Source organism: Enterobacter sp. Sphag1F, assembly GCF_014193275.1.
GTDB lineage: Bacteria > Pseudomonadota > Gammaproteobacteria > Enterobacterales > Enterobacteriaceae > Pantoea > Pantoea symbiotica.
The window spans coordinates 459,049-574,391 of the sequence record NZ_JACHZD010000004.1 but is presented as its reverse complement, the minus strand read 5'-3'; the positions used below and the strand labels follow the sequence as shown (position 1 = coordinate 574,391).

Annotated in this window: 90 protein-coding genes and 3 tRNA genes (2 of these 93 only partly in view); 21 read left to right on the top strand and 72 right to left on the bottom strand. The window is 55.9% G+C overall.

What is annotated here, in order from left to right; all coding sequences use genetic code 11:
• The 5 genes from alaS to tam form a co-directional block, all read right to left on the bottom strand.
• Positions 1-1,576: the 5' portion of an alanine--tRNA ligase gene (gene alaS / locus FHW71_RS16035; RefSeq protein ID WP_179452278.1), read on the bottom strand. Its footprint begins 1,052 nt before the window's first position; the window shows 1,576 of its 2,628 coding nt (coding positions 1-1,576); its start codon is at positions 1,574-1,576; its stop codon lies beyond the left edge, outside the window.
• A 135-nt stretch (positions 1,577-1,711) separates the two neighbouring features.
• Complete coding sequence (locus tag FHW71_RS16030; RefSeq protein ID WP_286176264.1) at positions 1,712-2,167, bottom strand: regulatory protein RecX; 456 nt, start codon at positions 2,165-2,167, stop codon at positions 1,712-1,714.
• Between the two features lie 175 nt (positions 2,168-2,342).
• Complete coding sequence (gene recA / locus FHW71_RS16025; protein ID WP_008104515.1) at positions 2,343-3,413, bottom strand: recombinase RecA; 1,071 nt, start codon at positions 3,411-3,413, stop codon at positions 2,343-2,345.
• 92 nt (positions 3,414-3,505) lie between these two features.
• Positions 3,506-4,000 (bottom strand): nicotinamide-nucleotide amidase, encoded by a 495-nt coding sequence (pncC, locus tag FHW71_RS16020; protein WP_179452276.1) that lies wholly within the window; start codon positions 3,998-4,000, stop codon positions 3,506-3,508.
• A gap of 102 nt (positions 4,001-4,102) precedes the next feature.
• On the bottom strand, positions 4,103-4,879 hold the full coding sequence (tam, locus tag FHW71_RS16015) for a trans-aconitate 2-methyltransferase (RefSeq protein WP_179452275.1): 777 nt from the start codon (positions 4,877-4,879) through the stop codon (positions 4,103-4,105).
• A gap of 166 nt (positions 4,880-5,045) precedes the next feature.
• On the opposite strand from tam, the gene FHW71_RS16010 reads away from it, so the two are divergent.
• Positions 5,046-5,933, top strand: coding sequence for a dihydrodipicolinate synthase family protein (locus FHW71_RS16010; RefSeq protein WP_179452274.1), 888 nt, complete (start codon positions 5,046-5,048; stop codon positions 5,931-5,933).
• A gap of 32 nt (positions 5,934-5,965) precedes the next feature.
• Here the strand turns inward: FHW71_RS16010 and FHW71_RS16005 are convergent, their stop codons facing one another.
• Positions 5,966-6,301, bottom strand: coding sequence for a zinc ribbon domain-containing protein YjdM (locus FHW71_RS16005; RefSeq protein WP_061719946.1), 336 nt, complete (start codon positions 6,299-6,301; stop codon positions 5,966-5,968).
• 85 nt (positions 6,302-6,386) lie between these two features.
• A complete protein-coding gene (gene mltB / locus FHW71_RS16000) occupies positions 6,387-7,469 on the bottom strand; it encodes a lytic murein transglycosylase B (RefSeq protein WP_061719945.1) in 1,083 nt (360 codons plus the stop codon).
• 366 nt (positions 7,470-7,835) lie between these two features.
• On the opposite strand from mltB, the gene mutS reads away from it, so the two are divergent.
• The gene (mutS, locus tag FHW71_RS15995; RefSeq protein WP_179452273.1) at positions 7,836-10,379 is read left to right on the top strand and encodes a DNA mismatch repair protein MutS; all 2,544 of its coding nucleotides are present in this window, start codon (positions 7,836-7,838) and stop codon (positions 10,377-10,379) included.
• 107 nt (positions 10,380-10,486) lie between these two features.
• Here the strand turns inward: mutS and FHW71_RS15990 are convergent, their stop codons facing one another.
• The 15 genes from FHW71_RS15990 to cysG form a co-directional block, all read right to left on the bottom strand.
• On the bottom strand, positions 10,487-11,233 hold the full coding sequence (locus FHW71_RS15990; protein ID WP_179452272.1) for a GolD/DthD family dehydrogenase: 747 nt from the start codon (positions 11,231-11,233) through the stop codon (positions 10,487-10,489).
• Between the two features lie 26 nt (positions 11,234-11,259).
• A complete protein-coding gene (locus FHW71_RS15985) occupies positions 11,260-12,567 on the bottom strand; it encodes an MFS transporter (protein ID WP_179452271.1) in 1,308 nt (435 codons plus the stop codon).
• A gap of 374 nt (positions 12,568-12,941) precedes the next feature.
• Positions 12,942-13,940: an RNA polymerase sigma factor RpoS gene (rpoS, locus tag FHW71_RS15980; protein WP_007893257.1), complete on the bottom strand. Its 999-nt coding sequence runs from the start codon at positions 13,938-13,940 to the stop codon at positions 12,942-12,944.
• 48 nt (positions 13,941-13,988) lie between these two features.
• On the bottom strand, positions 13,989-15,104 hold the full coding sequence (gene nlpD, locus FHW71_RS15975) for a murein hydrolase activator NlpD (RefSeq protein ID WP_154181818.1): 1,116 nt from the start codon (positions 15,102-15,104) through the stop codon (positions 13,989-13,991).
• A gap of 172 nt (positions 15,105-15,276) precedes the next feature.
• A complete protein-coding gene (locus FHW71_RS15970) occupies positions 15,277-15,903 on the bottom strand; it encodes a protein-L-isoaspartate(D-aspartate) O-methyltransferase (RefSeq protein ID WP_008104533.1) in 627 nt (208 codons plus the stop codon).
• Positions 15,897-16,658 (bottom strand): 5'/3'-nucleotidase SurE, encoded by a 762-nt coding sequence (surE, locus tag FHW71_RS15965; protein WP_179452270.1) that lies wholly within the window; start codon positions 16,656-16,658, stop codon positions 15,897-15,899. The genes FHW71_RS15970 and surE overlap by 7 nt, the downstream gene beginning before the upstream one ends.
• On the bottom strand, positions 16,639-17,682 hold the full coding sequence (gene truD, locus FHW71_RS15960; RefSeq protein WP_179452269.1) for a tRNA pseudouridine(13) synthase TruD: 1,044 nt from the start codon (positions 17,680-17,682) through the stop codon (positions 16,639-16,641). The genes surE and truD overlap by 20 nt, the downstream gene beginning before the upstream one ends.
• Positions 17,679-18,161 carry a 2-C-methyl-D-erythritol 2,4-cyclodiphosphate synthase gene (gene ispF / locus FHW71_RS15955; RefSeq protein ID WP_061719965.1) on the bottom strand — a complete coding sequence of 161 codons (483 nt, stop codon included), beginning with the start codon at positions 18,159-18,161 and terminating at the stop codon, positions 17,679-17,681. The genes truD and ispF overlap by 4 nt, the downstream gene beginning before the upstream one ends.
• A complete protein-coding gene (gene ispD / locus FHW71_RS15950; RefSeq protein WP_061719932.1) occupies positions 18,161-18,877 on the bottom strand; it encodes a 2-C-methyl-D-erythritol 4-phosphate cytidylyltransferase in 717 nt (238 codons plus the stop codon). Before ispD ends, ispF begins: the two co-directional genes overlap by 1 nt.
• A 3-nt stretch (positions 18,878-18,880) precedes the next feature.
• Positions 18,881-19,198, bottom strand: a complete 318-nt coding sequence (gene ftsB, locus FHW71_RS15945) for a cell division protein FtsB (protein ID WP_007893240.1) — start codon at positions 19,196-19,198, stop codon at positions 18,881-18,883.
• 171 nt (positions 19,199-19,369) lie between these two features.
• Positions 19,370-19,690 (bottom strand): DUF3561 family protein, encoded by a 321-nt coding sequence (locus FHW71_RS15940; protein WP_008104547.1) that lies wholly within the window; start codon positions 19,688-19,690, stop codon positions 19,370-19,372.
• 55 nt (positions 19,691-19,745) lie between these two features.
• Positions 19,746-20,351 carry an adenylyl-sulfate kinase gene (gene cysC / locus FHW71_RS15935; RefSeq protein ID WP_061719931.1) on the bottom strand — a complete coding sequence of 202 codons (606 nt, stop codon included), beginning with the start codon at positions 20,349-20,351 and terminating at the stop codon, positions 19,746-19,748.
• Positions 20,351-21,778: a sulfate adenylyltransferase subunit CysN gene (cysN, locus tag FHW71_RS15930; protein ID WP_179452268.1), complete on the bottom strand. Its 1,428-nt coding sequence runs from the start codon at positions 21,776-21,778 to the stop codon at positions 20,351-20,353. Before cysN ends, cysC begins: the two co-directional genes overlap by 1 nt.
• A gap of 10 nt (positions 21,779-21,788) precedes the next feature.
• Complete coding sequence (gene cysD, locus FHW71_RS15925) at positions 21,789-22,697, bottom strand: sulfate adenylyltransferase subunit CysD (RefSeq protein ID WP_007893231.1); 909 nt, start codon at positions 22,695-22,697, stop codon at positions 21,789-21,791.
• A 9-nt stretch (positions 22,698-22,706) separates the two neighbouring features.
• Complete coding sequence (cysG, locus tag FHW71_RS15920) at positions 22,707-24,122, bottom strand: siroheme synthase CysG (RefSeq protein ID WP_179452267.1); 1,416 nt, start codon at positions 24,120-24,122, stop codon at positions 22,707-22,709.
• 248 nt (positions 24,123-24,370) lie between these two features.
• Between cysG and FHW71_RS15915 the strand changes: the two genes are divergently transcribed.
• Together FHW71_RS15915 and FHW71_RS15910 are read left to right on the top strand one after the other, a co-directional pair.
• Positions 24,371-25,396 (top strand): aminopeptidase, encoded by a 1,026-nt coding sequence (locus FHW71_RS15915; RefSeq protein WP_179452266.1) that lies wholly within the window; start codon positions 24,371-24,373, stop codon positions 25,394-25,396.
• A gap of 9 nt (positions 25,397-25,405) precedes the next feature.
• Complete coding sequence (locus FHW71_RS15910) at positions 25,406-25,690, top strand: YciI family protein (RefSeq protein WP_008104557.1); 285 nt, start codon at positions 25,406-25,408, stop codon at positions 25,688-25,690.
• Between the two features lie 65 nt (positions 25,691-25,755).
• On the opposite strand, the gene FHW71_RS15905 is transcribed toward FHW71_RS15910, so the two are convergent.
• The 3 genes from FHW71_RS15905 to cysJ are packed head-to-tail and all read right to left on the bottom strand — an operon-like array spanning position 25,756 to position 30,013.
• Entirely contained in the window at positions 25,756-26,490 is a 735-nt protein-coding gene (locus FHW71_RS15905) for a phosphoadenylyl-sulfate reductase (RefSeq protein ID WP_061719927.1), read from the bottom strand.
• Positions 26,487-28,211: an assimilatory sulfite reductase (NADPH) hemoprotein subunit gene (cysI, locus tag FHW71_RS15900; protein WP_179452265.1), complete on the bottom strand. Its 1,725-nt coding sequence runs from the start codon at positions 28,209-28,211 to the stop codon at positions 26,487-26,489. Before cysI ends, FHW71_RS15905 begins: the two co-directional genes overlap by 4 nt.
• Positions 28,211-30,013: an NADPH-dependent assimilatory sulfite reductase flavoprotein subunit gene (gene cysJ / locus FHW71_RS15895; RefSeq protein WP_179452264.1), complete on the bottom strand. Its 1,803-nt coding sequence runs from the start codon at positions 30,011-30,013 to the stop codon at positions 28,211-28,213. Before cysJ ends, cysI begins: the two co-directional genes overlap by 1 nt.
• Positions 30,014-30,306: 293 nt before the next feature.
• On the opposite strand from cysJ, the gene queD reads away from it, so the two are divergent.
• Together queD and FHW71_RS15885 are read left to right on the top strand one after the other, a co-directional pair.
• Positions 30,307-30,669 (top strand): 6-carboxytetrahydropterin synthase QueD, encoded by a 363-nt coding sequence (queD, locus tag FHW71_RS15890; RefSeq protein ID WP_155726973.1) that lies wholly within the window; start codon positions 30,307-30,309, stop codon positions 30,667-30,669.
• A 129-nt stretch (positions 30,670-30,798) separates the two neighbouring features.
• Entirely contained in the window at positions 30,799-31,398 is a 600-nt protein-coding gene (locus tag FHW71_RS15885) for an inorganic diphosphatase (protein ID WP_008104567.1), read from the top strand.
• A gap of 65 nt (positions 31,399-31,463) precedes the next feature.
• On the opposite strand, the gene queE is transcribed toward FHW71_RS15885, so the two are convergent.
• From queE to rlmD, 6 genes are all read right to left on the bottom strand, one after another.
• Positions 31,464-32,135: a 7-carboxy-7-deazaguanine synthase QueE gene (queE, locus tag FHW71_RS15880; RefSeq protein WP_061719923.1), complete on the bottom strand. Its 672-nt coding sequence runs from the start codon at positions 32,133-32,135 to the stop codon at positions 31,464-31,466.
• Positions 32,136-32,284: 149 nt separating this feature from the next.
• Positions 32,285-33,583: a phosphopyruvate hydratase gene (eno, locus tag FHW71_RS15875; protein ID WP_179452263.1), complete on the bottom strand. Its 1,299-nt coding sequence runs from the start codon at positions 33,581-33,583 to the stop codon at positions 32,285-32,287.
• Positions 33,584-33,658: 75 nt separating this feature from the next.
• The gene (gene pyrG / locus FHW71_RS15870; protein WP_007891723.1) at positions 33,659-35,296 is read right to left on the bottom strand and encodes a glutamine hydrolyzing CTP synthase; all 1,638 of its coding nucleotides are present in this window, start codon (positions 35,294-35,296) and stop codon (positions 33,659-33,661) included.
• Between the two features lie 241 nt (positions 35,297-35,537).
• Positions 35,538-36,329, bottom strand: coding sequence for a nucleoside triphosphate pyrophosphohydrolase (gene mazG / locus FHW71_RS15865; protein ID WP_179452262.1), 792 nt, complete (start codon positions 36,327-36,329; stop codon positions 35,538-35,540).
• 111 nt (positions 36,330-36,440) lie between these two features.
• Entirely contained in the window at positions 36,441-38,672 is a 2,232-nt protein-coding gene (gene relA, locus FHW71_RS15860; protein ID WP_008104575.1) for a GTP diphosphokinase, read from the bottom strand.
• A 32-nt stretch (positions 38,673-38,704) separates the two neighbouring features.
• Entirely contained in the window at positions 38,705-40,021 is a 1,317-nt protein-coding gene (gene rlmD, locus FHW71_RS15855; protein ID WP_179452261.1) for a 23S rRNA (uracil(1939)-C(5))-methyltransferase RlmD, read from the bottom strand.
• Positions 40,022-40,110: 89 nt separating this feature from the next.
• On the opposite strand from rlmD, the gene barA reads away from it, so the two are divergent.
• Complete coding sequence (gene barA / locus FHW71_RS15850; RefSeq protein WP_179452260.1) at positions 40,111-42,846, top strand: two-component sensor histidine kinase BarA; 2,736 nt, start codon at positions 40,111-40,113, stop codon at positions 42,844-42,846.
• A gap of 88 nt (positions 42,847-42,934) precedes the next feature.
• Here the strand turns inward: barA and FHW71_RS15845 are convergent, their stop codons facing one another.
• The 6 genes from FHW71_RS15845 to FHW71_RS15820 all read right to left on the bottom strand — a co-directional run bounded on the left by FHW71_RS15845 (position 42,935) and on the right by FHW71_RS15820 (position 49,927).
• On the bottom strand, positions 42,935-44,074 hold the full coding sequence (locus tag FHW71_RS15845; RefSeq protein ID WP_179452259.1) for a glycerate kinase: 1,140 nt from the start codon (positions 44,072-44,074) through the stop codon (positions 42,935-42,937).
• A gap of 84 nt (positions 44,075-44,158) precedes the next feature.
• Entirely contained in the window at positions 44,159-45,043 is an 885-nt protein-coding gene (garR, locus tag FHW71_RS15840; RefSeq protein ID WP_179452258.1) for a 2-hydroxy-3-oxopropionate reductase, read from the bottom strand.
• 19 nt (positions 45,044-45,062) lie between these two features.
• The gene (gene garL, locus FHW71_RS15835) at positions 45,063-45,830 is read right to left on the bottom strand and encodes a 2-dehydro-3-deoxyglucarate aldolase (protein WP_061719917.1); all 768 of its coding nucleotides are present in this window, start codon (positions 45,828-45,830) and stop codon (positions 45,063-45,065) included.
• Positions 45,831-45,882: 52 nt separating this feature from the next.
• Positions 45,883-47,214 carry a glucarate dehydratase gene (gene gudD, locus FHW71_RS15830; RefSeq protein WP_008101394.1) on the bottom strand — a complete coding sequence of 444 codons (1,332 nt, stop codon included), beginning with the start codon at positions 47,212-47,214 and terminating at the stop codon, positions 45,883-45,885.
• Positions 47,215-47,230: 16 nt separating this feature from the next.
• Positions 47,231-48,571, bottom strand: a complete 1,341-nt coding sequence (locus FHW71_RS15825) for an enolase C-terminal domain-like protein (RefSeq protein WP_179452257.1) — start codon at positions 48,569-48,571, stop codon at positions 47,231-47,233.
• Between the two features lie 9 nt (positions 48,572-48,580).
• Positions 48,581-49,927 (bottom strand): MFS transporter, encoded by a 1,347-nt coding sequence (locus FHW71_RS15820; protein WP_179452256.1) that lies wholly within the window; start codon positions 49,925-49,927, stop codon positions 48,581-48,583.
• A 509-nt stretch (positions 49,928-50,436) separates the two neighbouring features.
• Between FHW71_RS15820 and garD the strand changes: the two genes are divergently transcribed.
• Entirely contained in the window at positions 50,437-51,996 is a 1,560-nt protein-coding gene (gene garD / locus FHW71_RS15815) for a galactarate dehydratase (RefSeq protein ID WP_179452255.1), read from the top strand.
• A gap of 70 nt (positions 51,997-52,066) precedes the next feature.
• On the opposite strand, the gene FHW71_RS15810 is transcribed toward garD, so the two are convergent.
• From FHW71_RS15810 to syd, 4 genes are all read right to left on the bottom strand, one after another.
• Complete coding sequence (locus FHW71_RS15810) at positions 52,067-52,513, bottom strand: flavodoxin (RefSeq protein WP_008101384.1); 447 nt, start codon at positions 52,511-52,513, stop codon at positions 52,067-52,069.
• 12 nt (positions 52,514-52,525) lie between these two features.
• A complete protein-coding gene (gene truC / locus FHW71_RS15805) occupies positions 52,526-53,305 on the bottom strand; it encodes a tRNA pseudouridine(65) synthase TruC (protein ID WP_154155416.1) in 780 nt (259 codons plus the stop codon).
• Positions 53,305-53,631 (bottom strand): YqcC family protein, encoded by a 327-nt coding sequence (locus tag FHW71_RS15800; RefSeq protein ID WP_179452254.1) that lies wholly within the window; start codon positions 53,629-53,631, stop codon positions 53,305-53,307. Before FHW71_RS15800 ends, truC begins: the two co-directional genes overlap by 1 nt.
• Before the next feature lie 590 nt (positions 53,632-54,221).
• Entirely contained in the window at positions 54,222-54,770 is a 549-nt protein-coding gene (syd, locus tag FHW71_RS15795; protein ID WP_179452253.1) for a SecY-interacting protein, read from the bottom strand.
• A gap of 62 nt (positions 54,771-54,832) precedes the next feature.
• On the opposite strand from syd, the gene queF reads away from it, so the two are divergent.
• The 3 genes from queF to xni all read left to right on the top strand — a co-directional run bounded on the left by queF (position 54,833) and on the right by xni (position 58,022).
• A complete protein-coding gene (gene queF / locus FHW71_RS15790; RefSeq protein WP_061719910.1) occupies positions 54,833-55,678 on the top strand; it encodes an NADPH-dependent 7-cyano-7-deazaguanine reductase QueF in 846 nt (281 codons plus the stop codon).
• A gap of 182 nt (positions 55,679-55,860) precedes the next feature.
• Entirely contained in the window at positions 55,861-57,225 is a 1,365-nt protein-coding gene (gene ppnN / locus FHW71_RS15785; RefSeq protein ID WP_154192345.1) for a nucleotide 5'-monophosphate nucleosidase PpnN, read from the top strand.
• 38 nt (positions 57,226-57,263) lie between these two features.
• A complete protein-coding gene (xni, locus tag FHW71_RS15780; protein ID WP_179452252.1) occupies positions 57,264-58,022 on the top strand; it encodes a flap endonuclease Xni in 759 nt (252 codons plus the stop codon).
• A gap of 346 nt (positions 58,023-58,368) precedes the next feature.
• Here the strand turns inward: xni and rlmM are convergent, their stop codons facing one another.
• The 4 genes from rlmM to FHW71_RS15760 form a co-directional block, all read right to left on the bottom strand.
• The gene (rlmM, locus tag FHW71_RS15775; RefSeq protein ID WP_061719908.1) at positions 58,369-59,469 is read right to left on the bottom strand and encodes a 23S rRNA (cytidine(2498)-2'-O)-methyltransferase RlmM; all 1,101 of its coding nucleotides are present in this window, start codon (positions 59,467-59,469) and stop codon (positions 58,369-58,371) included.
• Complete coding sequence (locus FHW71_RS15770; RefSeq protein ID WP_008109570.1) at positions 59,462-59,857, bottom strand: DUF423 domain-containing protein; 396 nt, start codon at positions 59,855-59,857, stop codon at positions 59,462-59,464. The genes rlmM and FHW71_RS15770 overlap by 8 nt, the downstream gene beginning before the upstream one ends.
• Before the next feature lie 49 nt (positions 59,858-59,906).
• Positions 59,907-60,824, bottom strand: a complete 918-nt coding sequence (locus tag FHW71_RS15765; RefSeq protein ID WP_008109573.1) for a transcriptional regulator GcvA — start codon at positions 60,822-60,824, stop codon at positions 59,907-59,909.
• A gap of 333 nt (positions 60,825-61,157) precedes the next feature.
• Positions 61,158-61,382 (bottom strand): YgdI/YgdR family lipoprotein, encoded by a 225-nt coding sequence (locus FHW71_RS15760; protein WP_008109575.1) that lies wholly within the window; start codon positions 61,380-61,382, stop codon positions 61,158-61,160.
• 206 nt (positions 61,383-61,588) lie between these two features.
• Here FHW71_RS15760 and csdA point away from each other — a divergent pair, with 206 nt between their 5' ends.
• Both csdA and csdE read left to right on the top strand, forming a co-directional pair.
• The gene (csdA, locus tag FHW71_RS15755) at positions 61,589-62,794 is read left to right on the top strand and encodes a cysteine desulfurase CsdA (RefSeq protein WP_179452251.1); all 1,206 of its coding nucleotides are present in this window, start codon (positions 61,589-61,591) and stop codon (positions 62,792-62,794) included.
• A gap of 4 nt (positions 62,795-62,798) precedes the next feature.
• Positions 62,799-63,254 carry a cysteine desulfurase sulfur acceptor subunit CsdE gene (gene csdE / locus FHW71_RS15750; protein ID WP_061719906.1) on the top strand — a complete coding sequence of 152 codons (456 nt, stop codon included), beginning with the start codon at positions 62,799-62,801 and terminating at the stop codon, positions 63,252-63,254.
• Here the strand turns inward: csdE and tcdA are convergent.
• Both tcdA and mltA read right to left on the bottom strand, forming a co-directional pair.
• The gene (gene tcdA, locus FHW71_RS15745) at positions 63,242-64,048 is read right to left on the bottom strand and encodes a tRNA cyclic N6-threonylcarbamoyladenosine(37) synthase TcdA (RefSeq protein ID WP_061719905.1); all 807 of its coding nucleotides are present in this window, start codon (positions 64,046-64,048) and stop codon (positions 63,242-63,244) included. The two genes, csdE and tcdA, sit on opposite strands and share 13 nt — an antisense overlap.
• A gap of 28 nt (positions 64,049-64,076) precedes the next feature.
• Positions 64,077-65,225, bottom strand: a complete 1,149-nt coding sequence (gene mltA, locus FHW71_RS15740) for a murein transglycosylase A (RefSeq protein WP_008109581.1) — start codon at positions 65,223-65,225, stop codon at positions 64,077-64,079.
• A 204-nt stretch (positions 65,226-65,429) separates the two neighbouring features.
• Here mltA and FHW71_RS15735 point away from each other — a divergent pair.
• The 4 genes from FHW71_RS15735 (at position 65,430) to FHW71_RS15720 (ending at position 67,604) form a co-directional block, all read left to right on the top strand.
• A tRNA-Met gene (locus FHW71_RS15735) sits at positions 65,430-65,506 on the top strand.
• A 52-nt stretch (positions 65,507-65,558) separates the two neighbouring features.
• A tRNA-Met gene (locus FHW71_RS15730) sits at positions 65,559-65,635 on the top strand.
• A 51-nt stretch (positions 65,636-65,686) separates the two neighbouring features.
• Positions 65,687-65,763 (top strand) — tRNA-Met (locus tag FHW71_RS15725).
• A 275-nt stretch (positions 65,764-66,038) separates the two neighbouring features.
• Positions 66,039-67,604 carry an Ig-like domain-containing protein gene (locus FHW71_RS15720; RefSeq protein ID WP_179452250.1) on the top strand — a complete coding sequence of 522 codons (1,566 nt, stop codon included), beginning with the start codon at positions 66,039-66,041 and terminating at the stop codon, positions 67,602-67,604.
• Between the two features lie 51 nt (positions 67,605-67,655).
• On the opposite strand, the gene amiC is transcribed toward FHW71_RS15720, so the two are convergent.
• Entirely contained in the window at positions 67,656-68,891 is a 1,236-nt protein-coding gene (gene amiC / locus FHW71_RS15715) for an N-acetylmuramoyl-L-alanine amidase AmiC (RefSeq protein ID WP_179452249.1), read from the bottom strand.
• 233 nt (positions 68,892-69,124) lie between these two features.
• Here amiC and argA point away from each other — a divergent pair, with 233 nt between their 5' ends.
• Entirely contained in the window at positions 69,125-70,453 is a 1,329-nt protein-coding gene (gene argA, locus FHW71_RS15710; RefSeq protein WP_007891884.1) for an amino-acid N-acetyltransferase, read from the top strand.
• A gap of 100 nt (positions 70,454-70,553) precedes the next feature.
• On the opposite strand, the gene recD is transcribed toward argA, so the two are convergent.
• From recD to rppH, 12 genes are all read right to left on the bottom strand, one after another.
• Positions 70,554-72,392: an exodeoxyribonuclease V subunit alpha gene (recD, locus tag FHW71_RS15705; RefSeq protein ID WP_179452248.1), complete on the bottom strand. Its 1,839-nt coding sequence runs from the start codon at positions 72,390-72,392 to the stop codon at positions 70,554-70,556.
• Complete coding sequence (gene recB, locus FHW71_RS15700; protein ID WP_179452247.1) at positions 72,389-75,928, bottom strand: exodeoxyribonuclease V subunit beta; 3,540 nt, start codon at positions 75,926-75,928, stop codon at positions 72,389-72,391. The genes recD and recB overlap by 4 nt, the downstream gene beginning before the upstream one ends.
• Positions 75,925-78,822: a pitrilysin gene (ptrA, locus tag FHW71_RS15695; RefSeq protein WP_179452246.1), complete on the bottom strand. Its 2,898-nt coding sequence runs from the start codon at positions 78,820-78,822 to the stop codon at positions 75,925-75,927. The genes recB and ptrA overlap by 4 nt, the downstream gene beginning before the upstream one ends.
• A 107-nt stretch (positions 78,823-78,929) precedes the next feature.
• Entirely contained in the window at positions 78,930-82,310 is a 3,381-nt protein-coding gene (recC, locus tag FHW71_RS15690) for an exodeoxyribonuclease V subunit gamma (protein ID WP_179452245.1), read from the bottom strand.
• Positions 82,311-82,379: 69 nt separating this feature from the next.
• Positions 82,380-82,640 (bottom strand): prepilin-type N-terminal cleavage/methylation domain-containing protein, encoded by a 261-nt coding sequence (locus tag FHW71_RS15685; protein WP_353620992.1) that lies wholly within the window; start codon positions 82,638-82,640, stop codon positions 82,380-82,382.
• 13 nt (positions 82,641-82,653) lie between these two features.
• On the bottom strand, positions 82,654-83,076 hold the full coding sequence (locus tag FHW71_RS15680; RefSeq protein WP_179452243.1) for a DUF2509 family protein: 423 nt from the start codon (positions 83,074-83,076) through the stop codon (positions 82,654-82,656).
• Entirely contained in the window at positions 83,073-83,612 is a 540-nt protein-coding gene (locus FHW71_RS15675; RefSeq protein ID WP_179452242.1) for a prepilin peptidase-dependent protein, read from the bottom strand. The genes FHW71_RS15680 and FHW71_RS15675 overlap by 4 nt, the downstream gene beginning before the upstream one ends.
• Complete coding sequence (locus tag FHW71_RS15670; RefSeq protein ID WP_179452241.1) at positions 83,603-84,073, bottom strand: prepilin-type N-terminal cleavage/methylation domain-containing protein; 471 nt, start codon at positions 84,071-84,073, stop codon at positions 83,603-83,605. The genes FHW71_RS15675 and FHW71_RS15670 overlap by 10 nt, the downstream gene beginning before the upstream one ends.
• Positions 84,074-84,286: 213 nt before the next feature.
• Complete coding sequence (gene thyA, locus FHW71_RS15665) at positions 84,287-85,081, bottom strand: thymidylate synthase (protein ID WP_179452240.1); 795 nt, start codon at positions 85,079-85,081, stop codon at positions 84,287-84,289.
• A complete protein-coding gene (lgt, locus tag FHW71_RS15660; RefSeq protein ID WP_008109262.1) occupies positions 85,078-85,959 on the bottom strand; it encodes a prolipoprotein diacylglyceryl transferase in 882 nt (293 codons plus the stop codon). Before lgt ends, thyA begins: the two co-directional genes overlap by 4 nt.
• Before the next feature lie 113 nt (positions 85,960-86,072).
• Entirely contained in the window at positions 86,073-88,319 is a 2,247-nt protein-coding gene (gene ptsP, locus FHW71_RS15655; RefSeq protein WP_008109260.1) for a phosphoenolpyruvate--protein phosphotransferase, read from the bottom strand.
• A 12-nt stretch (positions 88,320-88,331) separates the two neighbouring features.
• Positions 88,332-88,859, bottom strand: a complete 528-nt coding sequence (gene rppH, locus FHW71_RS15650; RefSeq protein WP_007890933.1) for an RNA pyrophosphohydrolase — start codon at positions 88,857-88,859, stop codon at positions 88,332-88,334.
• 682 nt (positions 88,860-89,541) lie between these two features.
• Between rppH and mutH the strand changes: the two genes are divergently transcribed.
• From mutH to FHW71_RS15635, 3 genes are all read left to right on the top strand, one after another.
• Positions 89,542-90,228, top strand: coding sequence for a DNA mismatch repair endonuclease MutH (gene mutH, locus FHW71_RS15645; RefSeq protein WP_061719894.1), 687 nt, complete (start codon positions 89,542-89,544; stop codon positions 90,226-90,228).
• 104 nt (positions 90,229-90,332) lie between these two features.
• Positions 90,333-90,551: a YgdI/YgdR family lipoprotein gene (locus FHW71_RS15640; protein ID WP_007890930.1), complete on the top strand. Its 219-nt coding sequence runs from the start codon at positions 90,333-90,335 to the stop codon at positions 90,549-90,551.
• A gap of 144 nt (positions 90,552-90,695) precedes the next feature.
• Positions 90,696-91,736 carry an NADP(H)-dependent aldo-keto reductase gene (locus FHW71_RS15635; protein ID WP_179452239.1) on the top strand — a complete coding sequence of 347 codons (1,041 nt, stop codon included), beginning with the start codon at positions 90,696-90,698 and terminating at the stop codon, positions 91,734-91,736.
• A gap of 119 nt (positions 91,737-91,855) precedes the next feature.
• Here the strand turns inward: FHW71_RS15635 and lplT are convergent, their stop codons facing one another.
• From lplT to FHW71_RS15575, 12 genes are all read right to left on the bottom strand, one after another.
• Positions 91,856-93,046, bottom strand: a complete 1,191-nt coding sequence (gene lplT, locus FHW71_RS15630; protein ID WP_008109254.1) for a lysophospholipid transporter LplT — start codon at positions 93,044-93,046, stop codon at positions 91,856-91,858.
• Positions 93,043-95,193 (bottom strand): bifunctional acyl-ACP--phospholipid O-acyltransferase/long-chain-fatty-acid--ACP ligase, encoded by a 2,151-nt coding sequence (gene aas / locus FHW71_RS15625; protein WP_179452238.1) that lies wholly within the window; start codon positions 95,191-95,193, stop codon positions 93,043-93,045. Before aas ends, lplT begins: the two co-directional genes overlap by 4 nt.
• A 476-nt stretch (positions 95,194-95,669) precedes the next feature.
• Positions 95,670-97,073: an efflux transporter outer membrane subunit gene (locus FHW71_RS15620; RefSeq protein WP_179452237.1), complete on the bottom strand. Its 1,404-nt coding sequence runs from the start codon at positions 97,071-97,073 to the stop codon at positions 95,670-95,672.
• On the bottom strand, positions 97,074-100,178 hold the full coding sequence (locus tag FHW71_RS15615) for an efflux RND transporter permease subunit (protein WP_179452236.1): 3,105 nt from the start codon (positions 100,176-100,178) through the stop codon (positions 97,074-97,076).
• Positions 100,175-103,324, bottom strand: coding sequence for an MdtB/MuxB family multidrug efflux RND transporter permease subunit (locus FHW71_RS15610; RefSeq protein ID WP_179452235.1), 3,150 nt, complete (start codon positions 103,322-103,324; stop codon positions 100,175-100,177). Before FHW71_RS15610 ends, FHW71_RS15615 begins: the two co-directional genes overlap by 4 nt.
• Entirely contained in the window at positions 103,321-104,565 is a 1,245-nt protein-coding gene (locus tag FHW71_RS15605; protein WP_179452234.1) for an MdtA/MuxA family multidrug efflux RND transporter periplasmic adaptor subunit, read from the bottom strand. The genes FHW71_RS15610 and FHW71_RS15605 overlap by 4 nt, the downstream gene beginning before the upstream one ends.
• Before the next feature lie 142 nt (positions 104,566-104,707).
• Entirely contained in the window at positions 104,708-106,108 is a 1,401-nt protein-coding gene (locus FHW71_RS15600; RefSeq protein WP_179452293.1) for an efflux transporter outer membrane subunit, read from the bottom strand.
• A 92-nt stretch (positions 106,109-106,200) separates the two neighbouring features.
• Positions 106,201-109,332, bottom strand: coding sequence for an efflux RND transporter permease subunit (locus FHW71_RS15595; protein WP_179452233.1), 3,132 nt, complete (start codon positions 109,330-109,332; stop codon positions 106,201-106,203).
• 9 nt (positions 109,333-109,341) lie between these two features.
• Entirely contained in the window at positions 109,342-110,478 is a 1,137-nt protein-coding gene (locus FHW71_RS15590) for an efflux RND transporter periplasmic adaptor subunit (protein WP_179452232.1), read from the bottom strand.
• Positions 110,479-110,768: 290 nt separating this feature from the next.
• Positions 110,769-110,957 (bottom strand): hypothetical protein, encoded by a 189-nt coding sequence (locus FHW71_RS15585; protein ID WP_008109078.1) that lies wholly within the window; start codon positions 110,955-110,957, stop codon positions 110,769-110,771.
• Between the two features lie 404 nt (positions 110,958-111,361).
• Positions 111,362-113,092 carry a penicillin-binding transpeptidase domain-containing protein gene (locus tag FHW71_RS15580; protein WP_061719881.1) on the bottom strand — a complete coding sequence of 577 codons (1,731 nt, stop codon included), beginning with the start codon at positions 113,090-113,092 and terminating at the stop codon, positions 111,362-111,364.
• Positions 113,093-113,361: 269 nt separating this feature from the next.
• On the bottom strand, positions 113,362-115,343 hold the 3' portion of the coding sequence (locus FHW71_RS15575) for a molybdopterin-dependent oxidoreductase (protein ID WP_179452231.1). Its footprint extends 280 nt past the window's final position; 1,982 of the gene's 2,262 nt are visible here — the last part of the coding sequence; the start codon falls outside the window, past its right edge; the stop codon is at positions 113,362-113,364.

Here is a 115,343-nt window from a genome sequence, read left to right as displayed (position 1 = left end):
TCTGAGTGTCCTGAACGCTAAATTCAGCATTCTGCCCAGCCAGCACGCCGGTATCGCCAACCTGTCCACCTGACTCACCGTAGAACGGCGTTTCATCAAGCACGACCACCGCGTCCTGACCTGCGCTGATCTGATCAACTTGCTGACCCTCGACGAACAGTGCTTCGACTGTCGCGTTCAGTTCCAGATGGTCATAGCCTTTGAAGTCGGTTGCGGCATCAATGCGAATGACATTGTTATAGTCGGCACCAAAACCACTGGCTTCACGCGCACGTTGACGCTGCTGCTCCATCGCGGCTTCAAAACCGGCTTCATCAATCTTCAGATTGCGCTCACGGCATACATCAGCAGTCAAATCCGCAGGGAAACCAAAGGTATCGTACAGACGGAACACCGTTTCGCCATCAAGGGTATCGCCCTGCAGTTTTGCCAGCTCTTCATCCAGCAGCGCAAGCCCACGCTCCAGCGTTTTAGCAAACTGCTCTTCTTCGTTCTTCAGCGCGTTTTCAACATGCTTCTGCTGACGCTTCAGATCTTCACCTGCGGCACCCATCACCTCGATCAGTGGCGCAACCAGCTTGTAGAAGAATGCCTCTTTCGCGCCCAGCATATTGCCGTGACGCACCGCGCGACGAATGATGCGACGCAACACATAGCCGCGGTTTTCGTTCGATGGAATTACGCCATCGGCGATCAGGAAGGCACAAGAGCGAATATGGTCGGCGATAACGCGCAGCGACTTGTTATCCAGATCGGTTGCGCCAGTTACCTGTGCAACAGACTTGATCAATTTGGCAAACAGATCGATTTCATAGTTGGAGTTAACGTGCTGCAGCACGGCAGCAATACGCTCCAGACCCATGCCGGTATCCACTGACGGTTTCGGCAGCGGCTCCATGGTGCCGTCGGCCTGACGGTTGAACTGCATGAAGACGATGTTCCAGATCTCGATGTAACGATCGCCATCTTCTTCCGGGCTGCCCGGCGGGCCACCCCAGATATGATCGCCGTGATCGAAGAAAATTTCGGTGCATGGACCGCAAGGACCGGTGTCGCCCATCTGCCAGAAGTTATCTGAAGCATAAGCGCTGCCTTTGTTGTCACCGATACGGATAATGCGCTCGCGCGGCACACCAATATCGTTAGCCCAGATTTCGAAGGCTTCATCGTCTGTTTCATAGACGGTCACCCACAGGCGCTCTTTAGGCAGCTTAAACCACTGCTCACCCGTCAGCAGTTCCCATGCATAAGCGATCGCTTCTTTCTTGAAGTAATCACCAAAGCTGAAGTTGCCCAACATTTCAAAGAAGGTGTGGTGACGTGCCGTGTAGCCCACGTTTTCGAGGTCGTTATGCTTGCCGCCGGCACGCACACAACGCTGAGACGTCGTTGCGCGCGCATAGTCGCGCTTATCCTGACCGAGGAAAACGTCTTTAAACTGGACCATCCCAGCATTGGTAAACAGCAAAGTCGGGTCGTTGTTCGGTACGAGGGAGCTGCTGGCTACAACCTGATGTCCCTTGCTATGAAAAAAGTCGAGAAACGCTTGACGGATCTCAGCAGTGCTCTTGCTCATAAAATTCCTGGAATCACGCTAACGAACGTTCCCTTTCGCTGGCAAACCCTATCCATCCGGCCTGCCGCTGACTGAGGAACAAAAAGTGGGAATAAGATAAATTTTCTTCAGTGGGAAGTAAAATCACATCGCCTTTCAGTCGTCACTATTTCTGAAAACAGTCTGAATATCTTCCATCATAAAGCCTTTCGACATTAAAAAACGCTGAACCTTGCTTTTCTCGGCCCAGGTTTGCGGCAAGGGTTCGCCAAATTTGCGTTTGGCAAGGTCGGCTGCGCATTGGCTCCAGTCCACTTCGGTATCGAACAGCGCCTGATTGATCTCATCGCGGCCAATGCCTTTTTGCTGCAACTCCATACGCACGCGCTGCGGACCATATCCCTTACGCGCACGGCTTTGAATAAAGCGTTCGGTAAAGCGCTCATCGTTGAGCCAACCGCTCTCCTGACACCAGTCGAGCACTTTTTCCAGTAACTCATCGGGAATCGGCGTGTTTTCCTGCTGCTGCAGGTAGGCCGCGCGTTGGGAAGAGAGCTGCAACTTACGCTTCAGCTCTTCGCGACTGTGATCGCGCTGCGAGAGGATACGCATAGCACGGTCCAGCAAACGGGAATATGTTGGCACAGGTGCCGCAGATGGTGACGATGACATAGGATCAACCTTGTTCTAACAGTCGTGCAGGGACGCAGGGTAAAGCAAGAAGGCAGAGAGGAAAAGCGCTGGCGGGGAAAAGCAAAACGGGAGCATCTCTGCTCCCGTTAATATTTTAGAAATCTTCGTTGGTTTCGCTGGCTTCTTCGCGATCATCAGCGGAGATTTTCGCTGTATCAGCAGCGGCGACTTCACCACTTAACAGCAAGTCACGCAGCTTCTTGTCGATCTCATTCGCAATCGCCGGGTTCTCTTTAAGGAAGTTGGTGGAGTTAGCTTTACCCTGACCAATCTTCTCACCATTGTAGCTGTACCACGCACCGGCTTTCTCAACCAGCTTATGCTTCACACCAAGATCCACCAGCTCGCCAAAGGTGTTGATACCTTCGCCGTACATGATTTGGAATTCAGCCTGCTTAAACGGTGCCGCAATTTTGTTCTTCACGACTTTCACGCGGGTTTCGCTACCGACCACTTCGTCGCCCTCTTTAATCGCACCGATACGGCGGATATCCAGACGAACAGAAGCGTAGAATTTCAGCGCGTTACCGCCGGTTGTGGTTTCCGGGTTACCGAACATAACACCAATCTTCATACGAATCTGGTTGATGAAGATCAGCAGCGTGTTGGACTGCTTCAGGTTACCAGCCAGCTTACGCATTGCCTGGCTCATCATACGAGCGGCCAGACCCATGTGTGAATCGCCGATCTCGCCTTCGATTTCCGCTTTCGGCGTCAGCGCCGCCACGGAGTCGACGATAATGACGTCAACCGCGCCTGAACGCGCCAGCGCATCACAAATTTCCAGTGCTTGCTCACCGGTATCCGGCTGTGAACACAGCAGGTTATCGATATCAACGCCCAGTTTTTTTGCGTATACCGGATCCAGTGCGTGCTCGGCATCGATAAAGGCACAGGTTTTACCTTTACGCTGTGCAGAAGCAATAACCTGCAGCGTCAGCGTGGTTTTACCCGAAGACTCCGGTCCGTAAATCTCAACGATACGTCCCATCGGCAAGCCACCCGCGCCCAGCGCGATATCCAGTGACAGTGAGCCGGTAGAGATGGTTTCGACATCCATTGAGCGGTCTTCACCCAAGCGCATGATGGAGCCTTTACCAAATTGCTTCTCAATCTGGCCCAGTGCGGCAGCTAAAGCCTTCTGTTTGTTCTCGTCGATCGCCATTTCCACTCCTAATCATGCTGGGTGAGTCGACATCAAGTATGTCGCTCGTTCTGTTGCCGCTAATTATACTGTATGGTCATACAGTATCAAGTTTAATTTATCAGAAATTCATTAAGCAGCGTTTGCAGCGCCCAGGCCACTGATTGACGACGCACCGCATCACGGTCGCCAGCAAAGATCTGGCGCTGCGCTAATACGCGCCCCTCTGGTCCCGCAATCGCAAACCACAAGGTGCCCACCGGTTTATCGGGCGTACCACCCTCCGGACCGGCAATACCGCTTACCGCGATGGCGTATTCCGCCGCCGCTGCTTTTGCCGCACCGGTCGCCATCTCACGCACCGTCTGTTCACTTACGGCGCCATGCTGCTGCAGTGTTGTGTCCTGTACGCCCACCATCTGCTGCTTAGCTTCATTGCTGTAAGTGACGAAACCGCGCTCAAACCAGGCGGAGCTGCCGCTGATATCGGTAAAGACTTTCGCAATCCAGCCACCGGTGCAGGATTCCGCTGCGGTCACCGTTGCCTGACGTTTCTTCAGCTGCTCGCCAATACGGCGACTTAGCTGCTGTAACTGTTCATCGTTCATCGCCTTCTCCCGTTGTGGCGCTTCACGTTAGCAGTAAATGGTGCGCTGAAAAGCCCTTTTCAACCTTCAGCCATCATTTCTGCGTACTGGCTTCCAGATACCTCAGCCTGTTTTCACTGCAACCATAAACAGGCGCGGGAAGGCTAACAAAACCTGGCCGTTACTGCGTGCGGGGTAAGCCGGAATAAGTGCCTGGTGATAATCATGGAGAAATGCGGCCTGCTGGGTTTCATCAAGCCCCGCAAGGAAAGGACGCAGCCCGGTGGCACGCAACCAGGTAATGATGCCCTGCGCATCTGCCATCGGGTGATAATAAGTGGTGCGCCAGATATCAACCTTGCAACCCGCATCGGTCAACAAGTCGTAATAATGATCGGTAGTCAGCAGACGTTTGCGATCCGCCGCCTGAGGTGAAATCAACGCCTGCCACTTTTCATTCGCCGCCACTTCACGCATCAAGCGGTGCGACGGTTCTTCAAGGTTATCGGGCATCTGAATCGCTAACGCGCCACCGATGGCCAATTGATCAACCAGATGCGGCAGCAATGTGTGATGCTCGGTCAACCACTGCAGCGAGGCATTGGCATAGATAACCTGCTGCGGCTGTTCGGCCTGCCAGCGACGAATATCAGCCTGCTGAAAATGGCAGGTGGGCAGACGTTCGCGCGCCTGCTCTAACATTGCGGCAGAGCTATCAATTCCGGTTATCTGCGCCTTCGGCCAGGCTTGCGCCAGTAGCTCGGTACTGTTGCCGGGTCCGCAACCAAGATCAGTGGCAAAGCGCACATCATCGAGCGGAATGCGCTCCAATAGCTCACGCGCCGGACGGGTTCGCTCTGATTCGAATTGGCGATACAGCTGTGGATTCCAGTCTTGCATGGCAATGCTCCTGTCTTGGCTGAGGGGCTAAACACTACCTGCTTTTCTCGCCTTAATAGAAAGAGAAAAGTGCGATATCTCACCTTTTTATCCTCGCTAACTGGTTAGCCTGTGTAGATAGCATTAAGTTAAAACGATGTTTCATTTTCTTAATACGGAGCTTGTTATGTCTGCACAACCCGCATTGCCCGGCGTATGGTGTCCGTCAGTAACGCCCTTCGACAGCAACAATAATCTGGATATTGATGCGCTTAGCCGCCATTTTTCGCGCCTGAATCAATCAGGCATTGATACCTTGCTGTTGATGGGCAGCATTGGCGAGTTTGCCTCGCTCTCGCAGCAGGAGCGCCTGTTACTGATCCGCGAGGCGCGCCAACTCTCACCACTAAGCATGGTGGCAAACGTCTCCAGCACCTGTATTGCGGATATGCTGCAGCTGGCGGATGCGGCCTGGCAGAACGGATTTGATGCTGTGATGGTGCTGCCTCCCTACTATTACGGGCAGACACATAAACAGCTGCTGAGCTATTTCAAAGCGCTTGATACACAGTTGGGCGGCAAATGGTTTGCCTATAATTTCCCCGCGCGTACCGGCTGCGATTTAACGCCTGCACTGGTCGCAGAACTGGCGGCAGAGTTACCCAACTTTGTTGGCATCAAAGACACCATGGATTGTTTGTCGCACAACCGCGCGATGATTGAAGAAACCAAGAAAGTGCGCAGCGATTTCACCGTGCTTTCCGGTTATGACGAATATCTGCTGCCCAATCTGCTGGCTGGCGGTTCCGGTGTGATTTCCGGCTTAAACAATATTGTGCCGGAGCTGTTTGCCCGAGCGATGCAGGCCTGGCGGGCGGGCGATTTAGCGCAGCTCAGTGAGATTCAGCAACGCATTGGTAAGTTGATGGCGATTTACACCATTGGTGATGATTTTGTTACCACCATAAAAACGGCCGTTGCACGCCAATTTGATTCAATGCGCAGCTACTCGCGCAATTATGGTGGCGAGCTAACAGCGGAACAGTGCGAAGAAGTGGATCGTTTGCTGAGTTGAAACAAGCAGGACGGCGCCGAGCCGTCCTGTGATTAGTTCTTTTTGACGAACTCAGATTTGAGTTTCATCTGACCAAAGCCATCAATCTTGCAATCAATGTTGTGATCGCCTTCGACCAGGCGAATGCTTTTGACTTTGGTACCAATTTTCAGCGTGGAAGAGCTGCCTTTAACCTTGAGATCTTTAACGACAGTTACGCTGTCGCCATCCGCTAGCAGGTTGCCGTTGGCATCGCGCACCACCAAGCCGTCAACTGCATCATCGGCGCTTGCCGTCCAGATGTGGCCGCAAGATGGGCAATTCAGGTTCTCGCCATCTTGCCAGGTGTAATCGGCCTGGCATACAGGACAGGCAGGTAAGGTACTCATAAGCGCTCCTCAGAAGTCGGATGCGGTGAAGATGGCACCGCAAAAGGGGCGCCATCTTATACCCTCACAATTTATATGGACAGCATTAAAACATGCTGCCCTGACGTGCTTTAGCCACGGCTTCACCCAACTGCCACACCGCCATTGCATAGTGGGTGCTGTGGTTGTAGCGCGTAATGGCGTAGAAGTTGGGCAGGCCGTACCAATATTGATAACTGGTGCCGAGATCCAAACGCAGCAAGCTTACCTGAGAGTTACCATCCAGCGATCCCTGTGGCGTTAAACCACTCGCGGCTAAGGTGCTTACCGGGTACTTGGTTTTAAAGCCATTCTCCAACGCTGGAGCCTGACCGCTGGCTGGCACTGCAACGTTTTCGCCCGCACGCCAGCCGTGTTCTTTAAAGTAGTTGGCTACGCTGCCAATCGCATCAACCGGATCCCAAAGGTTGATATGACCATCGCCATTAAAATCGACCGCATATTGCTTATATGAGGATGGCATGAACTGTCCATAACCCATCGCACCGGCAAAGGAGCCGCGCAGATCCAGCGGATCGTCTTGCTCTGTACGCGCCATCAGCAGGAAGGTCTCCAGCTCACCGCTGAAGTAAGCTGCGCGACGCGGATAGCTAAATGACAAGGTTGCCAGCGCATCCAGCAAGCGCGTTTTGCCCATTACCCTGCCCCAGCGCGTTTCAACGCCAATAATGCCAACAATGATTTCCGGCGGCACACCGTAAACCTGCTGCGCACGCTGCAGCGCATCCTGATACTGATTCCAGAATGCCACGCCATTCTGCACGTTATCCGGCGTAATGAACTTATTGCGATAGCGAATCCATGCACCGTTCGGTCCGGTTGGCGGCGTATAGCTCGGCGCTTGCTGGTCCATCAGGCGCAGTACGTAATCCAGACGCTTCGCCTGGCCAATCACCGCGTGCAACTGTTCACGGTTAAAACCGTGTTTTGCCACCATTTGATCAATGAACTGTTCAGCGGCAGGGTTACCCGCAAAATCGCCAAACATCGGTTGAACCGCGTGTGAAGGTTCCAGCAAAAAACCGCCTTTAGGTGCAGGCACAACGGCGGGCTGCTGGTGGGATGCAGGCTTACTGCTGCAGGCAGCAAGCAGAGTAATAAGCGGAAGAAGAGCAACCTTAAAACGCATTGGATATCCATAAGCCAGGTGAAACCGGAAGCACTCATGGTAATCGTTCATCGGGGTGACATACAGAGCAATATCTTAAAATTTAACCGTTTCTCGCCAGTTTCAGCCGGTTACAACGTGAATTTGCGAAACGGCTCCACACTTTACCTTTTTCATTAAATTTTGCTTTTTACCGTTTGCAGCAATTTGTTATGGTCGGCAGCCATAAAGCCCTGCTGGCGGATGAAGGTCCGGTGGCAAAAATGGTAATATCCCGCTTTCGTTATCCGTCCACACGATAACGACACTTCCGGGCTGCATTGACCCAGCCTCAGGTAATTAAAAGAATGAACGTTGAGTGAGAATGAGATGAAAGGAGCAGAGCAAATGGACTTTAATGGCCATACGCCGATGATGCAGCAATACCTGCGCCTGAAGGCCGATCATCCTGACATCCTGCTGTTTTACCGCATGGGCGACTTCTACGAGCTGTTTTACGATGACGCGAAACGCGCTTCACAGCTATTAGAGATCTCCCTGACCAAACGCGGCGCTTCTGCCGGTGAACCGATCCCTATGGCGGGCGTGCCTTACCATGCGGTTGAAGGCTATCTGGCGAAACTGGTCCAGCTCGGCGAATCGGTGGCGATCTGTGAACAGATTGGCGATCCGGCCTTGAGCAAAGGCCCGGTTGAGCGAAAAGTGGTGCGTATCGTTACACCCGGCACCATCAGCGATGAAGCCCTGCTGCAAGAGCGCCAGGATAACTTGCTCGCCGCTATCTTCCAGAGCCAACGTGGTTTTGGATATGCAACGCTGGACATCAGTTCTGGCCGCTTCCGCCTGAGTGAACCCGGCGATCTGGAGACGATGGCAGCAGAACTGCAGCGCACCAACCCGGCTGAACTGCTCTATCCTGAAGATTTCCAGGCAATGACGTTGATCGATCAACGCCGTGGCCTGCGTCGCCGTCCGCTATGGGAATATGAAATCGATACGGCGCGCCAGCAGCTGAACCTGCAATTTGGCACCCGCGACTTAAATGGTTTTGGTGTTGAGCAGGCGCATCTGGCACTGCGTGCAGCGGGATGCGTGCTGCAATATGTCAAAGATACACAGCGCACTTCGCTACCGCATATTCGCTCACTGAGCATGGAGCGCCAGCAGGATAGCGTGATCATGGATGCTGCTACGCGCCGCAACCTGGAAATTACGCAGAATCTGGCTGGCGGCATTGAAAACACGCTGGCGGCGATACTGGATAAAACCGTTACGCCTATGGGCAGCCGTATGCTGAAACGCTGGCTGCATATGCCGCTGCGTGATGTTACGACCATCGCGCGTCGTCAGGAGTCTATTGCCGAACTGCAATCGCTCAGTCAGGAGCTGCAGCCGGTACTGCGTCAGGTGGGCGATCTTGAGCGTATTCTGGCGCGACTGGCACTGCGCACCGCGCGCCCACGCGATTTGGCACGTATGCGCCATGCCTTCCAGCAGTTGCCAGAGTTGAACCAGCAGTTGGAAGGCGTTGAAGCTACCCAATTAATCAATCTGCGATCGCAAATGGGCGAATTCAACGAGCTACGAGAGTTGCTGGAACACGCAATTATTGAATCGCCGCCGGTGCTGGTACGTGACGGTGGTGTGATCGCTCCGGGATACAACGCTGAACTCGACGAATGGCGTGCGCTGGCTGATGGCGCCACCGATTATCTTGATCGTCTGGAAATCCGTGAACGCGAGAAACTCGGGCTGGATACGCTGAAGGTCGGCTTTAACGCGATTCATGGCTACTACATTCAGGTTAGTCGTGGTCAAAGTCATCTGGTGCCGATTCACTATGTTCGTCGCCAGACGCTAAAGAATGCTGAACGCTATATCATTCCTGAACTGAAAGAGTATGAAGACAAGGTTCTGACGTCGAAAGGCAAAGCGCTAGCGCTGGAGAAAGGTCTTTACGATGAGCTGTTTGACCGCCTGCTACCGCATCTTGAAGCCCTGCAAATCAGTGCGGCAGCACTCTCTGAACTGGACGTGTTAGCGAACCTGGCCGAACGCGCCTGGACGCTGAACTATTGCCGTCCTGTGCTGCAAGAAAAAGCGGGCATCCGTATTACTGCGGGCCGCCATCCGGTGGTCGAACAGGTATTGAAAGAGCCGTTTATCGCTAACCCGCTTTCACTTTCACCGCAGCGGCGCATGCTGATTATCACTGGCCCCAATATGGGCGGTAAAAGTACGTATATGCGTCAGACAGCGTTGATTGCACTGATGGCGTGGATTGGCAGCTATGTACCAGCGGAAGAGACCGTCATTGGCCCAATTGATCGCATCTTCACGCGCGTCGGTGCCGCTGATGATCTGGCTTCCGGACGCTCAACCTTTATGGTGGAGATGACGGAAACCGCCAACATCCTGCATAACGCCACCGAAAACAGTCTGGTACTGATGGATGAAATCGGGCGCGGCACCTCAACTTATGATGGTTTGTCGCTGGCATGGGCCTGCGCTGAAAGTCTGGCGAATCGCATTAAAGCCATGACGCTGTTCGCCACCCACTATTTCGAGCTGACCACGCTGCCGGAAAAAATGGAAGGTGTAGTAAATGTGCATCTGGATGCGGTCGAACACGGCGACACCATCGCCTTTATGCACAGCGTGCAGGATGGCGCTGCGAGCAAGAGCTATGGTCTCGCGGTGGCGGCACTGGCGGGCGTGCCGAAGGACGTGATTAAGCGCGCACGTAATAAACTGAAGGAACTTGAAGCGTTATCTGGCAGCTCTGCCGCATCCACGGTGGAAGGTTCGCAAATGCAGTTGCTGGTGGCAGAAAGCTCACCGGCGGTTGATGCTCTCGAGGCTCTGGACCCAGATAGCTTAACGCCCAAACAAGCGCTGGAATGGATCTATCGCTTGAAAACGCTGGTGTAATCAATCGCCCGCCCAGACTTCAAATTCTGGGCGGGCGATTTTTCTGTATTACAATTCCCTGGTGTTGAGCAATATCAGCAGGCTCATCACTATCAAATTGCTCAGCTTTAAATCACGCTATATCCCCCATCAATCACTAAATTCTCGCCATTAACCATAGCCGTTTCATTGCTGCTGAGATACAGCACCGTGCTAGCAACTTCGTCTGGCGTGGCAAAACGTCGCGAAGGGATTTTCGATTTCATCTGCTCGGCTCGCTCCCCATGCCAGTAACGCTTACCTAATTTCGTCTCAACTACCGTAGGTGAAATGGCATTGGCGGTAATGCCAAACGGCCCCAATTCTGCTGCCAACACGCGCGTAAAAGAAACCATGCCTGATTTGCTGGTGCAGTATGCCGCATGCTCATTGAGCGCAATGACGCTGGCCTGTGAGGCGATATTAATCAAACGGCCAAAACCTTGTTCCTTCATATAGCGGGCACAATGCTGAGCAAGGAAGAATGGTGCGGTCATGTTAATCAACATCGTGGTATTCCAACTGGCGAGTTGCACTTCGCCGACGGCTTCCAGCACGCCAATACCGGCGTTATTGACCAGAATATCGATACGGCCAAAATCCTGATGGATTTGCTCTACCAGCTCGCCAAGCGCCTCGACATTAGCCAGATCGAAAACGTAATCTCGCGCAGGATTGTCCATCTTGTTGGCAACCGATTTGACCTCTTCTGCGCGATCAACCATCGCGACTTGCGCGCCCGCAGCACTTAAACAGCGAGCAATAGCGTAGCCAATTCCCGATGCGGCGCCGGTGACAATGGCGACTTTATTTTGCAGTGAAAATAGTGTTGTCATGTTGCTATCCTTTTCATTGAGGGTATTTATTCTGATTCGGTAGCGGTTATCTTTAATGCCGCGTTACGCTCTATCTTTGGTTGGGGATTGCGAATAAAGAATGTCATCACGCCGCCGGCAAAATAGAGCAAAGAGAAAGTGATAATCACGTGCTTTATTTCAAATGACAGACCGAACATCAGTGCGGCAACCGCCGGGCCAATAAGATTTCCGAAACCACCTCCCAGATTTTGTACCGAGACAGCCGCGCCTTTATGTTGCGGCGCCAGCATCGGGAATATCGCTCCCATTGGCACAAAGGATGTGAGTGTTAAAGCTAATAACAGCGCGCAGACGATGGCCAACGCCAGATTGCCAGGGAAAAGCGAGGGTAAATAATAGAAAGCGGCAGTGGTAATCGTGCATCCGAAGAAGCCAAACCAGCGCATTTGAAAAATCCAGCCAATGCGATCGCCAATAATGCCCCAAAGTACATTGGTTATCGGTTGCACGAGGAAAAACACGCCCCAGATAGTCGCCCACTCTTTAGTAGAAAAACCTAACTCACGAGTAAAATATATCGGCATAAAAACCGGCAAGCCAAATAATGCCACATTACATAAGATGCGCGTTATCAGTGCAAAGAACATACTGCGATCTTCAAAGATCAAGGTTATTCCACGCGATATTTCACGTAATTTTTCTTTTCGACTGACGCCTTCACTATTTAGATTCTCTTCACTCTGATTTTTAACCGAGAGGAATATAATCACGCCGCCCACCGCAGCAAACAACAGTGATAGCCAAAGCGTATTAATGAAGCCAATCTCCGGAACCAGAAGGCCGGAAAGGAAGGAAGCCGTGATGCCATAACCAATGGTAAACATCGACCATATCCAGCCGGTAGCAGAGGCAAGTCGATGCTCAGGCGTGCGCTGCACCACTAATACGTAGAAGCCATAAAAGAACAGCGGATAAGCGAAGCCACGCAGCGTATAACTGACCAGCATCCAGATAAAGTTATTTTCACTCACGCCAAAGTAAACAAATACGGCATGTAGCACCATCCACCAAATAGCGCCGGTGAGCATAATTTTCTTAGGACCATAAATTTCACTGACCGCACCAGAAAGCCAACTTGAGACCGCAGCAGTTAATGCATAAACGGTGAAAACTAATGAGACTTGTTTTTCTCCATAGCCGAGATCGTAGAGATATCGTGAAAGATGAGCCAGTTCAATGCCATCGCCGGTCATGAAGATGGCCATCGCGATATATCCCCATAGCAGAGATATTGGCATACCGAACACAACTTTGGAGTATGGTGAATTTGTACTACTGCTTTGCACACTCATTGTTCTTCTCACTCCCTTTTAATTATTCATTACCTGAATATCCTGGTGATACAGCGAGCAAGAAAATGGCATAGCATCGAGCTAAAAACTTTTATGGGAGTGACACAGATAAAGGAATAATGGCAATATTGCAAAGAAAGTCGTGCGTAGCATTACAATTTATTAAATGTGAGCAAGATAAAAAGCGCATTTATTAGATGTTTAATTAACATCTACTGCGTTTAGTTTACGTTTACCTTTATATTACGTAGGAAAGGGATTACGTGATGGCGTTAAAATTTTTCATAATGAGATAACAGAATCAGTGTCTTTATTTTATCCAATAAAAAAGCGGTGGTTTTCACCACCGCTTCTTGTGTTACCCACGTATTCTGTTATTCGCGAAACAGTGCTTCGATGTTCAAACCTTGCGTCTGCAGAATCTCACGCAGACGACGCAGTCCTTCCACCTGGATCTGACGTACGCGTTCACGGGTTAACCCGATTTCACGACCTACATCTTCCAGCGTTGCCGCTTCATAGCCTAACAGGCCGAAACGACGTGCCAGCACTTCACGCTGCTTGGCATTCAACTCAAACAACCACTTAACGATGCTCTGTTTCATATCATCGTCTTGCGTGGTGTCTTCCGGACCGTTGTCTTTCTCATCGGCCAGGATATCCAGCAGCGCTTTTTCGGAATCGCCACCCAAAGGTGTGTCGACCGAGGTAATGCGCTCATTGAGACGCAGCATACGGCTCACGTCATCAACAGGCTTGTCTAGCTGCTCGGCAATCTCTTCGGCACTTGGCTCATGATCTAGCTTGTGCGAAAGTTCACGCGCGGTACGCAGGTAAACATTCAACTCTTTAACGATGTGGATGGGCAGACGGATGGTACGGGTTTGATTCATGATCGCCCGTTCAATTGTCTGACGAATCCACCACGTGGCGTAAGTTGAGAAACGGAACCCACGTTCTGGGTCAAACTTCTCTACGGCGCGAATCAAGCCGAGATTACCCTCTTCAATCAGATCCAGCAGCGCCAGACCACGATTGCTGTAACGACGGGCAATCTTTACTACCAAGCGTAAGTTACTTTCAATCATGCGGCGACGAGAAGGAATGTCACCCCGCAGTGCACGGCGCGCAAAGAAGACTTCTTCTTCTGCCGTCAGCAGCGGTGAATAACCAATCTCGCCGAGGTAAAGCTGCGTCGCATCCAAAACGCGTTGCGTCGCACCCTGTGACAACAGCTCTTCTTCCGCTACGTCGTTGTTATCACCAGGTTCGTTCTCAACGAGAGCCTTCTCATCAAAAACCTCAGCTCCGTTGTTTTCCTCGAATTCCGCATCTTCATGTAAATCGTTAACTTTCAGCGTATTCTGGTTCATTAGCGGCTCCTACCCGTGATCCAAGGGCAGAACCAAGGTTCTGCCGGATTATCGCTGCGGTAAATAACGCAACGGGTTTACGGATTTCCCCTTGTAACGAATTTCAAAGTGCAATCGTACTGAACTGGTACCGGTGCTACCCATGGTAGCGATTTTTTGCCCCGCCTTAACTTCCTGTTGTTCCCGGACCAGCATAGAGTCGTTGTGGGCGTAGGCGCTCAGGTAGTCATCATTGTGTTTGATGATGATTAAATTACCGTACCCACGGAGCGCGTTGCCTGCGTACACCACTCTTCCCGAAGCTGTGGCGACAACAGGTTGTCCACGCGAACCGGCGATATCGATCCCTTTGTTTCCGCCTTCCGCAGCGGAGAAGTTATCGATGATCTTCCCATCAGTCGGCCAACGCCAGCTTCCCACTGGAGTTGTGCTGTTAGTCGTGCTGCTGACTGTAGGTGGTGCGACAACCGGAGCTGTGGTCGTTGCCACATTATTTGCTCCTTTCGACGGCAGCAATTTGCTACCCGACGAATTACCCGAATCATCAGAATACGTAATAACAGGTTGCTGTGCAACAGGGGTGGATTTAATTTGCGTCTGGCTCGGGGTAACTGGCACGCCGCCCTGAGTTGCATCAGCTACGGTGATAGCGTTTCCACCGGTGATGGTTTGGCCGTTGCCGTTACCCACCTGCAGCGTTTGCCCGGCATTCAAGCCATACGGGGCTGCGATGTTGTTGCGCTGTGCCAAATCGCGGAAATCGTTGCCGGTAATCCAGGCAATATAGAACAAGGTATCGCCACGTTTGACGGTATAGGTTTCGCCGCCGTAGCTACCTTTAGGAATATTCCCATAATTGCGATTGTACACAATGCGACCATTTTCTGTGGCCACATTATTATTGTCACTTACCATTCCACCCGTTGGTTGCGCCGATGGTGTGCCGCCGCTTAACATTCCGCCATGCGGCATCGCTGGCACAGTGCTGTTTTGCGAAGAGATCATGCCGCCACTTGGGGCTGAAGCCATACCGCTATCACCGCTGTTACCACCAATCTGGCTAATAGGTGCCTGTGTATTATCGCCAGAACTACAGCCCGCCAGCCAAAAACCTACCAAAGAAAGTGCCGCCAAACGGCGTAATTGAAATGCTGTGCTTCCCATGCTCACTGATCCCCCGTGATGGCAACCCTGAATATAAATGTGTAACGGCGTTAACCGCATTATCCACTGCGCGTAACGTTAAAAACGGTTTTTAGCATTGATAAACAAGGATAGTAACAATATCAACTGTGCCGTGCCATGTAACAGTTGTGAAGAATTGCGTAAGGGTGGCCTAGGCCAGATCGCCCTGAACCAACGGCACAAAGCGCACGGGCTCGATGATTTCTTCAATCAACTCATCGCCCTGACGACGCAAACGCTTCAACACCTGCTGATCCTCGCCAACCGGCAGCACCATTTTGCCGCCGTCACCTAATTGCGCTATCAGCAAAGTCGGAATTTCAGGTGGTGCGGCGGTCACGATAATGGCATCAAACGGGCCACGCGTCGCCCAGCCCTGCCAGCCATCGCCATGTCGGGTGGAAATATTGTGCAGATCGAGTTGCTTGAGGCGGCGCTTCGCCTGCCACTGCAAGCCTTTGATGCGTTCAACGGAATAAACATGATTAACCAGATGCGCCAGAATAGCGGTCTGATAGCCAGAACCGGTGCCGATTTCCAGCACGCGCGATTCCGGCGTCAGCTCTAACAAGGCGGTCATGCGCGCCACCATGTAAGGCTGAGAGATGGTCTGGCCGTTGCCAATTGGCAGCGCGACGTTTTCCCAGGCTTTATGTTCAAACGCCTCATCGATAAAACGCTCGCGCGGCACATCAGCAATGGCTTTCAGCAGGTGTTCATCATGAATGCCCTGCGCGCGCAGTTGCTCTAAAAGCGTTTCGATGCGGCGATTCACCATGCGAGTTTTACCTCTGCCTGGATCAGCCAGTCACTTAATACGCCTTGAGCTGCATGCGCGGTCAAATCCACATGCAGCGCGGTCAGCGAAACATAGCCCGCATCCACCGCAGCGAAATCGGTATCCGGACCAGCATCCAGTTTTTGCCCCGGCGGGCCAATCCAGTAAAGCGGTTGGCCGCGTGGATCTTCGGTGCAGATAACCTGATCGGCGGGATGACGACTGCCGCAGCGGGTAACGCGGAAACCTTTGATCTCCGATAACGGCAAATCCGGCACGTTGATATTGAGAATGCGGCCAGTACGCAGCGGAGCCCGCGATAGCGCGCGTAACAGCGTACAGGTGATGGATGCGGCGGTGTCGTAATGCTGATGTCCGTTGAGCGAAACGGCAAGCGCAGGCAAGCCCAGATGGCGCCCTTCCATCGCCGCAGCGACGGTACCGGAGTAAATCACATCGTCGCCAAGATTTGGACCGGCATTGATGCCGGACACAACGATGTCGGGACGCGGCTGCATCAGCTTGTTAACGCCGAGGAACACGCAGTCAGTCGGCGTGCCCATCTGCACCGCAATATCACCGTTTTCGTGCGTAAAAGTACGCAGCGGCGTTTCCAGCGTTAACGAATTTGATGCGCCGCTACGATTGCGATCGGGCGCGACAACCTGCACCTCGGCAAACTCACGTAAAGCACACGCCAGCGTCTGAATACCCGGCGCATGAATTCCATCATCGTTACTCAGCAATATCCGCATCGTTACCTTCTTGTTGGAGAAGCTCACGCACCACGCTGGTGGCAAAACTGCCGGCGGGCAGCCAGAACTGCATCTCCAGCGTCACATCATCCCACCATTCCCAGCGCAGATCCTTTGGCACCACCAGCATCGCCCGGCGCGCGGCATCAACGCGCTCGCGCTCCAGCAGTGTAATCAATTCTTCCGCGCCTGCCAGACTTTGCTGCTCAAAAAGCAGCGCATCGCCCTGTGGACCGGGATCACCACGACCGGGCAGCGGCGCCGTGATGCGCAGCTGGTGATTATCCACGCGATGCTGTACATCAGGCAACTCTTCAACTTGCGCCACAAACCAGCTGCCACGGCCAGCAAGCTGCACCGCATCGCCCACCTGCACCTTGTCGAGCGCGCCGTCACGCTGCAAACGTGCGCTGGTCACCTGATTAAACAGGTGACTGCGAGTGGCTGACAGCAACAGACCTTTCATGTTGCGATCGCGCGGGCGGAATGTTTCCTTCGCCCACTGTTTCGCCTGCGTCAGGTTATTGCCGCCGCGCCCAAAGCGCTGCTCACCGAAGTAGTTCGGCACGCCGCGCTGCTGAATCTGCTGCAAACGCGTTTCAACTTCGCTACGGTCAGAAATTTGCCGCACGATTAAGCGGAACGCATTGCCCGCCAGCGCGCCGGTACGCAGTTTACGCTTGTGGCGAATTACCTGCAGGATCTCAACGCCTTCCAGCTGGAATCCCGCCAGATTCGGCATGCCATTGCCGGGCACGCGGAAACACAGCGTTTGCTCGGTGACCGCATGACGATCTTTCATGCCGGCATAGCTGAGATCGCGCACCGGCACGCCGAGAAACTTGGCGATGGCTTCGGCGACAAAGCGCGTATTGCAGCCAATTTTACGGATGCGCACCAACAGCTGCTCGCCTTCGCCATCATAGGGATAGCCGAGGTCTTCAATCACCACAAAATCTTCGGGATTGGCTTTGATAACGCCGGTGGCTGCGGGCACGCCGTGCAGGTAATGCAGCTCACTCATGCCTGATCGGCCTTTATCAGCAACGCGACCGCTTCACAGGCAATGCCTTCGCCACGGCCGGTAAAGCCGAGCTTTTCGGTGGTGGTGGCTTTGACGTTAACGTCGTCCATATGGCATCCGAGATCTTCGGCGATATTGACGCGCATCTGCGGCACATGCGGCAACATTTTCGGTGCCTGCGCAATGATGGTCACATCGACGTTACCGATGCGATAGCCTTTCAGCTGAATACGACGCCAGGCTTCACGCAGCAAACCGCGGCTGTCAGCGCCTTTAAACGCCGGATCGGTATCCGGGAATAACTTGCCGATATCGCCCATCGCTACCGCGCCGAGTAAGGCATCGGTCAACGCATGCAGCGCCACATCGCCATCAGAATGGGCAATAAAACCGTGTTCGAAGGGAATACGCACCCCGCCAATCACTAACGGACCTTCGCCGCCAAAAGCGTGAACGTCAAAACCGTGACCGATACGCATCATGCGCTCTCCTGTAACTGAATCTGGGTAAGATAGAAGGCCGCCAGCGCCAGATCTTCTGGCCGCGTCACCTTAATATTGTCGCTACGTCCGCTCACTAACGCCGGATGATAACCGCAATACTCCAGCGCCGACGCTTCATCGGTAATGGTAGCGCCTTCATGGAGTGCGCGCGTCAGGCAAGCAGTGAGCAGTTGATGCGGGAAAAATTGCGGCGTTAACGCGTGCCATAAATCCTCGCGTTCAACGGTGTGGGCAATGGCGGTTTTGCCGGGTTCGGCGCGCTTCATGGTGTCGCGCACCGGCGCGGCCAGAATCCCGCCAACCTTGCTGTATTCGCGTACCGCTAACAGGCGCGCTAAATCGTCCGGATGGAGGCAAGGACGCGCGGCGTCATGCACCAGCACCCATTCGCTGTGTTGAATAGCATTTAAGCCTGCCAGCACCGATTCGGCGCGCGTGTCGCCACCGGTCACTCTGAGAATGCGGGAATCCTGCGCCAGCGGCAGTGAGTCGAACCAGCCATCGTCATTGCTGACCGGCACAATCACCTGTTTTACCGCAGGATGTGCCAGCAGACGTGCGACGCTGTGTTCAAGAAGGGTGAATTGACCAATGGTCAGATACTGTTTTGGGCAGGCAGCCTGCATACGGCTGCCCACACCTGCGGCGGGCACCACGGCAATCACATCCGCAAGGATCGGGCGCTTGTTCATGGCTTATCGTTGTTGATTTTGCGCAGCTTGTTGCGCGTTACGTTTGTTCTGGTCTGGCACCAGACGATAGAAAGTCTCACCGGGCTTAATCATGCCCAGTTCATTACGTGCGCGTTCTTCGATCGCTTCAGAGCCGCCATTGAGATCGTCAATTTCGGCGAATAGCTGATCGTTACGCGCTTTAAGCTTGGCGTTATTCGCCTGTTGTGACGCGACGTCTTCGTTGACGCGCGTATAGTCATGAATACCGTTCTTACCCAGCCACAGGGAATATTGAAGCCATCCCAGCAGCACGAGTAGCAGTAACGTCAGTTTTCCCATCCCCGCCCCCTGAAAAACGGCCCAATCATCCCATAACTTGACGCTGGACTCCACAGCGGCGGCGAAAATGCCGCGCACGGGCGTTTAGCCGGACAAATAATGCCAGAGTAGAAGGCGAGACGGCAGGTAAAGTTTTGTAACCTGCCGATGCGTTTGCACATCAGCTGGGCGTTACCAACCAGAGAGAAATGAGAACAGCAGCCAGAACAGGCATATCACCACCATCGCCGTGGCGATACCGCTCCAGAATAAGTGAGTGCGGATCATCAGGCTGAGCACGATGCCAATCAGCACCGAAACCGGCAGCAGCGCGAGGAAGAATGGCCAGGTGTAGAGGAAGAAGAACAGCGTGTTGGAGCCGTAGAGCATGAACGGAATCGCCAGCGCGCACCAGTACGAGAGAAAGCCAAACACGCCGCCCGGCAGTGACGAGCGAGGCTCATCCGGGGTGCGTTCATCTTTGCGGGCTAGCATGGGCGTTACGTTCTGCATAGAGGTCCTGTTGACGCTAAGCGCGGCAAACCCAGAGGGATTTGCCGCTGTCGGTTCAGGATCTGATGATATCGCGGTGACGCAGCAGGTCTAACAATTGGCCGGCGAGTTTTGTAACCAATTGTTCGCCATCAAGGTGGATTTCCGGGGCGTCTGGCGCCTCGTAAACGCTATCGATGCCGGTGAAATTTCGCAGCTCACCGGCACGGGCTTTTTTGTATAAACCTTTAGGATCGCGCGCTTCGCACACCACCAACGGCGTATCGACAAACACTTCGATAAACTGCCCTTCCGCGAGCAGATCGCGCACCATGTTACGTTCCGCGCGATGCGGCGAGATAAAGGCGGTCAACACTACTAAACCGGCATCGACCATCAGTTTCGCCACTTCGCCGACGCGGCGAATGTTCTCTTTACGATCGTCATCGCTGAAGCCGAGGTCACGGCACAGGCCGTGACGCACGTTGTCGCCATCCAGCAGATAGGTATTCACCCCCGCCCGATGCAGCGCCTGCTCCAGCGCGCCAGCAACGGTAGATTTCCCCGAGCCGGAAAGCCCGGTGAACCACAGCACCACGCCTTGATGGCCGTGCTGCTGTTCGCGCTCCTCGCGCGTTACCGGATGATCGTGCCACACCACGTTTTCATCGTGCTGCGCCATTACTTGCCACCCAGCAGATCGCGCGCGTTCCAGTGTGGGAAGTGACGACGCACCAGCGCGTTCAGCTCCAGCTCGAAATCACTGAACTGACCCGCTTGTGCACGCACATCGGTTAGCGGCTGATTGATCATGCCCGCGCCAACCGTCACGTTGCTCAGGCGATCGATAAAGATCATGCCGCCGGTCACCGGATTCTGGCGATAAGCGTCCAGCACCATCGGTTCGTCAAAGGTCAGTTCCACCAGGCCAATGCCGTTAAGCGGCAGGCTATCCACCGTGCGCTTCTCCAGCGAGTTGATCTCCACCTGATGGATCACTTTCTCTACGCGCGCGCGGGTTTTCTTACCGGCGATCTTCACTTCGTAACTTTGGCCCGGCTGCAGCGGCTGTTCCGCCATCCACACCACGTCAACGTTGGCGGATTGCACCGCCTGCAGTTCAGCTTCCGCATCCACCAGCAGATCGCCACGGCTGATGTCGATCTCATCTTTCAGCACCAGCGTAATCGCTTCACCGGCGCCCGCTTCAGGCAGGTCGCCATCGAAGGTGACGATACGCGTGATGGTAGATTCAACACCAGAAGGCAGCACTTTCACGCGCTGGCCGACTTTCACCACGCCCGAAGCCAGCGTACCGGCATAACCACGGAAATCGAGGTTAGGACGGTTGACATACTGCACCGGGAAACGCATCGGCTGATGATCCACCACGCGATTCAGTTCAACGGTTTCTAATACGTCGAGCAGCGTTGGGCCGCTGTACCACGGCATGGTGACGCTTGGCGTTGCCACGTTATCGCCTTCCAGCGCCGACATCGGCACAAAGCGAATATCGAGGTCTTCCGGCAGTTGCGCGGCGAAATCGAGGTAATCCTGTTTGATCTGCTCGAAGGTCTCTTGCTTGTACTCCACCAGATCCATCTTATTGATGGCGACCACCAGATGCTTGATGCCCAGCAGCGTGGAGATAAAGCTGTGACGACGCGTCTGATCCAGCACGCCTTTACGCGCATCGATCAGCAGGATCGCCAAATCGCAGGTCGATGCGCCGGTCGCCATGTTGCGGGTGTACTGCTCGTGTCCCGGCGTGTCGGCAATAATGAATTTGCGCTTCTCTGTCGAGAAATAGCGATACGCCACATCGATAGTAATGCCCTGCTCACGCTCTGCCTGCAAGCCATCAACCAGTAACGCCAGATCCAGCTTCTCGCCCTGGGTGCCGTGACGTTTGCTGTCGTTGTGCAGCGAGGAGAGCTGATCTTCATAAATTTGACGCGTGTCGTGCAGCAAGCGACCAATCAAGGTACTTTTGCCGTCGTCGACGCTACCGCAGGTCAGGAAACGCAGCAGGCTTTTATGTTGTTGCGCGGTCAGCCAGGCTTCTACGCCGCCCTGATCGGCAATCTGTTGTGCAATAACGGTATTCATCTGCGTCTCCTTAGAAATAACCCTGACGTTTCTTCATTTCCATCGAACCAGCCTGGTCGCGGTCAATTACGCGGCCCTGGCGTTCACTGGTGGTGGAGACCAGCATCTCTTCAATAATTTCTGGCAGCGTCTGCGCTTCTGATTCCACCGCGCCGGTCAGCGGCCAGCAGCCGAGGGTACGGAAACGCACCATGCGCTGTTTGATCACTTCGCCTGGCTGCAGATCGATACGGTCGTCATCGATCATCATCAGCATGCCATCACGCTCCAGCACCGGACGCGGCGCCGCGAGATACAGCGGCACGATCTCGATATTCTCGAGGAAGATGTACTGCCAGATATCCAGCTCGGTCCAGTTAGAGAGCGGGAACACGCGGATGCTTTCGCCTTTGTTAATCTGGCCGTTGTAGTTGTGCCACAGCTCAGGACGCTGATTCTTCGGGTCCCAGCGGTGGAAGCGATCGCGGAAGGAGTAGATACGCTCTTTCGCACGTGACTTCTCTTCATCACGACGCGCGCCGCCAAATGCCGCATCAAAGCCGTATTTGTTCAGCGCCTGCTTCAGGCCTTCGGTTTTCATGATGTCGGTGTGTTTGGCGCTGCCGTGGACAAACGGGTTGATGCCCATCGCCACGCCTTCCGGGTTGCGATGCACCAGCAGCTCCGCGCCCATCGCTTTCACGGTGCGATCGCGGAACTCGTACATTTCACGGAATTTCCAGCCGGTATCAACATGCAGCAGCGGAAACGGCAGCGTGCCCGGATAGAAGGCTTTGCGCGCCAGATGCAGCATTACCGAGGAGTCTTTACCGATGGAGTACATCATCACCGGATTGCTGAACTCGGCCGCCACCTCGCGGATGATATGGATACTCTCTGCCTCCAGCTGGCGCAGATGAGTAAGTCGATTTTGGTCCATAATTTTTCCTCAAGCCAAATTGACAACGGCGGACTCGCGAGCCCCCTGCTGTGCCGAATGTTGGAACCAGGCCAATTGCCCGTGCAAATTTACGACTTCGCCAATCACTAACAGTGCTGGCGTGGGCGCGGCGGCTGCCAGCGCTTCCAGTTGATCTAAGGTTCCGGTCAGCACCTGCTGATCCTGACGCGTGCCGCGCCCAATCACCGCCACCGGTGTGGAGGCCGCGCGGCCATGTTCGATAAGCCCGGCAGCGATTTCCGCCGCTTTCACCGTGCCCATATAAATCGCTAAGGTTTGACGTGCGCGCGCCAGCGACGGCCAATCAATGCCGTCGCCATCAGCGCGGCAGTGACCGGTAATAAACAGCACGCTCTGCGCGTGGTCGCGATGGGTCAGCGGGATACCGGCATAAGCGGTTGCGCCTGCCGCCGCGGTAATGCCCGGCACCACCTGGAACGGAATGCCCGCCGCCTGCGCCGCCTGCAGCTCTTCGCCACCGCGGCCAAAGATAAACGGATCGCCGCCTTTGAGACGCACCACGCGTTTGCCCTGTTTAGCCAGCGTCACCAGCATCTGATTGGTCTCTTCCTGCGGCACCGAATGCGCACCGGCGCGTTTACCGACGCAGATGCGGTCGGCATCGCGGCGAACTAATTCGAGGACTTCGTCGCTGACCAGATGGTCATACAACACCACATCGGCCAGCTGCATCACCTGCAAGCCACGCAGCGTCAGCAAACCGCTGTCGCCCGGACCGGCGCCCACCAGCGTGATTTCACCCTGATTGTCGCTATCGTTTTCCAGCTCGTGATCCAGCGTGCGCCGCGCTTCATTGACGTTGCCCGCCGCCATTTGGCTGGCGAACAGACCATTAAAGGCGCGCTCCCAGAAACGACGGCGTTCAGACATGCGGTGATAGCGCTGCTTGACCTTTTCGCGCCACTGCCCAGCCACTTCCGCCATCTGTCCGAGATTGGCCGGCAGCAAGGCTTCAATTTTTTCACGCAGCAAGCGCGCTAACACCGGCGCGGTGCCGCTGGAAGAGATCGCCACCACCAGCGGTGAACGGTCAACAATCGACGGGAAGATAAAGCTGCATTTCGGCTGATCGTCCACCACGTTCACCAGCTTGTGGCGCGCGTTGGCGGCATCGAACACCTGCGCGTTGAGCGCGTTGTCATCGGTAGCGGCAATCACAAGGAACACGCCATCCAGCTGCGCCGGATCGAAGCTGTGGGCGATCCATTCAATCGCCTCAATTTCCAGCAGCGCCTGCAGCTCATGGCCGAGTTCGCGCGCGGCGACCAGCACGCGCGCACCGGCACGCCGCAGCAGTTCTATTTTGCGCGCAGCGATTTCGCCACCGCCGACAACCAGCACCGGACGGCTTTTGAGATCGGCAAAGAGAGGCAGATAATCCACGTTAACCTTGCTAGTTTTACAATAAGTTAACGCGACTATACGTCCCGCCCTTCGGACAGATGAAATTACGAATTGGAATGAGTAGTTACCGAATGGAATAACGACCCAGGATTGCTGATAACATTTTGTGCTTAACAAATGATATTGCTGGTGTTTCGGAGCAAATCAAATTGTGCAAGCGTCATCACAGTTTCATACTATCTCGGAATTTTTTTAGCATCACTGGATGTCAGAAAAGGACTATCACTATGTTTGCCACTTTCCGCCGCTGCGTGCTGGCAGCACTGCTTGCGGGCGGTTTGCCTTTCTTAGCTCAGGCTGCGAGCACTTCCACCGCGCCGGGGCATTTTGCCGAACAGCAATTACGCCATATCGCCACCTATTTTCCCGGCCGCATGAGCGGCAGTCCAGCCGAGCTGCTGACTGCCGATTATCTGCAGCAGCAGTTCAGCCAGTTGGGATATCAGAGTAATACCCGCCAGTTCAAAACCAGCTATAACTGGCTGGAGAAAAAGGGCGAGAGCCGCCCGCACAAAGTCACGGCCACCTCGGTGATTGCCGCGCGTGCCGGTGAAGTGCCGCAGGAGATCCTGATCGTTACGCATCTGGATACCTGGACGCCGCTCAGCCGCCATGAAGCGGATAACAATCTCGGCGGCCTGCGCTTGCAAGGCGTGGATGACAATGCCTCCGGGCTGGGCGTGATGCTGGAGCTGGCGCAGGCACTGAGTAAGACGCCGCTGCATTACGGCGTTCGCTTTGTGGCGCTGAGCGCTGGTGAAGCGGGCCTGCATGGCATGGATGATTATCTGGCGCGCATGAGCGTGCAAGAGAAGAAGAACACGCTGCTGGTGATCGATCTGAATAGCCTGATCGTCGGCGATCATCTCTACTTTAATAGCGGCATCAATACGCCATCGGCGGTACGCAAGCAGACCAGCGCGCGCGCCGTGCAGCTGGCGCACCGTTACGGCATCTCCGCCGCCAGCCACGCGATGACCGCACGCGATTATCCAGGCGTCAATCCGTTCGATAAAGCCGGCATGCCATTGCTGGATGTCACCGCCGCCAACTGGGCGCTGGGCAATAAAGATGGGCAGCAACAGCGTGCGCGATCCAGCCATTTCCCGACAGGCAATGTGCGCCATCAAACCGAGCGCGATAACCTCAACTATCTCGATCACTGGCTGCCAGGCCGCATCACGCAACGCACGCGTGATAGCGTGAAGATTCTGCTGCCGCTGCTAACCGAGCTCGCTAATCCGACAACCTGAGGATTCACTATGTACGTGGTATATCTGAACTATTTTCGTCCGGTAGAAGAAGTGGAAGCGTTACTCGACCCACATGTTGCGTGGCTTAATCGCTATTTTGACAGCGGCGTATTTATTGCGGCGGGACGTAAAGATCCGCGCACCGGCGGCGTGCTGCTGGTGAAGGATATTGATCGTGCGCGGCTGGATACCATTCTGGCGGAAGATCCGTTTGTGGCAGTGGCACATTATGAAGTGACGAAAGTGAATGTGACGCGTGCGGCGGAAGAGTTTGCAGTGTTGAAAGGGATTTGATTAAAAAGGAGCGCATGAATGCGCTCCCTACGTTGTAGGGTCGGCATTTATGCCGACCTGGTCAATCACCCCTCATGCAACCCGCATTCGCGCTTCAGGCCGAAGAAGCGCGTCTCTTCTTCTGCCATGCCCGGCTCCCACTTTTTAGTGGTATGCGTATCGCCCACTGACAGATAACCTTCATCCCACAGCGGATGGTATTTCAATCCGTGTTTGGTCAGATATTGATGCACCTGACGGTTATCCCAATCAATGATCGGCAGAATCTTGAACACGCCGCGCTGCACCGCCAGCACCGGCAAGCTGGCGCGACTGCCAGATTGATCGCGGCGCAGGCCAGCAAACCAGGTTTGCGCGCCCAGCGTTTCAAGCGCACGGTTCATCGGTTCCACTTTGTTGATCTGGTTGTACTGCTCAATCCCTTCGACGCCCTGCTCCCACAGTTTGCCGTAACGTGCTTCCTGCCATGCCGCTGAGGTATCAGCACGGAAAATCTGCAGGTTGAGATTGAGCTTGTCGGTCAGCTCATCAATGAAGCGATAGGTTTCCGGAAACAGATAACCGGTATCGGTCAGGATCACCGGAATGTCCGGCTTCTGCTGCGTCACCATATGCAGCAAAACCGCCGCCTGAATACCAAAGCTGGATGACAGCACAAATGCGCCTGGCAGATTTTCCAGCGCCCAGCTGACGCGCTCTTCCGCCGTGCGTTTCTCCAGCTGCACGTTGCTTTCAGCCAGCGCCATAATGCGGTCAACTTTTGATGAACCATTCAGTGCTGCGAGATCGAGTACCGTCATACTGCCTCCGAGTCCCAGAAATCACGGGCGGGATCAACCACGGCTTTAATGATGCCGGTGCGAATCACGAAGTCGCCAAAGCCTTCATCAGCCTGACGCTCGGTTGCCCAGCGCGCCACTAGCTCATCAATGCTGGCAAGGATTTCGCCTTCGTTGATGTTCTCGCGGTACATGCGTGGGATGCGCGTACCTTCGCGGTTGCCGCCAATGTGTAAGTTGTAACGGCCCGGCGCTTTGCCCACCAGACCCAACTCAGCCAGCAAAGCACGGCCACAACCATTTGGGCAACCGGTAACGCGTAACACTATGTGCTCTTCGCCGACGCCGTGCTTGTGCATAATCTCTTCCACTTTGGTGACGAACGACGGCAGGAAGCGCTCGGCTTCGGCCATCGCCAGCGGACAAGTCGGGAACGCCACACATGCCATGGAGTTTTCACGCTGCGGCGTGACCGCTTCCATCAAACCGTGTTCACGGGCGATGGCTTCGATCTGCGCTTTTTGCTTCTCCGGCACGCCAGCCACAATCAGGTTCTGGTTGGCGGTTAGGCGGAAATCACCCTGATGAATTTTGGCAATTTCGGCAATGCCGCGTTTCAGCGGACGGCCAGGATAATCCAGCAGACGGCCGTTCTCGATGAACAGCGTCAGGTGCCATTTCTTATCGATGCCTTTCACCCAGCCAATACGGTCGCCGCGCGAAGTGAACGCATACGGACGAATCGGTTCGAATGTCAGACCGGCGCGCTTTTCCACTTCCGCTTTGAAGGTCTCAACGCCGACGCGTTCCAGCGTGTACTTGGTCTTGGCATTTTTACGATCGGTACGGTTACCCCAATCGCGCTGCGTAGTGACGACAGCAGCCGCCACGTCGAGGATCTTCTCAACCGGCAGGAAGCCGAACTCGCTCGCGGTGCGCGCGTAGGTCGCTTTGTTACCGTGATCAATCGACAAACCACCGCCAACCAGCAGGTTAAAGCCAATCAGCTTGCCCTTCTCGGCGATGGCGATGAAGTTCAGGTCATTGGCGTGCAGATCGACATCGTTATGCGGCGGCACCACAACCGTGGTTTTGAATTTACGCGGCAGATAGGTTTCGCCAAGAATCGGCTCTTTATCTGTGGTCGCGACCTTCTCTTTGTCCCACCAGATTTCAGCGTAAGCGCGGGTTTGCGGCAGCAGATGCTCTGACAGCTTTTTCGCCCATTCGTACGCTTCCTGATGCAGCTCTGATTCCACCGGATTCGAGGTGCACAGCACGTTACGGTTAACGTCGTTGGCGGTCGCCAGCGCATCCAGCCCGACTTCGTGCAGCATCTGGTGCGTCGGCTTCACGTTCTTCTTCAGAATGCCGTGAAACTGGAAAGTCTGACGGTTAGTCAAACGGATGCTGCCGTAAATGGTTTTATCGGTGGCGAATTTATCAATCGCCAGCCACTGCGTTGGCGTGATGATGCCGCCCGGCAGACGGCAGCGCAGCATCATGGCGTGACGCGGTTCGAGTTTCTGCGCTGCGCGCTCGGCACGAATGTCGCGGTCATCCTGCTGGTACATACCGTGGAAACGGATCAGCAGGAAGTTGTCGCCGGTGAAGCCGCCGGTCAGACCATCGTCGAGATCATCGAGGATGGTGCCGCGCAGGTAGTTGCTCTGTTTTTTCAGACGCTCAGCGTCGACCAGCTTGCCTTCAACGACCAGCGGTCCAGGATGTTTTTCGCTCATTAGTAAACGTCTCGCTGATAACGGCGCTCAATGCGCAGCTCACTTAAAAATTCGTCAGCCGTTTCACGATCCATGCCGCCGTGTTCGACCACCACATCCAGTAATGCCTGCTCAACGTCTTTCGCCATACGATTGGCGTCGCCGCAGACGTAAAGGTGCGCGCCTTCCTGTAACCAGCTCCACACCTCCGCACCTTTGGCGCGGATTTTATCTTGTACGTAAACTTTCTCGGCCTGATCGCGTGACCATGCCAGATCGATATTGGTCAGCAGGCCATCTTTGACGTACTTCTGCCACTCCACCTGATAAAGGAAATCATCGGTGAAGTGCGGGTTGCCGAAGAACAGCCAGTTTTTACCGCCTGCGCCATCGTTGTCACGCTGCTGCATAAAGGAACGGAACGGCGCGATGCCGGTGCCCGGACCAATCATGATCACTGGCGTTTCCGGATTAGCCGGTAAGCGGAAGTTATCGTTGTGCTCAATGAAGACGCGAATTTCGCCATCCTCTTCGATACGATCCGCTAACCAGGTTGAGGCGCCGCCGCCGCGCTGGCGACCGTCAATTTCAAAGCGCACCGCACCCACGGTGATGTGCACTTCGGTTTCGTTCTCCGCCTGCGAAGAGGCAATTGAATACAGGCGCGGCGTCAGCGGACGCAGCAGGCCAGTTAATTGTTCGGCATTCAGTTCTGTTGGTGCCTGACGCACCATATCGACAATCGGGAAGCTCTGCGCATAGCTCTGCAGCTTCGGCTTGTCACCGGCCAGCGCCAGCAACGCGTCATTGCGGGACAGCGCCGCATACTGCTCAACGATTTGTGGCGTGTTGACCGTCAGCTCGAAATGCGTTTTCAGCGCTTCAGCCAGCGGCAGAGTTTTGCCCTGCACCTCTACCGGCTCGTCACCTTTAAGCCACACCAGCTGCAGCAATTCCTGCACCAGTTCGTCATCGTTTTCAAACCACACGCCCAGCGCATCGCCCGGCTGGTAGCGCAGGCCAGAATCGCCAAGGTCGATCTCAATGTGACGTACATCTTTATCCGAATCGCGTCCGGTGATCTTCTGGTTAGCCGCAAAGCTGGCCACCAGCGGCTCTTCTTTGGTGTACGGACTGCTGTCGACCAGATTGACGCTGCCCGCCGCCGTGATGGCGGCCTGTGCTGGCGATTCGCTCGGCACTCGCGCTTTCAGAATTTCAGTGATCTGCTGACGCCAGGCGTTCGCCTGCTCTTTGTATTCAACATCAGCATCCACACGATCCAGCAGACGTTCTGCACCCAGCTCAGCCAGACGCTCATCAAAGTCTTTACCGGCTTTGCTGAAAAACTCATAAGAGGTATCGCCAAGGCCAAACACCGCAAACGCGGTGCCCTCAAACTTCGGCGCTTTCTTCGACAACAGGAACTTGTGCAGCGCCACGGCTTCTTCCGGTGGCTCGCCCTCGCCTTGCGTGGAGGTCACTACCACCAGCAGCTTTTCCTGACCGATCTGCTTGAATTTGTAATCGCCGGCGTTAACCAGATTGACGCTCAGCTTGGCGGCCAGCAGGTCATCACGCAGCTGCTCAGCCAGGCGACGCGCGTTACCGGTCTGCGAGGCGGAGATCAGCGTGATGGTCGGGGTTTCTGCCTGAACCGGCGCTGGCGCGGCAACCGCACCCGGCGTCTGATTGACCATGCCCCAGAAATAGCCGGAGAGCCAGGCCATCTGAGTGGTGTTGAAATCCGTGGTCGCCGCCTGTAAGCGCGCGAGTTGCTCCGGTGATAACGGAAGCAGTGAACCTGGTGCCTGAGTCGTCATTGCGTTAAAAATTCCAGTGTCAGAAGTCCGGATCAATATGTTGCGAAAGAATGCGTAGGTTACCGGGCTGTATATTAACGATTAAATACGCCTTCGACATATTAAATAACCAAAATGACTAAATGGTTTTTCGGGTAAAGTTAACCAGCAAAAGTGGTAAATGAAGGCGATATGATTCAATGAGTTAATTAGACGTTTGGCGTTGAGAAGGCGTAAAATGCCCTTTTCGTTGCCAGCGGGTGCGAAAAATCTGCAATTCAGGTAGACTTCAGCGGTTTTTAAGTCTGAGAGCCATTATGTCTACCACGTTATTTAAAGAGTTCCAGTTCGAATCTGCCCACCGCTTACCTCACGTGCCGGAAGGCCACAAATGCGGGCGTTTGCACGGCCATTCGTTCCTGGTGCGATTAGAAATTACCGGCGAAGTGGATGCGCATACCGGTTGGGTAATGGATTTTGCCGAACTGAAGGCGAAGTTTAAGCCGCTGTATGAACGCCTCGATCATCACTATCTGAATGACATTCCGGGTTTAGAAAACCCTACCAGTGAAGTGCTGGCAAAATGGATTTGGGATCAGATGAAGCCGATTCTGCCGGAATTAAGCGCGGTGATGATTAAAGAGACCTGCACCGCCGGTTGTATCTACAAAGGTTAATTGTGTTTTCGGGCTGCGTTAGTGCAGCCTGACTTTCCTGCTATACGCTTCTTTACTTACCTTTCATCCCACTGTCATCTGTCGCCTCTACGTTGTTGTCTCCTTCATTAAAGATCAAGAGAATCAACAATGAACCTGGTAAAACGCCTTTCCCTGATTGCAGTTTTTGTTTCCGCCTCTGCCGCCGTTCAGGCGCAAAATATTCTCGATTTTCCACAACCGGATAAAGTGCCGGATGAGTTCTTTGCCGTAACCGAAATTCCAGCCGGCGGCATGATCAAATATGAAACCGACGCCAAAACCGGCTTTATTTTTGCAGACCGTTTTCAGTCAATGCCGGTTGCCTATCCTGCAAACTATGGCTCGCTGACGCAGTCGCTGGCGGGAGATGGTGATCCGCTGGATGTGATTTTCTATACTCGCGCGCCGCTACAACCGGGCACGTTGATCAAACTCCGTCCGATTGGCGTGCTGAAAATGATTGATGGCGGCGAAAAGGACGACAAAATCGTCGCCGTGCCAACCAGCAAAATCGACCCGACCTACGACGACATTAAAGAGATGAGCGACCTGCCGAAGATCGAGCAAGAGCGTTTGCAGGCATTCTTCCGCGTGTATAAGCAGTTGCCGGATGGTCGGAAGAAAGTGGAGCTGAATGGTTTTGAAGATGCGGCGAAAGCCAAAACTGAAATCAAACAGGCGTTTGATGCCTATAAAGCGAAGCAGTAAAGGTTGCGGTCGCCATGAATGGCGACCCTACATGTAGGGTGCGCATTTATGCGCACCAGGCCGAATTAGGCAATATTCAAATACTTATGCGTCTGCATCGAAAGCCGCCAGTTGCGGGCGATACAGGTTTCAATACAGAGTTTGGTGGCCGCATCACCACGACTGATGGGTTGCAGCGCCACAATGCGCTTTTTATCGTCGTGCAATCCCGCCAGCAATTCATCTAACGCTTCCACATCACGCTCACGCGCCACCGGATGCTTGATTTCATCTGCGCGCTGCAATGCCTGCGGCAATACGTCGTAGCCACCACGCATATTCACCTTGGGTGAAACCGTCACCCAGGTCGCGTCAGAACACTGCACGTCGTGCGTGCCGCTGGTTTCGATCTGGCAGGCAAATCCCGCCGCTTCTAATTGTTCCGTCAAAGGACGCAGATCAAAAATCGCCGGTTCGCCGCCGGTGATCACCACATGACGTGCGGTCCAGCCCTGACGTTGAATGGTCTCGATCAGCATTGCCGCATCGGCGCTGCCCCATGCATCGCTTTCCACGGTTTTAACCAGAATATCGCCGAGCGAGGTCTCCCGATCCGCCCGCTTTTCCCAGGTATGTTTGGTATCACACCAGCTACAGCCCACCGGACATCCTTGTAAGCGGATGAACAGCGCCGGAACACCGGTGTAAAAACCTTCGCCCTGCAGCGTCTGGAACATTTCGTTAATCGGGTAGAACATTTTTCACTCACGTCTAAAATTTGAGGCGCAGATTATGGCAGATCTTGCACGCCGTGTAACAGCTGCTTCGTGCCAAATAAAAGCAAAAGCCCCGCACAAGGCGGGGCTTTATTCAGACGATGCCGCCCGCAGGCAGCATACTCAGACGATTACGCCTGGCCTTTAACTTCTTTCAGACCGTTGAACGGTGCTTTGCTGCCCAGTGCTTCTTCGATACGAATCAGCTGGTTGTACTTAGCAACACGGTCAGAACGGCTCATAGAACCGGTTTTGATCTGGCCAGCTGCAGTACCTACCGCCAGGTCAGCGATGGTTGCATCTTCGGTTTCACCTGAACGGTGTGAAATCACCGCAGTGTAACCCGCATCTTTCGCCATCTTGATTGCAGCCAGAGTTTCGGTCAGTGAACCGATCTGGTTGAATTTGATCAGGATGGAGTTAGCGATGCCTTTATCGATACCTTCTTTCAGGATCTTGGTGTTGGTTACGAACAGGTCGTCACCTACCAGCTGGAGTTTGTCGCCCAGCACTTTAGTCTGGTATGCGAAACCAGCCCAGTCAGATTCGTCCAGACCATCTTCGATAGAAACGATTGGATACTGATTAGCCAGATCTTCCAGGAAATGCGTGAACTCTTCTGAAGTGAAGGCTTTGTTGCCTTCGCCAGCCAGCACATATTTGCCGTCTTTGTAGAATTCAGATGCTGCGCAGTCCATCGCCAGGGTGATGTCTTTGCCCAGCTCGTAGCCTGCTGCTTTTACCGCTTCAGCGATAACAGCCAGTGCTTCGGCGTTAGAGCCCAGGTCTGGCGCGTAGCCACCTTCGTCACCTACAGCAGTGCTCATGCCTTTAGACTTCAGCACTTTCGCCAGGTGATGGAACACTTCAGAACCCATACGAATCGCTTCTTTCAACGTTTTCGCGCCAACTGGCTGAATCATGAATTCCTGGATGTCGACGTTGTTGTCGGCGTGCTCACCACCGTTGATGATGTTCATCATTGGCAGCGGCATAGAGTATTTGCCTGGGGTGCCGTTCAGTTCAGCGATGTGTGCGTACAGCGGCAGGCCTTTAGAGGCAGCAGCAGCTTTAGCAGCAGCCAGTGAAACCGCCAGAATGGCGTTAGCACCGAAGTTAGATTTGTTCTCAGTACCGTCCAGCTCGATCATGATCTTATCGATGTTCGCCTGGTCTTTGGCATCTTTACCGGTTACCGCGTTAGCGATTGGACCGTTAACAGCCGCAACCGCTTTGGTTACGCCTTTGCCCAGGAAACGAGATTTGTCACCGTCACGCAGCTCCAGAGCTTCGCGAGAACCGGTTGATGCACCTGATGGCGCAGCAGCCAGACCAACGAAACCGCCTTCCAGATGCACTTCTGCTTCTACAGTTGGGTTGCCACGGGAGTCGATGATTTCGCGACCGATGACTTTTACGATTTTGGACATTCGATTTTCCTCAGTACAAGTTAGTCAATCCTAAGACAAACAGCGCGCGAAAAGTTCGCGCGCTGTTCGTGAAACTTACTTCGCTAAACGCTTCTGGTGTTCCTGCGCGGCTTTCACAAAGCCAGCGAACAGCGGATGACCATCGCGTGGGGTCGACGTGAATTCCGGGTGGAACTGACAGGCAACAAACCACGGATGGTTCGGGATCTCGATGATCTCAACCAGCTGATCGTCGCCAGAACGACCGGCAATATGTAGACCCGCCGCTTCAATCGGCTTCAACAACATATTGTTTACTTCGTAACGATGACGGTGGCGCTCGGTAATGATTTCAGAACCGTACAACTGACGCACTTTGCTTTCCGGCGTCAACTGGCACTGCTGGCTGCCCAGACGCATGGTGCCGCCCAGATCGCTCTGCTCAGTACGCTGCTCAACGTTGCCCTCTTCGTCACGCCATTCGGTGATAAGCGCAACCACCGGATACTTACAGTCTGGCACAAATTCCGTAGAGTTCGCGCCTTCCATACCGGCAACGTTGCGGGCAAATTCCATCAGCGCAACCTGCATGCCCAGGCAAATACCCAGGTAAGGCACGTTGTTCTCACGGGCGTATTGCGCCGTCATCATTTTGCCTTCCACACCGCGGTAGCCGAAGCCGCCAGGGATCAGAATAGCATCCAGATCTTTCAATAATTCGACACCGCGCGTTTCAACATCCTGCGAGTCGATCAGTTTGATGTTCACGGTAACGCGATTTTTCAGGCCGCCGTGTTTTAACGCTTCAATCACTGACTTGTACGCATCCGGCAGTTCGACATATTTGCCGACCATACCGATGGTCACTTCGCCGCCCGGATTGGCTTCTTCGTAAATCACCTGTTCCCATTCGGCCAGGTTCGCTTCCGGCGCGTTCAGATTGAAACGCTTGCAGATGTAATCATCCAGACCTTGCGATTTCAGCATGCCTGGAATCTTGTAGATGGAATCCACATCTTTCAGGGAAATAACCGCTTTTTCTGGCACGTTACAGAACAGCGCGATTTTAGCGCGCTCATTCGCAGGCACAGCGCGGTCAGAACGGCAGATCAGCACGTCTGGCTGAATCCCGATCGACAGCAGCTCTTTCACTGAATGCTGGGTTGGCTTGGTTTTCACTTCGCCTGCGGCCGCCATATACGGCACCAGCGTCAGGTGCATATACATGGTGTGTTCACGACCGACATCGACCGCCATCTGGCGAATCGCTTCGAGGAACGGCAGAGATTCGATATCACCCACGGTACCGCCGATCTCGACCAGAACGACGTCATGACCTTCGCCGCCTTCAATGATGCGCTCTTTGATGGCGTTGGTGATGTGTGGGATAACCTGAATCGTGGCGCCCAGATAGTCACCGCGACGCTCTTTGCGCAGCACTTCTGAGTAGATACGACCGGTAGTAAAGTTGTTGCGGCGCGACATTTTAGTGCGGATGAAGCGCTCGTAGTGACCTAAATCCAGATCGGTTTCGGCCCCATCATCGGTAACAAATACTTCACCGTGCTGCGTTGGGCTCATGGTACCCGGATCGACGTTGATGTACGGATCGAGTTTCATGATGGTCACATTCAGACCACGTGCTTCAAGGATAGCTGCGAGGGAGGCTGCGGCAATGCCTTTGCCCAGAGAGGAAACGACCCCGCCGGTCACAAAAATATAATTCGTTGTCATGCTGAACCTGAGAGTTTAGGTTTAAAGACGGTGGAATAACCAAGACGGGAAAATAGTATACTTGAAGTCGTCTTAAGCCACAATTGATGAATCACACCATCATCCTCCACAGGTAAGCCGGTAACATAGCGGATAGCATGGTGTGAAATGTTGATGTACGTCACAAAGTCGCCGCAAGGCTGAATCGAGTAAGCTCAAGCGGCGATTTTATGCGCAGCGCTGGAATAATCGCCAGATTTTCTTACTGCTTGTTCTCCAACACTTTCACCTGCAGCCAGGCCTCTTCCATTTGATCCAGGGTGGCATCGCTCATCGCTAAACCTTGTGAGGCGATAATGCCCTCAACCTGACGGAAACGGCGCTCAAACTTATCGTTGGCTTTCTGCAACGCGACTTCCGCTTTGCTGCCTAAATGGCGCGATAAATTGACGGTCGCGAACAGCAAATCACCGATCTCCTCTTCCAGCTTGTCTTTATCTACCACCGCTTGCTGCGCTTCGTGCATCACTTCGTCGATCTCTTCATGCACTTTATCCAGCACCGGACCGAGATTATTCCAGTCGAAGCCCACCGTGCTGCAACGCTTCTGAATTTTGTGCGCGCGCATCAATGCCGGCAGCGCTTTGGGGATGTCATCTAACGCGGAGTGCTGCGATTTTTCCGCGCGCTCGCTGTGTTTGATCGCTTCCCAGTTTTTCAGCACTTCTTCGCTGGTTTCGGCCTGAACATCACCAAAAATGTGTGGATGACGGCGCTCAAGTTTGTCGCTGATGGCGTTGCAGACGTCGTCAAAATTGAAGCGATGCTGCTCATCGGCCATCTGTGCGTAGAACACGACCTGAAACAGCAGATCGCCAAGTTCACCGCGCAGATCGGCAAAATCTTCGCGCTGAATGGCATCGATCACTTCGTAGGTTTCTTCCAGCGTGTAGGGCGCGATCGAGGCAAAGGTTTGCTGACGATCCCACGGGCAGCCGCGCTCCGGGTCGCGCAAGGTTTGCATGATGGTGAGCAGGCGGTTTAAGGGCGTCATGAGAGGATCCTTTGGGAAAATTTAGGGAGAGCTGCGCCGATGTCACATACGGCAGCGTCTCCTTCCCCCGCGAGCGGGGGAAGGTCGGGATGGGGGACAAACGGCTCTAAATCAGTGCAAACGGCGCGCGTCGATAATGTCCGGCACCTGATTAAGGCGTGCCAGCACGCGGCCAAGCACTTGCTGGTTATAGATCTCAATATCCATATCAATGGTCGCCAGCTGTTTTTTGGTGTCGCTGCGGCTGGAGACGCCGAGCACGTTGACCTTTTCGTTAGCCAGAATGGTGGTGATATCGCGCAGCAGGCCGCTACGATCGTTGGCAGTGACGCGCACCACCAGCGAGTAACCGCTGGAGTAATCCTCGCCCCACACCGCATCAACGATACGTTCCGGTGCATGCGAAATCAGCTCGGTTAGCTGGTCACAGTCGGCACGGTGAATCGAGATGCCGCGTCCCTGGGTGATAAAGCCCACGATATCGTCGCCAGGAATCGGCTGGCAGCAGCGGGCGATGTGGTGCAGCAGATTGCCTACGCCTTCCACCACCACGCGACCGCTCTCTTTACGCGCCGACGGTGCATGTGACTTTTGCGTCAGCAGGCGCAGCGCCTCGCGATCTTCCTCTTCGGCGCTCGGCTTGTTGAGCTTGCCTTGCAGGAAATTGACCATCTGATTGAGGCGAATATCGCCGCCGCCAATCATCGCCAGCAGCTCATCCTGCGAACTGACGTTATAGCGCGGCAGCAGCAGTTTCTCCGCTTCGCGCATGCTGATATCCATCTGATTCAGCTCGTTTTCGAGGATCTGACGGCCAGCAATAATATTTTTGTCACGATCCTGCTTACGGAACCAGGCGTGAATTTTCGAGCGCCCGCGGCTGGTGGTGATATAGCCGAGGTTCGGATTCAGCCAATCGCGGCTTGGATTCGGCTGCTTCTGGGTGATCACTTCAATCTGATCGCCCATCTGCAACTGATAGGTAAACGGCACGATGCGCCCGCTGATTTTGGCGCCAATGCAGCGGTGGCCGATATCGCTGTGAATGTGATAGGCGAAGTCGAGCGGCGTTGAACCCGCCGGCAGATCGACCACGTCGCCTTTCGGGGTAAACACATACACGCGATCGTCAAACACCTGGCTGCGCACCTCTTCCAGCATCTCGCCGGAATCGGCCATCTCTTCCTGCCAGGTAATCAGCTTACGCAGCCAGGCGATGCGTCCTTCATGTCCTGCCGCGCCGCGCGCATTGCTGGAGGTTGGGCCTTCTTTGTACTTCCAGTGTGCGGCGACGCCCAGCTCGGCGTCTTCGTGCATCTGGCGCGTACGAATCTGGATTTCCACCGTTTTGCCCTGCGGCCCCAGCACCACGGTATGAATCGATTGATAGCCGTTGGGCTTGGGATTGGCAACGTAGTCGTCAAACTCACTCGGCAGATGGCGAAACAGTGTATGTACCGTTCCGAGCGCGCCGTAGCAATCCTGCAGACGTTCAGCCACGATGCGCACCGCACGTACGTCAAACAGCTCATCGAACGCTAACGACTTCTTCTGCATCTTGCGCCAGATGCTGTAGATGTGTTTTGGACGGCCATACACTTCGGCACGCACGCCCTCTTTCTGCATCTCGGCGCGCAGGTTGGCGACGAAGCTTTCGATGTAGCCTTCGCGATCGATACGGCGTTCGTGCAGTAGCTTAGCAATACGTTTGTATTCATCGGGATGCAGATAGCGGAAGCAGTAATCTTCCAGCTCCCATTTGAGCTGACCGATACCAAGACGGTTGGCCAGCGGCGCGTAAATATTGGTGCTCTCTTTCGCCGCAAGCACGCGCTCATCTTCTGGCGCGTCTTTCATTTCACGCAGATGGGCGATACGTTCCGCCAGCTTGATGACCACGCAGCGGAAATCTTCCACCATCGCCAGCAGCATGCGGCGCACGTTATCCACTTGCTCAGAAGCCATCGAATCGTTGTGAATCGCTTTCAGCTGACGAATGGCATCCATGTCGCGCACGCCATGCACCAACATCACAATCTCTTTGCCAAAGGCTTTTTCGAGATCTTCTTCGCTCACCACATCGGCGTTGGCGAGCGGGAACAGCAGCGCCGCGCGCAGGCTGTCGATGTCCATGCTGAGCATGGTGAGAATTTCCACCATCTCAATACCGCGCCACAGCAGCAGAGCTTGATCAGGATGGTTGTGCGTTTCGGCTTCACAGTAGCGCCACGCATCCGCCAGTCGCTGACAGGATTGCGGATTGTTGATACTTAAACTGGCGATCCACTGGTCAAGGGCAAATTCGCCCGCCGTATTTAAATGCGCACTTCTAACCGCAACCATATCCTCTCCTGCCACAGCGATGTGGACATCGCTTATGCTTTGCTAAACAGCACCATGGATTCGAGATGACTGGTATGAGGGAACATATCCAGCATCGCGACCCTTTCCAAATGGTAGCCCGCTGACAGCAATGTCTGACTGTCACGCGCCAGCGTTGTAGGGTTACAGGAAACATAGACCACACGTTCTGGCGCAAGTTTAACCACATGCGTCATCACGCCCGCGGCCCCAGCACGCGCTGGATCCAGTAACACCTTGTTAAATCCCTGCGTCGCCCACGGCTGACGCGATACATCTTCCTCCAGGTTATGCTGGAAGAAGCGAACATTCTCAAGATTATTCTGGGCTGCATTATACGCTGCCTGCTGCACTAATGCTGCAACGCCCTCCACACCTACAGCATTTTGTACGAACTTTCCTAGAGGCAAAGTAAAGTTTCCCATGCCACAGAACAAATCCAGCACACGATCCTCTGGCTGCAAATCCAGCCATTCGATGGCTTTGGCCACCATCTGCTGATTCACAGCATCGTTGACCTGAATAAAATTCTGCGGGCTAAAGGTTAGCGGCAAATTCAACGAGTGATAAAAAGGTTCACGCGCATTCAGCGCCTGCAAACTTTCACTGCCATCAGCCAGATAGAGCGACAGTTGCTGCTCATGCGAAAAACGTTCCAGTTTTGCGCGGTCGCCTGCAGAGAGTGCATCAAGATGACGCAGCACCATCAGCGGGCCATTGTCCGCCAGCACCAACTCAACGTGGCCCAGCCGTTTAACCGCCTGTAAATCGCTGAGACACTGGTGCAACGGTTGCAGTAACGCTTCAAGTTCGGGCACCAAAACCGGGCATTGCTTCAGCTCAACCAGATCGTTGCTGGCGGCCTGGCGGAAACCCATTTGCAGACGCTGCTGTTTTGGCTGCCACTGCAACCCTAAACGCGCCCGACGACGATAGCCCCACTCGCTGCCGCTGATGATCTCATCGACCTTCACCGGCAGCGGCGCTTCTCGGCTTAGCATGCGACTTAAGGCGCGCGCTTTACTCTCCTGCTGCAAAGCAACCGAAGCATGCTGCTGCTGGCAGCCGCCGCACACGCCGAAATGGACGCAGCGCGGTTTTTCACGCTGTGGGCTAGGATTGAGGATCTTGTTGGCTTTGGCGCGCGCGTATTTGCTTTTATCCTCGAACACCGTCACTTCCGCCTGTTCACCGGGCAGCGCGCCGCTGACAAACATCGCCTTGCCTTTATGGCGCGCAACACCTTGTCCAAAAGGATCGAGGTCTTCAATGGTGACGGATATGCGAGCCTTAGTCGTCACACGCTGTTTTGCGGAGTAAAATTGCGCCATAGTATTGTGAAATCTCTACTTTAATTGGGTGTGCAGCCATTAACCGCGCTCGCACAGGGAAAAATGCCAGGAATCGCCAGGCCACAATTATGACCAAATACAGCCTGCGGGCGCGAATGATGATTTTGATACTGGCGCCAACGCTGATGATTGGCCTGCTGCTTAGTACCTTCTTTGTGGTGCACCGCTACAACGAATTACAGCATCAGGTGCACGACGCGGGGGCGAACATCATCGAACCGCTGGCGGTCTCCAGTGAATACGGCATGACGTGGCACAACCGCGATGCGATTCGCGAATTAGTCAGCCTTCTGCATCGCCGCCACTCCAATATTGTCCGTGCCATCACCATTTTCGACAACAACAATCACGTCTACGTCACCTCGAATAACAACCAAAACCTCTCGTTATTACAGAAAGAGGACATCTCAACGCTGGAAGATGGCGTCTCGGTGGAGCGGCAAGGCAATGTGATGATTTTGCGCACGCCAATCATCTCCGAACGCTATTCGGTGGATGAGCTGCCTGGCGAAGACGCCAAACCAGCCGGGAATCCGCTGGGTTATGTGGCGATTGAGCTGGATCTGCAATCGGTGCGGCTCGAGCAGTACAAAGAGGTGTTTGTTGCCACGCTACTGCTGCTGTTCTGCCTGTGCATCGCCATGCTGTTTGCCTATCGCCTGATGCGCGACGTCACCGGCCCGATTCGCAACATGGTCACCACCGTGGACCGCATTCGCCGCGGCCAGCTGGACAGTCGCGTGGATGGCTACATGCTGGGCGAGCTGAGCATTCTGAAAAACGGTATCAACGCCATGGCGATGTCGCTCACCGCCTATCACGAAGAGATGCAGCAGAACATTGATCAGGCGACTTACGATCTACGCGAAACGCTGGAGCAGTTGGAGATTCAGAACGTGGAGCTGGATCTGGCGAAGAAGCGCGCGCAGGAAGCGGCACGTATCAAATCGGAGTTTCTCGCCAACATGTCGCACGAGCTGCGAACGCCGCTGAACGGCGTAATTGGCTTTACTCGCCAGATGCTAAAAACCGGGCTGAGCACCAACCAGCGCGACTACATGAGCACCATCGAGCGTTCGGCGAATAACCTGCTGAGCATCATTAACGACGTGCTTGATTTCTCGAAGCTGGAAGCGGGCAAGCTGGTGCTGGAGTCGATCCCGTTCCCGCTGCGCGCCACGCTGGATGAAACGCTGGTGCTGCTGGCGCCATCTGCCCATGACAAAGGGCTGGAAATTACCGTCTGCCTGGAAAAACAGGTGCCGGACAACGTAATTGGCGATCCGCTGCGCCTGCAGCAGATCATGATCAACCTGATTGGCAACGCGATTAAATTCACCGAGCACGGACATATCGATCTGCGCGTCGAGCTACGCAGCATCAGCAACACGCGTGCTGAGCTGGAGATTCAGGTGCATGACACCGGCATCGGTATCTCTGAACAGCAGCAGTCGCAGCTGTTCCAGGCGTTTCGCCAGGCCGATGCCAGTATTTCACGTCGTCATGGCGGCACCGGTTTAGGGTTGGTGATCACGCAGAAACTGGTGAGCGAAATGGGCGGCGAAATTGCCTTCCACAGCCGTCAGAATCAGGGCTCGACCTTCTGGGTGCATATTCATCTCGATCTCAATCCGAATGCCCCAGCCATTCCGCGCATGCTGGATGATTTGCGTGCCACGCCGCTGGCGTATATCGAGCCACATCCAGCGGTGGCGAAAGCGGTGCAGGAGATGCTAAGCATCACACCGTTGCAGGTGCAGCACTTCTCCAGCCTGGAAGAGATGCCCGATACGCACTTTCCGCTGCTGCTGATGGGCTTGCCGGTAACCGAACCGCATCCTGCGACGCTGTCGGATGCGTTTATTACTCGTCTGCATGCGCGTGCCGATTCGGTGCTGCTAGCGCTGCCGAGTGAAATGATGCTGTTTGCCGACGACTTGCGGGCGCGCGGCATTGCCGGTTGTATCGCCAAACCGGTTTCGTTAACGCGCTTGCTGCCAATGCTGCTCGACTTACATGACTGGCAAAGCGATGCGCTGCCGCGTGGCGCACGTCAGCCATTGACGGTAATGGCGGTAGATGACAATCCCGCCAATCTGAAACTGATTGGCGCGCTGCTGGAGGAGCAGGTGCAGCACATCATTCTTTGTGATAACGCCGAGCAGGCGATTCGCCAGGCGCGCCTACACAAGCTGGACGTGATTCTGATGGACATTCAGATGCCAGATATCGATGGCATCCGCGCCAGCGAAATCATCCGCAGCCTGCCGCTGCACGCCACCACACCGATTGTCGCCGTAACCGCGCATGCGTTGGATGGTGAACGTGCGCAGCTTATCAATGCTGGCATGAATGACTATCTGGCAAAGCCGATTGACGAGGACAAACTGAGCCAACTGCTGCAACGCTACGCGCCGAACCGGGTCACGCCGCAGCCGCAACCGCAACCGCCTGAAGTTGCGCCGTCACTGGATTGGACGCTAGCGCTGCGTCAGGCCGCCAATAAACCTGATTTAGCCCGCGATCTGCTGCAAATGCTGCTCGATTTCCTGCCAGAAGTGGAAGAGCGCGTTGAGAGTGCGATGGCGAGTAATGATGTGGTGGGATTGCGCGAGATTATTCACAAGCTGCACGGCAGCGCCAGCTACAGCGGCGTGCCGCGCCTGAAACAGCTGTGTCAGCAGTTGGAGAAGAGTTTGCATCAGGAGAGCGATATCGACGCGCTTGAGCCGGAGCTGCTGGAGTTAAGCGATGAGATGGCGAACGTGGCGCGAGAGGCGAGAAAATTGTTGGCGTTAGGTTAGTGCGGTGATGGACCAGGTCGGCATAAATGCCGACCCTACAACGGCTATGCGTGCGCATTTGTAGGGTCGCCATTCATGGCGACCTGGCTTACAGCTCTCTCCCCAGCTTAATCACCGCCGCGACATTACGCGCCGTCAGGCGCACGTTCTGCGCCGCGTTGGCCAGCGCGTCATCCAACGTGCAGATGCTAAACAGCACGCTGAACACCGCATCCAGCCCGTGTTGATGCACCACGCCGACATCCGCGGTTAAACTTCCGGCAATGCCAATCACCGGCTTATTAAACTGCTTCGCGACCTTTGCCACGCCAATCGGCACCTTGCCATTAATGCTCTGGCTATCAATGCGCCCTTCGCCGGTAATCACCAGATCGGCATCTTTCACCTGCTCAGCCAGGCCCAGGGCTTCAGTAACAATTTCAATGCCGCTGCGCAACTCGGCCTGACAAAACGCATGCAGCGCCGCGCCCATGCCGCCCGCCGCGCCGCCGCCATCAATGCGTAAAACATCAATATCCAGATCGCGATGAATCAGAGTAGCGTAATGTTCCAGTGCTTTGTCCAGCTGCTGCACCAGCTGCGGCGTTGCGCCTTTTTGCGGACCAAAGATCGCCGACGCGCCCTTTTCACCGGTAAGCGGATTGCTGACATCACAGGCCACTTCAAAGCGGCACTCTTTAATACGCGCATCCAGCTGTGCGATATCAATGTGCGCCAGCTGCGGCAATGCACCGCCGCCATAGGCAATTTCCTTGCCGTGCTCATCCAGCAGCTGCGCGCCCAGAGCCTGCATCATGCCGGAACCACCATCATTGGTGGCGCTGCCGCCAATGCCGATGATGATGTGATCGACACCACGATCGAGCGCATCTTTGATCAGCTCGCCGGTGCCAAACGAGGTGGTAATCAGCGGATCGCGCTGTGCGGCGGGTACTAACTCTAGCCCGCTGGCCGCCGCCATTTCGATAAACGCGGTACGCTCATCGCCTGACAAACCGTAGAACGCTTCAACTGGCTTGCCGAGCGGTCCAGTAACCGTCAGCCGGACAATGTTTCCCTGCGTTGCCGCCACCATCGCTTCAACCGTGCCTTCGCCACCGTCGGCAACCGGTATTTTCACGTAGTCAGCTTCAGGAAAGATCTCGCGGAATCCCGCTTCAATCGCCGAAGCCACTTCCAGGGCGGATAAACTCTCTTTATATGAATCCGGTGCGATGACAATTTTCATAGGCAATCCAGCGCGGTTGATGACGGACATCCGTCCTGCGAAGGCAGCGAGCCGTCCGGCATCCGCAGACGCCGGACGATTGCACTACCGGGTGATCTCAACTTTCGCTAATTTTTCATAATAGCAGGCCAGCGCGCTATGGTCGGAAGTGCCCTGTCCGTCGACCTTGAGCGCTTGCATCATCTCCATTACTGCAGCGGTCAGCGGCAGATGCGCGCCAATCTCGTGCGAGGTATCCAGCGCATTAGCCAGATCTTTGATGTGCAGATCGATACGGAAGCCCGGCTTGAAGTTACGATCCAGCACCATCGGCGCTTTGGCATCCAGCACGGTGCTGCCCGCCAGGCCACCACGAATCGCCTGATAAACCAGCTCAGGATTAACGCCCGCTTTGGTCGCCAGCGACAGCGCTTCTGACATCGCCGCGATGTTGAGCGCCACGATTACCTGATTCGCCAGCTTGGTGACGTTACCCGCACCAATGTCGCCGGTGTGCACCACCGAACCCGCCATCGCTTTCATGATGTCGAAGCACTGATCGAACACTGCTTTATCACCGCCGACCATCACCGACAGCGTGCCTTCAATCGCTTTCGGCTCGCCGCCGCTGACCGGCGCATCGAGCATTTTGATGCCTTTCGCCGCCAGCGCATCATGCACTTCACGGCTGGCCAATGGCGCAATGGAACTCATGTCGATCACGATCAGGCCAGGCTTCGCGCCTTCGATGATGCCGTTAGCGCCGAGGCACACCTCTTTAACCTGCGGCGAGTTCGGAACCATGGTGATCAACACATCTACCTGTTCTGCTACCTCTTTTGGCGTCTTCGCCACGGTGGCGCCTAGCTCCACCAGCTCTGCTTCGTTGCCGACATTATGGTCGCGCACCACCAGCGAATAACCGGCTTTCACCAGGTTTTTACTCATCGGTTTGCCCATGATGCCGAGGCCGATAAATCCAATTTTCATTGCCTTTCCTCTCAGTCAGTTATTTTTTAAATTTGTCACACAGCGCCTGCGTGGCGTTACGGAACACGCCCAGATCGCTGCCTACCGCCACAAAGCTGGCGCCCCACTCCAGATAGCGGCGCGCATCGGCTTCCACCGGCGCCAGAATCCCGCTCGGTTTCCCCGCCGCTTTGGCGCGTTCGAATACGTGTTTAATCACTTTCAATACTTCGGGATGCGCAGGCTGGCCGAGATAGCCGAGCGCTGCCGAGAGATCGCCCGGCCCAACGAAGATGCCATCGACACCATCGACTGCGGCAATAGCATCGATATTGTCCACCGCCTGTTGCGTTTCGATCTGCACCAGCACAGTGATGTTATCGTTGATGGTGCTGTTGTAGTCCGGCAGCGTGCCGTACATGTTGCTGCGGTGCGAAACCGAGACACCGCGAATGCCAGCCGGTGGATAGCGAGTAGACGCCACCGCGCGAATCGCCTCTTCCTCGGTTTCCACAAACGGCACCAGGAAGTTGTAGAAGCCAATATCCAGTAAGCGCTTGATGATGATCGGTTCGTTGCACGGCGGACGCACCACTGGCGCGCTGTGGCTGCCCTTCAGCGCCATCAGCTGCGGCACAAAGGTGGTGATGTCATTTGGCGCGTGTTCGCCATCCAATACCAGCCAGTCAAAGCCCGCCAGGCCCAGCACTTCGGTGGTTAATGGATTAGCCAGCGCGCACCAGCTGCCAATCAGGGTTTCTCCTGCCAGCAAACGGCGACGAAAAGGGTTCGGCCAGGCATTGCTCATTGTCTTCACTCCTGTCGGTTACAGCAGGCTCCCGCGCGGGGAGCCGGAAAAGTTAGCGCACCAGGCACGGACGCTTGTTATCAAAGGTCCAGTTCGGTACGAGGAACTGCATGGCTTGCGCATCATCGCGCGCGCCCAAACCGTGTTTCTGATACAGCGCGTTGGCCTGCATCACCTGATCCATATCCAGCTCGACGCCAAGGCCCGGTTTTTGCGGCACCTGCACCATGCCGCCTTTAATCTGGAACGGCTCTTTGGTCAGGCGCTGATTGCCTTCCTGCCAAATCCAGTGGGTATCGATGGCAGTAATCGCGCCCGGTGCGGCGGCGGCAACGTGGGTGAACATCGCCAGCGAGATGTCGAAGTGGTTGTTAGAGTGCGAGCCCCACGTCAGGCCGAAGTCGTGGCACATCTGCGCCACGCGCACCGAACCCTGCATCGTCCAGAAGTGCGGATCGGCCAGCGGGATATCGACCGATTGCAGCGACAGCGTGTGGCCCATCTGACGCCAGTCGGTGGCGATCATGTTGGTGGCGGTCGGCATGCCGGTGGCGCGGCGGAACTCCGCCATCACTTCACGACCGGAATAGCCTTGCTCAGCACCGCACGGATCTTCCGCATAGGCCAGCACGCCTTTCAGTTGCTTACCGAGCAGAATCGCCTCGTTCAGCGACCATGCGCCGTTAGGATCGAGCGTCACGCGCGCCTGCGGGAAGCGCTTCGCCAGCGCCGTTACCGCTTCGGCCTCTTCGCCGCCGCGCAGCACGCCGCCTTTCAGTTTGAAATCGTTAAAGCCATATTTTTCATACGCCGCTTCCGCCAGGCGCACCACCGTATCCGGCGTCAGCGCTTCTTCGTGGCGCAGACGATACCAATCGCATTTGTCATTTTCCTGGCTCTGATACGGCAGCGAGGTTTTCTTGCGGTCGCCGACATAGAACAGATAGCCGAGCATTTCCACACGATCGCGCTGCTGACCATCGCCGAGCAGCGAGGCAACGTTCACGCCCAGGTGCTGCCCAAGCAGATCGAGCAACGCCGCTTCGATGCCGGTCACCACGTGAATGGTGGTACGCAAATCAAAGGTTTGGTTGCCGCGCCCGCTGGAATCGCGATCGGCAAAGGTGCTGCGCACCAGATTGAGGATGTTTTTGTATTCGCCAACGGTTTTCTGCACCACCAGCGCCGCCGCATCTTCCAGCGTCTGACGAATCTTTTCGCCGCCCGGAATCTCACCCACGCCGGTATGTCCGGCATTGTCTTTAATGATGACGATATTGCGGGTGAAGAACGGTGAATGTGCGCCGCTCAGGTTGAGCAACATGCTGTCGTAACCGGCCACCGGAATGACCTGCAGCGATGTAATTTTCGGTGTCTGACTCATTTCCTGCTCCTTAGACTTAGCCGCGACCAAATGCTGGACGCTTGCGGTCGAATGACCAATTGGGAACCAGATACTGCATAGCGGTGGCGTCATTACGTGCGCCCGCTGGCAGCGATTTGTACAAAGCGTTGGCATGATGCAGACGATCCCAATCCAGCTCGATGCCGAGGCCCGGCTTATCCGGCACGGCGATTTTGCCGTTACGGATCTGCAGTGGCTCTTTGGTCAGGCGCTGATCGCCCTCCTGCCAAATCCAGTGCGTATCAATGGCGGTGGGTTTACCCGGCGCAGCCGCGCCAACGTGGGTGAACATCGCCAGCGAAATATCGAAGTGGTTATTGGAGTGACAGCCCCAGGTTAATCCCCAGTCGTCGCACAGCTGCGCCACGCGCACCGCGCCGCTCAGCGTCCAGAAGTGCGGATCGGCCAGCGGAATATCGACGGAATTGAGCATCACCGCGTGGTTCATTTCGCGCCAGTTGGTGGCAATCATGTTGGTGGCGACCGGCAAGCCCGTCGCGCGGCGGAATTCGGCCATCACTTCGCGGCCAGAAAAACCCTGCTCGGCACCGCACGGATCTTCGGCGTAGGTAAGCACATCGCCCATGCCTTTACACAAGCGAATGGCTTCGTCGAGCGTCCAGGCACCGTTGGGATCGACAGTGATGCGCGCATCGGGAAAGCGTTTTTTCAGCGCCTCCGCCGATTCAATTTCCTGCTCGCCCGGCAGCACGCCGCCTTTGAGTTTGAAATCTTTGAAGCCGTATTTGTCCTGCGCCGCTTCCGCCAGCCGCACCACGGATTCCGGCGTCAGCGCCTCCTGATGGCGCAAGTGATACCAATCGTGGCTGGCATTTTCGCCGGTCAGATAGGGCAAATCGGTTTTGCGACGATCGCCGAGATAAAACAGATAACCCAGCACCGTGACTTCATCGCGCTGCTGGCCCGGACCGAGTAGTTCCGCCACCGGCACGCCGAGGCATTGGCCGAGCAGATCGAGCAGCGCGGCTTCCAGCGCGGCCACCGCATTGACGCGCAGCTCGAAGGTCCACGCGCCTTTGCCGAAGGTATCGAAATCCGCCGACTGATTGCCTTTGTGCACCTGCTGCACCAGACGATTCATGCGCGCAACCTGCTGGCCTTTCACCTGAGGAATCGCCTCAACCAGCGTTTGGTAGAGGGTTTCACCGCCCGGCGCTTCACCGACGCCGGTATGTCCGGCGCTGTCAGTGAGCACCACGATATTGCGGGTGAAGCAGGCGCTGTGCGCGCCACCGATGTTGAGCAGCATGCTGTCGTACCCGGCAACCGGAATCACCTGCATTTCGGTGATGACCGGCGTGCTTTGCGTAGTCATAGTCCGTCCTTATGGCCTGGTTTTCAGTTCGACGCGTTTGATATCGCCGGCAATCACCAGGAAGCTAAATGCGGCGACAAAGGCATGGATACCGACATAAACCAGCGCGCCTTCGAAGGAACCGCTGGTGGCGATGATGTAACCGATAGCGATTGGCGTCACGATGCCGGAGAAGTTACCGAACATATTGAACAGACCGCCGCTCAAGCCGCTGATCTCTTTCGGTGCGGTATCTGCCATCACCGCCCATCCCAGCGCACCAATGCCTTTACCGAAGAACGCCAGCGCCATGAAGAACACCACCACCCATTCAGTATCGGTGTAGTTACACATCACCATTGAAATGGAGAGCAGCATGCCGAGCACAATCGGCGTTTTACGCGCGATATTCAGCGAACCGGTTTTGCGCATCAGGTAATCAGAAATCACCCCGCCCAAGACGCCGCCAAGGAAGCCGCATACCGCCGGAATCGAGGCAATAAAGCCCGCCTTCAGAATCGACATGCCGCGCGCCTGCACCAGATACACCGGGAACCAGGTGATAAAGAAGTAGGTTAAGGCGTTGACGCAGTATTGCCCGAGATAGATGCCCAGCATCATGCGGGAAGTCAGCAGCTGTTTGATCTGGAACCACTTCTCGCTCCAGCTCACTTTGCGGTCGTCCTTTTTGACGTCCATGTTAATCAGCGCGCCGCCCTGCTCCATGTACTCCAGTTCGGCTTTGTTAACGCCTGGATGATCGGTGGGATCGTGGATCACTTTCAGCCAGATGAAGCTGAGGATGATGCCCAATCCGCCCATGAACCAGAACACGTGCGCCCAGCCCACTTCGGATACCAGCCAACCCATGATCGGCGCAAAGATCACCGTGGCGAAGTATTGCGCCGAGTTGAAGATTGCTACTGCGGTGCCGCGCTCCTGCGCCGGGAACCAGGCCGCAACGATGCGGCTGTTGCCGGGGAAGGATGGCGCCTCAGCCAGGCCGACCAGGAAACGCAGCAGGAACAGCGAAATGATAATGCCAAAGCCGCTGAACAGATCGACGAAGCCCTGCAGCAAGGTGAACAGCGACCAGAGGAAGATGCTCCAGAAGTAGACGCGTTTTGAGCCGAAGCGGTCGAGCAGCCAGCCACCCGGAATCTGCCCAATAACGTACGCCCACGAGAAGGCGGAGAAGATGTAGCCCAGGCCGACCGAATCAAGGCCGATATCTTTGGACATCGCCGAACCGGCAATCGAAATGGTTGCGCGGTCACCGTAGTTGAACGAGGTGACGATAAATAACATCACCACAATCCAGTAACGGGCATTGGTGCGCTTCTGCACCGCTTCCGCTGTCTGGCTGAAACTATTCATGATGCACTCCTGAAATATAGCGAACGCTACATCCACTCTGACTGCATACACATCGCGTTGGGTATCAGAATGATGTTGGGTTAAACACGGCGATTTTTATATTTGGCAATACGATGATGCGTCGTGACGAATAACCTAACGTTGAAGAACGAGAATCAGTATAGGAACAGCCTGGAGGCGAAACACTGGAAGAACGCATGAGGATGAAGGGCGAATGAGAATGATTTTATGGCATCTGCACATAACGCTGCGGCGTGGCTCACGGAACGCTTTTTTCCACCGCGATTTTGCCTAGTAAACGTACAGGCCAATAGCAGTTTGTGAGTCCCTTCACTTGCGTTTGGATAAACGAACCAAAATCCTCTGATAAATCTCCTTAAAGCCAGTCAGTTGCACAATGCATACGGCAAATACCCCTGCATATACTGAGGCTGGCAAAAAACGATGACGTGATGGACGTATTTTAAACCGCGCTGCTAAGTACAGTGCGACGAACTGGAAGGTGAGCAATGAACCGTCCTCTGACAGAAAAACCGCTCTATATCAAAGTGCACGATGCCGATAACGTGGCGATCGTGGTCAACAATCAGGGATTGCCGTCCGGCACCCGTTTCGACGACGGACTGCAACTGACGGAGCATGTGCCGCAGGGACATAAAGTCGCGCTGAGTGACATTCCGCAAGCGGGCGCAATCCTGCGCTACGGTGAAGTGATTGGCTACGCGCTGCGTCCGATCCCACAAGGTAGCTGGATTGAAGAATCACTGGTGGCGCTGCCCGAAGCGCCACCGCTCAACAGTTTGCCGCTGGCAAACAATGTGCCGCCCGCGCTGCCGCCGCTGGAAGGTTATACCTTCGAAGGCTATCGCAACGCGGATGGCAGCGTTGGCACGCGTAACCTGCTCGGTATCACCACCAGCGTTCACTGCGTGGCAGGCGTGGTGGATTATGTGGTGCAAATCATTGAGCGTGATTTGCTGCCGCGCTATCCCAATGTCGATGGCGTGGTGGCGCTGAATCATCTGTATGGCTGCGGCGTGGCAATCAATGCGCCCGCCGCCGTGGTGCCGATTCGCACCATTCATAACCTGGCACTGAATCCCAATTTCGGTGGCGAAGTGATGATCGTCAGCCTCGGCTGCGAGAAATTACAGCCGGAACGATTGCTGACCGGCACACCGGACGTGCAGGCGATTTCGCTGGATGACAACGACATTGTGCGGTTGCAGGATGAGCGGTTGGTCGGCTTTGGCGCGATGGTGAATGAAATTCTACAGGTCGCCGAACGACATCTGAAAAAACTTAATCAGCGCCAGCGCGAAACCTGTCCAGCATCAGAGCTGGTGATCGGCACACAATGCGGCGGCAGCGATGCTTTCTCCGGCGTAACGGCGAACCCCGCCGTGGGATTTGCTTCCGACTTACTGGTGCGCTGCGGTGCAACGGTGATGTTCTCGGAAGTGACTGAAGTGCGAGATGCTATTCATCTGCTGACGCCGCGCGTGGTGGATGAAACGGTCGGCAAACGGCTGCTGGAAGAGATGGCGTGGTATGACGATTATCTCAGCCAGGGCCAAACCGATCGCAGCGCCAATCCCTCGCCGGGTAACAAAAAAGGCGGGCTGGCGAATGTGGTGGAGAAAGCGCTGGGTTCGATTGCGAAGTCAGGTCGCAGCCCAATTGTTGAAGTGTTATCGCCAGGCCAGCGCCCTACCAAACGCGGGCTAATTTATGCAGCAACACCAGCCAGCGATTTCGTGTGTGGCACGCAGCAGATGGCATCGGGCATTACCTTGCAGGTGTTCACCACCGGGCGCGGCACGCCTTACGGTTTAGCCGCCATTCCGGTGATTAAGATGGCAACGCGCAATGCGCTGGCCGAACGCTGGCATGATTTGATGGATATTAATGCCGGAACTATTGCAACGGGCGAAGAGAGTATTGAACAGGTCGGTTGGCGACTGTTTGAGTTGATTCTGGATATTGCCAGCGGGCGCAAACAGACGTGGTCGGATCGTTGGGGGATTCGTAATCAGCTGGCGGTATTTAATCCGGCGCCGGTGACGTGATGACCAGGTTGGCATGAATGCCAACCCTACAACGCTTCTGGAGGGTCGCCATTCATGGCGACCTCACCCATTACAGCAACTTACCCCAGCTCTCAACCCAAGGTGACGTCACTGATTCTGGCTCCGGATCTTCCGTCGCATCCACCAGCAGCACCTCGCCGATGCGCTGTGCGCTCTGCTCCTGCAAGGTGGCATCGAAGGTTTTACCGGCACCGCAGAAATTGTCATAGCTGCTATCACCCAAGCCAATCACGCCGTAACGCAATTCGGGTTGATAACCCAGCTCATCGCGCACCTTAACATACAGGCGGGCAATGTTATCCGGGAAGTCGCCTTGGCCGGTAGTTGAGGTGACAATCAGCACCACCTCTTTGCTGTATGCCTGCCAATCCGCCATCGACGGATCTTCAAACACCTTCACCTCGTGGCCCTGCTCTTCCAGCACCGTCTGTGCTTCTTCAGCCACCAGCAGCGCATTGCCGTAAACCGTACCTGTAAAAATGCCAATCTTTGCCATCTTGCCGCTCCTTTATTCTGTTGGCTTATCCTGGACTGCATCAATGGCAAACTCAACCCTGGGAACATCAGGGATCTGATCCTGCCAGCCAAATTGCTCAAGCATCTGCTGCCAGACACGATCCAACCCGGCGCGAATCACTAAGGGCTCGCCGGTGACGGGATGAGTAAAGCTGAGCGCGCTGGCGTGCAGCATCAGGCGATTTAGGCCAAAGTGTGCCGCCGCACCACGATTCTGGCGCAAATCTCCGTGCGCGCTGTCGCCAATAATCGGATGACGCAGATGCACCATGTGGCGGCGCAGTTGATGTTTACGGCCGGTGTGCGGAGCCATCTCCACCAGCGTATAGCGCGCGGTGTTATAACGGCTGATAGCGACCGGCATCTCAACGTGTGCCAGCGCCTGGTAATCCGTTACTGCCGGTTGGGCAACAGGCTCCTGAGTAGCGAATTTGTCAGCAATCTTATCCAGCTCTTCCACCAGCGGATAATCCAGCGTCGCGCCGCCTTCCAGCCAACCGCGCAGCACCGCATGATAGGTTTTCTGCATCTGATGCTGTTCAAACTGCTGCGCCAGTAAATGGGCGACTTCACTCGATAACGCCATCAGCAACACGCCAGAGGTTGGGCGGTCGAGTCGGTGCACGGTGAAGACATGCTGACCAATCTGGTCGCGCACCGTTTGCATCACCACCACTTTTTCGTTGCGATCGAGCCAGCTGCGATGCACCAGCCAACCGGCTGGCTTATTCACGGCGACCAGCCACTCATCTTGATAAAGGATTTCGAGCATCAGGCGGAAGGTTCCTGGAACAGCGCATCAAACTTATTGAGCGTCAGCAATAATGCCGTATAGCCCGCCGTGTCGGCTGGCAATGCAACTTCATAATAAGGTGTGATAGCGAAATTCTGCGGTAACGGCGCGCCACTTTCGAGCAGCGCATAAAAGCGCGGCATCAATACCCATTGCAGCCATTGCAGCGGCTCCATGGTATCGAGACAGAAAGGTTCGGTACTGGTGAAGGCGCTCGCCTCGGGGGATTGTGACTGCCAATGGCCGTGTTCGCGCATCACCGCTTCGACCTGCTGCAGGCGCTGAAAAATCATTTGCGACGACATGCGCCACCTCCAGAGAAAAATTGGGCGGCAAGCATACCATCAGTCACGCCCGGCGCAAAAATGGCATAAAAAAAGGGAGCACTGTGATTACAGTGCTCCCGGTTTTCGTTTGCAGCATTCCAGCTACTGCTGTGCTCCCTGCTCATCCATGACAACTTTTCCTGCGCTTTCCGTCGCTTGTCATCATGACATTGGTCCTTAGCATCCTGGCCCGCCACATTCCGCGTGGCTCTCATTCTCCGTCCTGGAGGTGTCCCTGACTCAATCCTGAGTGTCCTGCTTCGTCCTGAAGCCTTCCTTGTGCCGTAAACTCCGTTACGTTCCTGCCTCTTGGCTGACATTCTCCTGAACGTCTCTTAATCCCCAGCATCCTGCCAGTGGTGACTATTCTCCCAGAAATCATCGCAATAACAAGCCAGTAAGAAGCGTTAATGGATTAAGCCCTGTCTTAATTTTCAGAATGATGCCATAAGTTCATGATTCACAATATTTTTACATTTACGGCTTCCAGAAGTCTGCACGATGATCTAGCGATCTCTCACACGAGACGTGAGAGATCTCTCACAAAGCGTAGCCTGAAAATCTGCAAATCACTGAGTAACCGGTTGTAAAGCATTAAGAAATGTCTTAACGGATGGCGCCAGCACTTCACGCTTTTTAGTGCCAGGCTCCTCCAGAATGACCTCACCGGTAAGATTGCACAGCGCAATCACATCATTCTCTGAATCGGTGGTGGCAATAAACAAAGTTGGTGCCTGTCTTAAGCGGCGCTTCATAACCAGATGACCGATCAGGTTCTCTTGCAGGCGGGTGAAATCCGCTTCACTCCATACCTGCAGCAGGGTAATTGGTCGCTGCTCTAAGGTTGCCGTCATATCGCCGGCAAATTGCGTGGTGTAAAACGCACTGATTTCCGGTTTCAGTTGCAGATCCAGTGCACGCTCTACCGCTTCAAGCGTGGCCGGTAACGTAAACGGCTGCGGCTGCCACAACACGCGGTCATCCAGCGTGCTGATGATGCAGTCAGAGGGAACGCCAAGCAGATCGGCGCTGGCGGGAAAATGTCCGGTTTGTTGCTGCCAATGTTCAACGTAGCGGGCGGTAAACTCACGCAGAGCATCTACGGTTTGCTGCATCATTCATATTCTCGCAGGTGTTAGGTTACACTTAACCACTTTGATGAAATTTAGTGGTAACCGTTATGTCTTCTGAAAACCGGGATCAGGCATTAAGCGGCCTGACCTTAGGTAAGCCCACGGCTTATGTTGATCGTTACGATAACACGCTGCTGCAATCCGTGCCGCGCAGCCTGAACCGTGAGCCGCTTGGGCTGTATCCCGATAATCTGCCTTTTACGGGCGCAGATATCTGGACGCTATACGAACTCTCCTGGCTCAACAGCAAAGGCGTTCCGCAGGTGGCGGTGGGCGAAGTGGTGCTTAGCGCCGATAGCCAAAACCTGATCGAGTCGAAGAGTTTCAAGCTCTATCTTAACAGTTTTAATCAGACAGTTTTCGCCGACTGGGGCGAAGTGCGCCAGACGCTGGAGCGCGATCTCAGCGCCTGCGCGAAGGGTCAGGTCAGCGTGGCCCTGTTTCGTCTCAGCGAAGTGGAAGGCCAGCCGATCGGCCACTTCTCTGGCGAAGTGATTGATGAGCAGGATATCGAAATCCACGATTACGCCTTCAACGCAGATTATCTGGCGCAAGCTGCTGGCCGCGAGATGGTTGAAGAAACGCTGGTTAGCCATCTGCTGAAATCAAACTGCTTAATCACCAATCAGCCCGATTGGGGCTCGGTAATGATCCGCTACAAAGGCCCGCGTATCGATCGTGAAGCGTTGCTGCGTTATTTGATCTCATTCCGCCAGCACAATGAGTTTCATGAGCAGTGCGTTGAACGCATTTTCAACGATGTTCAGCGCTTTTGTCAGCCAGAAGCATTAACCGTTTATGCACGTTACACGCGGCGCGGCGGTCTGGATATTAATCCGTGGCGCAGTAACGTGCCCTTCTCTCCCGGTTTTTCCCGCCTGGTTCGCCAGTAACAGATTGCGAGACGCCTCGCAGGCCGCTGCACGGATGCGCGGTTCCTCTTGAGCATTCACGGCGGACAACGTTACTCTGTTGAAGGCGCGATTGCAGCATGCGCGACCAGGGATTTTCGTCGCTGCGTTAATAAGTTAAGCGCAGCGTCATCAGCCACGCATTTGCGTGTAAAGGAGTTCTCTTGATTACACATATCAGCCCGCTTGGCTCGATGGACCTGCTCTCCCAGCTTGAAGTCGACATGCTGAAGCGCACCGCCAGCAGCGACCTTTATCAGCTGTTTCGTAACTGCTCACTTGCGGTACTCAACTCCGGCAGCCAAACCGACAGCAGCCAGGAATTACTTTCCCGTTTCGAAAACTTTGATATCAACGTGTTGCGCCGTGAACGCGGCGTGAAACTTGAACTCATCAATCCGCCGGAAGAGGCGTTTGTTGATGGCCGTATTATTCGTTCGCTACAGGCGAACCTGTTTGCCGTGCTGCGCGATATTCTGTTTGTGAACGGTCAACTGGCGGCGACCGAGCGCTGCCAGAATGATGAACCGGAAGACTCTGCGCATATCACCAATCAGGTGTTTTCAATTCTGCGTAACGCGCGCGCCCTGCATATCGGCGAATACCCGAATACCGTGGTGTGTTGGGGCGGTCACTCGATCAATGCGGTGGAATATCAATATTGCCGCAACGTCGGCACGCAAATGGGCCTGCGCGAACTCAACATCTGTACCGGTTGCGGGCCTGGCGTGATGGAAGCACCGATGAAAGGTGCCGCCGTTGGCCATGCGCAGCAGCGCTATCATGACAGTCGTTTTATCGGCCTGACCGAACCCTCAATTATTGCCGCAGAGCCACCGAATCCGCTGGTCAATGAGCTGATCATCATGCCGGATATCGAAAAACGTCTCGAAGCCTTTGTGCGTATCGCTCACGGCATTGTGATCTTCCCTGGCGGCGTGGGCACGGCAGAAGAGCTGCTCTATCTGTTGGGTATTTTGATGAATCCACATAACAGCGATCAGGTACTTCCGCTGATTCTGACCGGACCCAAAGAGAGCGCCGACTACTTCCGCGTACTGGATGATTTCATCGTCAACACGCTGGGTGAAGGCGCACGCAAGCACTACAAAATCATCATTGATGATGCCGCTGAAGTGGCGCGTCTGATGAAAAAAGCCATGCCGCAGGTGAAAGAATATCGTCGCGAAACCGGCGATGCCTACAGCTTCAACTGGTCGATTCGTATCGCCCCCGAATTGCAGGTGCCCTTCCTGCCGACGCACGAGAATATGGCAAACCTGAAGCTGTTTCCGGATCAACCTGCCGAGCTGCTGGCGGCCGATCTGCGTCGCGCTTTCTCCGGCATTGTCGCGGGTAACGTTAAAGAGATCGGGATTCGTGAAATTCGCGAGAAAGGTCCATACAAGCTGCACGGCGATGCCAATCTCATGCACCGCATGGATGAGCTGTTGCAAGGCTTTGTCGCACAGCAGCGCATGAAGCTGCCGGGCAGCGCCTACACGCCTTGCTACGAAATCATCAAATAACCCACCAGGAAGGCAGCCTGCGGGCTGCCGCTATCGCTATGTCGTTTCATCTTCTTATCATTGATGCACTCAATCTGATTCGCCGTCTGCACGCCGTTCAGGGATCGCCGTGCCGCGATAGCTGCGTTGCTGCTTTGCATCAGTTATTAGGACATACCCAGCCCACGCATGTGGTGGCGGTGTTTGATAGCCATGAGCGTCAGCCTGGCTGGCGCCATCAACTTTTGCCGGATTACAAAGCGGGTCGCCCGCCAATGCCGGAAGATTTGCATCTGGAGATGCCCGCGCTGCAGGACGCCTTCCGCGCCGCTGGCGTCAGCTGTTGGGTGGCCGATTTAGACGAAGCCGACGATCTCGCCGCCACGCTGGCGGTGAAAATGGCTGACGCCGGTCATCAGGCAACGATTGTTTCTACCGATAAAGGTTATTGCCAGCTGCTGGCTCCCAACATTCGCATTCGCGATTATTTCCAGAAGCGCTGGCTGGATGTGCCTTTTATCGAGCAAGAGTTTGGCGTTTCGCCCACGCAGTTGCCCGATTACTGGGGATTGTGCGGTATCAGCAGCAGTAAAATTCCTGGCGTGCCCGGCATTGGCCCAAAAAGTGCCCGCGAGTTATTGATGCAGTTTGGCTCGCTGGATGCGATCTATCAGCAATGGGATCAGGTGCCGAGCAAGTGGCAGGGGAAATTGCAGGAACAGCGGGAAATGGCGGAAATTTGTCGGAAAGTTTCAACGTTAAAGCGGGATTTAATGTTACAAGGCAATCTCAACACCCTGAGATATAAAGCGAAATAGCGGTCACCATAAATGGCGACCCTACAAAAACACAGCATATCCTGCGAAATAATTTGTGCTACAGCAAGGCGGCAAGTGCGCGAGTCCCCGGGAGCATACATCAGTATGTGACCGGGGCGAGCAAACGCAGCCAACGCCGTTGTAGCGCAAAGTATGAAGCAGGCATCCTGCGAAATAATTTGCGCTACAGCAAGGCGGCAAGTGCGCGAGTCCCCGGGAGCATACATCAGTATGTGACCGGGGCGAGCAAACGCAGCCAACGCCGCTGTAGTGCAAAGTATGAAGCAGGACCGCTGTAGTGCAAAGTATGAAGCAGGACCGCTGTAGTGCAAAGTATGAAGCAGGACTAGCGCTCGTCGCGACGGCCGCCAACTGCCGCCCACAACCGGCGTACGTGAACGGTCACTTCTTCGCGGTCGTGATACAGCTGACGCGCCTGAATCTGGGCATTAATGCCCTGCGCTTTCAGCGCGTCATCAATCATCGCCAGGTTCTGCGTCACTTCTTCGTAGCGCTTTTTCATGGGCAGCTTGAGGTTGAAGATTGCTTCACGGCACCAGCCATTCACCAGCCATTCGGTCATCAGGCTTGCTACGCGCACCGGTTTTTCCACCATGTCGCACACCAGCCAGCTGATATTGGTACGCGGCGGACGGAATTTAAAACCATCTTCGCGGCAGTGCGTGACTTGTCCGGTATCCATCAGGCTTGGCGCCATTGGGCCGTTATCCACCGCAAATACCCACATGCTGCGTTTCACCAGTTGATAGGTCCAACCGCCGGGGCAAGCGCCGAGATCGACGGCGTACATGCCGCTGGCTAAACGCTCATCCCACTCATCCGCAGGCACAAACACGTGGAAGGCCTCTTCCAGCTTGAGTGTGGAACGGCTCGGCGCATCGGACGGGAACTTCAGGCGCGGAATACCCATGTAGAACGGCGAGTTGTTTTCCGGCAGCGAATAGCCAACGTAGCAGGTGCCCGGCGCAATAAAGAACACATGCACCACCGGACGCTTCGGCGTTTCGTAATTAAGCAGGATTTTGCTTTCCCGCAGGCTGGCACGCAGCGGCACGGTTAATTTACGGCAGAACTTGGTGAGCTCTTTAGCTTCATTGGTATCCGGCACTTCAACCCGCAGTTCTCCGCCCTTCTCCACCACACCGGTCAGCATGCCGACAATCGGCGTGATGCGATCTTCTGGCGGCAAATCGCGCAGCAGCTCTCCCACCACCAGCATCTGACGCGCAAAGATCAGCTCGGCAAACGGCAGCGTTTGGATCAGCTTTTCAGCGTCTTCCTGCTGATAGCACTCATACAGCACGTAACCCGAGTCATCTTTGACGCGCGGGAAGCCGTAAATCTCGCGCTCAGCTGCTTTCGCGCTGATTTCTGCCGCGCACTCTTTCTCAAATCCCGGACGGCAATAGAGTAAAACTTTATTCATGGCGATCTGCCTTTCGTTTCAGACGCAGTGCGCCAATCAACATCAAGAACCAGCCAATAAGGAAGCACAAGCCGCCCACTGGCGTAACAAAAACCCAAAACTTCATGTGCGACAGCGCCAGACAATAGAGGCTGCCACTGAACAACACGGTACCCAGCGCCATCGCGGCGCTACTCCAGTAAAACCAGATATTGGCGCGGCGCAGCATGGCGGCACCCAAGCCGATCACCGCCAGCGTGTGATACGCCTGATATTCGAGGCCGGTATGTATCCACGCCATTTCGGCCGGGCCGAGCGATTTGCTCAGCACATGCGCCCCGAAAGCACCAAACGCCACCAGTAAAAATCCACTGATAGCAGCAAAAACAAACATGGCACGACTGGACATCAAAGAATCCTCAAGGTAGTGCGCACATCACTGTGCAGCCAGCAACGCATTAGTGATCGTAGCGAAAACGGAATTTTTCTTGTTCATTGGCCGCTTTTTCCAGGATCCACTGACGAAAGGCGGCTATTTTACCCAGTTCTGCCTGGCTGTCATGACAAACCAGATAAAAAGCATTTTTACTGACTAATACGTCATTAAAAGGACACACCAGGCGACCGGCTTCAATCTCACTCTGCGCCATCACATTATTCGCCAGCGCCACGCCCTGACCATGAATCGCCGCCTGCAATACCATGGCGCTGTGGCTGAAGATCGGGCCCTGTTGCACATTAATGTGCTGCAAACCCAGCTGGCGCGTATAGGATTGCCAGTCGCGGCGCGATGCATCATGCAGTAGCGTGCAGTGCGCCAAATCAGCCGGTGATTTGAGCGGATTGTCGCCGGTCAGCAACATTGGTGAGCAGACCGGCAGCAAATATTCGGCATACAATTTCTCAACCCGCAGGCCTGGCCAATTGCCGCGACCGTAGAAAATCGCCACGTCGACGTCGTCCGCCAATTTCTCCTCATCACGGTCCACCGCCTGGATACGCACGTCGATGCCCGGATAAGCCATATTAAAGCTGGAAAGGCGAGGCACCAGCCACTGAATGGCGAAACTCGGCAGCAAACTGACGGTGAGCGCACCTTTGGCGCTGCGCGCCTGCAACTTGCGCGTGGCATCGTTCAGGGCGGAGAAAATCTCCTTGATGTCTAAGTAGTAGCTTTGACCTTCTTCTGTCAGTAAAAGCGAACGATTCCTCCGGCGAAACAGCTTTAAACCTAAGAAATCTTCCAGAGATTTGATCTGATGGCTGACAGCAGCCTGGGTAACAAACAGCTCTTCAGCGGCTTTGGTGAAGCTCAAATGACGGGCAGCAGCATCGAAGACGCGTAAAGCATTGAGCGGCGGAAGGCGTTTAGACATGGTTTTCCGTATCCGGATTGATAAGGTAATACTTCAACTTATACAAAGTCGCTACGTATTAGTTTTTTTAATCCGAGACATTATAATTTGTCCGTTGAGGAAGCTCCAGCAAATACCTATAGTTGCCGCACTTCCTGAGCCGGAACGAAAAGATTTCTGGAAACGTGCGAGAGATCGCAGACTTTTGGAGAGCTTTTGGCTTGTGGTCGTGATGTTGTGTTTGCATTTTGATCTGACGCTTGCAGATCAAGCTTTTAATTCCTGTAGATTTACCCTGTCTGTCCATAGTGATTTTAAATAGCACCGCAAATTGCGGTGCTTTTTTTTACCTGTTTACTGCCCCATCTCTACCATCTCTTTGACGTCAGAGCGGTTAATCTGCTGCTTGTTGCCATTGGCATCCTGATAGCTGATCATACCGGTTTCGTCATCAACTTTAGGTTTGCCATCGGCGACGATGGTGCGACCATCGTTAGTGTGCATCACGTAATTGCTGGAACATGCGGACAGGGTAAAGGCCAGAGTACATACGGCCAGCACTGCGGTGAGTTTATTCATCTTCTATCTCCTTGCAGATTGATTGCATTAAACCACCCGCATGCGCTCACCAAAGGTAGCGCCAGTGAAATCGACTGAGAATAGCGACGCGTTATGCGGGTTTCGGTTCAAACCTTGCAATAATTAGCATAACGCGCTTTTCCAGCTTTGCCAGGCAACGGGCCAGCTTTCAGCCTGGTCCTAATATGATTAACAGTGGGCTGAGTATGACCATTTTTTCCCCAGGCGCCTTCCGCCAGCAGTTCCCCGCAATGAGCGATGCCGGTATCTACCTCGATAGCGCCGCCACTGCGCTCAAGCCGCAGGCGGTGATCGACGCAACGGCACAGTTCTACAGCTTAAGCGCAGGCACCGTGCATCGCAGCCAGTTCGCTGCCGCCCGCGCGCTGACGGAAAAATACGAACAGGCGCGCGGTTTAGTGGCGCGCTGGCTCAATGCTGCGGACGATCGGCAGATTGTCTGGACGCGCGGCACCACCGAAGCGATCAATCTGGTGGCGAACAGCTGGCTGGCGCCGCGACTGCAAGCTGGCGATGAAATCGTGGTTAGCGAAGCCGAGCACCACGCCAATCTGGTGCCGTGGTTGATGGTGGCAAAAGCGGCGGGCGCGAAAGTAGTGAAATGGCCGCTGGGCGCCGATCGTTTGCCGGATATCGTGCAGCTGCCGGCGTTGCTCAATTCACGCACCCGATTGTTAGCCGTTGGCCAGATGTCGAACGTCACTGGCGGCTGTCCGGATCTGGCGCAGGCGATCCGTTTAGCCCATGACGCCGGCGCCAAAGTGATGGTTGATGGTGCACAAGGCGTGGTGCATTGTCCGCCAGATGTGCAGGCGCTGGATATTGATTTCTATGCTTTTTCCGGCCATAAACTTTACGGCCCGATGGGCATTGGCGTGCTGTATGGCAAGGCGGAATTGCTGGAGGCGATGGATCCGTGGCAAGGCGGCGGCAAAATGCTGACGCAGGTCGATTTTAACGGTTTCACGCCGCAGCCAGTGCCGTGGCGTTTTGAGGCCGGAACGCCAAACGTTGCGGGCGTGGTGGGTTTGAGTGCCGCGCTGGAGTGGCTGGCGCAACATGATGGCAAAAAGGCTGAAATGTGGAGCCAGCAGTTGGCGAGTCTGGCCGAAGAGCAATTGAGCGAGATCCCCGGTTTCCGCAGCTTTCGCTGTGGCAATGCCAGCCTGCTGGCGTTTGATATTGCCGGCATTCATCACAGCGACATCGTCACGCTGCTCGCCGAGCACGGCATCGCGTTACGCGCCGGACAGCACTGCGCGCAGCCGCTGATGGCGGCGCTTGGCATAACCGGCACGCTGCGCGTCTCGTTCGCCCCCTATAATAATTTGCAGGACGTGGATGCGCTGGTGCGCGCCATGCGCCATGCCGTCGACTTACTGAGTGAATAAGCCCATGACATCAACTCTGCTCGCCCCGCATCCGTTCGGCGATTTGATTACCGCAGCCAGCCTGACGGAAAAATTCACCCATTTTCATCAGTGGGAAGATCGCTATCGTCAGTTGATCCAGCTTAGCCGCCAGCTGCCTGCGTTAGCGGAAGAGTTGAAAACGCCGGATATCGAGCTTACGGGCTGTGAAAATCGCGTGTGGCTCAGCAGCCAGCTGTTGAACAACGGCACACTGCATTTTTATGGCGACAGTGAAGGACGCATCGTGCGCGGATTGCTGGCGGTGTTGCTGACGGCGGTGGAAGGCAAAACGCCAGCCGACTTGCTGCAGCAAGATCCGCTGGCGTTGTTTGATACGTTAGGTCTGCGTGCGCAGCTGAGTGCCTCGCGCAGCAGCGGCTTACAGGCGCTGGCGGATGCGGTGCAACGCGCTGCACGTCAGCATACTCAGGCTGTTTGACGCGCCGCTTTCGCCAGAAACTTCTTCAACGCGTGAGAAACCGCCACAAACCCGAAAGTGGCGGTCACCATGGTTGCCGCGCCAAATCCGGCGGCACAATCCATACGTTTCGGCCCTTCTGCGGTGGAGCGTGAAGTACACACGCTGCCGTCCGGCTGCGGATACATCAGCGCTTCCGTTGAAAATACGCAGTCTATGCCGAGCTTGCCTTTGCTGTTCTTCACCACACCGAAATCCCCTTTCAATCTCTCACGCAGCTTAGCCGCCAGCGGATCCTGAATGGTTTTCGCCAGATCGCTAACCTGGATCTGCGTGGGATCGATCTGGCCGCCCGCGCCGCCGGTGGTAATCAGCGGGATCTTGTTGCGACGACACCAGGCAATCAACGCGGCTTTGGGCCGCACGCTATCAATCGCATCAATCACGTAGTCGAAACCCGCCGATAACAGTTCGGCGGTATTCTCCGGCGTGATGAAGTCATCGATACAGATCACTTCGCATTCCGGATTGATGGCGCGCATACGCTCGGCCATCACTTCGGTCTTCGCCTGGCCCACTTTGCCCTGCAGCGCGTGGATCTGGCGGTTGGTATTGGTGATACAGACATCGTCCATATCAATCAGGGTGATTTTACCGATGCCGGTGCGCACCAGCGCTTCCGCCGCCCATGAACCTACGCCACCAATACCAATCACGCAAAAATGCGCGTCGGCAAAACGCTGTAGCGCGTCCTGCCCATAGAGACGCGCCGTGCCGCCAAAACGTTGTCGCCAGGCGTCGCTTACTACTGTCATAACCAAACCTTTCCGCTAAAACGGGACATTAATTAGAACCTAACAGCAGCGAACCGTTGTTGCCATTTTGTGGGTTGCTGAACACCGGCTGACCGGTGCCCGGCGCGGCTTTCAGCACCCAGACGCGACCATAATGGTTGTAGAAACCGGCCAGATGCGCCGCATCCGGACCAACGCCCTGATAGATATCGAAGTGCTGGCCTTTAATCGCGCCGCCCACGTCCAACGCCACCATCAGGCGCATCTCATATTTGCCATTGAACTTGCCCTTCTCGTTCAGCTGCGGCACTTCAGCTAACAGCACGGTTCCGGCTGGAATCAGTGAACGATCGGAGGCAACAGAGGCTTTGGCAATCAACGGGACCGCGCTGGCACCGCGTACCGGCACATACTCTTCCGGCTTAAAGAAGACGAAGGATTGGTTGGTTTCCAGCACCGAACGCACTTCCTGTGGCGAATGCTCTTGCGCCCACTGGCGAATCGCCTGCATCGACATATCTTCGCGCTTTACTTCACCGCGATCGATCAGCTCTTTACCGACGCTGTGGTAAGCCCAGCCATTTTTGCCGCCGTAACCAAAGAAGCGCAGCGGACGGCCATCACCAAAATCAACGTAGCCGCTGCCTTGCACATCCATCATGAAGTTATCGATCAGCGAGTTGCTGTAGGCAATGATGTAGCGATCGTCGAGCCCGCCACTATATATAGAAGCGCGACTCGGCAGCTTCTGTCCGCGCGGACGCGGCGGCATACGATAAATCGGATACTGGAACTCGCCCTGACGGGTATAACGCGCTTCTACTACCGGCGTGTAGTAGCCGGTGAATTGCACGTTACCGTAATTGTCGGTGCCTTCCATCTGGTAGGCATTCAAACCAAACTGATTAAGCTGACGCGTATCGGCGCCGGACAGCAGCCAGTTTTGCACTGCACTGTAGGTGCCGTTGTTGCGCCCAAACAGGCCAGACGAGGCGGTTTGAATCTGCACCACCTGATCGCCAAAGTCTTTACCGTTCACCGGACGCCCTTTGGCGTTCGGCTGATTGACCAGCCCGAGCGGTTGCTCCAGCTTGCCATCTATATACTGTTGACCGCGATCGGTCGGTTTAGAACTACAGCCCGCTAACAGCGCGATAAATGCGCCAGTAAGTGCATACTTCGCCCAATGTCCTTTCATAACCTTCTCTTTTTATCGATTGTTTGCCCGGCGAAGATAGCAAAGGGACAGAGAGATTGAAATCTGCCCTAAGCGGTCACGCTCACATCTGTACAATAATTCGCCCGATGGCGAGTTTATTCATCAACTGACTGTAAATTTGGCGTTTTGTCTCAAAAAGGGGTTGCATCGCCGCGCGTCCAGAGTATAGTGCGCATCCACGGACGCGGGGTGGAGCAGCCTGGTAGCTCGTCGGGCTCATAACCCGAAGGTCGTCGGTTCAAATCCGGCCCCCGCAACCAATTCTTCTTAAATGAAGAGACAATGTGAAGTGTGTGTAACGCGTCAGTCGGACGCGGGGTGGAGCAGCCTGGTAGCTCGTCGGGCTCATAACCCGAAGGTCGTCGGTTCAAATCCGGCCCCCGCAACCAATTGTCTTAAGAAGAATACAATGTGAAAAGTCGCTTAATGCGACAGACGGACGCGGGGTGGAGCAGCCTGGTAGCTCGTCGGGCTCATAACCCGAAGGTCGTCGGTTCGAATCCGGCCCCCGCAACCAATCATTTAAACACCTTAACGGGTGTTTTTTTGTTTTTAAGAATGCCCTTCATCATCCTCAACACTCCTCTTTTTCTCTTTCTTCAGTTAACTCCAACACGTTTATTATCCTGAAAATTTCTTAAACACCCTGATTTGTTTAATTAAAAACAACATTCTAAACATTTTAGTTAATTTTTATCGGGACAAATCTCAATCTCTCCAGCCTGAATAATTTACATACTGCTGGCATAGATAACACAAGGTGTGTTGTCATGGACACAGTGAGAAATAAAAATGGCTTATACTAATGGATACAAATATTCCGGTTATTATCAAACACAGTTCGGTTGGAAGCCATATATTCCAAATGGTACAGTCTATCTCGATAACATTAGCCATAAAGTAGACTCTCTATGGTCATCTATTAACCCTGGTTCAGTTGATAACACCGGTACACTATCATTGTCAGGATTTGCCAATGGATATAAAAAAATTGAAATTTATGACAATGGTAAGTTAATCAAAACCGTTGAATCAAACAAGTTAGGCGTGTGGGTTGCTGATTTGTCAGATGTGCTTAATGCTGGATCTCACAACTTCACCATTAAGCAAGAAGGTTTCGGTTTTTCAGGCGGAGAACCTATTCACATTGTGGTTCAGGGAAACAATGGCCCTATTCCCGTTGAAATAACTCAAGTTTATGATGATGTCGGCATTCATAAAGGTATCATTGAGCAAGGCAAAACTACCGATGATTCGCGTCCAACCTTTAGCGGAAAAGGTCCTGCAAACTCGCTGGTAACGCTTGTCAATGAAAGCAACAATGTTATTGCCCATGGCTACAGTGATAACTATGGCAACTGGAAGATCACACCAGAATTTGATATTGCTGATGGCAGCCATAATATCCGCGCATTCGTTAATGGCAAATTTAGCTCAGATTTCAATATCACCATTGATACCGCGCCTGCTCAATATCCTGTAACGTTCACGGGTGCCTTTGATTATTTAACAGCAAGCACCATTCCTGAGAATGGTGTCACCAGCGATTCACGCCCAGGTTTTTCAGGTGAAGCATCACCTAACTCTTATGTTTATTTATTCATTGAAGGCAGTAATGAGCCTATTGGTGGTTCGGTCACTAACGGCTTTGGCAAATGGACCATTACACCATTTAAAGATCTTGCTGCAGGCACACACACTTTTGAAGTTCGAGTGAATGGTGAAACCGCTAAATATACATTGACCATCGGTGCAGATTCTTCAATTGAGCAACCGCTGGTGATTGATCATCTCATTGACGGTCAATCATTCGATATCATCCCTGAGAATGGTCAGTCTTCAGATACCACTCCGTGGATCAGTGGTAAAAGTGAGCCTTTCGCGAATGTTGTCTTATTAGAAGGTTCAAAATTCATTGGTTATGCGCAGGCTGATGCCAGCGGTAAATGGATTTATGAAATAAGCAGTGAGCTTGAAGCGGGTCAACATCTCCTGACCGCACACTCTAATAACCAGGTTAGCGAGCCATTCGCCTTCAGCATCGCGGCACCGCAGGCATCCGGTGGTTACTGGGGTTGGGGCAGCTTTAGCGTTAATGCGGTTACCGATGTTTATGACACTAATGACCAGCCAGAAATCGCTGCCGGTAAAGCATTCAACCAATTCTCTCTGAATGAATTGTTGATCAACGAAGAAGCATCGCTCTTCGCCGAGATCAGCGAGCAGCAAGAAGCACCAGCACTGATTCTGACCCAGGCAGAGTTGAGCACAGAAAGCCTTTCTGCCGGCGTAGAACTTAACGCAGATTCCTTCACATCATCAATCACGGAAGAACCGCAGTACGCGCAATACGCGTAAGTCCCGGTTTGAATGAAACTCAACGGATGGCATATGCCATCCGTTTTTTCATTATCTATGCGCCAGCGCCGCACCCTTATCAAAATACGCCTTAATCCCATGCAGAATCGCCTCAGCCACCTGATGCTGATAGCGCGATGTGCGCAACTTGCGCTCCTCTTCGACATTACTGATAAACGCGGTTTCCACCAGAATAGAGGGAATATCCGGCGCTTTCAGTACGGCAAATCCGGCTTGATCGACCGTGCGCTTGTGCAGGTGATTGATATGCCCCATGCGCGACAGCACCTCTTTACCAAACTTCAGGCTGTCGCTGATGGTTTGCCGCTGCACCATGTCGAACATGGTGTGGTCGAGATAGCGATCGCCGCTCATGCTGACGCCGCCAATCAAATCGGCCTCATTCTGCGTTTGCGCGAGGAAGCGCGCCGCTGCAGAGGTAGCGCCGCTGGTTGAGAGCGCAAACACCGATGAACCGCGTGCGGCCCGGCTGGTGAAGGCATCGGCGTGGATCGAGATAAACAGGTCCGCGCGCTGCTTACGCGCTTTCGCCACGCGGACACGCAGCGGGATGAACACATCCTCATTGCGCGTCATATAGGCTTTCATGTTGCGCTCTTTATCGATCAGCGCCTTCAGATAGCGACCAATCTTCAACACGATATCTTTCTCACGCGTTTTGTATTTGCCATGCGCGCCAGGATCTTCACCGCCATGTCCGGGATCGATCATGATGATAATCGGGCGATCGCGCCCCGCTTTCCCCGGCAGCGCCGCCTGCACCGGCTGATCGCGCTCCAGATCGCCCTGATTGTAATCCTGCAGTAATGCCAGTAGCGGATCCTCTTCCCGTGATTGCTGATTGGGATAGAGATCGACCACTAAGCGGTGCTTGATGCCCGCCACCGGCGCTAGGGTGAAAGTCTTAGGTGCCGTGCTGCGCTTCAGTTCCAGCACCAGTCGCACCGTGCTGGCATCAAACTGGCCGACGCGTGCAGTTTTGATGAAGGGATCGTCCACGCGCACCAGTTTATCGACCCCTTTCAGGACCGGATTGATGTGCATATTTTCAATATCAATAACCAGACGATCGGGATTACTCAGCGTGAACTGTTTGTACTTGAGGGGAACGTTGGATTCCAGTGTAACGCGGGAGTAAGTCGATGATGGCCAGATGCGCACCGCCACAATATGCTGGCTGGCAGCCAGTCCGGTGCGCGTGACGCTCAGCATTAATAGTGCGCCTGCGCCCTGTAATAATCGTCGTCGTGTGAAAGCTTCGGACATGCCGCTCCAACTGCTGTGTTATGTCTAAAAAATCGTCACTTGATGGCAAGAAAGTGAAAACTTTGTTCGATGAGAATTGTCTTGTCTTGCCGGAAAAACCAGATAATGCAGGCTGTTAGCGCGTGTTGCATCAGGAAAATCGTAAAGTAACGTCAGGCCCGGCGCTTGCAATAAGGGGCAAAAGAGCATAAAAATACGAAAATTACGAATAAACATGCATAGAGGGCTTTACCGTGAAGGAACGCAGTACAGAACTGGTTCAGGGTTTTCGCCATACCGTTCCCTATATAAATACCCATCGTGACAAGACCTTTGTCATCATGTTGGGTGGCGAGGCCATCGAGCATGAGAACTTCTCAAGCATCGTTAATGACATCGGTCTGCTGCATAGCCTCGGCATTCGCTTAGTGGTGGTTTACGGTGCGCGTCCGCAAATTGACGCCAGCATGGCCCAGCAACAGCTGGAACCGATTTACCACAAACACACCCGCGTGACCGATGCGCAGTCACTTGAGTTGGTGAAGCAAGCCGCAGGTCGTTTACAGCTGGATATCACCGCGCGTCTATCGATGAGCCTCAACAACACGCCGCTGCAAGGTGCGCACATTAATGTGGTGAGCGGCAACTTCATTATCGCGCAGCCTCTGGGCGTGGATGATGGCGTTGATTACTGCCACAGCGGCCGTATTCGTCGTATTGATGAGGAAGCGATTCATCGTCAACTGGACAACGACGCGATTGTGCTGCTCGGTCCGGTGGCGGTTTCTGTTACCGGCGAGAGTTTCAACCTGACGTCTGAAGAAGTGGCGACGCAGCTGGCGATCAAATTGAAAGCCGAGAAGATGATTGGTTTCTGCTCTGAACAGGGCGTGACCAATCGCGAAGGCGCGATTATTTCTGAACTGTTCCCGAACGAAGCCCAGGCGCGCATTGACGAGATGGAAAGCGATGGCGATTTCCTTTCGGGCACCGTGCGTTTCTTGCGTGGCGCGGTAAAAGCCTGCCGCAGCGGCGTGCGTCGCAGCCACCTGATTAGCTATCAGGAAGATGGTGCGTTGCTGCAAGAACTGTTCTCGCGCGACGGTATCGGTACCCAGATTGTGATGGAGTCAGCCGAACAGATTCGTCGCGCCAACATCAACGATATCGGCGGCATTCTTGAGCTGATTCGCCCGCTGGAGCAGCAAGGGATTCTGGTGCGTCGTTCCCGCGAGCAGCTGGAGATGGAGATTGATAAGTTCACCATTATTCAGCGCGACAACCTGACCATCGCCTGTGCCGCGCTCTATCCGTTCCCGGACGAGCAGATTGGTGAAATGGCTTGTGTGGCGGTGCATCCGGATTATCGCAGCTCGTCGCGTGGCGAACTGTTGCTGGATCGCGTGGCGTTGCAGGCACGTCAGATGGGGCTGAAGAAGCTGTTTGTGTTAACCACGCGCAGCATTCACTGGTTCCAGGAGCGTGGCTTTACGCCGGTGGATATTGAGTCGCTGCCTGAGAGCAAGAAGCAGATGTATAACTATCAGCGCCGTTCAAAAGTGTTGATGGCGGATTTGGGTTAAGTGCGGTTGGTGTGATTGGTCGCCATAAATGGCGCCCCTACAAAACCCCTTCCCCGTAGGGTCGGCATTCATGCCGACCTTGTCCATCACCGCACCACATTTACTCCCCGCTCAACCGCTCCAGCAATCCACTGCGTCGCTGGGTGCGCAACTGCACAGCACGGCGGAACACGCTGTCATCGCTATACAACGTCAACTGCTTGCGCGCGCGGGTAATCGCGGTATAAATCAGTTCGCGCGTTAACACCGGCAGAAACTGCGCCGGCATCACCAGCGCCGTGTGATCAAACTCCGAACCCTGCGATTTATGCACCGTCATCGCCCACGCAGTATCGTGGGTCGGCAATCGGCTCGGCTGCACCGCTTTAATGCTGCCGTCCGGCAACGGGAAGAACACTTTCAGCAGACCTTCCTCGTCAAACAGCGTAATGCCGATATCGCCGTTAAATAGGCCCAGCGCACTGTCGTTACGCGTCACCATCACCGGACGTCCCTGATACCAGCGACTGCCGCCGGTTGGACGACGAATCAGCTGCAACTGCATCAGTTTCTGCTCAATACGCTGGTTCAATCCCTGCACACCAAACGGTCCTTCACGCAGCGCGCACAGCAGCTGATAACGGCCAAACGCTGCGATAATCTCGGCAGGATCCGCACGTTGGCTAATGAGTTTCAGGAAAGGCTGATAACCGGCGGCAATCTCCGTCAGCATCGCCTGATACGCATCCGCATCCTGCAGAGGTTTACGGCTGATATCGCTGAACCCTGCCTGGAATGCCGCTTCAACCCCCTTTGCATCTCCGGCGTTAACCGCTGCGGCCAGTTGGCCAATGCCGGAGTTGGCGTCAAAGCGGTAGCTTTTACGCAGCAGACAAATCGCGTCGCGTACGGCGGGCGCGCTGTTGTCATGAATGCCGGCGACCTCGCTGCCGGTGAGCGCGCTCAGCTGCTCAGCACGCATCGGGCTGTAACCGGCTTCGGCACAGCGACAGATATCACCGAGCACCGCGCCCGCTTCCACCGATGCCAGCTGATCGCGATCGCCGAGGAACACCACGCGCGCCTGCGCTGGCAATGCGGCAATCAGATTCGCCATCATGCCAAGATCGACCATTGAGGCTTCATCCACCACCAGCACATCCAGATGCAGCGGATTCCCGGCGTGATATCGCAGGCGCTGCGTTTCCGGCTGCGCGCCCAACAAGCGGTGCAGCGTGGTGGCATCGGCAGGAAAGCGCTGCCGCTCCGCCTCGCTCACCGGCAGCTTTTGCAGCGCCTTGCCCAGCGATTCGGTGAGACGCGCCGCCGCTTTGCCGGTTGGTGCAGCCAACTGAATACGTAACGCGCCTTCACTGAGACGGATCAGCGCCGCCAGCAGTTTTGCTACTGTGGTGGTTTTGCCGGTGCCCGGACCGCCCGAGATCACCGCAGTTTTCTGCGTCAGCGCCACCGCAGCCGCAATCTTCTGCCAGTTATCCGGCTCGATGCCAAACAGCTGATCCAGCACTAGCCGCACCTCTTCAGCCGCAAAAGCTTGTGATGTTGATTGAGTCTGGAAGAAACGCGCCACCTGCCCTTCGTTGTGCCAAAGACGATGCAGATAGAGACGATCTTCGCTCAGCACGATGGGCGCCGCTTGCTCGCTGCTACTCAGCGCCGACCAGCCGCCTAAAATTGCGGGCCAATCCTGCGGTTCGCCTGCCGCTTGCCAGATAGCCTGCGCCAGCTCCGCATGACGCCCTTTAAACAGGTTGTCGCGGCTTAGCTGTGATAACGGCAAACAGACATGCCCATCTCCCGCCTCCGCACTCAGGCACGCCGCCAGCAGCAAACGCGCTGGTTGCTCGTCATCGGCCAGCAGTTGGGCGAACTGGACATCCAGCGAGCGCAGCAAACGCAGCTCAGCTGCCTGCGCTAAAAGCGCGGTCATGCAGCTCATGCTGTCGCTCCCGGCCCGCGAAACAGGCTATCCAGTTGTGAAATGAAGTCGAAGGTGGGACGGGTATGGAACACGCCGTTGTCTGGCGAGCTGCCGTCCATGCCACGCAGGAACAGATAAAACACGCCGCCGAAATGCTGCTCATAATCGTAATCCGGCACGCGATGTTGTAAATAGCGGTGCAGCGCCAGCGTGTAGAGCTGATACTGCAAATCGTAGCGGTGGTCGATCATCGCCTGCTCCATTGCCTGCGGCGTGTAAGCTTCATGGCTGTCGCCGAGCCAGTTGGATTTGTAATCCAGCAGGTAATATTTGCCCTGCCAGCGGAACACCAGATCGATAAAGCCTTTCAGCATGCCCTGCACCTGACGGAAATCGAGCGGCGGAGCCTGCGCCGATAACGCATCCTGAGAAATTAACGCGCTCAATTCACGCGCGGTCAGCACGTTGTCAATTGGCAGATAGAACGCCATCTCCACCAAACGATCGCAGCTCTGAACCTGCGCCAGATGAATGCCCTGCGCGTTGAGCGGCGTGCTTAATACGCGCGTAATCCACGCACTGAGCATCGGCAGCCAGTGCAGCGGATAGCCGTTTTGCTGCAGATGTTGCGCCAGCATCTCTTCAGAAGGCGGCTGCGGGAAATCCAGCGATTCAAACAGCTCATGTAAAAACGTTCCCGGCGCAGCACCGCGCGGGAAGTGATGTGGCGTTAGCGCCGCCTCCCCTTCCTCTTCACGATCCTCTTCGCCCGCCGCTTCGACATCAAAATTCGGCATCACCTCAAGCAGACGATGAGCACTGTGCTGCTGCAAACCGGAATAACTGGTGACGCGCCACGGATCGGCCAGCACACGCGTTACGGATCGCGCGCCCAATTCACTATCAGCGATAGCCTCAACCTGCCAGCGCTCGGCTTGCATATCTTCTGCCAGCACCACATCGGTGCCCGCCGCGTCCATGTCATGCAGTAACGCACCGAGCTGTTCGGCCGTCGCCGCTTCGCCGCGCTGCAACAGAAAACCGAGCGCGCTTTTATGCAAATCGCTCTCGCCCTCTTTCTTGCGCGTGCCGCGAAACAGCGGTGCCACGCCGACGCTGCAGTGATAGATCGAACGGGTTAACGCCACGTAGAGCAGACGTAAATCCTCTGCCAGACGCTCCTGTTCGGCCAGCGCCAGGCTCTGCTCGTCGGCTTGCAGATCCAGCACCGCGTCAAAGTTCTCACGATCGTGATAGAGCGCGGTATCGGCCTCGCGGAAACCGGCGGCGAACGGCAGCCACACTAACGGATATTGCAGCCCTTTAGATTTGTGGATGGTGACGATCTGCACCAGATGGCGATCGCTCTCCAGACGCAACTGCTGGCTGGCAGACTGGCTGTCCGGACGCGCGATCTGCTGTGCCAGATGGCGTACCAGCGCATGCGGGCTATCCAGTTGTGCAGCCGCTTCCTGCAGCAGTTCGCCCAGATGCAGTAAATCCGTCAGACGACGCTCACCGTTCTCCGAGGCCAGCAGATTTTCCGCCAGCTGGCGCTCTAGCATCATTTCGCGCAGCATCGGCAAGACGCCACGCTGCTGCCACACCAGCTGCCAGCGGGCAAAGGTATCAACCAGTTCGTCCCAACCGCGCGCATCCTGATCCAGCGCATCCAGCTGCGAGGCATCAAAGGCAAACAGCGAGGTTGCCAGCGCGGTGCGCAGCATACGCTCCTGCTCCGGCGCCAGTACCGCCTGCAACAGCCATAACAGCTCGCGCGCTTCCGGCGTTGTGTATACGCTGTCGCGATTCGACAGGTAAACCGATGGAATGCCGAGCAGATTCAGCGCTTCGCGAATCAGGTTGGCTTCGTTACGGCTGCGCACCAGCACGGTGATGTCAGAGGCTTGTACCGGCCGCAAATTGGGCGCTTTGCCCAGCATCGCGCGCTGCTGCTGCCCGGCCTGCAACCAGCGACTTATATCGGCCGCACACTGCTGCGCCATACGTTGTTGATAATCGCCAACGCTGCAGCCTTCACCCGGTTGCAGCCAGAAGCGTAACGCCGCTTGATCAACCTGATCGATGCTAAGAGACAACGGCTGGTTCGGTGGTGCGAACTGCACCGGCTGGAACGGGATCTCAGCAAACAGGAAGGGCGCGTCGAGGCGTGCAAATAGCTGGTTGACGCTATTAACCATCGCTGGCGAAGAGCGCCAGTTGGTGTCCAGCGTGTAGTGCGCACTAACTTCGCTGCGCGCGCGGATATAGGTAAAAATATCCGCGCCACGAAATGCGTAAATCGCCTGTTTGGGATCGCCAATCAGCAGCAGCGCATGCGCTGGCTGATTGACGTAAAGCGTGCGGAAGATGCGGTATTGCAGCGGATCGGTGTCCTGAAACTCATCAATCAGCGCCACCGGGAAACGCTGGCGAATCGCCTGAGCCAGCTGCTCACCACTCGGCTGTTGCAGTGCTTCGTCGAGGCGGCTCAACAGGTCATCAAAACCCAACAGTGCCTGCTGACGTTTCTCTTTGCGCACCGCAGCGCGCACCTCTACCAGCGCGCGCGCAATCACCAGATCGCGCAGCGACAGCGGTTGGGCAAGGAAAGTGTCGATGGCGTCAAACAAGGTGTGATGCGGCGGATTGCCCTTTTTGGTCTTCTCTTCAAGCATGCGCTGACCGAAGCGCGCCAGTTCGGCAGGCACCTGATAATCACGCGTTTCGCTCTGCGCCCAGAAGCTGACTTTATTGACCCAAACCGGCAAATTTTTGCTGCTGTAGCTGCGCTTATCCACATCAGATTGCCCCACCAGCGTCAGCACCTCTTCACCCACCGCCAGCCACTGCGCTTTCATGGTGGCGATACGCGCCAGGTTTTCGCTGTGGCGCGAAGACAGAGTTTCACTGTCGGCAGGCGGCAGACGCAGGCTGGGCGATTCGCCCTGCAACCACGGACGCAAAGTGGAAAGCAACTGCTCTGGGCCGCTCCATTCGCTGACAATCACCCGCGCGACATCCAGCGTCAGCGGATAGCAGTGACGACGCCAGAAATCGGCGGTCGCCTGGCGCAGCAGCAGCTGTTCATCCTCAATCAGCTGTTGTTCAAACAGCATGCCGGACTCAAAGGCGTTGAGATTCAGCATGCGCTGGCAGAAGCCGTGGATGGTGAAAATGGCGGCTTCATCCATCTGGCGTTCAGCGGCCAGCAGCAGCGAAGCCGCATCGGCGGGCTGAGGAATCTCCTGCAGTAGCTGCATCAGCATCGGGTTGCTGATGACACCGCGCAGGCAGGCGAGCCGCAGCTCGTGGATGTTGGCGCGAATACGCCCACGCAGTTCAGCGGTAGCGGCCTCGGTAAAGGTCACCACCAGAATCTCTTCTACCGACAGCGGACGCGAATAAGCATGTTGTCCACCCAATCCCAGTAACAGCCGCAGATAGAGCAGCCCGATGGTAAAGGTTTTACCGGTTCCGGCTGAGGCCTCAATCAGACGCTCACCGCGCAGCGGCAGCGTCAGAGGATTGAGCGATTCAGGTAGCAGACTCATTGCGCGTCACTCTTTACGGGCAACGATTGCTGCAGTTTCTGGACCTCATCCCATGTGGTCCAGCCCGGCAGCTGTGCGTAGTCATCTTTGGTCGCGCCATCATGGCTGCCGCCAATCTGCGAAATCATCGCCATGCCGGTTTGTGCTAAGACCGCCTGATGGAAGAAGTCGGCCAGACCGGCTGGCGTCAGTTGCTGGATTTGCTCAATCGCTTTTTCACGCGTATCGAAGGCAAAGTTCTGACGTTTAAAGTCACGGTTAAAGCGGTTCGCCTCTTCATCCAGCGTTTGCGGGCGCTGCTTCATATCGTTGATCAGCGCCTGCTGATACTGGGCGAAATCTTCCGCTTTCATGCTGCGCAAACGCTGTTCCGCCTGCGGATAAAACGCCTGGAAGCGTTGCAGTAAAAACGCCGGCTGCTTGCTGTTACTTTGCAGCAGGAAACCGATGCCCCATTGGCGTCCAATCGGCATCTGATACGCAAACACCGCATAGCCGAGCTGCTCTTCGGTGCGCAATTGGTTGTAGAACCAGGGTTGGACGATCTGGCTCAGCATGGTGCTGTTGGCCATGCTTTGATATTCGCTGTAGCCCAACGGCACATACAGCGCGGCCAGCGCCGAATCGGTGCTGCTGCCGGCTTTTTGCAGGTTGGCCTTCATCGCTTTATCCACCGCCACATAATCACTGTGCCAGTAGCCGTGACCATCGCTCTGCAACTGCTGCTGCAGTTCATCGCCGAGCTGTTTAACGCGGTCGGCAGAGAGATTGCCCACCACCATCATCTCGGGTGTTGCATGATGAATCAGCGCATCGCGGTAATCGGTGACCTCTTTCAGCGTGATGTCCTTCACCAGTTTGCGGCGCGTTTCACGCTGGGTGTAAGGCAGCTGCGACAACATCTGCATCGGCTGAATCGCCTGCTCAAACGCTTTGCCCTTCTCTGCTGCTTCCAGTCGATCCAGATACCAGGATTTGGCCTGCTCCAGCTGCTGCTGATCTGGCGTAAAGGTGGCGTAACCTTCCACCAGCTTTTTCAGCAATTCCGGCAAACGCTGGGTAAAACCGCTGGCGCTAAACACGATGCCATCATCTTCCCCGGTGGAGAAACTGATGCCGCCAACCGAGGCCTGCGAATTCAATTCATCCAGCGCCAGGCTGGAGAGATAGTCATTCAAGCCAAACAGCACCTGCTGGCGCGCATCGCTAATCGCCGATTTGTTACGCAGCGCCAGGGTGATAGCGGCTTTCGGTTCGCTGGCAAACATCTGACTTGGCATCCAGTAAATACGCATGCTGTCGCCATTGGTCAGTGCTACCGGATGATCGTAGGTTTTGCCATCGGAGGGAATGATAGAGAAATCCGACGGAATGTAGGGATTCAGCGTGGGCATCGACAGCTGGAGCTGTGCGGCGCGTTGCTGCCAGTCGCTGAACTGGGCGTCGCTGATTTTGTCCACCTGATAGGGCGCATTCACAAAGTAGGCCTCTTTGTTATGCGGCTCCTGCGGGCTGATGTACCAGATACGCGCGTTCTGCGGCGTCATTTCATCAAGACGCGTTTTTATTGCGGCGGGATCGAACTGATCGGCCAGATAAGGCGCATCCAGCGTGTGTTCAACCGGCACCCGCAGCATGGTATCCACCAGCCACTCGATGTAATCCATATCGCGGGTAATTGATGGATAACGGAAATCCAGCGCCAGCACGTGGGAGACTTCATCGAAGTACTCTTTGCTGATGCCTTTGTTGCGCAGCATATCGAGGTAGCTAAACACTGCAGCGACCACTTCATCGCGCTGCGCCAGACCTTTGTCGGTTAACGAGACGCTGATAGCGAAGACGCCGCTGTTGCGCTCGGTCATTGGGTCAGCACCTGCACTGACGCCATCCGCCAGCCCCTGCTTTTGCAGCCAGTCGTTCAGGGTGTTTTTGCTGCGATTACCGAGAATGTAGCTGATCAGCGTATCGGTTTTACTGCGGAACTGGCCGCTGTTGTTCGGGATGCGGAACTCAATTTTTAACTGCTTGCGCGGCTGGGCGGGCACGTAATGGATAATGATGCCCTTCTGCGCGTCGGTCACCACCGGCACGTCAATCTCTGGCACGGTGGTCTGATGATTAGCCACCCGACCAAAGGTTTGTGCCGCAATGTCGGCCATCTCGGGCAGAGGTTTGTTGCTGTAGATCACCGCCTTCATCAGATTGGCGGAATAATGGCTGTGATAAAAATCGGTCAGCGCCTGATGCAATTTGCTGTCCGGCTTGTCACTTAACGTATCGAGGTTGCCGCCGGAATAGCGCGAACCCGGATGCGCAGGGTTAAGGGTTTCTGCGCCCACCTGCGCCATGCGCAAGCCATCGCGTGAGCGAGCCATGGTCAGTTCTGCGTTGACCGCATGGCGTTCACGATCGGCATTAACCGGATCGAGCAGCGGTTCAGCAATCGCATCGGCCAGTCGGTCTACCGCTGGCTGCAGCGCACTGTTTTCCACTTCCAGATAGAACGCCGTGCGATACGACGCGGTGCTGGCATTGTGGCTGCCACCATTTTTTTTCAGGAATTCGGCGAGGTTATCAGGCTGTGGATAACGCTTTGATCCCATCAACACCATGTGTTCGAGATAGTGCGCCAGACCCAGTTGCTGATTAGGATCGTCCAGCGAACCGATCGGCAAGGTCAGCGCCGCCAATGATTTAGGCGCTTCGGCATCCGAGACCAGCAGCACGGTCATGCCGTTGTTTAACGTAATCGCCTGGTAACTGCGTGGATCGTGATCGCTTTTACGAATGGTGTCATTGATGGGTTGCCAGCCGCGATCGGTATCGGCAAAGGCATTCAGCGCTAACGTGCTCAGCAGCAGCGCTCCAATCCAGCGTGCGTAAATCCGCATTTAAACCCCTTACGTTACCCTTTTCCGCTGGCTGTGTGCCCAGCGGTGAAATAGACAAACTTTCTTATCGTGTCAGGAACAACCTCAAACGAGGCCGTATTCCCTTGCTATTCATCATTTTGATGCGCCAGGCGCACCGGCAAATACCATTGGCGTGCGGCGGCAGTTATCTCCTGCACGGCATCATCATCCAATGAGCGACTCAGGCGTTGCAGATAGGGATCGCTGCCCTCGCCTTCCACCTGGAAACCACCCTGCCAGGCTTGCAGCAATTTGTTAAGTGCCTTTTTCTGCGTTGCTTCGTCTTCCAGCAACTGCTGTGACTTGCTATCAAAGCTGGCTTCCAGCCAGGCACCGCCGGACTTATTCAGTAGCATCAGCGGCTGGACTAATCCGGTCTGATAACCCGCAACATACTCATTCAGCAGCGACAGCGCCTGTTCAGCAGGCAGCGCCGCGAAGCGCCAGTGACTCTGTTTACGGCCGTACATGCGGCTTTCACCGCTGCCGCCCAATGCGCAATACACCAGATGTTCCAGCCATAACAGCAGGCCATCATTCATGTTCAGCACGCCCGGACGCCAGCGCAGCAGGCCATCAGCTTGCACCTGCGTCAGCCAGCCGGTCAATTGCACTGCGCCGAGCGCCAGATTGATTTCCCAACTTTCGGCTGGCTGGCGTTGACCGCTCACCTCGGCGGCCACCTCCTGCATCTCTTCGGTCTGGCTCTGCCAGAAAAGTTCCCCGAATGCGCCATAAGGCAGATTGCCTGCGGCGCGGTGACGCGCATACAGCTGCGCCGGATCGTCACCATTGACCAGCGTATTCAGCAGTTGGGCGTTGATTTGGTAGCGTTCCAGGCTATCAGGCGCGAACGGTTCGCTGTCGGGCAGCTCACTCTCTTCCATCCAGAAAGCCACACCCAAGCGCTGCTGGAACCAGGCGCGCACCGGATGACGCCAGAAACGCAGCAGTTGCTCCAGCGACAAGGTTTCTAACGGTGCAGGCAGCAAGGGCTGCACAAAATCAGGTTGTGCCACGCCGCTCCCGCTGGCCGCTGGCAGCCACTCCGCAGCAAAGCTTTGCCCGGGTGCGCCCGGTTGGAAGTTCTCTGCGGCAAACGGCATGCGGCTATGCAGCTTTTGCAGATGTTCGCGCACGCGTTGCTCGCTGATATCGGGTTCAAGTGCCTCATCACCCGGCAACCGGAAGCTTTGTCCCAGATAATCTACCAGCTCGCTCACTAATACCGATGGATAGCGCTCCGTGTTGTCCTGAATCGCCCGGCCAATGTAGCTGATATAGAGCTGCTGCTGCGCCGAGATCAACGCTTCGAGGAACAGATAGCGGTCATCATCGCGGCGGCTGCGGTCGCCTTTGCGCATCTGTTGCTGCATCAGGTCGAAACCAAGCGGTGCTAAGGTGCGCGGATAGACGCCATCGTTCATGCCCAGCAAACACACCACTTTGAAGGGAATCGAACGCATCGGCATCAGCGTACAGAAGTTGATGGGTCCGGCGAGAAAACGTTGGCTGATGCGCTGTTGATCGAGGCGTGAACGCAGCTCATCGCGCAGCAGCGTAACCGGAATCGGCTGTTGATACGCCGCCTGCATGCCCTGTTCGATAATCTGTTTCCACTGGGTTTCCACCAGCAGTAGCGCGGCTTCACTTTCGGCGTCTCCGCTAAAGAAGCACTCAATCAGCTCACGACACAGCGGCTGCCACTCTGCCAGCGTACGTTCTTCTGTCAGACGCGCACGCCACTCTTCCAGTCGCGATAGCAATTCGGCCAGATGACCCGCCAGCTCAGCGATCAAACCGCTGGATTCGTCATACGGCAGAATCCCTTGCCAGTCACCGTTGCGGCTCTCCAGCGCATAGCCGAGCAGCATGCGCTGCAGGCCGAAGCGCCAGGTGTGTTGTCCGGTTACCGGCAGCGCCAGCGCTTCCACGCTGGCATCATCCAATCCCCAGCGAATGCCGGATTCCATCACCCAACGGCGCAGCAGGCGCAGCCCGCTTTCATCCACCGAGAAGCGCTGCGCCAATGCAGGAACCTCAAGCAGTGCCAGCACATCTTCGGAGGCAAAACGACTTTCAGGCAGCGACAGCAAGCTGAGCAGCGCCAGGATCGCCGGGTGCGCCTGACTGGCGCGACGGTCGGAGATGGCGAACGGCAAATAGCGTTCGCTCGGTGCACTGGCAAAAGCGGCCTGAATAAAAGGGGCGTAGCTGTCGATATCCGCCACCATCACGATGATGTCGCGCGGCTTGAGTTCGGGATTGGCCTCCATCAGCGTGAGCAGATGATCCTGCAGCACTTCAACTTCACGCTGAGCGCTATGACACACCTGCAGCGTGATCGAGCGATCGTCAGGATCAAGCAGGCGTTTCTCGGCGCTGTTCGCCAATTCTCCCGCATTAAGGCCAATGACCGCTCTATCGTCCAGATTGAGCAGATCTGCTTGCAAGCTGTGCAGCAGATTGTCTTGTGGCATCTCTACGAAGGCATCAATGTCGTTGGCGGAGGATTCCATCTGGCTCAGCAGAAACAGGTTATCTCGCCCCAGTTTGCCCCATGACGCCAGCAGCGGATTGGTCAGCTGCTGCTCGCCGATGTCGTTAAACAATGCCGACGCGCTAGCCGGATCGCGGAACAGCGGCTGCAGCTCATCCGATTGTATGCGGCGGCGCTGGCGGCTTTGCAGCTTCGCCAGGAAGGCATAATCCTGAATGTCGCCCCAATAGTGACGGCAGGGATTGGTGAACAGCAGATGGATATCAATGTGACGGCCCAGCGCTTCCAGCGCCTGCAGATAGACCGGTGGCAGCGCGGAAATACCGCAAATAAACACGCGCTGTGGCAAACCCGGCGGCGGCGTTTGCGCCTGTTCCAGCTTTTGGATGAAACGCGCATAGAGATTGGCACGATGCCACATCGGCTGACCCAGGCTTTCGGTGAAGTTGACCAGATCGCACCACAGCGGCGCCTGCCACTGCTGCGATTCGCCTAAGCCATCAATTAGTTCGCCGCGCTCCCAGCTGTTGAGCCAGTCCGAGCGGTACACCAGATATTGGTCAAACAGGTCAGCAACACGGGCGCTGAGCTGATACAGCTTGCGTTTGTCGTCGTCATCATTGAGGTAGTGACGCAGCGGCTGGAATGCATCCTGCTCCAGCAAAGTTGGCAAGCGATGCATCAGCTTCCAGCTCATGCTGGCTTTAGTGAAGGCGCTCTCTTCAGGAATATCGGGCAGCACCTTAACGAACATGTTCCAGATGAAGCTGGCAGGCAGCGGGAAATCGATGTTGGCGGCAATGCCAAAACTGTTAGCCAGCTCCATTTGCAGCCACTGCGCCATACCTGGGCTTTGTACCAGCACCTGCTCAGCCGCCAGCGGATCGGCCAGCGGTTGATTTTCAATCAGAATTCCTGCCAGATTTTTCAACAGATCAAGCTGATTTGAGTGATAGACCCGGAACATATTTCTCCTAAACACAAGACAACAACGCAGCCGAGCCACTCTACCGTTTATCACCTGCGATGCCTACCGCTAGTGGCAATTGAGCTGCGCCAGTGAGGCGGAACGCTGCTGTGAACCCGTAACCGTAATGCGCTCCAGCGTACAGCCGCCCGCCAGGCTCTGCTGCTGGCGCTGACTCTGCCATCCCTCAACCTCACGTCCAAGCAGCGCCTGACCGGCAACACGCCACGCCTGACGCTGCTGCCACTGCTGGCTAAAACCCAGCGCCAGCACGCGATGATATTGCAGCAAGGTGCTGATGGTCATCGCCAGCAACAGCATCGCCACCAGCGTTTCCGCGAGGCTAAAGCCCTGCTGCTTCTGGCTGGCACAGCGCCGGCTGCGACAGCGGACAGTAATCGATCCAGCCATGCGCTTGCCACTGTGGTTGCGTGTTGGGGATTGATACCCAACGATAGAGCCACAGCCCGCGCCCTTCTCCATGTCCCGATAACAACGCATTGTCATCCTCCATTCGTAGCAGGCAGCTTTGCCACTGCTCTGCTGTCCATTGCTGACATTGCCAGCCGGTGGCCTGCGGCCAGTTTTGCACGCTGCCCCACTCTAACGCCGCCTGCGCCTGCCAGAAATCCTGACTGTGCTGCTGCTCGTCAGCCACTAGTACCATGCTTTGCGAAAGCTGCGTTCGCGTGGCGTGCAGCGTCAATCCGCCCATCAGCAACATCATCAGCACCATGCCCAATGTGCTATTGCCACGCTGCTTCACAGATTGATCCCTTCAATCCAGTTTTCCAGCTCTACGCTTTGGCTGTTGGCGTGTCCCGCCAGTTGCAGCACCAGACGCGCTCCCTGTCGTTCAATCTTGAAGGCATCGATAGTGAGAAATGCCGGATCGGAGAGTTTCTCCCAACCGCTGCTGTTGCACTCATCCACGCCACGCTGCATTTCAAGCTGTCCGCTGCGCAGCCGATAGCCGTAATAGTCACTTTCGCTGTGGCCCACGCCTTCCCAGCGCCCGTTGCTGTTCTCATCCCAGCGCAGCAGCACGCAGCTGCCGTTGGCGGCAAGTGTCAGCGCCGAACCGCTACACTGGCCGTGGCAGTAGCCGGCACGGCGCAGCGCTTTTTGCAGCGTATTGGCGATCTGCTGCAGCTCCTGCTGCAACTGCACGCGCTGTTGCAGGCGCAGATTTTGCTCCAAAAGCAGCGGTAAAAACCGCCCAACGCTGACCATCAGTACCGCGCCTATCGCCATGGAAATCAGCATCTCCAGCAGGCTAAATCCACTTTGCGCTATTCGCATCCTTTCTCTCCCGGCTGACAGGCACGAATGCGCGCTCTGGCGGAGATGATTAAGCGCCAGCGTCCGGTCGCGCTGGCGAGATCGATGCTGCCGGGACGCGCAACATCACGCCGTCCGTAAAAACCGACGTCACCGGTGATGGCGACAATGCGCACACTGTCGTGCGGTGGTTTAAATAACCAGCGCGAGGGCAATGCGCAGCCTTCTGCCGGTTTGGCTCCCGCGCCCAGACAACCGTTTTCACCGCTTTGTAGCCACAGCGTGAGATCGCGATTGTGCCAGTTAGCATGGGCGCGCAAACGCAGCAGAAATCCCTGCAGTTGCAGTACGCTGTCGCGCAGCTGTTGATACTGCTGCCAGCGCTGCCAGCCATGTAGCGCGCCAACGCTAAGTATGCCGGCGATCACCATCACCAATAACAGTTCGGGCAAGGTGAAGCCGTGGTTAACGTTTCTGTTCATGGCGGGTAATGTGCCCAGCGACATGAGGTTGAACAAGCGAGGGAAATCAGTGTTGGGAAACGTTGCGCAGGGAATCGATTGAGGTGTGCAGTGGGATACAGCGTTTTGTGAGGCGGGTTCAGGATTGAGGTGCGGTTGGGGAGTGAGATGCAGTGAGGATTGAGGTGCGGGTGAGTAGAGGTCGCCATGAATGGCGACCCTACGAGAGTGGTGTTAGATTGCGACGGGCGCTTTAATCGCTGGATGCGGATCGTAGCCTTCAATCTCAAAATCATCGAACTGATAATCGAAGATAGAGGCTGGTTTACGCTTGATCACCAGCTTTGGCAACGGACGCGGTTCGCGCGTCAACTGCAGGCGTGCTTGCTCTAAATGGTTGCTGTACAGATGGGTGTCGCCACCGGTCCAGACAAAATCACCGACTTCGAGGTCGCACTGCTGCGCCACCATATGCACCAGCAGCGCGTAGCTAGCGATATTGAATGGCAGACCAAGGAAGATATCGCACGAACGCTGATAGAGCTGGCAAGAGAGCTTGCCGTTCGCCACGTAGAACTGGAAGAAGGCGTGGCAAGGTGCCAGCGCCATTTGATCCAGCTCGCCCACGTTCCACGCCGAGACGATGATGCGGCGTGAATCCGGGTCACGCTTCAACTGCTCAATCACTTTACTGATTTGATCAATCTCTTCGCCCGAAGCGCTGCCCCAGCTGCGCCACTGCTTGCCGTACACCGGGCCAAGATCGCCGTTCTCATCTGCCCATTCGTCCCAGATGGTGACCTTGTTCTCTTTCAGGTAACCAATGTTGGTTTCACCTTTCAGGAACCACAGCAGCTCATGAATGATCGAGCGCAGGTGCACTTTCTTGGTGGTGACCAGCGGAAAACCGTTCTGCAAATTGAAACGCATCTGGTGGCCAAAGATGGAGAGCGTGCCGGTGCCGGTACGGTCGGCCTTTTCTGCGCCTTCATTCAGCACATGTTGCATTAGGTCCAGATACTGTTTCATTTTACCTCACGAGTTTGTTGCTGCGGGCGACGACGATACGCCCAGATCATCATAATCACACCGGCCAGAATCATCGGGATCGACAGAATCTGTCCCATGCTGACGCCGCCTTCAAACAGGCCAAGCTGCGCATCCGGCTGACGGAAGAACTCCACGATGATGCGGAATGCGCCGTAGCCAATCAGGAACAGACCCGAGACGCTGCCCATGGGGCGCGGCTTGCGGATAAACAGGTTGAGAATGATGAACAGCACGATGCCTTCGAGGCACAGCTCATACAGCTGCGATGCATGACGCGGCAGCACGCCGTAGGTGTTCAGCAACTCCTGGTACTGCGGATTATTGGCCGCCAGCGCGATATCTTCGCTGCGTGAACCAGGGAACAACATCGCGTATTTGAAGTCGGGTGCCACGCGGCCCCACAGTTCGCCGTTGATAAAGTTACCGAGACGACCGGCACCCAAACCAAACGGGATCAGCGGTGCAATGAAATCCGCCACCTGGAAGAAAGTGCGCTTGGTGCGGCGTGCGAAGATCAGCATCACCACAATCACACCAATCAGGCCGCCGTGGAACGACATGCCGCCATCCCAGACCTTAAACAGATACAGCGGATTTTCCAGGAACAGCGGCAGGTTGTAGAACAACACATAGCCGATACGTCCACCGAGGAATACGCCGAGGAAGCCCGCATACAGCAGGTTTTCCACTTCCTCTTTTTTCCAGCCGCTGCCAGGTTTGTTGGCGCGTCGCGTCGCCAGCCACATGGCAAATACAAAGCCCACCAGATACATCAAGCCGTACCAGTGAAGCGAAACCGGTCCGATAGAGAAAATTACCGGATCGAATTGGGGAAACGAAATGTAGCCGTCAGTCATCTTTCACCACTGTTTTTTTCTGCCCTGAAACGGGTCTGGCTAAGGGTTCACATAATAAAAGGCCGCGCATAATAGCACAGCCACGTTTAACACAGGTCGCGAAGATGTAACCGTTAACGCCCGCCGCGAATCAAACCGCCTAAACCACGGCGCTCCATAAAGGTGGAGACCAGATGGCGCACTTCCGAGGCGGTATGCGCAGCCAGTCCATGCTCGCTGAGCTTCTGCGCCTCTTCAAAGTCGAGGTGACGCAGCAGATATTTCACACGCGGCACGTTCTTGCCGTTCATGCTGAGATGGTGATATCCCATGCCCACTAACAGCGCGACACACATGGGATCACCGGCCATTTCACCACACAAGCAGAGCTCCAGTTTGGCCTGGCGGGCTTCGCTGGCGATGGTGTGCAGCGCCCGCAGCATCGCTGGATGCAGCGAATCATACAGGTTCGCCACGCGTGTGTTGTTACGATCGACCGCCAGCAAATATTGCGTCAAATCGTTGGTGCCGACGGAGACAAAATCCACGCGATCCGCCAGATGCGGGATCATAAACAGCATCGACGGCACTTCAATCATGATGCCAATGCGCGGCTTAGGAATCACATAGCCGAGCATCTCTTCCACTTCACGGCCAGCGCGATCGATCAGACGACGCGCATCATCGATCTCATCGATATGGCTGATCATCGGCAGCAAAATACTCAGATTGCCAGACGCCACGTTGGCACGCAGCATGGCGCGCACCTGCACCAGGAAGATTTCAGGCTGATCGAGCGTTAAGCGAATGCCACGCCAGCCAAGGCACGGATTCTCTTCGCTGATTGGCATATACGGCAGCTGTTTATCCGCGCCGACATCCAGCGTACGCAGCGTCACCGGTTTGTCGTAGAACAGCTGCAGCATGCCCTGATACTGCGCCACCTGCTCCTCTTCGGACGGGAAGCCATTGTGCAGCATGAACGGAATTTCGGTGCGGTACAGACCAATGCCATCCACCCAGTTATCCAGCGCCTGCTCGTGTTCCGGGCTGAGACCGGCATTCAGCATCACCTGAATGCGCTCACCGCTTTTCAGCTCGCCGGGCTGCTCGACCACGCCTTCGGCCATTTTGCTCAGCGCGTTCTCTTCGCTGATTAAGCGCTGATACTCCTGCACCAGCACCGGTTCCGGATCGATCAGCACTTCGCCGCGATAGCCATCAACAATCAGTAAGCGTTTGTTGAGCTGCGCCGGCAGGATATCCGCGCCCATCACGGTGGGAATGCCCATTGCGCGCGTCAAAATCGCCGCATGCGAGTTGGCGGCACCGTCGCGCACGACCACGCCCGCCAGACGCTCCTGCGGCAATTCAGCCAGCGTGGTGGCGGTGAGTTCATCGGCGACTAACACGAAGCGTTCCGGCCAGGCATTGGTGCCGACCAGTGAATCATCGAGGTGGAACAGCAGACGTTGACCGAGCACGCGCAGATCGCCGGCGCGCTCGCGTAAATATTGATCCTGCAAGTTGGCGAACTGCTCGGCGAACTTCTCGATCACCGTTTTAACCGCCCACTCCGCTACCGATCCGCGCTCGATCTCATCAAACAGATCTTTTTTCAGGCGCGCATCGGTGAGCAGGTGCGAATAGAGATCGAAGATCGCCGCGCTCTCTTTCTGCACGCTGGCAGCAAAGCGTTTACTGAAGCGGCGAAATTCGTTGCCAGCCTCGCCCATCGCCAGCACCAGACGCTCGCGTTCACGCTGCACGTCAAGCGTAGAGGCAGCAGAAACCTGGTCGAGCAGCGGCTGGGTTTCATCCACCCAACCGGGCGCAACCGCCACGCCAGGCGCAGCGGCAATGGCTTTTACCCGCGTTTGACGGAATTGACCGAACAGTTGACCGAGCTGCGACTGCGACAGCAAGCCCGCCATTTGCGTGGCGAGCGTGACGAGGAAAGACTCTTCGCTTTCATCAAACTGACGGTGTTCGCGCTGCTGGATAACCAGCACGCCAAGCAGCTGGCGACGGCTGATGATCGGCACGCCGAGGAAGGAGCGATAACGCTCCTCTTTAACAGAAGGAATGTATTTGAAGCTGGGATGGCTTTGCGCATCGGCGAGGTTGATCGGCTCGGCTAAGCGTCCAACAAGGCCAACAATGCCTTCATCAAACGCCAGCGTGACCGTACGACCACGCGGCTTTTTTAGCCCGCGTGTCGCCATCAGGTAGTAGCAACGACGATCGTGATCGGCGAGATAAACCGAGCAAACCTCGGTTTCCATCGCAAGGCAAATTTCGTTTACCAGAATGTCGAGTGCTTCATTCAGACGTGGAGCACTCGCCACTTTCTCTACAATTTCGCGTAACTGAGTGAGCATAAAGGGCGTGGCCTATCCTCTTTTACGTCGTTGGGCGGCATTATTACGCTGCCCCGCACTCTCCTGCATAGACATCACTACGCCCGCGAATTCTTTCATTACGCGGCGATACACATCGCGCTTGAAAGAGACCACCTGACGTACCGGATACCAGAAGCTAACCCAGCGCCAACCATCAAACTCCGGCGTGCTGCTGTGCTGCACATTGATTTCCGCGTCACTACACATCAACTGCAGAAGAAACCACTTTTGTTTCTGGCCGATACATACCGGCTTTGTGTCCCAACGCACCAAACGTTTTGGCAACTTGTAGCGTAACCAGTTTCGGGTTGAAGCAAGTATTCGAACATCTTTGCGGTGTAAACCCACTTCTTCGAACAGTTCGCGATACATCGCCTGTTCAGCAGTTTCACCCGGATTGATGCCTCCCTGAGGAAATTGCCAGGAGTGCTGTCCAAAGCGCCTGGCCCACAACACTTGTCCTTGCCTGTTACAGATTACGATACCAACATTCGGGCGGTAGCCATCATCATCGATCACTGGACTACCTCAAAGCTAAATTTGAATAGCCTGATTGTTTCACACTCCTTACAGGCGGTAAACCACTGGATAGCGGGCTGCAGACGGAATAAAAACAGGATAATTCACAGAGATTAGCCAAGTTATAAACAGATGCCCCCATTTATCGGCGATCTTATTCACGTTTTCTGTGGATAGCTTTGTGCAGAACACGGGAATGAGTTGAATAACCACTTCGGATAAATCTCATCACTCAGCATGATAACGGCGATAAATACTTTACTTTTCATCGATATAAAACTTATTAACCGTTAAATCACTATCAGGATCAACGGTTATCCTCCGCTCGGTTTTTTCGATCGGTCAAAGATCCATCACCGACGTTTTTATCCACAGAGAATGCCCTAAACCTGGTCAAAGAAAGGAAAAAAAGCGTTCAAAACACGAAAGTCAAGGCTGTAAATGGAAACAGGGGTACGGACAAAGGGGTGTTACCCCACTTTTCTGTGGATAACTAGGTTCAACACCTGTTCATTGTCGATAACAAGCTGGGATAACCTGGCCATATCATCGGATGTCCTCATTCCATTGGAATAAAAAAGCATGCTGAATCATGCTATTATCACGGTTATTCAACTAACTGCTATGTGGACAAACCTGGCCCGCGTTTACTGTTCGCTCTTCAACCAATGTGAGTTTTAGCATGCACTCCTCATCGTTATTGCCGTCGCCACCTGAAAACGAAGCGGAATTACTGCAGCGCGCACAACAGCTGGCTGGACAGACCTTTGCCGCGCTGGCGGCGCAGATTAACCTGCCGATTCCAGCAGATTTGAAACGCGATAAAGGCTGGGTTGGCATGCTGTTAGAGCTGCATTTGGGCGCCAGCGCCGGCAGTAAAGCCGAGCAGGATTTCGCCCATCTCGGCATTGAGCTGAAAACCATTCCGGTGGATGCGCAGGGAAAACCGCTGGAGACCACCTTCGTATGCGTCGCGCCATTAACCGGCAATAGTGGCGTGACCTGGCAAACCAGCCATGTGCGACACAAACTGGCGCGGGTGCTGTGGATCCCGATCGAAGGCGATCGTACCTTGCCTTTGGCCGAGCGCCGCGTCGGTTCGCCGCTGCTGTGGCATCCGAGTGAAGAAGAGGAGCAACAGCTGCGCGAAGACTGGGAAGAGTTGATGGATATGATTGTGCTCGGTCAGGTGGAGCGCATCACCGCACGTCACGGTGCATGGTTGCAAATCCGTCCTAAAGCCGCCAATAGCAAAGCGTTGACCGAAGCTATCGGCGAACACGGTGAGCCAATCATGACGCTGCCGCGCGGCTTTTATCTGAAGAAAAGCTTCACCGGTCCGCTTTTGGCGCGACATTTTTTACTGTAAATGCATATTGCTGCCGATAATTTTAGGAATGATGCGATTACTCCTAACGACGAAAGCATTTATTACTACACTTTTGCTGTTGAAGTCGCGAGAAGGAGATAAGAATGAAAGGGTTGGTGAGTGCAGTGGGTTTAGCGTTGGTTGCCGTGTTACTTAGCGGTTGTAGCAGTGATTACGTCATGGCGACCAAAGATGGCCGCATGATCATGACAGATGGCAAACCTGCCATCGATAAAGAGACCGGATTGGTACAGTACACCGATGAGAAAGGCCATCAGATGCAGATCAATGGTGATGAGGTTTCAACCATCATTGAGCGTTAAGTGCCAAATTGCCCTGCCTGCACGCGTTTTCCCTTTGTGCAGGCGATTTCCCGAACTTTCCCCTCTTCCTTCCGCGCCGCTTCACACGCTATAGTCCCAAAGGACACAACATTCCCTTTCATAATGAAAAAAGGATGCCGGCAAATGCACTATCACCGTATTCCCCATAGCACGCTGGAAGTGAGTCAGCTGGGGCTTGGAACCATGACGTTTGGTGAGCAGAACAGCGAAGCCGACGCCCACGCACAGCTTGATTACGCGGTTAGCAGTGGTATTAACCTGATTGATACCGCGGAAATGTATCCGGTGCCGCCGCGCCCGGAAACCCAGGGATTAACCGAACAATACATTGGTAGCTGGCTGAAGAAGCGCGGCAGCCGTGACAAAATCATCCTCGCCAGTAAAGTGGCCGGTCCGGTACGCGGCGCGGATGCGTCGATTCGCCCGAACCAGGCGCTGGATCGTAAAAACATCCGCGAAGCGCTGGATGCCAGCCTGAAACGCCTGAACACCGATTATCTCGATCTTTATCAGCTGCACTGGCCGCAGCGTCAGACCAACTATTTCGGCAAGCTGGGTTATCAATACACCGATTCCAGCGTGCCGGTGACGCTGCTGGAAACGCTGGAAGCGCTGACGGAACAGGTGCGCGCCGGGAAGATTCGCTACATTGGCGTGTCGAACGAAACCGCGTGGGGCGTGATGCGTTACCTGCAGCTGGCTGAAAAGCATGAGCTGCCGCGTATCGTCACCATCCAGAATCCGTACAGCCTGCTGAACCGCAGCTTCGAGGTCGGTTTAGCGGAGATCAGTCAGCATGAAGGCGTCGAACTGCTGGCGTATTCCAGCCTGGCATTCGGTACCTTGAGCGGTAAATACCTGAACGGTGCGAAACCCGCCGGTGCGCGCAATACGCTGTTTAGCCGCTTTACCCGCTACAGCGGCGATCAGTCCAATCAGGCGATTGCTGCCTATGTTGAGCTGGCTAAGAAGCAAAATATGGATCCGTCGCAGATGGCGCTGGCGTATGTGCGTCAACAGCCGTTTGTTGCCAGTACTTTGCTGGGCGCTACCACGCTGGAGCAGCTGAAGATAAACGTTGAGAGTTTCAATCTGACGCTGAATGCTGATGTGTTAGAGGAACTGGAAGCGATTCATCGCCAGTTTACCTATCCAGCCCCGTAAAACCGTAGGGTCGCCATTCATGGCGACCTGGTGCGCATAAATGCGCACCCTACAATATTCTGCCGTAGGGTCGCCATTCATGGCGACCTTTTTAATTACCGTACAATCCACCGCACCTTCTACCGCCGCCCTTTCCACCACAACACCGCAATCGCCACGGCGAAAATCGCACCGAATCCGACGCCAGTCGCCACCGCAGGCGCGCCCAGCTTAATCGCCACGGTATACAATCCCAGCATCAGCAGCATCGCGGTATTTTCACCGAGATTCTGCACCGCAATCGCGTTACCTGAACCCACGGACTCCTTGCCGCGCTCCTGCAGCAGCGCATTCAGCGGCACCACAAAGAAACCACCCAGCGCACCAATCAACATCAGCACCAGATAGGCATTCAGCAAGCTGGTTTGCAACGCGAACACCACCACCATCACGCCAATCAGCACACCGGCAGGCATGCAGCGACGCACGGTTTGCAGCGTCACCAGTTTTGCCGCCGCAGCCGCGCCAATCACGATGCCAATCGCCACCATTGCATTCAGCGTGGTTGGGGTTTTGTTGTCGCTGATGCCCAGCGCCACCGGCACCCACAGCACCAGCAGGAAACGCAGCGTCACGCCCGCGCCCCAAAACAAACTGGTACCGAGCAGTGAGAAACGCGTCTCACCGTTACGCCACAGCAGCTTCGTGGCCGCGACGAAACTGCGCAGCATGGCAGCAAAATGCCAGCTCTGGCCCGGACGCGCCGCCGTCAGGCGCGGAATAAAGATGTTCGCCACCACCGCCATCGCATAGGTCATAGCACACACCACCAGCGCAGCCACCAGGTTCCAGTCCGCCAGCATCCCGCCCGCCACTGAACCCAGCAGAATCGCTGCAATGGTCGAACCTTCCATCAAGCCGTTGGCTTTTACCAGGCGTTCACCGCTGGTGATTTCGGTCAGAATGCCGTACTTGGCCGGCGAATAGGATGCCGCGCCAATCCCCACTAGCGTGTAGCCAAGGAACGGATTGAAGCCGAAGCAAATGGTCAGCGCGCCCAGCAGCTTGAGGCTGTTGGCGAACATCATCACCCGACCTTTAGCGAAGCTATCCGCCATTTGCCCGACGAACGGCGCGAGCAGAATGTAAGTGGCGACAAACAGCATTTGCAGGATTGGCTGGCTCCAGTCCGGATAGAACTGATTTTTCAGCACCGCCAGCGTAACGAACAACAGCGCGTTGTCGCCAAATGCTGAGAAGAACTGCGCCACAATCACCGCTAGCATGTTGCGTGACATTAGCGGTGCATCGTTATTTAACGCCTGGCTCATGCCTGCTCCTCTTCCGCCAGCTGCTTGAGGCTGACATAGTCCGGTTTGCCGCTGCCCAGCATCGGCAGCTGTTTCATCACGCGGATATCGCGCGGCACCGCCAGTTCTGGTGCGCCAATCTCACGCGCTGCTTTCAACAAGGTATCGCGCCCCAGTTCGCTGTCGGTAGTAAACAGCACCAAAGCTTCACCCCGATTACCATCCGGACGCAGCGACGCCGCATGCTGCTTCTCGTTGGAGGCTTTCAGCGCAATCTGTTCCACAATCTCCAGCGACACCATCTCACCGGCAATTTTGGCAAAGCGTTTTGCACGGCCCTGAATCTGGCAGAAACCGCCTTCATCAAAGCTGACGATATCGCCGGTATCGTACCAGCCTGCTTCCATCTCGCCTTCACCGTTATCGGCGACCGGCACTTCCAGCACGCCCGGATTCTCCACGCGCAGATAACCGTTCATCACGTTCGGACCGCGCAGCTGCAGGCGACCGCCCTGCTCAATGCCCGGCACCGAAATCAGACGCGAATCCATGCCCGGCAAAATGCGGCCCACGGTGTGATTTTTCGCCGCCATCGGCACGTTGATCGCCACCACCGGCGCACACTCCGTCACACCGTAGCCTTCGAGAATACGGATGCCGTATTTCTCCATGTAGATCTGACGTGTCGCTTCCTGCAGTTTCTCCGCGCCCGCCACCACATAGCGCAGACGCGCAAAATCGTAAGGGCTGGCGAAACGCGCGTAGTTGCCGAGAAACGTTGAAGTACCAAACAGCACGGTGCAGTTACGGTCGTAAACCAGCTCCGGCACGATGCGGTAATGCAGCGGGCTCGGATAGAGAAACACCTGCGCGCCGGTCAGCAACGGCGTGAACAAACCAACGGTTAAACCGAAAGCATGGAACAGCGGCAGCGCCGACATAAAGCGATCACGCGGGGTGAAATCCGCCACGGTACGAATCTGCTCAACGTTCGCCAGCAGGCTTTTATGTGAATGCACCACGCCTTTGGGATTGCCTTCCGAACCGGAGGTGAACAGCACCATCGCTGCATCTTCCGGCTGCTGCGCCACCTGCGCACGGCGCGGCATCAGCAGATGCGCCACGATCCACAATTTATCCTGCAAGGTGACGGTATCTTTCAGATCTTCCAGATAGATCCACTGCACTTCGTTGAGTCCCTGCGGCAAGTGCCACAGGTTGCCTTTTTCGAGGAACTGGCGCGAAGTAAAGACGGTTTTCACCTGCGAAGCGGTCAACGCCGCACGCATGCCATTTACGCCTGCGGTGTAGTTGAGCATCGCCGGAATGCGGCCGCGCAGCGAGGCACCCAGAATCGCCGCCGCCGTCACCGTGGCGTTCGGCAGCAGCAGACCGACGTATTCACCTTGCTTGCTGTAGCGTTCGAGAATGCGGCCGACGCCGAGCGCTTTTTTCAGCAAACCGGTGTAGCTATCCGGCTTGAAGTTGATGTCTTCGATGCACGGCTTCATTGCGCCATAGCGCTGACGCGCATTGAGGAAAGCCTCGAACAGCGTTTCACGCGGACGCACCGCCATGCGGGCTTCCATCATCACATGGTGCAAGTGTTCGCCCGCCAGCGTACGGCGATCGCGCGCACGCTTGGCTTCAGGCATCGGGATTACCGTTGGCGGCAGCACAGTCAAGGTGATGCGTGGGAACAGGCGGCGTTTAAACACGCCCGCCAGACGACCAAACGGCGTATATTCCGCGCCTTCGATACGCATCGGCACCACGGTTGCACCGGATTTCGCCGCCACAAAGCCCGCGCCGCTGTAGATCTTCATCAGCGATCCGGTCACGGTGATGCGACCTTCCGGGAAGATCACCACCGGACGGCCCTGATTGATCATGCGCACCAGATGCTTGATCGACATCGGCTTGGTGGGATCGAGCGGAACGAAGTCGATAATCGGCTTCAGCAGACGCATAAACCATTGGTCGCTGATCGATGAATAGACCGCGAACACCGGTTTGATCGGCAGAAACAGCGCCACCAATACGCCATCGAGAAATGACATATGGTTGGGGGTGATCAGCACTTTCTCTTTATGCAGTGCCGCGAGGTCGCCGCGCAGTTCCACACGCCACAGCAGGCGGAACAGGAAACGGAAAAAAGTGAGTAGCATGCCAGCTCCTTAGCAATCGTAAAAAATGGCTCTTACGATGCAGGATCTGGGGATTTTCGACAAGTGGCGCGGTGATTTAAACGCAATTGCGGTCGTAGGGTCGCCATTCATGTCGTAATGCCGCTCAGTTAAGCGCAGAGCGACTTTCGTTCGCCTCGTGCTGAGGCAGTTGCAGCACCTTCGTGCGGCGACCGAGCAGAGGACGCCTGGCCGCGCCCTCTGCACTCCCGGGCCTTGCGCCAGCCCAACCCGCCGCTACGCGGTGCCTTCACTCATTCACGATTCCTGACGGACCGGTGTCGATTCGCTCCTGCTCAGCGCCACCTCTCGCCGCATCCATGCGGCTCGCCCTGGAATCTCTCATTCGCTCAGCGGTTTGGGATGTCGCCTCAACACCCGCGCTGCAGCGACTATGCATTTTCCTGACTCACCATCGCTACAAATCCCGTAGGGTCGCCATTCATGGCGACCTGGTTTCACCGCGCATCTACCTGCCAGCCGCCGCCCAACGCCGCGATCAGACCGACGCTGCTCACCCACTGCGTGCTCTGCAGCGACAGCAAACTCTGCTGTGCGCTTAGGCTGCTGTTCTCGGTGGTGGCGACGTCGAGATAGTCGATCATCCCGGCATCATACTGATTGCGCGTCACGCGTGCCGATTCCTGTGCCGCGTCGGTTGCCGCCTGCTGCGAGGCGATTTCGCCCTGCAAGGTATTCAGCTGCACCAGATAATCTTCCACTTCGCCCATGCCCGTCAGCACCGACTGGCGATAACTGGCGACGCTGGCATCATAGGCGGCGCGCGCCTGTTCCACTTTCGCTGAGGTGGCACCGAAATCTAGCAGCGTGCCGCTCAGCTCCGGTCCCAAAGACCAGACGCGATTGGGCAGCGAGAACAGGCTGTTGATCGCCGATGAACTCACGCCGCCGCTGGCGCTCAGCGTCAGGTCGGGATAGTAGCCGGCAATCGCCACGCCAACCGCCGCATTCGCCGCCGCCACGTTGCGCTCGGCATAGGCGATATCGGGACGGCGCTGCAACAGCTGTGACGGCACGCTGTTCGGTATCGCGGGCATCGCCGCATCCAGCTTCGCCACCGGCAAGGAGAAATCCGCCGGTGCGCGGCCCAGCAGCAGCGCAATCGCGTGCTCCATCTGCGCACGCTGCCACTGATAATCCTGCGCTGAGGCGCGGGCGCTCTCCAGCTGCATCTGCGCCTGCGCTAAGGTGGCGCGCGATTCGCTGCCCGCCGCGTATTTGTTTTGAATCACCGTCAGATAGCGCTGATAGGCAGCGATACTGCGCTGATAGAGCGCGATTTTTTCGTCGATGATGCGCAGCTGGAAATAATCCTGCGCCAGTTCGGACTGCGCGCTCAGGGTGATATTCGCCAGCTCGGCCTTGCTGGCTTCGGCGCTGGCGTTGTTCTCCTCCAGCGTGCGCCGCAGTTTGCCCCACAAATCCAGCTCCCAACTGGCGCTGAGATCGGCGGCATGGCTGTTGCTGACGCTGCGTTGTCCGGTCGTGCTGGCGCGGCTGCCGCTGCGTGTGCTGCTGGCGTCGTAGCCCACCGACGGCAACAACGCCGCGCGTGATTGTCCAGCCAGCGCCTGCGCTTCACGGTACTGCGCGGCATAGCTGGCGACGTTCTGGTTGGAGATACTCACCTGTTTCAGCAGGCTGTTCAGCGTGGCGTCGTGATACACCAGCCACCATTCACCTTTGCTGTTTGCATCCTGCGGCGTCGCCTGCGTCCAGCCTTTGGCTTCTTTGAAATGGGTCGGCATCGCCATCGTTGGGCGCTGATAATCGGGGCCAACCGCGCAGCCCGCCAGCAGCATCACGGTGAGCAACGGCGTAATTTTCAGGGACATTTTCATCTATCGGGATTCCACATGACGCAACCGCAGCCACTGACGTTGCGTGGCGCGGCTCAAACGATCGAGCCAGAGATAAACCACCGGCGTAGTAAACAGAGTCAGCAGCTGGCTCAGCGCCAAACCACCGGCAATCGCCAGCCCGAGCGGGCTACGTAAGTCGGCATCGCCGCCGCTGCCCAGCGCCAGCGGCAGCGCGCCGAAGAACGCCGCCAGCGTGGTCATCATGATCGGCCTAAAACGCATTAAACAGGCTTGGGTAATCGCCTGCTGCGGCGTCATGCCTTTACTGCGCTCGGCGTGAATCGCAAAGTCGATCATCATGATGGCGTTCTTTTTCACGATACCAATCAGCAGGATGATGCCGATCAGTGCGATCACCGTGAGCTGCGTATTGGTGAGCAGCAGCAACAGCAGCGCGCCCACGCCCGCCGACGGCAACGTTGAGAGAATAGTGATCGGATGGATGTAACTCTCATACAGCACGCCGAGCACGATATACACCGCCGCCAGCGCCGCGATAATCAGCCACGGCATAGTGGCGGTAAGCTGGGCGAACGCGGCGGCGGTGCCAGCAAAACCGGCCTGAATAGTGGAGGGTAAACCGAGCTGCGCCATCGCCTGCTTAATCAGCGCCTGCGCCTGCTCCAGCGACACGCCATCATTGAGGTTGAAGGCGATGGTGCTGGTGGCGGATTGGCCCTGATGCGCCACCGACAGCGGTGCGTTACCGCCTGTGAAGCTGGCGAACGCCGCGAGCGGCACGCGATCGCCACTGTCGTTAATCACATACAGCTGCTGAAGAATCGCCGGATCGCGCGTGTAGCTATCCTGCAGCGACATCACCACATGATACTGATTAAGCGTGTGATAGAGCGTGGCGACCTGCCGTTGGCTGAAGGCGTTATTCAGCATTGTGTCGAGCATCTGCACGTTCACACCAAGCCGTTTGGCGCGGTCGCGATCGATGTTAATCACCACTTCCTGACCGCCGGTTTGCGAATCGGAATCGACGCTATTCAATTGCGGGATCGCCGCCAGCGCCGCCTGCACTTTTGGCGTCCATGTGCGCAGCAGATCGAGATCGTCGGCCTGCAAGCTGTATTGATAAGTGGCATTGGCGCTGCGCCCGCCGATATGCAGATCCTGCGCCGCCATCAGGAACATCTGCGCGCCGGCGATATGGCTGGTTTTCATACTCAGGCGGTTGGCGACTTCGGTGGCGGTGGCATCGCGCTTGTCAAAATCCTTGAGGCGCACAAAGAAGTTGGCGCTGTTACGCGAACCGAACATGCCGCTGCCCATCGACGACATCACGCTCTCCACCGCCGGATCGGACTGGATGATTTTGGTGAACTGCAGCATTTTCGGCTTCATCGCCTGGAAGGAGATGTTCTGGTCGGCACGCAGCGCGCCCATCAGCAGGCCGGTATCCTGATTGGGGAAAAAGCCTTTCTGCACCACGGAAAACAGGAACAGGTTAAGCAACACGGTCAGCACCAGGCTGAACATCGTTAGCTTTTGGTGCGCCATCACCCAAGCCAACCCGCGCGAGTAAGCCGCCAGCAAGGCGTTAAGTTGGTTTTCGATAAACTGATACAGCGGATGCGGGCGTTGAGTGACTTTGGCTTTCGGCTTGAGTAAACGCGCGCACAGCATCGGCGTCAGGCTCAGCGAGACAAACATCGAGATCAGCAGCGATACCGTCAGCGTGACGGCAAATTCGCGAAACAAACGTCCGACAATGCTGCCCATCAGCAGAATCGGGATAAACACCGCAATCAGCGACATGGTCATCGACAGCACGGTAAAACTCACTTCCTGCGCGCCACGCAGCGCCGCACGCAGCGGACTGAGCCCTTCTTCGATATGACGCGTGATGTTTTCCAGCACCACAATCGCGTCATCGACGACAAAGCCGGTGGCGATAATCAGCGCCATCAGCGACAGATTATCGAGGCTGTAACCTAGCAGATACATCACCGCGCAGGTGCCAATCAGCGAGACCGGCAGCGCCAGCGCCGGAATAATCACCGCCTGCACGTTGCGCAGAAACACAAACACCACGCCGATCACCAGCAGCATCGCCACCAGCAGCGTCTCTTCGGTGTCGTACAGCGAGGCGCGCACCGTCGGCGAGCGATCCACCACCACTTTGAGTTGGGTGTCGGCAGGCAGATCTTTTTCCAGCGCCGGCAGCTGCGCTTTAATGGCGTCAATGGTGTCGAGCATATTGGCACCGGCCTGACGCTTAATGCCCACCATCACCGACGGCATAGCGTTGAGGAAACCGGCCTGATACTGATCTTCCACCGAATCATAAACGGTCGCCACATCGTGCAGCCGCACCGCTTTGCCCTGTTTATACGTGACGATCAGATCCTGGTACTGCGCGGCTTTATCCAGCTGGCCGTTGCTGTCCACCACCCACGACTGGCTACTGCCCTGCAGAATCCCTTTCGGCTTATTGGTGGTGCTGTTGGCGATGGCGCTGCGCACCGTATCCAGCGAAATGCCATACTGGGTCAGCTTCAGCGGCTGCAGATCGATACGCACCGCCGGTAAGGCGCTGCCCATCAGCGACACTTCACCCACGCCTTTCACCTGGCCCATCGCCTGCTCGATTTTGCTTTCGGCCAGATCGTAGAGTTCGCCCGGCGTGCGCGTGGCGGAAGTCAGCGCCAGCATCACAATCGGCGCATCCGATGGATTGGCTTTGCGATAGGTCGGCAGCGACTCCATCGCGCTCGGCAGCAAACTGCGCGCGGCGTTGATCGCCGCCTGCACGTCACGCGCCGCGCCGTTGATGTCGCGATCGAGATCAAACTGCAAAATCACGCTGGTCGATCCCTGCGAACTGCTGGAGGTCATCTCGGTGACACCGGCGATCTGCCCCAGCGAACGTTCCAGCGGCGTGGCGACGGTGGACGCCATGGTTTCCGGGCTGGCACCGGCCAGGCTGGCGCTCACCATAATGGTAGGGAAATCCACCTGCGGCAGCGGCGCCACCGGCAGCAGCCGATAGCCCAACGCGCCCAGTAGCAGGATCGCCAGCGTCAGCAATAATGTGGCAACCGGGCGGAAGATAAACAGCCGGGTTAAGTTCATCGCTCGCCCCGCGCCTGCTGCTGCTTGCGCTGCATGTAGCGTTTACCGCGCTGCGCGATGCCATCAAACCACAGATAAATCACCGGCGTGGAGAACAGCGTCAGCACCTGGCTGACAATCAAACCGCCGACAATCACCAAACCCAGCGGTTGGCGCAACTCGGCACCGGAACCGGACGCCAGCATCAGCGGCAGCGCACCCAGCAGCGCCGCCATGGTGGTCATCAGAATCGGGCGGAAGCGCAGCAAACAGGCCTGATGAATCGCGTCACGCGCGCTCATGTGCTGCTTATTTTCCGCCTCCAGCGCGAAGTCGATCATCATAATCGCGTTCTTCTTGACGATACCGATCAGCAGGATCACGCCAATCAGCGCGATCAGGCTAAACTCGCTGCCCGCCAGCAGCAGCGTCAACAGCGCGCCGACCGCCGCCGACGGCAGCGTCGAGAGAATGGTCACCGGATGGATAAAGCTCTCATAAAGAATGCCGAGCACCACGTACATAGTGATTAATGCCGCCAGAATCAGCCACAAGGTGTTGCCGGTGGCGCTCTGGAACGCCGAGGTTTCGCCCTGATAACGCAATGTGATGCTCGACGGCAGATTGAGCTGCTGCGTCACTTCAGCGATCGCCTTCTGCCCCTCTTCCAGCGAGTAACCGCTGTTGAGATTGAACGACACCATCACCGCCGGGAACTGATTAAGGCGCATATTCATCAGCGAACCGGTGCGCTGATGAATGGTGGCGATGGACGTGAGTTTCACCATGCCGGTGGTGGTGGTTGTGGTGGTGTCATCCGTGGAAGACGTTGTGCTACTGGTCACCGGCAAATAGACATCATCAAACGAAGCTGGCGATTGCTGATACTGCGGCGCCACTTCCAGCACCACGCGATACTGATTGGCCTGCGTAAAGATGGTCGAGACCAGGCGCTGACCGAAGCTGTTGTACAGCGCGGTATCGACGTCGGCGGCGGTAATGCCGTAGCGCGCCGCTTTATCGCGGTTGAGTTCGACGTAGGCGACGCGGCCCTGATCCTGCAGGTTGCTCACCACGCCGTTAAACTCCGGACGCTGCTGCAAGGCGGCGACCATCTTCGGTGTCCAGCTCACCAGGTTTTCGCTGTCGGCATCATCCAGCGTGAATTGATACTGGCTCGGCGACACCTGATCGTTGACGGTTAAATCCTGCGCCGGTTGCAGATAGAGCTGAATGCCCGCCACCTGCTGCGCCGCCTGTTGCAGCTGTTTGATCACCACATCGGCTTTGTCATCGCGATCGCCAAACGGCTTGAGGTTGATCTGGATGCGCCCGCTATTCAGGCTGGTGTTGCTGCCGTCAATGCCGATGGTTGAGGACAAACTCTCCACCGACGGATTTTGCAGAATCACTTTCGCCAGCGCCTGCTGGCGTTTCGACATCTCGCTAAACGACACATCCTGCGACGCTACGGTGACGCCCTGAATCAGCCCGGTATCCTGGGTCGGGAAGAAGCCTTTCGGGATGGCGATATACAGCAGCGCGGTGAGCGCAAAGGTCGCCAGCGCCACCAGCAGCGTCAGCTTCTGATGGTTCAGCACCACCGTCAGCATGCGGTCGTAGCCGCGTACCAGCTTGTCGAACAGTTCGCCGCCTTTACGCGAGAAGCGCGACTGTTTTTCCGGCGGAATGTGCTGCAACAGATAGGCGCACAGCATTGGTGTCAGCGTTAGCGATACCACCATCGACACCAGAATCGACACCGCCAGCGTGATGGCAAATTCGCGGAACAGCCGCCCAACCACGTCGCCCATAAACAGCAGCGGGATCAGCACCGCAATCAGAGAAAAGGTCAGCGAGATAATGGTGAAACCAATCTGCTGCGAGCCTTTCAGCGCCGCCTGCATCGGCGTTTCGCCCTCTTCCAGCCGCCGTGAAATGTTCTCCACCACCACAATCGCATCGTCGATGACGAAGCCGGTGGCGATGGTCAGCGCCATCAGCGACAGGTTATTCAGGCTGAAGTCGGCCAGATACATCACGCCGAAGGTGCCAATCAGCGACAGCGGTACCGCCACGCTGGGAATCAACGTCGCCGCCACGTTGCGCAGGAACAGGAACGTCACCATCACCACCAGCGCCACCGACAGCATCAGCTCAAACTGCACGTCGCTGATCGAGGCGCGAATGGTTTGCGTACGGTCCGACAGGATGCTCATCTTCACGCCGTCCGGCAGCGCGGCCTGCAGCTTCGGCAGCTGCGCTTTGATGCTGTCCACCACCTGAATCACGTTGGCACCCGGCTGGCGCTGCACGCTGATCACAATCGCCGGGCTGTTGTTGGCCCAAGCCGACTGGAAGCTGTTCTCCGGCCCTTGTTCGATGTGCGCGATATCTTTTAGCCGCAGCGCCGCGCCGTTTTGATAAGTGATGATCAAATTGCCGTACTCATCGGCGGTGCGCAGCTGATCGTTGGCGTCGATGGTGACCGAGTGATATTTGCCGTCGAAGCCGCCTTTCGAGCCGTTCACGTTGCTGTTGCTGATCAGCGTGTTGACGTCCTCCAGCGACAGCTTGTGCGCTGCCAGCGCTTTCGGGTCCATCTGCACGCGAATCGCCGGTTGATGGCCGCCCGCCAGCGTCACCATTCCGACGCCGTTAATCTGCGACAGCTTGAGCGCCACGCGCGTGTTCACCAGATCCTGCACCTGCGTCAGCGGCAGCGTGTCGGAACTGACCGCCAGCGTAATCACCGCCGTATCAGCCGGATTAACCTTTTTGTAAGTCGGCGGATTGGGCAGATCGCTCGGCAGCAAGTTATTGGCAGCGTTGATCGCCGCCTGCACTTCCTGCTCGGCGACATCCAGCGACAGATCGAGGCTGAACTTCAGCGTGACGATCGACGATCCGCTTGAGCTGGTCGACGTCATCTGGCTCAGGCCGGCCATTTGGCCGAGCTGGCGCTCCAGCGGCGAGGTGACGGACGACGCCATCACATCCGGGCTGGCACCGGGATAGAGCGTGGTGACCTGAATGGTCGGGTAATCCACCTGCGGCAGCGCCGAAGTAGAAAGAAAGCGATAGGAGAAGATCCCGGCGATCAGTACGCCAACCATCAGCAAAATGGTGGCGACCGGACGCTGGATAAACAGGCGAGACGGATTCATTTGGCCTCGGCGGTCGCGGTAGTTTTGCGCTCATCCGCCAGCTGCACTTTGCTGCCGTTGGTCAGGCGATCGATACCTTCGGTCACCAGACGATCGCCCGGCTCCACCCCTTTGAGGATCGCCTGCTGATCTTCACCAAACGTTGGCCCGGTGGTGACCGCTTTGCGCGTCACGGTGTTGTCTTTATTGATGACAAACACGAAGCTGCCGTCGCTGCTCAACTGCAGCGCCTGCGCCGGGATCACCGTGGCATTTTTCAGGATGTTGGTTTGCAGGCGCAGATTGACGAACTGATTGGCAAACAGCGACTCGTCTTCATTCGGGAAGGTGGCTTTCAGCTCGATGGTGCCGGTGGCGGTATCGATCTGGTTGCTGATGAACTTCACCTCGCCCTGCGTCAGCGCGCGGCTGTTGTCCTGATCGTAGGCTGTTGCGGGCAGGCTTTGTCCGCCGTGCAGCGCTTTGGTCAACTGCGGAATGTTGCCCTGCGGCACGCTAAAGGTTACGGCGGCAGGCTGCATCTGCGTCACCACCACGATGCCGGTGGTATCGGTGGTTTGCACCATGTTACCGGGATCGACCAAACGCAAACCGACGCGTCCGCTGATCGGCGAGGTGATGCGCGCGTAATCGATATCCAGTTTGGCGCTGGCGATCTGCGCTTCATCGGCGGCGACCGCGCCTTTGTACTGGCCAACGGTGGCAGTTTGCGTATCGAGATCCTGGCGCGATAACGAATCCTGCGCCGCCAGTTTTTGATAGCGCACCAGCGTTAATTGCGCGCTTTTCAGCAACGCCTGGTTCTGATTGAGATCGCCCTGATACTGCGCCAGCGTCGCCTGATAGCTGCGCGGATCGATCTGCGCCAGCAGCTGTCCAGCGCTGACTTTCTGCCCTTCGGTGAAGAACACCTTTTCCAGCTGACCAGCAACGCGGCTGGTGACCGTAACGCTGGCGTTGGGGATTACCGTGCCGAGCGCGTTGAGGTATTCCGGCACATCGGCAGTCGTGGCGATGCCGCTGTGTACCAGCGTTGCGCCGCCCATCATCATCGCCATGCCCGGCGGGCCGCCCGCACCACCACGATGACCGCCGCGTCCGCCCTTCTCGCCGCCCGGCGGCATGCCGCCATGCCCGCCGACCACGCGCCAGATCACGCCCGCCACAATCAACAGCACAACCAACAGGAGCAGCCATTTCAGCCAGCGAGAGAACGTGGAGCGGGAAGCGTTAGGAGTCATCAGGATCTTCAAGTCAGCAAGAAAAAGGAAAATCCCCGGTAAAACAGGGGATTATTTCAAAGGGAAATCATCACTGCGCGCATTATCGGTTGAATGCCCGCGCGAATTCCATACGCGAACCGTAAGGGTTTCGTTAAGGCAATTAAGATTTCCAGCCGCCGCCTAACGCCTTGTACAGGGTGATTTTCTGGCTCAGCTGGCCCAGATGCGCGCTGATCAGCGACTGCTGCGAACTGTAAAGCGATCGCTGGGCCACTAACACATTGAGATAATTGTCTACACCTTGTTTGAAGCGCAATTCTGAATAGTCGTAGTCGCGCTGATTGGCGCCAACCTCCTGTTGCAGCGCCGTCAGCTGATCCTGCCAGGTATCCTGACCGGCCAGCGCATCGTTCACCTCTTTAAAGGCGGTTTGAATCGCTTTCTCGTAATCAGCAATGTCGATGCGTTTTTCGATATGCGCGATATTCAGGTTGGCCTCGTTTTTACCGCCGTCAAAAATAGGCAGATTAATCGATGGCATAAATGACCATGCGCCGGTGCCGCCGCCCAGCAGGCTACCAAGCGAACTGCTGGTGGAGCCGCCGGAGGCGGTCAGCGTGATGCTCGGGAAGAAGGCGGCACGCGCCGCGCCGATATTGGCGTTCGCCGCCTTCAGCGTGTGCTCGGCCGCCATGATGTCCGGGCGACGCGTCAGCAGATCCGACGGCAAGCCAGCGGGCGTCTCCGGGAATTGCCAGTTGGCATCCAGCGTGGCGTGCGACAGCAGCGTGGCGGGCAGATCGGTGCCGACCAGCAAGCGCAGCGCATCGACATCCTGCCGCACCTGCCGCGTGTAACTCGCCACGTCGGCCTGCGCCGCGCGCACCGTGCTTTCGGCCTGCGCCAGATCCTGGTCGCTGCTGGCACCGCCGTCGTAGCTGAGTTTGGTTAGGCGATACGACTCCTGCTGGCTTTGCGCGGTACGTTGCGCCAGATGCAGCAGATCGTTATCCGAGCTCAGCGTCAGCCACGCCGTCGCCACTTCCGCAATCAGCGAGATGCGTGTGGCGCGCTCGGTGGCGGCGCTCGACAGATAGGTTTCCTGCGCCTGATCGCTCAGGCTTTGCAGGCGGCCGAAGAAATCCAGCTCCCACGACGTCACACTCAAGCCGCTGTTCAGCTCGTGATAGGTCACCGCGCCGCTGGTTTTGGTGTTGTAGAGATTGGCCGGTTCATGCGCCGAGGTCTGGCTGGCCGTGGCGTTGATCGACGGCATCAACGCCGCGCGCTGCACCGTGACGCCCTGCTGCGCCTCTTGCACATTCAGCGCCGCCACGCGCAGATCGCGGTTGTTGTCGAGCGACATCTGAATCAGGTTGCGCAGTGTGGCGTCGGTGAAGAAGTTCTGCCACGGCAAATCCGCGACGTTGCCGACCGGCGTCGCCTGATCGTATTTAGCATCCACCGGCAGCGCCGGGCGCTGATAGTGCGGAGCCATGCTGCATCCGGCCAATACCAGCATCAGCGGCAACAGCGCCAGACGGAAATTATTAATGTTCATTTTTAACTTAAGCATTCTAGTGCCTTTGTATGAAGGTGCGCATGAATGCGCACCCTACGAAAACCTGTAGGGTCGCCATTCATGGCGACCGTTTAACTGTCTTGCACGGTCTCTGCTGCAGCTTTTTTCTTACGCGCAAAAAACTGCGAAACCACCACGTAAAACATCGGCACAAAGAAAATGGCGAGGAAAGTCGCGGTGATCATGCCGCCCGCCACCGCCGTACCAATTGAGTGCTGACTGCCAGCGCCCGCGCCGTTGGAGATGGTCAGCGGCAGCACGCCGAGGATAAACGCCATCGAAGTCATGATGATTGGACGGATACGCAGCCGCGCCGCTTCCACCGCCGCTTCCACCAGCGTTTTGCCCTCGCGCTCATGCAGCTCTTTGGCGAACTCGACGATAAGAATGGCGTTCTTCGCCGCCAGCCCGACCGTGGTCAGCAAGCCAACCTGGAAGAACACATCGTTTTGCAGGCCGCGCAGCAGCACCGCGCTGATGGTGCCGAGAATGCCGAGCGGCACCACCATGATCACCGAGAACGGAATCGACCAGCTCTCGTACAGCGCCGCCAGACACAGGAACACCACCAGAATCGAGATCAGATAGAGCTGCGTGGTTTGGCTGCCGGAGGCCTGCTCCTCATACGAAATGCCGTACCACTGCACGCGGAACCCGTGCGGCAGTTGCTTCGCCAGCTGCTCCACCGCCTTCATCGCTTCACCGGTGCTTTGGCCCGGCGCGGGCGATCCGAGGATCTCTTCGGCGGTTAAGCCGTTAAAGCGTTCAAAGTGCGGCGAGCCGTACACCCATTTGCCCGAAGCAAAGGCGGAGAATGGCACCATGGTGCCGCTGCTGTTGCGGAAGTACCATTTATCGAGATCGGACGGCGTGACGCGCGAGTCCGCTTTGCCCATCAGATAGACCTCTTTCACGCGGCCGTTATACATGAACTGATCGATGTAGCTGGAGCCCCACGCCACCGACAAAGTGTTGTTGATGTCGGTCATGCTCAGGCCAAGCGCGCTGGCCTTCTCATCATTGATCTCCAGCTGATACTGCGGCTCATCTTCCAACCCGTTAAGACGCACCTGCGCCAGATGCGGATCTTTGTTCGCCAACGAAATAAGCTGGTGCGCGGCATCCATCATCTGCTGATGGCTGTGCGCGCCGGTATCCTGAAGATACAGGTCGAAGCCGGTGGCGTTGCCCAGCTCCATCACCGCTGGCGGCACCATGGCGAAGATTTTGGCGTTCTGATAGTTGGCGAAGTGCGCCATCACGCGGTTCGCCAAATCCTGCACGCTTTGCCCGCTGTGCGTGCGGTCGCCCCAATCTTTCAGGCGCACAAAGGCCATGGCGTTGCTCTGGCCGCGACCGGCAAAGTTAAAGCCCGCCACGCCAAAGGTGGTGGTCACCACCGACGCTTCGTTCTGCTGCAGATAGGCGTTGAGATCGTTGATTACCTGCTGAGTACGCTGCGACGACGAATTCACCGGCAGCGTGATTTGCACCATCATCAAGCCCTGATCTTCGCCCGGCAGGAAGGTGGTCGGTACACGCGTGAACAAAAAGCCCGTCACGCCGACGATCACCAGATAGATCACCAGGAACAGGCCGCGACGGGAAATCACTTTGCTGACGCCGCGCGTGTAGTGCATCGCGCCGCTGTCGAACTTGCGGTTAAACCAACCGGCGAACCCGGTGGTTTTGTGCTCCGCCGCTGCCGGTTTCAGCAAGGTGGCGCACAGCGCGGGCGTGAAGATCAGCGCCATGATCACCGACAGCGCCATCGCCGAGACGATGGTGACCGAGAACTGCCGGTAAATCACGCCGGTCGATCCGGAGAAGAACGCCATCGGCAGCAGCACCGCCGACAGCACCAGTGCGATGCCAAACAGCGCGCCCTGAATCTGCTGCATCGACTTGATGGTGGCGGCTTTGGGATCGAGATGCTCTTCGTGCATCACACGCTCGACGTTCTCCACCACCACAATGGCGTCATCCACCAGCAGCCCGATGGCCAGCACCATACCGAACATGGTGAGGGTGTTAATGCTGTAACCAAACGCCGACAGAATGCCGAAGGTGCCCAGCAGCACCACTGGCACCACCAACGTGGTGATCAGCGTGGCGCGCAGATTTTGCAGGAAGATCAGCATCACGAAGAACACCAGCACCACCGCTTCGATCAGCGTTTTCACCACTTCTTCAATCGAGGCGCTGACCACCGGCGAGGTGTCGTACGGATACTGAATTTCGACGTTATCCGGCAGCGAATCTTTCAGGTCGGCGATGGTTTGGCGCACCGCTTTGGCGGTATCCAGTTCGTTGGCCCCGGTTGCCAGGCGCAGCGCGATACCGGCGGCCGGTTTGCCGTTCATGGTGGCGTCGATGCCGTAGCTCTGCGGCCCGAGCGCTACGCTGGCCACATCTTTCAGCCGCACCTGCGAGCCATCGCTGTTCACTTTCAGCAGCACATTCTCAAACTGCTGCACGGTGGTAAAACGAGTTTTGCCGAGGATCGTCGCCTCGGTTTTCGCGCCCTGAATGGTCGGCAATCCGCCCAATGAACCAGACGACACCTGCACGTTCTGGTTATCAATCGCCGTGGTGACATCGCTCGGCATCAGGTTGTATTTGTACAGCTTGGCCGGATCGAGCCAGATGCGCATCGCGTATTCCGATCCCAGCACCATGAAGTCGCCGACGCCCGGCGTACGCGAGATTGGATCTTCCAGTTTCGACACCAGCATGTCGGCCAGATCGCCGTTGGTCAGCTTGCCGTCTTTGGAGATCAGCCCGATGACCATCATGAAGTTTTTCTGGTACTTACGGATGCGGATGCCTTGCTGAGTGACATCGGTGGGCAGCTGCGACTCCGCCAGCGACACGCGGTCCTGCACCTGAACCTGGGCGATATCGGGATTGATGCCCTGATTAAAGGTGGCGATGATCTGCGCGCTGCCGTCCGAGGCGCTGCTCGATTCCAGATAACGCAAACCATCCAGGCCGTTCAGCTGCTGCTCAATCACCTGCACCACGGTGTTTTGCGTGGTTTCGGCGCTGGCGCCCGGATAGGTCACCGAGATGGATACCGCTGGCGCGGAGATGTTGGGATATTGATTGACCGGCAAACTGATAGCGGCAATCGCGCCCACCAGCATCACGATAATCGCGATAACCCAGGCAAAAATTGGACGTTCAATAAAAAACTTCGACATGCCGCCCCCTTATTGCGCTGCTGCGTCAGTCATCGAAAGACTCACCGCATTAGCGGATGGCGTGTCATTGGTGTTAGCGGCGGTGGTTGTCACTTTCACCCCGCTGCGCACGCTTTGCAGGTTGTTCACCACCACGTTTTCCCCTTGCTGCAGGCCCGACGTTACCAGCCATTCGCCTTTGATCATCTCGCCAGTCTGGATGCTGCGCTGCTCGATGGTGTCGTCGCTTTTCACCACATAGACATACGGCTGACCTTTGGTGTCATGCATGATCGACTCTTGCGGCAGCAGAATGCCATGCTGCTGAATGCCCTGCGGGAAGCTGGCGTGCACGTACATGCCGGGAAGTAATTCGTTATTAGGGTTCGGGAACACCGCGCGCAGCACCACGGTGCCGGTGGCGGTATCGACGTTCACTTCCGAGAACGCCAGCTTGCCCTGCTCGGCGTACTGGCTGTTATCTTCCAGCGACAAGTCCACTGCGGCGGTGTTATCAGCCACTTTGGCGATTTTGCCGTCGGCCAGCGCACGGCGCAGGCGCAGCAGATCGGTGGAGGATTCACTGACATCGACATAGATCGGATCAAGCTGAGTGATGGTGGCGAGATAATCGGTTTGCCCGTTAGTGACCAGCGCACCGGCGGTGTACAGCGAGCGGCTGATGTGGCCGGAAATCGGCGCTTTCACCAGCGTATAATCGAGATTCACCTTGGCGGTTTCCACATCGGCTTGCGCTTCACGCGCGGCGGCGACCGCATCGTCGTAAGTTTGCTGACTGATGGCGTGCGCGTTGGCCAGCGGCTGATAGCGCTTCACCACCATCGCATCGTTCTGCCAGGTCGCCATCGCTTTGTCGTAGGCCGCTTTATAGGTGGCCGGATCGATTTGATACAGCGGCTGGCCGGCTTTCACTTCACCGCCCTCAGTGAACAGGATTTTTTCAATCACGCCGCTCACCTGCGGACGCACCTGCGCGGTTCTTACCGCCGTGGTCCGGCCTGGCAATTGGGTTACGAGCGTAACGGGTTGCGCTTTCAGGTTGACCACGCCCACTTGCGGGGTGGCGGATGCGGCGGGCTTTGCTCCGCCCTGGTCACAGGCTGCCAGTAAAAACACCACGCTGGCAGAAAGAAGTTTCAGGCGCATAGTTGTTCTCTAAAAGATAGGAAGGGAATAGTCACGAAGGTAATGACTCAAAAAGTCATTGTAGGGAGGCGGGTTAAGCGAGGTTGTTAAGGTTGCGTAAAATATATTTTCCAAAGGAAAATGGTAAACCTTTCGTGCCATAAATCGTTGGGATTTTTAGCTTTTCGCGGTTTTTTAATGGGGATCGCGTGCGTGCATATCGCACCCGTAGGGTCGCCATTCATGGTGACCGTTCCGAAGGTCGCACGGTGCGGCCATTGGCAAGGTCGTCATGAATGACGACCCTACGGTTAACCTTTGGGTTCGATGCCGCGACGTCGCAATTCGCGGCGCGCCAGCTCTTTTAACCAGCACGACAGCGTGACGTTGTCGTCGTCAGTCACACTGCGCAGCTGTTCGTGCAGATCCGGATGAATACGTAACTGAAACGCCGAGGATCGGCCCTCGCCTTTTGGCGTGCGGTCTTTGGTTTTTGGCATTGCGGGTGGCCTCAACGAATCGCAATAAAAAATCGCCCCTTAAAGCGCTACCAACACTGTAAGGGGCTAGCGAACCGCCATGGAATGCGACATCGCGGTGCGTTACATACAGGTTACACAACCAGATATTTTTATGTTGCCGGGGAAGTGTTAAGACTCAGACAAGAGGTGTGAGCGAGTTCGCGCGGCAGTAAATAACAGGCAAAAAAAACCCACGCATCTGCGTGGGTCGGTGTAATAACAGGGTACTGCCAAAGCAGCTTGTTTCACACCCATCAATACCTCTGGGATGTCCATACTCGCACCGTTGAGCCGGTGAAAGACAGGTGCAAAAAGCAACGGTGTTTGGGGAAGTGAAACGAGGTGTGAATATTCTCCACACCTCACTTACACTTTTGATTTAACTAAGATTTGTCTGAAGAAGGTTTACTGTAGATCGCGTCAGGTGCCACGTTCATGTGCTTGAGTACCGGCCCCATGATGTTGCCGAAGATGGGTGCCGCCACCGAGCCACCAAAGTGATCGCCAGCAGTCGGATGGTTGATCATCACCACCAACGCTACTTCCGGATGGCTGGCAGGCGCGATGCCTGCGGTGTAGTTGATATAGCCGCCATCGTACTTGCCGCTGGTGCCCATCTTCTCTGCGGTACCGGTTTTAGTCGCCAGACGATAACCCGGCACCGCCGCTCTGACACCGGTGCCGCCCGGCAGCACGTCGCTCTCCAGCATATGCACCACGGTTTGCACCACCTGCGGATTCGCCACCTGCTTGCCTAACACCGGCGGCGTCACTTTGGTGATCGACAGCGGACGATAGACGCCGTACGAACCGAGCGTGGCGTATTCACGCGCAATCTGCAGCGGCGTAACGCGCAAGCCGTAGCCAAAGGCGAAGGTGGCGCGTTCGATATCAGCCCAGCGCTCGCGGTGCAGCGGGAAGTAACCCACGCTCTCGCCGGTCAATCCCAGCCCGGTAGGTTTACCCAGACCAAATGCCTGATAGGTGTTTACCAGCGCTTCAGCGGGCATCGCCAGCGCAATGTGCGAGACGCCGATATCACTCGATTTCTGCAGGATGCCGGTCATGGTGAGGCGCGGCCAGTGGCCGACGTCGCGGATCAGGTGGCCGTTAACGCTGTACGGCGTGGTATCGATCACCGAATCGGCGCGCACCAGATGGCGCTCCAGACCTTCCATCACCACCAGCGGTTTCACCGTGGAGCCGGGTTCGTAGCTGTCGTTGATCGCCGAGTTACGCATCTGCGCCGGCGTGGCGTTTTCGTAGTTGTTCGGGTTGAACGACGGATAAGAAGCCATCGCCAGAATTTCGCCGGTATCGATTTTCACCAATACCGCCGCGCCCGAATCCGCTTTGTTAAGCAGTACGCCGTCGCGCAGTTTGCTGTAAAGCGTGAATTGGTCAAACTTGTCGATGCTGAGCTGTACGGTTGGCGGCTGCTGTGGCGGCTGGTAATCGATCATCGCAATGATGTTGCCTTCGCCATCCTGACGATAAACCTCTTTGCCGGGATCGCCCTGCAGCACATGATCGAAGCCTTTCTCGATGCCGTTCAGGCCGTTGCTGTCGGCTCCCACGATACCAATCAGCGGCGCGGCTGCTTCACTCATCGGATAGAAGCGGCTGTCGTTATATACCGAGCTGATGCCTTTCAGTTTCAGCTCGGCGATATCTTTGGCGATGCCGAGTTCGATTTTGCGGCCCAGATAGAGGAAGCGTTTTTTCGGGTTGGCGGTGATGGCCGCACGTAGATCTTCCGGACGCTGATTGAGCGCCGCCGCCAGATACGCCCATTTAGCGCTGGTGAAATCGGGATTCGCCTCCAGCACGCGCATTGGATCGGCGATGATGTCACGCGCCGGAACGCTCAGTGCTAACGCCTGGCCGTCGCGGTCCAGCAAGGTGCCACGGTTGGTCGGCAACGTCACGGTTCGCAGCGAGCGCTGATCGGCTTCGTGCTCCAGCATCGGATGTTTGATCAGCTGCAGGTCACCCACGCATATCAGCAACAGCACCAGACAGCAGAAAACGCCAAGGCAAATCAGGCGAAAACGAAACGGGTTAAATGGCGCTTTTATCTGGTCTTTTCCCAGAAATTTTTTAATAGGAGGCATAACGTCCACTGCGATAAAAAATCAGGCTTAATGCCAGCAGTTATAAAGAAACGTAAACCGAGTTGACAGGAAAACTGTGTTTCGATTCGTTAAGCAAAAAAAAACCTGCGCATCTGCGCAGGTCGGTGTAATCAAGAAAACTTTTTGATGTTCACCCATCAATACCTCTGGGACCCTGACTGTAGCAAGGCGGCACGCTGGGAAACCATCTCCTAAACGCAACAGTTACCGGCAAAATGTAACCAGCGATGAGATTATTCGTTGCCCATTCACATCAGATGTTTTTTGATTTCCACCAGGCAACTCATGGCGTTAGGGCCCTGCGTTAACGACGAGGTGCCGATGTCTAATGTCAGTACATTCGGGTTGCCGGCGCGATCCCACGGCTGCCAGGCGCGACCAAATCCGGGATCAAACCAGGCGCCGGTGGCGATGATCACTACGCCCGGCGTTAAACCGTCGGTCAGGCGCACACCGCCCAGCATGCGACCACGCGCGTTGTTCACCTCAATCTCATCACCGTCCTGAATATCACGCGTTGCCGCATCCTGCGGATGCATATACAGCGTCTCATGTCCGGCGGTTTTGTTGCCTTGCACCGTGGCGGTGGCATCCATCTGGCTGTGCAGACGATCGGATGGCTGAATCGAGATCATATGCAGCGGGAACTCGGCGCTGAGCGGCGCACCCAGCCACTCCTGCGGCTCGCGCCACTCCGGATGTCCGGCGAAATCGTCCAGCTGATAATCGGCGATGGTTTGGCAGAACAGCTCAATTTTGCCGCTGGCGGTTTGAATCGGATGGCTGATCGGATCGGCGCGGAAATCATCCATAAACACGAACGGCTTGCCGCCTTCCGGGATCTCGACAAAACCGCGCTCCCAGAACTCACCGAACTCCGGGAATGGAATATCACGACGTGCATGTGCTACTGCGCACTGTTGATACAGATGCTCAATCCACTGCATCTCATTGCGCCCTTCGGTGAACACATCACGATAGCCCAGACGATCGGCGATATCGGCGAAGATATCGAAATCGTTACGCGCCTGATGCTGCGGCTTAATCGCCTGATGCATCGCCAGCACGAAACGATCGCGTGACGATCCGCCGATGTCGTTGCGCTCCAGCGTGGTGGTGGCGGGCAGCACAATATCCGCCATCTGCGCCGCCGGCGTCCAGACGATATCCTGCACAATCACCGTATCCGGGCGCTGCCAGCCTTCCACCAGGCGATTGAGCTGCTGATGATGATGGAACGGATTGCCGCCCGCCCAGTGCACTAAGTGGATATCCGGATAGTGTTGGGTTTCGCCCTGGAATGCGTACGGCTGGCCGGGATTGAGCAGCATGTCGCTGATGCGCGCCACCGGAATCGACAAATTGCCTGGATTCGGGCCGGTGCTCATCATCGGTGCCGGACCGTCCTGACGCGGATTGCCGACGCTGTTCATCGAGCCGTGACCAAAGGAGAACCCGCCGCCCGGCAAGCCTGGCTGACCGAGCATCGACGACAGCGCAATCATCATCCAGTACGGCTGCTCGCCGCGATGGGCGCGCTGAACCGAATAGGAGCAGGTAATAAAGCTGCGTTTGCCCATCAGCTGCTGCGCCAGCAACGCAATGCGCGCCGCCGGAATGCCGGTAATGCTGCTGGCCCACTCAGGTGTTTTGGCGATGCCATCGCTTTCACCGAGCAGATAGCTGCGCAGCTGCGGCCAGCCGGTGCAGTGGCTGGCGAGGAAGCTTTCATCCAGCGCGTTACGCTGTGTGATTTCAAAACCCAGCGCCAGCATCAGCGCCACGTCGGTGTTCGGGCGAATTGGAATCCACTCGGCATTGACGAACGCCGGGCAGTCATCACGCATCGGGCTGATGTTGATGATTGGCGTGCCTTTGGCGCTGAGCTGCTCCAGCGCCGGTTTCAGGCTGTGCTGCCCCGCGCCGCCAGACGCCACCTGGCCGTTTTTCAGCGCCAGGCCGCCAAAGGCGATAAAGATATCTGCGTGCTGCACTACTTGCGGCCAATCGGTTACGCGACCGGTCAGCGGCATATAGGTGCCAATCACGTATGGCAGGAAGAACTGCGCCGCGCCCCAGCTGTAATTACCTTGCTGATCAACACCGCCTCCGCCCTGAAAATAGAAGCGGCGAATCAGCGTGCGCGCGTGGTTGACGCGCCCGGCGGATGACCAGCCGTATGAGCCGTTGAAAATGCCGGATGCGCCGTAGCGATCGCGCACGCGGCGAT

Excerpts from the sequence above, each read along its gene's own strand:
- FHW71_RS16030 (WP_286176264.1), bottom strand. The coding sequence starts at position 2,167 with ATGCGTATCCTCTCGCAGCGCGATCACAGTCGCGAAGAGCTGAAGCGT.
- recA (WP_008104515.1), bottom strand. The coding sequence starts at position 3,413 with ATGGCGATCGACGAGAACAAACAGAAGGCTTTAGCTGCCGCACTGGGC.
- pncC (WP_179452276.1), bottom strand. The coding sequence starts at position 4,000 with ATGAACGATGAACAGTTACAGCAGCTAAGTCGCCGTATTGGCGAGCAG.
- tam (WP_179452275.1), bottom strand. The coding sequence starts at position 4,879 with ATGCAAGACTGGAATCCACAGCTGTATCGCCAATTCGAATCAGAGCGA.
- FHW71_RS16010 (WP_179452274.1), top strand. The coding sequence starts at position 5,046 with ATGTCTGCACAACCCGCATTGCCCGGCGTATGGTGTCCGTCAGTAACG.
- FHW71_RS16005 (WP_061719946.1), bottom strand. The coding sequence starts at position 6,301 with ATGAGTACCTTACCTGCCTGTCCTGTATGCCAGGCCGATTACACCTGG.
- mltB (WP_061719945.1), bottom strand. The coding sequence starts at position 7,469 with ATGCGTTTTAAGGTTGCTCTTCTTCCGCTTATTACTCTGCTTGCTGCC.
- mutS (WP_179452273.1), top strand. The coding sequence starts at position 7,836 with ATGGACTTTAATGGCCATACGCCGATGATGCAGCAATACCTGCGCCTG.
- FHW71_RS15990 (WP_179452272.1), bottom strand. The coding sequence starts at position 11,233 with ATGACAACACTATTTTCACTGCAAAATAAAGTCGCCATTGTCACCGGC.
- FHW71_RS15985 (WP_179452271.1), bottom strand. The coding sequence starts at position 12,567 with ATGAGTGTGCAAAGCAGTAGTACAAATTCACCATACTCCAAAGTTGTG.
- rpoS (WP_007893257.1), bottom strand. The coding sequence starts at position 13,940 with ATGAACCAGAATACGCTGAAAGTTAACGATTTACATGAAGATGCGGAA.
- nlpD (WP_154181818.1), bottom strand. The coding sequence starts at position 15,104 with ATGGGAAGCACAGCATTTCAATTACGCCGTTTGGCGGCACTTTCTTTG.
- FHW71_RS15970 (WP_008104533.1), bottom strand. The coding sequence starts at position 15,903 with ATGGTGAATCGCCGCATCGAAACGCTTTTAGAGCAACTGCGCGCGCAG.
- surE (WP_179452270.1), bottom strand. The coding sequence starts at position 16,658 with ATGCGGATATTGCTGAGTAACGATGATGGAATTCATGCGCCGGGTATT.
- truD (WP_179452269.1), bottom strand. The coding sequence starts at position 17,682 with ATGAGTGAGCTGCATTACCTGCACGGCGTGCCCGCAGCCACCGGCGTT.
- ispF (WP_061719965.1), bottom strand. The coding sequence starts at position 18,161 with ATGCGTATCGGTCACGGTTTTGACGTTCACGCTTTTGGCGGCGAAGGT.
- ispD (WP_061719932.1), bottom strand. The coding sequence starts at position 18,877 with ATGAACAAGCGCCCGATCCTTGCGGATGTGATTGCCGTGGTGCCCGCC.
- ftsB (WP_007893240.1), bottom strand. The coding sequence starts at position 19,198 with ATGGGAAAACTGACGTTACTGCTACTCGTGCTGCTGGGATGGCTTCAA.
- FHW71_RS15940 (WP_008104547.1), bottom strand. The coding sequence starts at position 19,690 with ATGCAGAACGTAACGCCCATGCTAGCCCGCAAAGATGAACGCACCCCG.
- cysC (WP_061719931.1), bottom strand. The coding sequence starts at position 20,351 with ATGGCGCAGCACGATGAAAACGTGGTGTGGCACGATCATCCGGTAACG.
- cysN (WP_179452268.1), bottom strand. The coding sequence starts at position 21,778 with ATGAATACCGTTATTGCACAACAGATTGCCGATCAGGGCGGCGTAGAA.
- cysD (WP_007893231.1), bottom strand. The coding sequence starts at position 22,697 with ATGGACCAAAATCGACTTACTCATCTGCGCCAGCTGGAGGCAGAGAGT.
- FHW71_RS15915 (WP_179452266.1), top strand. The coding sequence starts at position 24,371 with ATGTTTGCCACTTTCCGCCGCTGCGTGCTGGCAGCACTGCTTGCGGGC.
- FHW71_RS15910 (WP_008104557.1), top strand. The coding sequence starts at position 25,406 with ATGTACGTGGTATATCTGAACTATTTTCGTCCGGTAGAAGAAGTGGAA.
- FHW71_RS15905 (WP_061719927.1), bottom strand. The coding sequence starts at position 26,490 with ATGACGGTACTCGATCTCGCAGCACTGAATGGTTCATCAAAAGTTGAC.
- cysI (WP_179452265.1), bottom strand. The coding sequence starts at position 28,211 with ATGAGCGAAAAACATCCTGGACCGCTGGTCGTTGAAGGCAAGCTGGTC.
- cysJ (WP_179452264.1), bottom strand. The coding sequence starts at position 30,013 with ATGACGACTCAGGCACCAGGTTCACTGCTTCCGTTATCACCGGAGCAA.
- FHW71_RS15885 (WP_008104567.1), top strand. The coding sequence starts at position 30,799 with ATGAACCTGGTAAAACGCCTTTCCCTGATTGCAGTTTTTGTTTCCGCC.
- queE (WP_061719923.1), bottom strand. The coding sequence starts at position 32,135 with ATGTTCTACCCGATTAACGAAATGTTCCAGACGCTGCAGGGCGAAGGT.
- eno (WP_179452263.1), bottom strand. The coding sequence starts at position 33,583 with ATGTCCAAAATCGTAAAAGTCATCGGTCGCGAAATCATCGACTCCCGT.
- pyrG (WP_007891723.1), bottom strand. The coding sequence starts at position 35,296 with ATGACAACGAATTATATTTTTGTGACCGGCGGGGTCGTTTCCTCTCTG.
- mazG (WP_179452262.1), bottom strand. The coding sequence starts at position 36,329 with ATGACGCCCTTAAACCGCCTGCTCACCATCATGCAAACCTTGCGCGAC.
- relA (WP_008104575.1), bottom strand. The coding sequence starts at position 38,672 with ATGGTTGCGGTTAGAAGTGCGCATTTAAATACGGCGGGCGAATTTGCC.
- rlmD (WP_179452261.1), bottom strand. The coding sequence starts at position 40,021 with ATGGCGCAATTTTACTCCGCAAAACAGCGTGTGACGACTAAGGCTCGC.
- barA (WP_179452260.1), top strand. The coding sequence starts at position 40,111 with ATGACCAAATACAGCCTGCGGGCGCGAATGATGATTTTGATACTGGCG.
- FHW71_RS15845 (WP_179452259.1), bottom strand. The coding sequence starts at position 44,074 with ATGAAAATTGTCATCGCACCGGATTCATATAAAGAGAGTTTATCCGCC.
- garR (WP_179452258.1), bottom strand. The coding sequence starts at position 45,043 with ATGAAAATTGGATTTATCGGCCTCGGCATCATGGGCAAACCGATGAGT.
- garL (WP_061719917.1), bottom strand. The coding sequence starts at position 45,830 with ATGAGCAATGCCTGGCCGAACCCTTTTCGTCGCCGTTTGCTGGCAGGA.
- gudD (WP_008101394.1), bottom strand. The coding sequence starts at position 47,214 with ATGAGTCAGACACCGAAAATTACATCGCTGCAGGTCATTCCGGTGGCC.
- FHW71_RS15825 (WP_179452257.1), bottom strand. The coding sequence starts at position 48,571 with ATGACTACGCAAAGCACGCCGGTCATCACCGAAATGCAGGTGATTCCG.
- FHW71_RS15820 (WP_179452256.1), bottom strand. The coding sequence starts at position 49,927 with ATGAATAGTTTCAGCCAGACAGCGGAAGCGGTGCAGAAGCGCACCAAT.
- garD (WP_179452255.1), top strand. The coding sequence starts at position 50,437 with ATGAACCGTCCTCTGACAGAAAAACCGCTCTATATCAAAGTGCACGAT.
- FHW71_RS15810 (WP_008101384.1), bottom strand. The coding sequence starts at position 52,513 with ATGGCAAAGATTGGCATTTTTACAGGTACGGTTTACGGCAATGCGCTG.
- truC (WP_154155416.1), bottom strand. The coding sequence starts at position 53,305 with ATGCTCGAAATCCTTTATCAAGATGAGTGGCTGGTCGCCGTGAATAAG.
- FHW71_RS15800 (WP_179452254.1), bottom strand. The coding sequence starts at position 53,631 with ATGTCGTCGCAAATGATTTTTCAGCGCCTGCAGCAGGTCGAAGCGGTG.
- syd (WP_179452253.1), bottom strand. The coding sequence starts at position 54,770 with ATGATGCAGCAAACCGTAGATGCTCTGCGTGAGTTTACCGCCCGCTAC.
- queF (WP_061719910.1), top strand. The coding sequence starts at position 54,833 with ATGTCTTCTGAAAACCGGGATCAGGCATTAAGCGGCCTGACCTTAGGT.
- xni (WP_179452252.1), top strand. The coding sequence starts at position 57,264 with ATGTCGTTTCATCTTCTTATCATTGATGCACTCAATCTGATTCGCCGT.
- rlmM (WP_061719908.1), bottom strand. The coding sequence starts at position 59,469 with ATGAATAAAGTTTTACTCTATTGCCGTCCGGGATTTGAGAAAGAGTGC.
- FHW71_RS15770 (WP_008109570.1), bottom strand. The coding sequence starts at position 59,857 with ATGTCCAGTCGTGCCATGTTTGTTTTTGCTGCTATCAGTGGATTTTTA.
- FHW71_RS15765 (WP_008109573.1), bottom strand. The coding sequence starts at position 60,824 with ATGTCTAAACGCCTTCCGCCGCTCAATGCTTTACGCGTCTTCGATGCT.
- FHW71_RS15760 (WP_008109575.1), bottom strand. The coding sequence starts at position 61,382 with ATGAATAAACTCACCGCAGTGCTGGCCGTATGTACTCTGGCCTTTACC.
- csdA (WP_179452251.1), top strand. The coding sequence starts at position 61,589 with ATGACCATTTTTTCCCCAGGCGCCTTCCGCCAGCAGTTCCCCGCAATG.
- csdE (WP_061719906.1), top strand. The coding sequence starts at position 62,799 with ATGACATCAACTCTGCTCGCCCCGCATCCGTTCGGCGATTTGATTACC.
- tcdA (WP_061719905.1), bottom strand. The coding sequence starts at position 64,048 with ATGACAGTAGTAAGCGACGCCTGGCGACAACGTTTTGGCGGCACGGCG.
- mltA (WP_008109581.1), bottom strand. The coding sequence starts at position 65,225 with ATGAAAGGACATTGGGCGAAGTATGCACTTACTGGCGCATTTATCGCG.
- FHW71_RS15720 (WP_179452250.1), top strand. The coding sequence starts at position 66,039 with ATGGCTTATACTAATGGATACAAATATTCCGGTTATTATCAAACACAG.
- amiC (WP_179452249.1), bottom strand. The coding sequence starts at position 68,891 with ATGTCCGAAGCTTTCACACGACGACGATTATTACAGGGCGCAGGCGCA.
- recD (WP_179452248.1), bottom strand. The coding sequence starts at position 72,392 with ATGAGCTGCATGACCGCGCTTTTAGCGCAGGCAGCTGAGCTGCGTTTG.
- recB (WP_179452247.1), bottom strand. The coding sequence starts at position 75,928 with ATGAGTCTGCTACCTGAATCGCTCAATCCTCTGACGCTGCCGCTGCGC.
- ptrA (WP_179452246.1), bottom strand. The coding sequence starts at position 78,822 with ATGCGGATTTACGCACGCTGGATTGGAGCGCTGCTGCTGAGCACGTTA.
- recC (WP_179452245.1), bottom strand. The coding sequence starts at position 82,310 with ATGTTCCGGGTCTATCACTCAAATCAGCTTGATCTGTTGAAAAATCTG.
- FHW71_RS15675 (WP_179452242.1), bottom strand. The coding sequence starts at position 83,612 with ATGCGAATAGCGCAAAGTGGATTTAGCCTGCTGGAGATGCTGATTTCC.
- FHW71_RS15670 (WP_179452241.1), bottom strand. The coding sequence starts at position 84,073 with ATGAACAGAAACGTTAACCACGGCTTCACCTTGCCCGAACTGTTATTG.
- thyA (WP_179452240.1), bottom strand. The coding sequence starts at position 85,081 with ATGAAACAGTATCTGGACCTAATGCAACATGTGCTGAATGAAGGCGCA.
- lgt (WP_008109262.1), bottom strand. The coding sequence starts at position 85,959 with ATGACTGACGGCTACATTTCGTTTCCCCAATTCGATCCGGTAATTTTC.
- ptsP (WP_008109260.1), bottom strand. The coding sequence starts at position 88,319 with ATGCTCACTCAGTTACGCGAAATTGTAGAGAAAGTGGCGAGTGCTCCA.
- mutH (WP_061719894.1), top strand. The coding sequence starts at position 89,542 with ATGCACTCCTCATCGTTATTGCCGTCGCCACCTGAAAACGAAGCGGAA.
- FHW71_RS15640 (WP_007890930.1), top strand. The coding sequence starts at position 90,333 with ATGAAAGGGTTGGTGAGTGCAGTGGGTTTAGCGTTGGTTGCCGTGTTA.
- FHW71_RS15635 (WP_179452239.1), top strand. The coding sequence starts at position 90,696 with ATGCACTATCACCGTATTCCCCATAGCACGCTGGAAGTGAGTCAGCTG.
- lplT (WP_008109254.1), bottom strand. The coding sequence starts at position 93,046 with ATGAGCCAGGCGTTAAATAACGATGCACCGCTAATGTCACGCAACATG.
- aas (WP_179452238.1), bottom strand. The coding sequence starts at position 95,193 with ATGCTACTCACTTTTTTCCGTTTCCTGTTCCGCCTGCTGTGGCGTGTG.
- FHW71_RS15620 (WP_179452237.1), bottom strand. The coding sequence starts at position 97,073 with ATGAAAATGTCCCTGAAAATTACGCCGTTGCTCACCGTGATGCTGCTG.
- FHW71_RS15615 (WP_179452236.1), bottom strand. The coding sequence starts at position 100,178 with ATGAACTTAACCCGGCTGTTTATCTTCCGCCCGGTTGCCACATTATTG.
- FHW71_RS15610 (WP_179452235.1), bottom strand. The coding sequence starts at position 103,324 with ATGAATCCGTCTCGCCTGTTTATCCAGCGTCCGGTCGCCACCATTTTG.
- FHW71_RS15605 (WP_179452234.1), bottom strand. The coding sequence starts at position 104,565 with ATGACTCCTAACGCTTCCCGCTCCACGTTCTCTCGCTGGCTGAAATGG.
- FHW71_RS15600 (WP_179452293.1), bottom strand. The coding sequence starts at position 106,108 with ATGAACATTAATAATTTCCGTCTGGCGCTGTTGCCGCTGATGCTGGTA.
- FHW71_RS15595 (WP_179452233.1), bottom strand. The coding sequence starts at position 109,332 with ATGTCGAAGTTTTTTATTGAACGTCCAATTTTTGCCTGGGTTATCGCG.
- FHW71_RS15590 (WP_179452232.1), bottom strand. The coding sequence starts at position 110,478 with ATGCGCCTGAAACTTCTTTCTGCCAGCGTGGTGTTTTTACTGGCAGCC.
- FHW71_RS15585 (WP_008109078.1), bottom strand. The coding sequence starts at position 110,957 with ATGCCAAAAACCAAAGACCGCACGCCAAAAGGCGAGGGCCGATCCTCG.
- FHW71_RS15580 (WP_061719881.1), bottom strand. The coding sequence starts at position 113,092 with ATGCCTCCTATTAAAAAATTTCTGGGAAAAGACCAGATAAAAGCGCCA.